Raw genomic sequence first — 113385 nt, 5'->3', positions numbered from 1 at the left:
AGGTAGAAGTCGTTGCCGCCGACCGAGTGCGAGACCAGCCGCCAGTGCTGGGAGAGGCTGTCCGTGCGCTCCCGGAGGGTCACCGTGTCGGCGGGGTTGGCCCCGGCGGTCAGACAGCGGTTGTTGGCGTACGACTCGATGCGTACGGTGCCGTTGGCGTTCTGCGGCAGGAACCACCGGTGCGAGTAGTTGTCCTTGGCGAACGGGTCCTGTGCCCAGGTCTGGGTGTGGTTGCCGACACCGTCGTGCCAGTCGTTGCACATGAAGTAGGTACCGGTGACGTGATGCGTCAACGAGACCGCACCGCCCGCGAGCAGAATCAGATCGGACACGGCAGTTGCTCCTCGATCCCGAGTTCTCGTTACTGGGTGGGGCGCCCTGGGAACTCAACGTAGTCGAGCCTGTCAGTGGTCTACACCGGGCGAACCGGCCAATCCGCAGGGGAGGGACGGGGCTTGCCGGGGAGGAGTTTGTGGGTGCGACGGTTAATCGGGAGATTGTCCCGAGGGCGCCGGCATGGGTTCCGATACGGGTCCCCGGGGCTGCGGTCCCCGCGGCCGGACCGCTTTCCCCGGGCTCAGGCCCAGACCGCCGCCCACGCGCGGGCCGCCGTGACCGTCTCGTCGAGACCGGGCGTCCCATGGTCCCGCCAGTCCTCCCAGGAGCGCGCCTCCGCCTCGGTGAGGACGCGGACGGCGGCGCGGGGGGCGCGGGCGAAGGCGGGGACCGACGCGGCCCAGCGGGCGGCCTGTTCGGGGCTCTGCTTGCCGTCGAGGACGAGCCGCATGCCCCACACGGCGGTGTCGATCCAGCCGGGCCCGCGCATCGCCCAGGCCCAGTCGGTGAGCCAGGCGCGCCCGCCCTCCTCAAGGAGGAAGTTGGTCGCGACCGGGTCGGAGTGCACAAGCCGGTCACCGCGGAGAAGGGCCTCGTCGCCCGGGGCGCAGTAGGCGCCCCACCGGTCCCAGGGGGTGCCGCGCACGACCTCGGGAGCGGGGGTGACGCTCAGCTCGCGCAGGACGGCGGCGACGGGCTCCACATGCGCGCTGCCGTCGGCGAACCAGGCCCAGGGGGTCGCGGTGACCCCCTGAAACCCGAGAAGCAGCCAGCCGCCGGCCTCGGTCCGCCACCGCAGACGGGGGGCGCAGGGCGGCAGGAAGGGGTTGACGACGGCCTCGGCTTCCAGTTCCTCGGCCCGTTCGTGGGAGAGCGGCAGCCCCTTGACGAAGACCTTCTCCGCACTGGGCGGAAAGAACAGACTGGCGAGGGCGGAGCTGTTCCCGGTCCGCATGTCGGCACGCGGACACCCTTCCCCGACCCGCGCGTCGACGGCCCGCCGAACGGCGCGGGGAAGCCCCTCGTACGGGAGCCGGTCCACGCGCATGGGGGTCAGCTTTCGGGCTTGGGGCGAGGAGGTTGGGGGTTGTTCGGCGGGAATGGAGGGTTCTTGTCGGGCCCGGTGCTGGAAGGGGGTCGCCCCGGGGGAGGGGCGGACGGTGGGCGACGCTTCAAGATCATTGGGCTGAACATGGTAGTCAACGGCACGGTTGATTCCCTTACTTGAGGTCCTTCTCTTCGGCCAGGGGTGAATCCGGCGACTGTTTCGCGCGTGGTGCGCAGCTCAACGTCAGGACCGTAGTGACGCTGAGCGGTGAGGTGTAAGGGTGCCCCCGAAAGAGTGAAGCGCCTCATGCCAAGTGCCCCCTGCCGACTGGCCGGAGGCACTTGGGGTTCGCTCCCGTGGACGGGGCCGGCGTTCAGCCCTGAGAGGGGTTCTCGATCAGGTGGTCGAACTCTCCGGCCTTGACGCCCAGGAGGAACGCGGCGAAGTTCGCGCGGCTCGTGGCGACGATCGTCCCGGGGATCTCGCTCTCGACGAGTTCGATCTCGCCGCTCGCGATACGGCGGACGTGTACGCAATTCTGGTTGTCCTCAGGCCCTGAGAACGAGGACTTCTGCCAAGCGGTAGGGGAGGTCATCTGGTGTCTCTCCTGTGCGGTCCATGAACGGAGGGAGATCGCGCGATGCGCCTTCAAGGTGCTGTTTCCTCAGGGTAGTTCGGGGGCATGGCGAGCCGACGTCCATGCCGATCTCGCGCAGCGCGTCCCGGGGAGTGCTGTGTTCACGCGGGGTCCGGACGGAGTCGGGGTGACGGGAGCTGGCGGCGCACGAGAGGACTTCGGCCCGGAATCCGCGTGTCCTGAAGGGAGGGATCCTCAGGGGGCGGCGGCAAGGTTGCTCCGTTGACGCCGGTCACACTGGTTGCCGTATCCATTCCCGGGCCCTCCGAATGGAGTGCCATGGTTGCCCCCTGGTGACCGTTCGTCGTAGACAGGCAGCGAAGGGCGGTACATGGGGGTGCCTCTCAACCCGTAAGCACAGCAGGGAGTTACGCACTGACGAGTACGGGGAGTCACAAGGCGGGGCCCGGGTTCGCTTCGCTGGGTGACGGTAGCGCCGCGGGAGACAGAGCGGCAAGAGTGCACCGGGGCATACGTGGCGCCTGGCAGGGATTGGCATATGCGAGTGCCCCCAGACCGGTATGGGCTGGGGGCACCGTTGCTACGCAGGGGCGACCGTCAGCTCGGTACACGAGCGGTGTCGACGATCGCGGCGGCGGCGATGAGGTGATCGAACTCGCCGTTCTTGACTCCGGCGATGAAGGCGGCAAGGTTCTCGCGGGTCGTCGTCACGACGACTGACGGGTCGTCGCTCTCGTGCATCAGGATCGTGCCATGGTCGCCTTCCGCGAGGTGGATGCAATTCTCGCCGCCGCCTCCGGAGAAAGAGGACTTCTGCCACTTGATGGGGGATACGGTCATTCCCTTGGTCTCACAGTTCCCTAGCGATGTGATGGATGAGCTGCCTTGACCCCTCGGGGTCGAGCGAAGCGTGCTCGGCGATGTCGAGCAGGGTCCGGTACTTCTTCAATTCGGCTTCGGCGTCCAGGAAGCGCCCGCCGAATGCGCTGTCGATCTGCACCGTGTCCAATTCGGGGACCGAGCCGTGCGCGTACAGGACGGGCTGTGTCACCTCGATGAAGTCCTCGCTCGTGAACGGGATGACCCGGATGTGCACGGTGGGCAGCCTGGAGACCTCCATCAGGTATTCGAGCTGCTCGCGCACGACCTTCCGCCCGCCGAAGCGCATGCGCAGGGCCGCCTCGTGGATGATGGCCGCGTACCGTGGAGGCGGAGGGCCGTCGACGGCTTCGCGCTCGAAGATCGTGAAGCGCTTCAGTCGGTGCTCGACCCGGGCCTCGACTTCCTCCTCGGGCAGCTTCGGCATGACCCCGGAAAAGAGGGCGCGGGCGTAGTTCTCGGTCTGGAGCGGCCCGGGGAGTGTGATGCTCTGCATCGAACGCATGGATATGGCGTGATGCTCCAGCTCGGCGATGTTCAGCCAAGCGGGGTCGAGCTTTCCTCGGAAGTCGTCGAACCAGTGTTGCCCTCGATGCTCCAGCGCTATGGCGCAGAGCGCTTCGATCAAAGGCTCGTTGTCGCACTGGTAGAACGTGGCCAGCCGCCGAATTCTCTCTACGCTTACGCCGATCCGCCCCGCCTCGATGTGACTCATCTTGGCCTGATCGGTCGACAGGAGGCCGGCTGCCTCGCGCGCGGTCTTGCCTGCCCGGTCGCGGAGTTTGCGCAACTCCGCGCCGAGGCGCTGCTGCCGTGCGGTCGGGTTGTCCCTCGGTGGCATTGGTCCCTTCCCCCTGTCGTTGACCCGAGTCTGCCGCGTAACCGGGCCCGGGTCCACCTCGTAGCACCCAACGAGTGGGGCATTGTTGCCCCGGGGCATGTATGCCCCTATGGTCCTCCGTAGTACCGCGCCTCGTCAGTAAGCCCGAAGTGCAGCCGTCGCGCACGCCCTTGGCGTGTCCCGGGGACGGTCAGAGCCACGCATGGCAGGTGCGAGCCCCTACAGCGTTGGGAGAGACGACATGACGAGTTCAGCCTTAACGCCCCCGGCACTTCCCCCTGTCCAGAACACGAACTACCGCTTCACCGGCCCCAGTCTGCCCAACGCCCCCGCGATCGCCCGTCATTGGGTCGTCGACCTGTTGCGGCAGAGCGGCTGGGCGCCCGTCGCCGAGCGGGCCGAGCTGTGCACCTCGGAGTTGGTCACGAACGCGCACCGGCACACCCCCTCGCCCGTGATCACCGTCGAGGTGTCCCTCACGGCCGAGGCCGTCACCGTGTCCGTACGCGATACCGATCCCCGGCACGCGCCGCGCGCCCGCCCCGCCTGGGGCGATGCCTCCGCAGTCAGCGGTGGCGGGCGCGGGCTCGGACTCGTCTCCGCGCTCGCCGACACCTGGGCCGTCCACTGCGACGGCGGCTCCAAGACCGTGTGGTTCACCCTCAAGGGGCCACCCGGGGGGAGCGGTTGACGCGTAGGTGCCGGTGGAGCCGATCGCGGCGTCCGGGGATCGTGACGATGACGCCCCGGCGCCCCGGCGCCGCGACAGACGCCGCAGGTACGGCTCGGGCGGCGACATGCGCGACCTGGCTGACCGGCGCGGTCAGCCGCCCAGGGCGCTCAAGTCGAGCCGCCAGTCGTTGGACGGGAGCCAGACGCCCCTGGGGTATTCGAAAGAAGCCGTACCGGCCAGCTCGAACCCGGCCTTTCGGCTCACCGCGTTCGACGCCGTGTGATCCACGTGCGGAAACGCGTGCAGATAACGCCGTGTGCCACGCGTCGCCGCCCGCTTCGCCACCAACCGCAGCGCCTCGGCCGCGTATCCCTTGCCGCCGAACTCCGGAAGGATCGAGTATCCGGTCTCGTACACGTCCTCGCCGTTCCACTCCCGCTCCCAGTACCCGATCGAGCCGATCGGCACATCGCCGAGGCGGACGGTCAGCATCTCGCCCTTCTTGAAATGCAGGTAGCGGTGGTGACGGCCGATGACCGCGTGCTCGGCTTCGGGTCCGCCGAGATGCTCGGTCATCTCGGGGGTGTTCTGGCGGTACAGGATCTTCAGATCCGCGTCGGACCACGGTTCGAGGTGAAGAGCGTTCATGACGCGGACACTACGCTCCGCCACCGACATGTTCAGGCGTATGCACCGAAAGCTCCCGGGGAACGCCCGGCACCCCCGCCGGAGCCGGGTCGACCGGTCTGGCGGGGGTGCCGGGGCGGAGGTCTGGGGCGGGTCAGACGTCGCGGCACTTGGGCACGTACGTGTCCCAGTCCGCGGGGTCGAGGTAGACCTTGCTCACCCAGACATTGGAGTTCCCGCTGTCGTCGTCGGTCAGGAACCAGGCACCGTCGGTACGGCCCTTGTCCGTGTACACCTCGGCCATCCTGTAGCAGTACACGTAGCTCCGGCCCGCGTACAGCCAGCCCGCGTGGGTGGAGGTCAGCGAGTCCGGGGACCAGTGGGACCACGACGAGTACTGGAAGTTCAGGTAGTAGACCGCCTGGGTCGACGCGGGTCCGGCCGTCGGCGCGCTCGCCGTGGCCCCCGAGTCCTGAACCGCCTGCGCCGGCGCGGCCGTCGCCGCCAGTCCTGCCATGCCCAGGGCGGCGGCGCTGAGCGCGGCGACGACGGAACGCTTGAGCTGCATCACGTGGTTCCCCTCCGGTGTGCTGTTGTCGGCAGTGCGTCCGCAGCAACGATGCGGGGGACACGGAGCGGGCCGCGCATGGTTTTGGCTCCGGCCAAAACGTCCCTCAGACCTCGCCGAGGAGGCGCCAGCCCAGCGGAGTCGTGGCGTGGATGATCCGTTTGCCGTCGCGCCGGGAGGCGACGAGCCCGCTGTCCCGCAGTACGGCCAGCTGCTGGCTGACGCTCGGCAGGGACATTCCCGTCGCGTCGGCGAGATCGGTCGTGGTGGCGCTGGCGAGCGAGGCCGCCTCGTGGAGGAGCGCGGCGCGGGTGGCGCCGAGCAGGCGCGGCAGGGCGCTCGGGGGCGCGGCGAGTTCGGTGATCTTGTCGACCGGGTAGATGAGCACCGGTTGCAGATCGTCGTCGGCCAGGGCGATGGGCCGCCGCCAGCAGAAGTACGACGGGACCAGCAGCAGGCCCCGGCCGCGCAGGTGCAGATCGCGCTCGACCGGATAGTCGACGGACAGGACGGGCGGCTCCCACGCCGCCATCGGCCGCAGACTGTTCAGCAGCGCCTGCGTTCCGCCGTCCACGACGGCGCGGGTGCGCAGGGCGAGGTCCGCGGCGGTGGTCGCGCCGATGCGGTCCCACAGGGGTGCGATGAACTTCGCGTGGTATGTGCGGAGGTGCGCGTCCAGGGTGGACAGTACGGTCGTGTCGCCCCGGGCCAGTTCCGCACCCGCCCAAGGCCGTCCCCCGGCCTCCGTCAGCAGGCCCAACTCGTGGCGTAATCGGCGTCTTGGCGTCGCGAGCACCCGCTCTATGCCCGTCCGGAGGTCGGTGGGGCCGCCCTCGCCGTAGGGGGTGAGGAAGTCCGGGAAGTAGGCGGCGCGCGGCACCAGACTGTGCAGCGCCGCCGCCGACGCCCGAGCCGCCGCACTCCGGCGGACCGTATGCCCGACCTTTTTCCGCCAGGGATCGAAGACGATGGCACCTTCGCGGGCCTGAAGTCGGAACAGGCTGCACACGATTTCCCACAACGGGTCGGGATCGCGGGCGATACGTACGGTTTCCAGATCGCTGCTGGTGAAGTGGATGCGGAGCATGACGTCCCCCGTCGTCCGTTGGATTCCGCCAACGAATCTCCGCCACCCGCCACATCGTGAACAAGTGCAATCTCAGACAGCACACACCCGAAATGTGGACAGTCGGAGCATTTCCCATGGGGTTCGGCCGGGCGGCGGCTCGAAACCACCCCCGCCCCACCGTCCCCTTGGAGCGGCCGCGCCTACCCCTGGAACCTCCGCCCCACCCATCGCCACGCGAACTCCAGGAGCACGCAGCCCGCCGCCGCGATCGCCACCGCCGTCCACGGCATCGTCACGCCGACCAGCTTCAGGGCGAAGAAGCTCTGGAGCCACGGGACGGCGAGGACCAGGAGGAAGGCGCCGCCCATCGCGGCGACCAGGGTGAGACGCCACCAGGTGTAGGGGCGGGCGATGATCGCCAGGACCCACATCGAGACCAGGAAGAGCGTCAGGGTGGCCGCGCTGGTCTCGGCGGCGAGGGCGTCCGGGCCCGAGTAGTGGTGGCGGGCCAGGAAGTACGTGGTGAAGGTGGTCGCCGCCGCGATGACGCCGCCGGGGATCGCGTACCGCATGACTCTGCGCACGAAGTGCGGCCTGGCGCGTTCCTTGTTGGGCGCGAGTGCCAGGAAGAACGCCGGGACGCCGATCGTGAGCGTGGACAGCAGCGTCAGATGGCGGGGGAGGAACGGGTACTCCACCTGGAAGCAGACCACCAGGATGGCGAGCAGCACCGAGTACACCGTCTTGGTGAGGAAGAGGGTGGCGACCCGGGTGATGTTGCCGATGACCCGGCGGCCCTCGGCGACCACGGACGGCAGCGTCGCGAAGGAGTTGTTCAGGAGCACGATCTGGGCCACCGCCCGGGTCGCCTCCGAGCCCGAGCCCATCGAGACGCCGATGTCCGCGTCCTTCAGGGCCAGCACGTCGTTCACGCCGTCGCCGGTCATCGCCACCGTGTGGCCCCGGGACTGGAGCGCCGCCACCATGTCCCGCTTCTGCTGCGGGGTGACCCGGCCGAAGACCGCGTTCGAGTCGAGGACCTGCCCCATCTCCGTACGGTCGGTGGGCAGCGTCCGCGCGTCGACCGTGCCCTCGGCGCCGACCATGCCGAGCTTCGCGGCGACCGCGCCGACCGAGACCGCGTTGTCGCCGGAGATCACCTTGGTGGTGACGTTCTGCTCGGCGAAGTACGCGAGTGTGTCGGCGGCGTCGGGCCGCAGCCGCTGCTCGATCACGACGAGCGCGGCGGGCCGTGCACCGGAGACGACGGAGCCCGGGGCGTCCGTCTCCGCCCCCTCCAGGCCACCCGCCGCCCGTGCCAGCAGCAGCACCCGCAACCCCTGCTCGTTCAGCAGGTCCACGTCGTCGAGCGCCGGGTCACCGGCGGGCAGCAGGACGTCCGGCGCACCGAGCAGCCACGCCGACTCGGCGCCGTCGGCCTCCCGGAAGGACGCCCCGCTGTACTTGCGCGCGGACGAGAACGGCAGCGACGCCGTGCAGCTCCACCCCTCCGGCTCCGGGCAGGCGTCGACGACGGCCTGGAGCGAGGCGTTCGGGTGCGGGTCGGACGCCCCGAAGGCGCCGAGCACCCGCCGTACGTACGACTCGTCGGCGCCGTGCAGCGGCCGCAGCTCGCTGAGGTCCATCCCGCCCTCGGTGAGCGTGCCCGTCTTGTCGAGGCACACCACGTCCACCCGGGCGAGGCCCTCGATGGCGGGCAGCTCCTGCACCAGACACTGCTTGCGGCCCAGCCGTACGACTCCGATGGCGAAGGCGACGGAGGTCAGCAGGACCAGACCCTCGGGGATCATCGGCACGATGCCGCCGACCGTACGGGCGATGGCGTCCTTGACGTTGTCGCCCTTCACCACCAGCTGGCTGATCACCAGTCCGGTCGCCGTCGGGATCATCATCCACGTCACGTACTTGAGGATCGTGGAGATGCCGGTGCGCAGCTCGGAGTGGACGAGGGTGAAGCGGGACGCCTCCTCGGCGAGCTGCGCCGCGTACGCCTCGCGGCCCACCTTGGTCGCGGTGAACGCGCCGCCGCCCGCGACGACGAACGAACCGGACATCATCCGGTCCCCCGGCCGCTTCACCACGGGGTCCGCCTCGCCGGTGAGCAGCGACTCGTCGACCTCCAGGCTCTCCGCCTCGGCGACCTCGCCGTCCACGACGACCTTGTCCCCGGGGCCCAGCTCGATCAGGTCGCCCAGGACGATCTCGGAGGTGGAGATCTCGGCGCCGATGCCGTCGCGCCGGACGGTCGGCTTCGCCTCGCCGATGACGGCCAGCCCGTCGAGGGTCTTCTTGGCGCGCAGTTCCTGGACGATGCCGATGCCGGTGTTGGCGATGATCACGAAGCCGAACAGGCCGTCCTGGATCGGCGCCACGAACAGCATGATCACCCAGAGGATGCCGATGATCGCGTTGAAACGGGTGAAGACGTTGGCGCGGACGATCTCCCGGGTCGAGCGGGAGCTGCGCACGGGGACGTCGTTGACCTCGCCGCGCGCGACCCGCTCGGCGACCTCGGCGGAGGTGAGCCCCCCGGACCGGTGCACGACGGCGGCGGTCCCCCGCCGGTCGTGATCCCCCGGCGGTCCGCTCCCCGCCGCCCCGTCCCCGTCCGTACCGATCTTCGCCCGCTGAGTCATGTTTTCGACGGTACGACCGGTTCGGGGCGTTCACCCCCCGAGGGTGACGAAGATCAGACCGGGGGAGGAGGGGAACGGAGGGGAATCGTCCGCAGGTGTGACGGCCCCCGGAAGCCCTGAGGGACTACGCCCCCGCCCCGTCCGCCCCGCGCCCCGCCGCGGCCTCTGCCGCCTGCGCCGCCGCGTGCCGCTTGATCGCCGCGTCCCGCTTCCGTACGTACCAGACGCCGATCAGGCCGAGTCCGCCGCCGGCCAGGCAGGTCCAGACCCACCAGGTGAGGTCCCGGTCGTCGAACCAGCCGTAGAAGGGGACCTGGACCAGGAAGAGGACGAACCAGAGGATCGTTCCGCCGGTGATGGTGGCGACGACGGGCCCCTCAAGGGGCTCGGGTGCCTCGTGCTTGGGTGTCCACTTCGCCATGGGCTCAGTCTAGGTGGCGAGAATTCATGGCTCCGCATGCTCTACGCGCGGAGATAGACTCGTGCTCGTTCAGGTGTTCATACTGAAACGGTTTGCCTCTGGCGGGTTTCCTTCGTATGAACCGCCAAAACGGACTCTCCCGATGAGGAACCCCATGAGCACCTCGGCCGCCGCCAAGGCCACGCCGCCTGAGCCTTCCGCTCCGCAGGAACCCACTTCCGGTCTCGACCGCTACTTCAAGATCTCGGAGCGCGGTTCGACCGTCGCCCGCGAGATCCGCGGTGGTTTCGCGACCTTCTTCGCGATGGCCTACATCATCGTGCTGAACCCGATCATCCTCGGCAGCGCCAAGGACATGTACGGGCACCAGCTCGACGGCGGCCAGCTCGTCACCGCGACCGTCCTGACGGCGGCGTTCTCGACGCTCCTCATGGGGGTCATCGGCAACGTCCCGATCGCCCTCGCCGCCGGTCTCGGCGTCAACACGGTCGTCGCCCTCCAGCTCGCGCCCAAGATGGCCTGGCCGGACGCCATGGGCATGGTCGTCCTCGCGGGCATCGTCGTGATGCTCCTGGTCGCGACGGGTCTGCGCGAGCGCGTGATGAGCGCGGTGCCGGTCGGCCTGCGCAAGGCCATCGCCATCGGTATCGGCCTCTTCATCATGCTGATCGGCCTCGTCGACTCGGGCTTCGTCTCCCGGATCCCCGACGCCGCGCACACCACCGTCCCGCTTCAGCTGGGCGGCGACGGGCACCTCCTGGGCTGGCCGGTTCTCGTCTTCATCCTGGGCACGCTGATCACCCTCGCCCTGATCGTCCGCAAGGTGCCGGGCGCGATCCTCATCTCGATCGTCGTCATGACGATCGTGGCCATGGTGATCAACGCGGTCGCGGACATCCCGTCCTGGGGTCTGACCACCCCGGAGTGGCCGGGCAACCCGGTCGCCACTCCGGACTTCGGTCTGGTCGGCGAGGTCAGCCTCTTCGGCGGCTTCGGCAAGGTCGGCGTCCTGACCGGCATCCTCTTCGTCTTCACCGTGCTGCTGTCCTGCTTCTTCGACGCCATGGGCACGATCCTGGCCGTCGGCGACGAGGGCAAGCTGACCGACAAGGACGGCAACTTCCCGGGCATCAACAAGGTCCTGCTCGTCGACGGTCTGGCCGTCGCCTCCGGCGGTGCCACCTCCTCCTCGGCCACCACCTGCTTCGTGGAGTCCACGGCGGGCGTCGGCGAGGGCGCGAGGACGGGTCTCGCCTCGGTCGTGACCGGTGCGCTCTTCTCCGTGGCGCTCTTCCTCACCCCGCTGGCCACGATGGTCCCCTCGCAGGCGGCCACGCCCGCGCTGCTCGCGGTCGGCTTCCTGATCCTGGCCGGGTCGATCAAGGACATCGACTGGAGCGACTACACCATCGCGATGCCCGCCTTCCTGGCGATGGTGATGATGCCGTTCACGTACTCGATCACCAACGGCATCGGCATCGGCTTCGTCTCGTTCAGCCTGCTGCGCCTCGCGGCCGGCCGAGGCCGTGAGGTCCCCGTCGCCATGTACGTGGTGTCGGCGGTCTTCGTCTTCTACTACGCGATGCCGGCGCTCGGCCTGACGTGATCCGGGGTCCGGGCCCCTCCGGGCCCGGACGTCCCGTTCGCCCCGGCGGCCCCGTCCGCCAGGGCTTCCCCGCCGTGCCGGGTCTCCCCGGCCTCGCCGTTCTCCCCGTAGAACTTCTCCGTCTCCTCGACGGCGGTCGTGTACCGCTCGTCGAAGTCCTCCCGAATGAGCGTCCGGACGACATAGTCCTGGACGCTCATTCCTCTTTTCGCGGCGTGACCCTTGAGCCGGTCGAGCAGCTCACTGTCGATGCGCAGGCTGAGCACTGTCGATCCCATGATGTTCAGGGTCGGGGCAGGAGGGCCCAGAGCCGTCACTTTCCGGCCCTTACTCACTCGTATGGGTGATACATGGATGCGGAAGCGTGACTTCTCCGCCGCCGGTCGGCGGACAGGGCGCGGGGCGGGTGTGATCCCCGCTACGTCGGCGTGTCCCGGTTGGTATTTAGGAAGAGTAATGAGTTAGGCTAACGAACATGCCTGACCTGTCCACCGGCACCGCCGACGACGTCGCAGCCGTGAACGCGCTGCGCTCCGCCGTGATGCGACTGGGCCGACGCCTGAAGCACCAGCGCGTCGACGAGTCGCTGAGCCCCACCGAGATGTCGGTGCTCGGCACCCTCGCGCTCTGCGGGTCCGCCACCCCCGGCGAACTCGCCCGCAAGGAGCACGTCCAGCCGCCGTCGATGACCCGCATCGTCGCGCTGCTCGAAGCCAAGGGACTGGTCCGGCTGGAGCCGCACCCCGACGACCGCCGGCAGAAGGTGGTCAGCCCGACCGAGCAGGCCGAGACCATGCTCGAAGAATCCCGCCGCAAGCGGAACGCCTGGCTGGCCGTCCTCGCCGAGGGACTGGACGAGGACGAATGGGCCAAGCTGCGCGCGGCCGCCCCGGTCCTGGAGAAGCTCGCCCACCTCTAACCGATGCGCCAAGGAGGCGACGCACTTTGAGTACGGGACCCGGAGCAGACTCCGCACCCGTCCACAAACCCACCCTCGACACCCGTGGGCGGGGGGAAACCTTCTCCTCGCTCCGCATCCGCAACTACCGGCTGTTCTTCACCGGCGCGATCGTCTCCAACACCGGCACCTGGATGGCCCGGATCACCCAGGACTGGCTGGTCCTGAGCATCACGGGCTCCGCCGCCGCCGTCGGCATCACGACGGCCCTCCAGTTCCTTCCGATGCTGCTCTTCGGTCTGTACGGCGGAGTCATCGCCGACCGCTACCCGAAGCGGCAGCTGCTGCTCTTCAGCCAGGCGGCCCTCGGCCTCTGCGGACTCGCGCTCGCCGCGCTCACCCTCTCCGGCAGCGTCCAGGTCTGGCACGTCTACCTGATCGCCTTCCTCCTGGGCATGGTCACGGTCGTCGACAACCCGGCCCGGCAGTCCTTCGTCTCCGAGATGGTCGGCCCCGACCAGCTGCGCAACGCGGTCTCCCTGAACTCGGCGAACTTCCAGTCCGCCCGGCTCGTCGGCCCCGCCGTCGCGGGCGTCCTCATCGCCGGAGTCGGCAGCGGCTGGGCGTTCCTCCTCAACGGCCTCTCCTTCCTCGCGCCCCTCGTCAGCCTCCTGCTCATGCGGACCGGTGAACTCCACAAGGTGGAGCGCGCCCCGCGCGGCAAGGGACAGCTCCGGGAGGGCCTGCGGTACGTGGCCGGGCGGCCGGACCTCATCTGGCCGATCGTCCTCGTCGGCTTCATCGGCACCTTCGGCTTCAACTTCCCGATCTGGCTCACGGCCTTCTCCGGCGAGGTCTTCCACGTCGGCGCGGGCTCCTACGGCCTGCTCAACACCCTGATGGCGGCGGGCTCGCTCGCGGGCGCCCTGATGGCGGCCCGGCGCGGCTCCACCCGGCTGCGGATGCTGGTGACCGCGGCGGCCGTCTTCGGCGTCCTGGAGATCGCGGCGGCGTTCTCGCCGACGTTCTGGCTGTTCGCGCTGTTGCTTGTGCCGATCGGCATGATCGGGCTCACGGTCAACATCACCGCGAACTCCGCCGTCCAGATGGCCACCGACCCCGCCATGCGCGGCCGGGTCCTCAGCCTCTACATGATGGTCTTCGCCGGGGGCACGCCGATCGGAGCGCCCCTCCTCGGCTGGGTCACCGACACCTACGGCGCCCGCGCGGGCTTCGCCACGGGCGGCGCGATCTCGCTGGCCGCGGCGGTCGTCGTCGGCCTGGTCCTGGCCCGGGTGGGCGGCCTCAAGGTCGCCTGGACCTGGCGCGGCGGCCACCCCCAAGTCCGCTTCGTGGCGAGGGAACGCCTGGCCGCGGCGGCGTAGCCCCGGGCCGGGCGGCCCGGGGCGGGACCTCCGGAAGGGGGACGGGGGTACGGGCGGTGCGCCGGTACCCCCGCACCTGTAGGGGCGGGGCCTGCCCGTGGGGGTCGGGTCCACCCGTAGGGGCAGGGTCCACCCGTAGGGGTCGGGTCCACCCGTAGGGGCAGGGTCCACCCGTACGGGCCCGCCCCTCACCCCCTACGCCCTTCACGGGTCTCACCCCCTACGGGTCTCACACCCTCCTCTCCAGCACCTGCCCCGGCCACTCCTCCACCGTGAACGGGGTGGTCCGGGTGAAGCCCTGGTTCTCGTAGTACGCGATCAGGCGGCCCTCGCTGCCCGCGAAGCAGTCGACGCGCAGGAGGGACACGCCCTGGCGTCGGGTCTCCGCCGCCGCGTGGGCGAGCAGGGCCGCGCCCACGCCCCGGCCGTGGAAGCGGCCGTCCGTCGCGAGCAGCCGGACGTACACCTCGGGCTCGTCCGCCGGGGCGACGTACGAGGCAGGGTGCGGGGTCAGCGTCATCGTGCCCGCCGGTACGCCGTCGATCTCGGCGATCCACGGATCGCCCTCCGTCATGGTGCTCTCGACCTGCCGGACCGCCTTGGGGCGAGTGGAGAACGGCGCCGTGCCCCACTGCGCGGTGATGCCCTGGTCGTTCAGCCAGACCACGGCGCTGTCGAGGACTCCGAGTATCGCGGGGAGGTCGTCCGCCCCGCCCTTCCTGATGGTGATCTCCATCCGGCCGAAGGTACCGGCTGTCAGACTCGCCCCATGAGGCTTTTCGCCGCCGTCCTGCCGCCCCCGGAGCCACTGGCCGAGCTGGCGCGGGTCGTCGACCGGCTGCACCGGCTGCCCGGGGCGGACGGACTGCGCTGGGCGTCGCGACCCGGCTGGCACCTCACGCTGGTGTTCATGGGCGAGGTCGGCGAGGAGTCGCTGCCGGAACTGCGCGCCCGGCTCGCCAGGGCCGCGCGCCGCACCCCGCCGCTCGCGCTGCGGCTGCACGGCGGCGGCCACTTCGGGCAGCGGACCCTGTGGACGAGGGCGAGCGGGGCGACCGGGGGACCGGCCGAGGGCCTGGGCGGGGGCCTGGAAGAGCTGCGGCGGCTCGCCGAACGCGCCGACGCGGCCGCGCGCCGGTCCGGCATCCCGATGGAGGAGCACCGCCCCTACCGGGCGCATCTGACGCTGGCCCGCGCCCGTACGCGCCCGGTGGACCTCGGGCCCTTCCTCGACGCGCTCGACGGCTTCGAGGGGAGCCGGTGGGAGGCGGCGGAACTGTCCCTCGTCCGTTCCCGGCTGCCGGTGGACGGGGTGCGGGGCGAGCAGCCACGGTACGAGCGGGTGGACGGCTGGCCGCTGGAGGGCGGGACGGGCGGTACGGGCGGGACGACCGCCACGGGCGGGGCAGGCGGTACGGGCGGGGCAGGCGGTACGGGCGGCACGGGCAAGGCGGGCGGGACAAACGGGACGGGCGGGGTGGGAGGCGTCGGCGGGGGCCGGGTAACCTCGAAGGGTGGATCCGAAGACCCGTAACCGAATCATGGCCGGCGTGCTCGTACTGATGTTCGCGATCATCGCGGTGACGTCGATCGCCGGTCAGTAGCCGCCCGAGCGCCCCTCGCGCCGCCGTCGCCCGGCCCGCCTTCCGGTCCGTCGCCCGGCCCGTCTCCCACGCCGTGGAAAGGTGCTTGCTTCGAGCGCACTCCAGGGAGTTGGCTTGGCGCCCATGGAGTACACGCAGCTCGGACGCACCGGACTCAAGGTCAGCCGCCTCGTCCTCGGCACGATGAACTTCGGACCTCAGACCGACGAACCCACCAGCCACGCGATCATGGACTCGGCGCTGGACGCCGGGCTCAACTTCTTCGACACGGCCAACGTCTACGGCTGGGGCGAGAACAAGGGCCGCACCGAGGAGATCATCGGCTCCTGGTTCGCGAAGGGCGACGGGCGCCGCGACCGTACCGTCCTCGCCACCAAGGTGTACGGGAACATGGGCGCCGACGGCGAAGCCTGGCCCAACCACGACAAGCTGTCGGCGGTGAACATCCGCCGTGCCGTCGAGGCCAGCCTCAAGCGCCTCGGCACGGACTACATCGACCTCTACCAGTTCCACCACGTCGACCGGTCCACCCCCTTCGAGGAGATCTGGCAGGCGGTCGACGTCCTGATCCAGCAGGGCAAGATCCTCTACGCCGGTTCCTCCAACTTCCCCGGCTACAAGATCGCCCAGGCCAACGAGACCGCCGCCCGCCGGGGCTCGGTCGGTCTGGTCAGCGAGCAGTGCCTCTACAACCTCTTCGAGCGGCGCGCCGAGATGGAGGTCATCCCGGCGGCCCAGGAGTACGGCCTCGGGGTCATCCCCTGGTCGCCGCTGCACGGCGGGCTGCTCGGCGGCGTCCTGAAGAAGGAGGCCGAGGGCAAGCGCCGTACGGAGGGACGCGCGGCGGCCACGCTCGCCGAGCCCGAGTCCCGGGCGAAGCTCCAGGCGTACGAGGACCTGCTGGACAAGCACGGTCTCGCGCCCGGCGAGACGGCCCTCGCCTGGCTGCTCACCCGGCCGGGTGTGACGGGTCCGATCGTCGGCCCCCGCACCCCCGAACAGCTCGCGGGCGCGCTGCGCGCCCTGGAACTGGAGCTGAGCGAGGAGCTTCTCGCCTCCCTGGACGAGATCTTCCCGGGCCCCGGCCCGTCCCCGGAGGCCTTCGCCTGGTGAGGCGGTGAGGAGGCGTCGTCGCGACGGCGCCCGCAGTCCGGCGGCCCGGCGTCCCCTAGGGGGCGCCGGGCTTTTCGGTTTCATGAACTCCCCTATCCCGTAAGGGTGTTGAGCCCTACCCTGAGGTCCCGCCATAAGGGGTCACGCGGGATCAACTGGGGGAAACCATGGAATCCGAGAACGTCCTGCCACGCTCGTACAAGGTCAAGCCCGGACGGATGACCGGCGTCTACATCGCGGTGCTGATCACCGTGGCCGCCGGACTCCTGCCCGTCCTCAAGGACGAGGGCCTCGGCAGCGGGGCGAAGACCCTGATCATCGGGCTGCTCCTGGCCTTCGTCGTCTGGATCGTCACCGCCGCCCGCCTCTGCGCCACCTATGTCGACCGCAGCGGCATCCGGGTCCGGGGCATGATCAGGACCCGCAGGCTCGCCTGGGAGGAGATCCGCGACATCAGCTCCGCCCCGAACCCCAGCGCGGGCCTGGGTCAGGGCCAGCCCCAAGTCATCTCGTACGCCCGTGGCCGCGACGGCCGCCGGGTCCAGCTCATGTACCTGGACGACAAGCACGTGACCGTGGACCGCGAGATCGCCGCCCTCCGCTCCCTCTGGGAGGAACTGCGCGGCGAGGACTGGACCCCGGACGCGGCCTAGCGCCGAGGCTCCTGCCGCAGGATCCCGGTCCCGTCACAGGCGGGGCGCGGTCGAGTCGGGGCCGGCCCCGTAGGGGGCCCCGAGCCCCCACGCCTGGTGCATCGCGTCGGCGAAGGCGGCGGCCAGTTTGTGTTCCCCGGTGGGGCCCGGGTGGGTGCCGTCGTAGGTGTCGGCTTCGAGGGTGTACGACTCCGGGACCGTCGCGAGCAGCAGGGGCGAGGCGGCCGTGTCCAGGTCCGCGACCGTCTTCGCCAGCAGGTCGTTGAAGCGGGCGCACTCGGCGGCGAAGAAGGCGTCGTTCCCGGCGCGTACGTTGGGGATGACCGGGAGCAGGACGGTCCGGACGCGCGGGTTGGCGGCGCGGGCCGCCGCAAGGAACGTCCGGACGTTCTCCTCGGTCTGCCCGCTGTCGGTGTAGAACCCGAGGTCGATCAGGCCGAGCGAGACGAGCAGGACGTCGGCGCCGGTCTCCGTCACCGCCCCGCCGATGAGCGGCGCCATGTGCAGCCAGCCCTCGCCCCAGCCCGCCAGATGCCGTCGGGCGGCGGCGGGGAAGGCGGGATCGGCGTACGCCTCCGGTCCGGGGGCGTCGGCGGCGGGGTCGTAGAGGCCGGTGCGCGGCCCGACGATCTCGAACTCGCCGGGCAGGGCGGACTCCAGATGGCGCCACATGCGGTAGCGCCAGGTCCAGTCGCCGACGCTGCCGATGGTCATGCTGTCGCCGACGAACAGAAAACGCATGGTCACATCATCGCGGACGTCTTCCCGCACCGGCGACGTGATCCGGACCACGGGGGGAGGGGACCGTAGGGGTCCGGGTCTCCCCCTTGGGGGACCCCGGGGTGGCGGGCTCCTCCCGGACGGCGTCCCCGCCCCGGTCGCGGTCCCGGCCGTCGCGGTCCCGCTCGTCGAGGTATGCCGAGAGTTCCGCCGCTCCCGTCAGCATCGCCCGGCCCCGGTCCGCGAGTCTGCGGCGCCGGTCGCGCAGGGCGGCGCCCAGCGGGTCCAGGCCGCCCGCCGCGCGGACGCTTTCGATCAACGGGGCGATCTGTTCCAGGAGTTGGCCGCCCCGGCGCAGTCGATGGACCAGGTGGGCGTCCCGTACGGCCGTCTGGTCGTAGACCCGGTATCCGGTCAGGGGATCGCGGTGCGGCCGGACCAGGCCCGCGCGCTCCCATTTGCGCAGGGTCGCGGGTCGGATGCCGAGCCCGGCGGCCAGGGGCCCGATGAAGACGACGCCGGAGGGGGTGGCGGCGGGGATACCGGGGAGGTTGGGGGTGCCGGGGAGGTCGGGAGAGCTGGGGGTGCCGGGGGTGCCCGGGACGCCGGGGGTGCCGACCGTGCCAGCCACGCCGACCGTGCCGGGGGCGCCGACCGCGCCGACCGTGCCAGCCAGGCCGACCGTACCGGGGGCGCCGACCGTGCCGAGGGCGCCCGGAGTCGCGCCGAGGGCGTCCGGAGTCGTGCCGGTTCCCTCGTCGAGGTCGCGGAGGGCGTGTTCCACGGCGGCGAGTGCCCTGCGGTCCTCCAGGAGCAGGGCGTGGCTCTCGTCGACCAGCCGGAGCGCCTCTTCCACCCGGTCCTCGTTGACCGCCCGCATGATCTCCGCCGTCACCCGGTGCCCGTGGCCGGGCAGCAGCGCGAGGAACGCGCGCAGCGCCGCCGGGTGCGGGGCGCCGTCACCGTCACCGTGCGGGGTGCGAGGTGTGGCGGGCAGGATGCCCGACTCCTCGTACTCCCTGATCGCCTGGGTGGACAGACCGTGTCCACGCGCGAGATCGATCGGCCTGAGCCGACCTCCACTGTGAAGGTTTCTCCCCATGGCGCGGACCGTATCGCGCCGAAGTTTCCGGCGAGAGTTCGGCGATCTCGTTTGAGCCACGGCGGCCGGGCGGCGGGCCCGTAAGGGGAGACCCGTGGGGGTGGGACCCCGTAGGGGGCGGGCCCCGTAAGGGTGGGACCCTTCGGGGTTTTTCCGGTCGTGGGAGGCTGGGGGCATGCGATCTGCTCTCTGCGCCCTCGGCACGGCGGCGGCCCTGGTGCTGCTTCCGGCCGGTCTCGCCCGTGCCGAAGGGCCGGAGCCCGACCGGGACTTCACCATCGAGGACTCCAGGATCACCGAGTCCAGCGGGCTGGCCGCGAGCCGGGCCCACCCGGGGATCTACTGGACGCACAACGACCAGGACGCGCCCCTGATCTACGGCGTCGACTCCCGTACGGGTGAGACGGTCGCGACCCTGACCATGAAGGGCGTCGGCACCCCCCGGGACATGGAGGCCATCGCGGTCGGGCCGGACGGTGACATCTACGTCGGCGACATCGGCGACAACCTCGACGGCACCTGGGACCACGTGTGGATCTACCGCTTCCCCGAGCCGAAGGTCCTCAAGGACCAGACGGTGTCGGCGAAGCAGTACGTCGTGAAGTACGCCGACGGTCCGCGCAACGCCGAGGCGCTCATGGTCCATCCGAAGACCGGCCGGGTGTACATAGCCAGCAAGAAGCAGAGCGGCGGCGGGCTGTACGCGGGTCCCGAGCGGCTCTCGGCCTCGGGGACGAACGTCTTCCGCCGGATCGGCGAGGTGCCGTGGGTGACCGATGGCGCGTTCTCGCCGGACGGCGGACGGCTCACCCTGCGCGGCTACTTCAGCGCCGAGGAGTACGCCTGGAAGGAGGGCGGCACGGGCGGCGGAAGCCTCGACGGCGAGGGGAAGCACGTCCCGGTGCCGTTCCAGGGCCAGGCGGAGTCGGTGACGTACACCAGGGACGGCGCGGCGCTGATGTTCGGCTCCGAGGGGAAGCGCAGCCGGGTCCTCCGGGTGGACAGCCCCGGCGCCGGGACGCCCACCGGCCCGTCGTCCGCCGCTCCAGGGACCGGGACCGGACCCTCGGGCGCGACGAAGGACCCGCAGGGCGCGCCCGGGAAGGAGGACGAGGGCAACGCCTTCGTCGGCTTCCTCGTCCTCGCGGGCGCCACCGTCCTGGTCCTCGGCGCGAAACGCCTCTTCCGCCGCCGCTGACGGCAGGCGGTGGTCCGATCGGGTGAGCGGGAACCAGCGACGCCCTCTTCGCCCGCTCCCGATGCGATGATCCCCGCCGTGAGCACATCACTCGAAGCGTGTTGCAGGGCGCTGTGGTAGCGATGCTCCTGACCGGATCGGTCGCCCCTGCTCATGCGGCCCCGGGCCCCTACTGGGACAAGAGGGTCAAGTGCAACGCGACCGACCCTGACGGACGCAAGATCCCCACGCGCGTGGGCAACGGCGAACTCGGATGGAACCACTTCTCCGGGAAGCACAACATCAAGAAGTGCGCCATCGTGAACATCCCGCTCCGGGGCAACGTGGACAAGGTGGATGGCGCCAACATCCAGTACTGGGGATGGGCCTCCCACCCGAGACACCGCAGCGTGCAGATCGTCGTCAAGGCGCGGTACGCCTGCAAGACCGCAGACAGAAAGTACGACGCCGGTCCCGGCAACGTCGTGGGCGTCATCACCGCCTACTGCAAGGGCATGACCAAGTGCCCACACTGGGTGAATGAGTAGCCCGGTGAACGAGGACGAGTACGAGATCGAGGACCTTCAGAGGGACGTGGCCAGCCTCCTCCTGGAGTACGTCCACGCGCCCCTCCTTGAGGACCAGCACGTGCGGGCGGTGCTGCCCGCTCCCCTGGACTCCCCGGCGGTTCGGGTGGCCCTCGGGGGGCGGGGCGAGCGGGTGCCCGCGCGGCTGAAGGCGTACGAGATCCCCCTCCGCTCGGGCGAGGACCTGTTCACCTCGCACGATGTCGTCGCCCTGCTGCGCGCCGTACACACCGGGACGCACATCTACCCCGCGAACGCCGTCTCCACCGTCCTCGGCATGGAACTCCTCAAGGTCGATCCGGCGCGCGTGAAGGAAGCCCCCTTCACCCACGACGACTGGTCCGCCACCCTCCTGCGCTGCCTCGCCCACCCCGAGCGGCCGACCCGGGCGGACACGGCGCTGCGCGGGTTCCGCTTCAGGGAGGACGGGCTGCTGCGCCTCTACGTGGACGGCGACGAGGTGCCGGGCGTGAGCGCGGTCGACGTACGGCCCGGTGGCGCGCTCACCGCTCTCCTCGCGGCGCTTTCCTCGCTGCTCGACGAGGCGTGGCGGACCTCGGCCCCCGGCGACGACCCCCACTGCCGCCGCGTGGTGGACCTCACCGACTGGTAGACCGCGGGAACGGCGAAGGGCCCGGCACCGCGTCCCCGGTGCCGGGCCCTTCCGTACGGCTGTGTGCCGTGGGGCGTCGTTACAGCTTGCCGATCACGTAGTCCACGCACGCCGTCAGGGCGCGCACGTCCGCCGGGTCGATCGCCGGGAACATCGCGATCCGCAGCTGGTTGCGGCCCAGCTTGCGGTACGGCTCGGTGTCGACGATGCCGTTGGCGCGCAGGACCTTCGCGACCGCCGCCGCGTCGATCTCGTCCGCGAAGTCGATCGTGCCGATGACCTGCGAGCGCTTCGCCGCGTCCGTGACGAACGGCGTCGCGTACTTGGACTCCTCGGCCCAGCCGTACAGCGCGTCCGAGGACTCCTTCGTACGCGAGACCGCCCAGTCCAGACCGCCCTGGCCGTTGATCCACTTCAGCTGCTCGGCGAGCAGGAAGAGGGTCGAGAGCGCCGGGGTGTTGTACGTCTGGTTCTTCAGCGAGTTGTCGATCGCCGTCGGCAGCGAGAAGAACTCGGGGATGTGCCGGCCCGAGGCGTGGATCCGCTGCGCGCGCTCAAGGGCCGCCGGGGAGAAGACCGCCAGCCACAGACCGCCCTCGGCGGCGAAGGACTTCTGCGGGGCGAAGTAGTAGACGTCCGTCTCCGCGATGTCGACGGGCAGACCGCCCGCGCCGGAGGTCGCGTCGACCAGGACGAGCGCGCCCTCGTCGGCGCCCGCGACCCGCTTGATCGGGGCGGCGACACCGGTGGAGGTCTCGTTGTGCGTGTACGCGTAGACGTCGGCGCCCGCTTCGGCCACCGGCTCCGGGTGGCTGCCCGGGTCGGCGGAGATCACGGTCGGCTCGGCCAGCCACGGGGCCAGCTTGGCCGCCTTCGCGAACTTGGAGGAGAACTCGCCGAAGGTCAGGTGCTGGGACTTCTGCTCGATGAGCCCGTGGGTCGCCACGTCCCAGAAGGCGGTGGAGCCGCCGTTGCCCAGGATCACCTCGTACCCCTCGGGGAGGGAGAAGAGGTCGCGGATACCGGAACGCACCTCGCCGACCAGGTTCTTGACCGGAGCCTGGCGGTGGGAGGTGCCGAGGAGGGAGGTGCCGGTGGCGGCCAGGGCGTCCAGCGCCTCCGTACGCACCTTGGAGGGGCCCGCGCCGAAACGGCCGTCGGCGGGCTTGATGTCAGCGGGAATCTGGATATCAGCCACGAGGCGGAGGGTATCGGGTCGGGAAGGGGCCGGTCGCCGCATGTCCGCCGGATGAGACGAGAAGTGAGACATCCTGGCCTTGTGGGAACACACGAGAAACAGGCCCGGGAAGCCGCCGGACTCGCGGCGGAGCTGCGGGCGGCCGTCGCCGGAGAAGTCGACTTCTCCGCCGCCGCGCGCGCCCTGACGACGATGGACGCCTCCAACTACCGCCGGGTGCCGGTCGGTACGGTCGCGCCCCGTGACGCCGACGATCTCGCGGCGGCGCTCGCGGTGTGCCGGGCGCACGGGACGCCGGTCGTCGCGCGCGGCGGCGGTACGTCCATCGGCGGCCAGGCGACCGGCACCGGCGTGGTGCTCGACCTCACACGGCACATGGCCGGGGTGGTCTCCCTCGACCCGGTGGAACGGACCGCCGTCGTCCGCCCCGGGCTCGTCCTCGACCGGCTCCGGGAGGCGGCCCGCCCGTACGGGCTGACCTTCGGCCCCGACCCGTCGACGCACGGCCGCTGCACCCTCGGCGGCATGATCGGCAACAACGCCTGCGGGGCGCACTCGGTCGCCTGGGGCACCACGGCGGACAACGTGCGCTCCCTGGAAGTGATGACCTATCGGGGCGAGCGGTTGACGCTGGGGGCCGGGGGAGGGGCGGGAGTTCCCCTAGGGGCGGGGCTTCCCCTAGGGGCGCCCAGGGCCGAGCCTGGGGCCGGGCGCGGGGCCGGGGCCGGGCGCGGGGCCGGGTCCGCCGCGCCTCCCGGGCTCCTCGATCTCGTCGGGCGGAACCTCGCCCTCCTCCGTACCGGCTACCCGGAAGGGCTCCCGCGCCGGATCTCGGGGTACGCCCTCGACGCACTGCTGCCCGAGCGGGGGGTGGACGTGGCCCGCTCCTTCTGCGGCAGCGAGGGCACCCTCGGGGTGGTCACGGAGGCCACCGTGCGGCTGGTCCCGCTGCCCGCCGCGCCCGTGCTCGTCGTCCTCGGATACGCCGACGAGAGCGCCGCGGCCGACGCCGCGGCCGGCCTCCTCCCCTACGGCCCCCTGACCGTGGAGGGCATGGCCGCCGATCTCGTACGGGACGGGAGCGCGGGGCTGCCCCGGGGCGGTGCCTGGCTGTTCTGCGAGGCCGACGGGGAGGCCGCGGCCCGGCGTCTGGTGCGGGCGGCGGACGCGCTCGACGCGACCGTGGTGACCGACCCGAAGGGGCAGCGGGCGCTGTGGCGCATCCGGGAGGACGCGGCGGGCACTGCGACCCTCCTCCCGGACGGCACCGAAGCCTGGCCGGGGTGGGAGGACTGCGCGGTGCCGCCCGCCCGCCTCGGCGCGTACCTCCGCGACTTCCGCGCCCTCCTCGCCGCGCACGGCCTCCGGGGAGCCCCCTACGGGCACTTCGGCGACGGCTGCGTCCACGTCCGGATCGACTTCGACCTGTGGACGAGCCGAGGCGTACGGGACTTCCGCCGCTTCTCCGAGGAGGTGGCCGGTCTGGTGGTCGCGCACGGCGGCTCGCTCTCCGGGGAACACGGCGACGGGCAGGCGCGGGCCGAACTCCTCCCCAGGATGTACGGGGACGAGCTGGTCGCCCTCTTCGGCGCGGTCAAGGACGTGTGGGACCCCGACGGGGGTCTCAACCCGGGGATGCTCGTCCGGCCCCGCGCCCTCGACGAGGGGCTGCGGTTCGCCGGACTGCCCCCTACGGGTCTCGGGCGGGCCGCCGCGCGCTGTGTCGGCGTGGCCAAGTGCCGGGAGACGGGCCCGGTCGCCGGGCCGGGCGTGATGTGCCCCTCGTACCGGGCGACGGGGGAGGAGAAGCACTCGACCCGGGGCCGGGCGCGGCTGCTGCACGAGATGGCCCTCGGCGAGGTGATCACCGGAGGGGCGGGTTCGGCGGAGGTCATGGAGGCGCTGGACCTCTGCCTGTCCTGCAAGGGCTGCCGCGGCGACTGCCCGGTGGGCGTCGACATGGCCGCGTACAAGGCGGAGTTCCTCGACCGGCACTACGCGGGGCCGCTCGGCTTCCTGCGCCGGCCGCGCTCCCACTGGACGATGGGCAGGCTGCCGCACTGGCTGGATCTGTTCGGTCGGGCGCTGAACGCGGCGGCGCGGCTGCCGTTCGCCGCGCGGTGGGCGGGGGTGACCCCGGAGCGGAGCCTGCCGAGGGTCGCCGATCGCACCTTCACCTCCTGGTTCGCCGAGCGCGCCTCGTCCCGCCCGCCGGCCCTGACGCTCTGGCCCGACACCTTCACCGACCATCTGGCCCCCGAGGTGGGCCGGGCGGCCCTACGGGTCCTGGAGGCGGCGGGACTCGGCGTCGCCCTGCCCCGGGGGCGGGTGTGCTGCGGGCTCACCTATGTGTCGACGGGGCAACTGGGAGCGGCGAGACGGGTGATGCGGGGGACGCTTGACACGTTGTACGGGGCGGAGGGGGCGGGGGCGGATGCCGTCGCTGCCGGGAGCGGATCCGGCCCCGGGAACGGATCCGGCCACGGCCCCACCCCAGGGGCCCCCGCCCCCGCCCCCCGTCCCGTCGTCGTCCTCGAACCCTCCTGTGCGGCGACCCTCCGCACCGATCTGCCCGAGCTGCTTCCGGACGATCCGAGGGCGGCCCGGCTCGCGGCCTCCGTCCGTACCTTCGCCGAGGCCCTGGAGGAACTGGCCCCCGACTGGCGCCCGCCGCGTCTGGACCGCCCGGTCACCGGCCAGACCCACTGCCACCAGCACGCCGTCCTGGGCGAAGGGCCCGACCGGCGGCTGCGCGAGCGCGCGGGGCTCACCGGCGGCCCGGTCGGCGGCTGCTGCGGACTCGCGGGCAACTTCGGCTTCGAACCAGGCCACTACGAGGTGTCGGTGGCCTGCGCGGAGGACCGGCTGCTCCCGGCGCTCCAGGCGGCGGCCCCGGACACGGAGATCCTGGCGGACGGCTTCTCCTGCCGCACCCAGATCGCCGACCTGACGGGCGGGCGCGCCCGGCACCTGGCGGAACTCCTCGCGGAGGGCCTGGACGAGGGACTGGGGGAGGAGCCCTGAGGGGCGGGTGGCGGGCAGGGGCATGTCCGGGCGAAGCCGGGGCGGGGCCGGCGTACCTCGGGACCCCGGGGATCACCCGGAGCGCCGGGGTGTTCTCGCGGTGTCGCCGTGCGCACACCCCGGCGTTCCGCGTTTGTGGGCGGGGGCTCGTAGCGTGGGAGGGGCGGGGAGGCGAAGGGGGACTTGCGGTGCACTATCCTGCACTGTAAGTGCAAGATGATGAACGTGTGAGGAGTCGTGCGGTGGAGAGTCCGGTGAAGGAGGCGGCCCCGACGGGAGGTGCCGTGGTCGGCGCGGAGCCGATGGCCGCCGTGCGGGGCGCGCGCGCCCGGGGGATCGCGGGCCACCGGTTCGCGCCCGTCGCGCTCGTCGTCGCGGGCGGGCTCTCCGTACAGTTCGGCTCCGCCGTCGCCGTGCTCCTGATGCCCCGGACGGGCGCGCTCGGCGTGGTGACGCTGCGGCTCGCGCTCGCCGCCGCCGTCCTGCTGATCGTCTGCCGCCCCAAGGTGCGCGGGTACGGGCGTGCCGACTGGGGCACGGTCGTCGCCTTCGGTACGGCGATGGCGGGCATGAACACCCTCTTCTACCTGGCCGTGGACCGGATACCGCTGGGCGCGGCGGTGACCCTGGAGGTCCTGGGTCCGCTCGCCCTCTCGGTGATCGCCTCCCGGCGCCTGGTGAACCTGCTGTGGGCGGGGCTCGCGCTCGGCGGGGTCGTGCTGCTCAGCGGCGGCGGTTTCGACCGGCTCGATCCGGCGGGTGCCGGGCTCGCGCTGGGCGCGGGCGCGATGTGGGCCACGTACATCGTGTTCAGCGCGCGGACCGGACGCCGCTTCCCGCAGGCGGACGGGCTCGCGCTCGCGATGGGCTTCGGCGCGATCCTGACGCTGCCGCTCGGCATCCTGGAGTCGGGCGACCGGCTTCTCGTCCCGTCGACGCTCGGTCTGGGACTCGGGGTCGCCCTGATGTCCTCGGTCCTCCCGTACACCCTGGAACTCCTCGCCCTGCGCCGGCTGCCCGCACCGACCTTCGCGATCCTGATGAGCCTGGAACCGGCCATCGCGGCGGCGGCGGGCTTCCTCGTCCTCCATCAGTCCCTCGTCCTGACGGACGCCCTCGCCATCGCCCTGGTGATCGCGGCGAGCATGGGCGCGGTGCGCTCGCAGATCGGCCGCCGGGAGAAGCCGGGACCCTCAGGACCCTAGGGGTCTCGGGACCCTAGGGGTTTCGGGGCCCGCCCCCGGGGGGCTTCGGAGGGGGTCGGGAGCGGGCCCTCAGGGACGCCGGGGCCCTTAGGGGCGTCAGGGACTCCGGATTCACCCTTCGAACGTGAATCCCCTAGGGGGAGGGGCGGGGAGCGGGGGCGGCGCGGGCAGGATCCGGGCACGTGTCTTCCGCTTTCTGGAGGTCCCCTGTGCGTGCTCGTCCTGTCGCCTCGCGTGTGCTGTGCGTGGCGCTCGCCACCGTGCTCTCCTGGTCGGTCCCCGCGTGGGCGTCCGACGGAGACCAGCCGTCCGTCACCACCACCTCCACTCGGGAGACCGGGGTCGGGGTCTTCTTCACCGCCGGTGACCGGGTGCACATCTCCAGCACCCCGCCGATCACCGCCTCCGCCCACGGGTGGTGGATCGATCCGGACGGCGGCAGCGCGAAGGCGAAGGTCACCGTCGAATTGCAGGTGGAGAAGTCGGGGGGCGGCTGGCGTACGGTCGCCACCGGCTCCAAGACCGTCAAGCAGGGCGGCGGCAGCTCCCGACGGGCCAACGCCCGCAAGACCTGTGTGGGCGGCGCGCAGACGAAGTGGCGCAGCCGGGTGGACGTCGACATCATCGGCGAGGCGGATACGCCGGAGAAACTGGTGACTCCGACGCAGGTCCTCGCCTGCGGAGCCGGTTGATCCCCAGGGGGAAAACATGGGCGTGGCGCCCGCCTCGGCGAGTCCGACGATGACCGTCGCCGTCCACGGGGTGCACACACCGCACCCCTGGCTCGACGAGGTCGTCGCCGCGCACGACCTGGACGAGGACCTGTACAGCCTGGCGGTGAAACGGGCCCTCGCGTACGGGTGGAGTACGACGCTGCTGGGCGCGGGCGCGCTGGACGGCGAGCGGTGGGGGTTCGCCGACGCCGGGGGCGACTGGTCACGGGACGGGAAGGAACGGCGGCTGGCCTGGCTGACGGGCTACCCCGCCGTCGGGCTCCGCTCGCAGCTCCTGCCCGTCCTGCCCATGGCCCGGGTGCTCGCCGACGCCCTCGCGCGCGTCGGCGACCTCCGCTTCACCCGGCTCGCGACCCGCCTCCCCCTGGGGCTCGCCCCTGACGCCCGCTTCGCCCTGCGCTCGGACGCCGACTGGTACGCCCTGTCGGCCCCGTCCGCCGCCACCCGCGTCACCGTCGAGACCACTCCGGGGGAGCCCGTGGACCCGCAGGAGCTGCGCGCCCTGGTGACCGCGCGGGCACACCGGGTCCTCCGGGTGGAGGACCCGGAACCCGTAGGGGAAGGCGGCGCCGTCGATCCCGTAGGGGAAGGCGGCCCGCGCCGGGTGGTGTTCACCGCGGTCGCGCCGGAGTGGACGGTCGACGCGGGCGCCTGGATCACGCTCGTCGTCTCCGACGCGCTACGGGCGCTGGGGGCCCGCTCGACGGCGGAGATCGAGGTCGGCCGCGTCGCCCCGGAGCGCTGACCGGACCACCGTGTGGTGCGCGTCGGACGTTCAGTACACGGCGGGCCGGGCGGGCCGCTCGGCGGTCCGGTGGGCGCTCAGGAGCTGCGCGCCCCCTCGGGTGAGCAGTCCGACGTCGGTGCCCACGGCGATGAACTGGCAGCCCGCCGCCTTGGCGATCGTCGCGAGCCGCTCATTTCCGGCCAGGGTGCCCACGGGTTTGCCCGCGTGGTGCGCGCGTTGGGCCACGTACCGGAAGGCCGCGAGGACACCGGCGTGCGTCGGCTCGCCGAGATGGCCCATCGTCGCGGCGAGGTCGGACAGGCCGATGAAGATCGCGTCGATCCCCTCCACGGCCACGATGTCGTCGATCGAGGCGACGGCTTGCGGAGACTCGATCTGCGCGATCAGGAAGGTGCGGTCGTTCGCGGTCGACAGGTACTCCGTGTCCTGCCCCCAGCGCGACGCGCGCGCCAGCGCGCTGCCGACGCCGCGCGTTCCCTCCGGCGGGTAACGCGTGGCGGCGACCGCCGCCGCGGCTTGCTCCGGTCCGTCGATCATGGGCAGGAGGAGGGTGCGCGCGCCGATGTCGAGGTACCGCTTGATGGCCTCGGGCCGGGAGGTCGGCGGTCGCACCACCGGTACGGCGGGTGTCGCGGCGATCGCCTGGAGTTGGGAGACGACGGTCTGAAGGGTGTTGGGCGCGTGCTCGGAGTCGACCAGCACCCAGTCGAACCCGATGGTCGCGCAGAGTTCGGCCGTGTACGGGTTGGCCAGGCCGAGCCACAGGCCGAGCGACGGGCCTTCCCGGTCGGCCTGGAGGAAGGCGTGCTCGTTCATGCGCCTGCCCCTTCGGTGCGTGTGCCGAACCGGCACGCGAGGGAACCCAGCGGCCCGTAGTCGACGTGGAAGGTGTCCCCGGGGTGGGCGAAGACCGGGCGGGTGAACGATCCCGACAGCACCACATGGCCGGGTTCGAGCACGACGCCCCGGGCGGCCAGCCGGTTCGCCAGCCAGGCGACACCGGCTGCCGGATGGTTGAGCACCCCCGCGGCGACGCCGGTCTCCTCGATCACCGCGTTGCGGTAGCAGATCGCGCCGGCCCACCGCAGGTCGACGTCGGCCGGGCGCACCGGCCGTCCGCCCAGGACCACTCCGGCGTTGGCCGCGTTGTCGGAGATGGTGTCCAGCACCGTCCGGGTCCGGCCGGTGTCCCGGTCCTGCTGTTCTATGCGAGCGTCGATGATTTCGAGTGCGGGCATGATGTAGCGGGTGGCGTCGAGGACGTCCACGACGCCGCAGTTCGGGCCGGACAGTTCGGTGCCGAGGACGAAGGCGAGTTCCACTTCGACGCGGGGGACGATGAAGGAATCCATGGGGAGGTTCGCGTCGTCGGCGAAGAACATGTCGTCGAGCAGAACTCCGTAGTCGGGTTCGGTGATGTTCGACGACATCTGCATGGCACGGGATGTCAGGCCGATCTTGTGGCCCCGAACGCGTTGCCCGGATTCGGTTTTGATGGCCATCCACGCTTGCTGGATGGCGTAGGAGTCGTCGATCGTCATGTGCGGATACGACAGCGAGACCTGCCGGATCTGCTGACGCGTGATCTGCGCGTTCTCCAGTTGCTCGGCGACGTTCTGAATTTCGGCGGCGGTCAGCACTGCTGTCTGTCTCCGTTCGGTTCGTGGTTGTTTTCGGCGGTTCCCAGGGGCGCCTGGGCCGGTGCGCTGACGGCCCGGCAGTTACGGGGTGCGGCCTAGACTGGGGGAATGTCCTTGCCACAGAACAGCGCTTCCGGACGCCGTCGGCGGCCGTCGGGCACCCGTCGTGTCCAGCGGACGGCGGCGGAGGCGATGAGCCCGGTGCTGCGCGTGTTGTCGCGGTCCGCGCCGGACCGCGACATCAGCCCGGCCGCACTCGGTCTGACCATGCTCTGGGTGGCGGACGACGTGATCGCCGCGGTGAACCGCAGGCTGGACCGGCTCGGCATCTCGGAGAACAAGCTCGACGTCCTGATGATTTTCGCCGCGCAATCCGCCGAGGACGACACGTCGCGGGGAATGCGGCAGACACCCAGCGGGATCGCGGACTACCTCGGGATCTCCAAGGCCAGCGCCACCGGGGTGATCGACTGGCTGGAGAAGCGCGGGCTCATCGCCCGGACCCGGCAGGTCCAGGACCGCCGCAGCACGCCCATCGAGATCACGCCGACCGGCGAGGACTTCGTGGCCGACGCGGTACCGGTTTTCGAGGACGCGTGCCGGGATCTGGTCTCCACGCTCGACGACCGCGACCGCGAGGACTTGCAGCGCATCCTCGGCAAGCTGTGGGTTCACCTCAAGGACCCCGACTCCGGTTCCTGAGGGTCCGGCGAAGACGCGGTCGGATGTGATCCGTCGGCCGGGATCCCGGGAACACGGAAAGGCGTGGTGGTGGTCGTGTACCAGCCGCCGCCGTGCATCCGTCCCACGAGGTTCATCCGCGCCGCGTCGATGTATCCGCGGTCCGGGTTGAGGATCACGTCGTCCCTGACATGGGCGTAGACGATCTCGCCGATCAACAGATTGCGGCCCTGGCCGAGTTCGACGGTGCGCGTGTAGGTGCATTCCAGTGAGACCGGACTGCGCGCGATGCGCGGCGGACCGACGGCGTGCGACGGGATCGTCGCGAGGCCCGCCTCGGCGATTTCGTCGACGTCCTCGGCGAATTCGACGGCGGTGACGTTCATCGCCCCGAGCAGTTCTTCACTGACCAGATTGATCACGAAATCGCCGGTTTCGACGATGTTGCGGGCGGAATCCTTCGGGCGTTCTTCGCGGTTGCCTATTCCGAGCACCACGACGGGGGGAGTCCCCGATACCAGGTTGAAGAGGGAGAAAGGCGCCGCGTTGAGCCGGCCGCGCGCGTCCACGCTGGTGACCCAGGCGATCGGCCGGGGAACGATCAGCGAGGCCAGCAGGTTGTAGCGCGGCTTGACGGCCATGGCGGCGATGTCGAAGAGCATGGTGATTCTTCCGAGTGAAGCGTCAGTCGGCGGGACCGGCCGGCGCGGGGCGCTGGCTCTTGCGGCACCGGCACGACCCGAGCTGGTGGATCTCCACGAGGTTGTTCGCGGGGTCGCGCAGGAAGAGCTGCTTGAGGTTCGGCGAGGCGACGTTGTCGAGCGTGAAGTAGTCCACGCCGAGGCGCTTGAGTTCTTCCTCGGCTTCCAGGACGTCGTCGACGGCCAGCGCGATGTGGTTCTCCACGGGGTCTTTGCCCGGCCCCTGGCTGTACGGCGACGGCCCGTCGCTGCCCAGCAGGTGGATCTGCACATCGCTGGGGATGTCCAGGAAGTAGCCGTGGATGCCGGGAATGTGCCACCGCCCGGCGTCCTGCGTCAGGCTGAGTACGTCGCGGTAGTAGTCGCGCGCCGCATCGGCGGTCGCGCTGCCCATCCCCAGCCCGATGTGGTGAAGCTCGCGAATCTGAACAGCCATCCTCACTGCCTCCGAAGACTATTTAGTAAGGTACCCGTACCATCTGGCACACGTACCATCCCGTGTGCCGAGTAGCGCTGTCAAGGGCGCGGCGACGGCGAAACGCCGAAGGCGGCCGCCTCGTGGATCCGCACTCCCGGTCCCGCCCCGCCCCGGTCGTGCACCCTCGATCGCGCCCCCGCCGCGCCCCGCGCCCCCCGTCGCCCTCCGTCATCACTCCTGGTCCGGAAGGCGTCCTCGTTCCGGCTCCATCAGGCTCGCTGATTACAGTTGATACCTTCACGAAGGTTTTTATTTCATAGCTCCATGACCGCATCCACCAGCTCCACTCCGGAGCCGGCCCCTCGGCCGGCTCGCTCCGGGGCCTACCCGGACGGCAGGACCACACCCCTCGCTGACGCCGTGCTCGCAGTCGCCCGTCGTGACATCGCCACGTTCCACGCGCTGCCCCTCTCGCACGGCCGGTCTATCCGCGACTCCCACATGAGGGAGACCTACGAGGCGCTCTTCGGCGCCGCGCAGCTCGCGGCCGACGTGTCCTACAGCGGCACGATGCTCGACTCCTTCTTCCGGCCCAGGGGCCCGCTCCGGGAGGCCCAGCGTCTCGCCGCCCGCAGCTTCGGCGCCGACGCCACGTTCTTCCTCTCCGCCGGCACCAGCACCGCGAACCGGGTCGCCCTGACCGCGCTGACCCAGCCCGGCTCCCGGGTCCTCGCGGACCGCTCCTGCCACCAGTCGGTGCACTTCGCCCTCAACTCGCTCGGTGTCAGCGTCTCGTACGCGCCGATGCAGAACTGCTGCGACCAGTGCCCCCGCACCTACGCCGACCTCCCCAGGCTCCTGGAGATGTTCCGCGCCGCCGCCGTCGAGGGCCGCCCGTACGACACCGTCGTGCTCTCCGCCGTCTCCTACGACGGCGTCCGCTACGACCTCCCCACGGTCCTCGCCGAGCTGGCCTCCGTCCACCCCGGCGTCTCCGTCCTCGTCGACGAGGCCTGGGGCGCGGCCCACCGCTTCCACCCCCGGCTGCGCCCGCTCACCGCGCTGCACGCCGTCGAGACGCTCCGCGCCGGAGACCCCCGGTTCGACATGAACGTCGCCGTCACCCACTCCGCGCACAAGTCGATGTCCGCGCTCCGCCAGGGCTCGTACCTGCACCTCATCGGTGACGGAGAGGCCCGCGAGCGCACCGCCCAGGCACTCTTCCAGCACCACACCACCTCGCCCAGCTGGCCCGTACTCGCCAGCCTCGACCTGGCCCGGCTCCAGGCCGAGACCGAGGGGGAGATGCTGCTCGGGCGCTCCCTGGGCCTCGCCCGCACCCTGCGCGTCGAACTCGCCACGGACCCGCGCCTCTCCGCGTACCGCCCGCTGGGACCCGACGGGCACCTCACCGACGCCGAGCAGCTCGTCAGCGACGACCCCACCCGGGTCCTCGTCGACATCAGCGCCCTCGGGATCACGGCGGCGGACTTCCGCCGGATGCTCTTCGACGAGTACGCGCTGTACGTCGCCCGGGAGAGCGGCGACGCCGTCCTCTTCCACATCCACATCGGTGTGGACGAGGCGACCCTGCTCCGGCTCCTCGACGCCCTGCGCACCATCCAGCGCACCTACCGCAGCGCCTCCGCCGCGCTCGCCGCGGGCACCTCCGAGCACTTCATCATCGCCTACCCGCCCGGCATCCCCATCACGGTCCCCGGCGAGAAGCTCTGCGAGCGGACGCTCAGTCAGATCGACTCGCTGCGGTCCAGCGGCTGCGAGATCTACACCCTGCGCAACCCGACCGCCTCGGCGGGCGATCCGGCCGCGCGGGGCGCCGCGACCGGCGGGGTGCCGCTCACGGCCGACCTGGCGGTGCCGCTCACGGCCGAGCTGACGGCCGAACTGACGGCGGGGCTCGGCGGGCTGACCGCCGAACGGCTCGCCGCCACCGCGGCGGCCGTCTCGGCGGCGGCCACCACCGCCGCCACGGTCACGGCGGCGGCCAACGCCACCGCGGCCGTCGCAGCGGGCGCCACCACCTCCGGCTGACCCCGGAACCGGATGGCCCCTGAACCGGATGGCCCCGGACCCGGCTGACCCCGGACCCGGCTGACCTCCGGGACCGGACGACCCCGGTACCGGCTGACTTACGAACTAGCCGATTGCCGGAGTCAGTTGACCCAGGAATCCGGCTGACCCCGGAGCCCGGCTGACCCCCGGAGCCCGGCCGACCTCGGGACCCGATTGACCCCGGACCCCGGCTGACCCCCGGACCCCGGACCCGCACCCCTAAGGGCCCCACCCCCTAGGGCACCCGCACCCGCACCCCTCCCCGTACCGCATCCCCCCACCGCACCTCTGGAGCCACGCCCCACGCCCCGCGCACCCGCACGCGCCCCACGCACCACGCCCCCCTGCACGCGCCCCACGCACCCCGTACGACCTCCCCGGCTTCGTCCTCCCCGCACCTTTCGACTTCAGGAGCTCTCTCCATGATCAAGATCGCGGACATCCGCAAGCACGCCACCCGTTGGCCGCAGCGCATCGCCGTCGTCGACGGTGAGACCCGGATGACCTGGGCCAGCTTCGCCGACAAGGTCAGCCGGGTGGCCTGCGCCATCCAGGACCTGCTGCCCGAGACGCGGCCCGCGCGAGCCGTCTTCCTCGCCGAGAACAGCTGGGAGCTGGTGGTCTCCATGGCCGCCGTCAGCTCGCTCGGCATCCCCTGCGTCGGCCTCGACTACACCGCCGGGACCGTCGCCACCGCCGCCGCGCTCGACCAGCTGGAGCCGACCGTCGTCATCACCTCCAAGGCCCACCGGGCCCTCGTGGAGGAGTGCGGCTGGCCGGGCGGCCGGGACATCCTGGACGTCTTCATCGACAGCGAGCCCGCCGACCTGCCCGACGGCAAGACCGTCTCGGTCAGCTTCACCGACCTCCTCGTGTCGGCGCCCGGCGACCCGCAGCCGGTGGAGCAGCCCTTCGAGGCCTTCTCCTTCACCTCCGGCACCAGCGGCGTGCCCAAGATGGTCGTCCGGCGCACCTCCTTCGAGGCCCGTAGATTCGCCGACCTCGTCGACCAGTACGCCTTCGACGAGGAGGACGTGCACCTGGTGACCGTGCCGCTCTACCACGCCTCCGGGCCGGGCTGGGCGCGCATCTTCCTCACCCTCGGCGGCACCGTCGTCCTCGGCGCGCACGAGGACGCGGGGGAGCTGATACGGATCATCCAGGAGGAGGGCGTGTCGACCACCCTCATGGTGCCGCCCGTCCTCGCCCGGGTCGTCGCCCACCCGGACTCCGAGCACCTGCACAAGACGTCCCGGCTGCACTTCGTGCTCTCCGGCGGACGCCACCTCAACCGCTGGGTCATCAACAACGCCTGGGACCGGCTCGGCCCCGTCCTGCACCTCTACTACGGGACCACCGAGACCGGCGTGAACGTCATGATCGGCCCCGAGGAACTGCACGTGGCCCCCGCCCGCTCCGGCCGCCCGATGCCCGGCAACACCGTCGTCGTCCTCGACGCCGAGAACCGGCCCCTGCCCAAGGGAAGCCGCGGCCGGGTCGCCATAGCCAGCTACCAGCTGATGGACAGCTACGCGACCAGCGAGCCCGAGTTCATGACCCTCGACTACGGGGGGCGCACCCAGCGGTTCCTGCTCACCGGCGACAGCGGTCTCGTCGACGAGGGCGGGCGGCTCGAACTCACCGGACGCAACGACGGCGTCGCCAAGGCGGAGGGCGGCAAGCCGCTCGACGTCAACATCTTCGGGCTTGAGGCGGACCTGATGGACCTGCCCTGCGTCCGGGAGACCGCCGTCCTGCGGACCCGGCTCGCCGGTGCGGGCGAGGTCCTGATCGTGCCCTTCACCCCGGTCGCGCCCGAACGGCAGGAGAGCGGCTACCGGGCGGTCAGCGCCGCCTGCTCGCGCCGGGTGCCCTGCCTCCCGGCGTACGTGGTGCCGGTCGACGCCATCCCGTACAGCCCGACCGGAAAGGTCAGGGCGGCCCAGCTCCTGGAGTCGGTGCTGCCGCTGATCGACGTCCGCGCGACGGAAGCCCTCGTGGCCGCGGCGCGCGAGGCGGAGCCGGTCGGGGTCTGACGGCCCCCGGGAGGCCGGGGGCGGACGCCCGCACCCCCGGGCGGACGTCCACCCCGGCCCCCGGCCCCCGGACCGCCTTCCGGTCCCGGTCCGTCACCCCCCCCGTACCGCCACCGCACCGTCCCCGCACCACCCCCCCCGTAACACCCCGAACCACCCCTGTGCCTCCCCGCACACCCTTCCCGTGCCTCCCCGCACGACTTCCCGTACCTCCCCCAACTCCCAGCCGGCTCAGGCCTGACAGGAAGAGTCATGAACAGTCAGAACACGTACACGCGAGGCGTCCTCCTCTGCCTCCTGGCCACGGTGTCCTGGGGCGCGATGTTCCCCCTGATGGACTCCACCCTCCAGCACATCGACCCGTTCACCTTCACGGTCATGCGCTACACCATCGCCGGTGCGATGTTCCTGGTCTTCCTCCGGATGCGGGAGGGACGGGCGGGGCTGCGTCTCAAGGGCGAACGCATCGGCCTGGCCTGGCTGTTCGGCACCGCCGGATTCGCGGGCTTCCAGTTCCTCGTCTTCTTCGGCCAGGACCTGATCGGCGAGCGGGGCGCGCTCAACGCCTCGATCATGATGGCCACCATGCCCATGATGGGCTTCCTGGTGAACTGGGTGCTGCGCAAGGTCGTTCCGCCGAAGTTCTCGCTCGCCTTCATCGCGATGTCCTTCGTCGGCACCATCCTGGTCGTCTCCAACGGTGACATCGGCTCGCTGATCTCCTCCCCGAGGGAGGCGGGCGCCGACGCGCTGCTGCTCTTCGCCGCCCTGTGCTGGGTCGTCTACACCTCGGGCGCGGGCTTCTTCCCGGGCTGGTCCCCGATCAAGTACACCGCGATCACCACGGTCCTCGGTCTCGCCAGCGCCACCGTGATCACCGCGATCATCCTCGCCGCGGGCGGTGTCCCGGTCCCGACGGCGCACGCGGTCGGCTCGATCCTTCCCCAGCTCGCCTACATGAGCATCATCGCCGGCTTCGTCGGCGTCCTCGGCTGGAACTTCGGCAACCGCTACCTCGGCCCGCTCAACGGTGTCCTCTTCATGGACGTCGTCCCGGTGACCGCCTTCGTGATCTCCGCCCTGACCGGTGTCGTCCCGGCGGGCGTCCAGATCGTCGGTGCCGCGCTCACCGCGGCGGCGCTGGTCTTCAACAACCTCTACCTGCGCCGGATCGCGGCCAAGGCGACCCCGGCCCCGGCTCCCGCCCCGGCCGCCTCCCCGGCCCCCACCGTCTCCACCTCCACCTCCGCTTCCGGTTCCGCTTCGGCCCCGGCGCCCGTCGCTTCGGGCACCCGCTCCTGATCCCTCGCGGATCCGCCGAGCGTCCCTGAAACGCCTACGGCGTGGCCTCCCACCACCGGTGGGGGGCCACGCCGTTTCCCGTCCCTCGTGGTTGATACGCGGCCGGTCAGCAGCGCATCCCATCGAGGAGCACGGTGCGCAGTTCCTCGTACCGCTCGGGCAGGTCCTTGCGCCTGCTGAGGACGTCGGAGATGTGCTGCATGCCGAAGAAGGCGGCGACCAGGACCCGGGCGGCGGCGCGCGGTTCCACTCCGGCCCGCAGTTGGCCCGCGTCCCGGGCTTCCGTGATCAGCCGTCCGAGGTAGTCCTCCCAGCCGACGTACGGCTCGGGAAGCTCCGCGTCGATGAGGGCCCGCTCGATCTGGAGCCGGGCCCCCGCCTGGACGACGATGTCCCGGGAGAAGGCCCGCGTGACGGTGTCGAGCACGGCGGTGAGCGTGTCGAAGGGCTCCTCGTGGGTGCCCTCGGCGCCCTTGAGGATCTCGGGCCAGCGCGCGTAGTGCTCCTGTACGACGGCGACCGCGAGTGCCTCCTTGTTCGTGTAGTGGAAGTACACCGCTCCCTTGGTCATCTCGGCCCGTTCGGCCACGTCCTGGAGGGTCACGGTCGCGTACCCGCGCTCGGCGAAGAGTTCGGCCGCCGACCGGAGGATGTGGACCTTCGTTCGCCGGGCGCGTTCCTGCTTCGGCTCGCTTCTGAGTGTCGCCATGCTGTCCGCCTCTCTCGTTCCAACGCCTTGCAATATACATTCTCGAAGGTATATTTCTTGCTGCCGAGGGGCTGCGAAGGTTCCTCGTCACCGTGCTGACTCATCCTGAGGGGGGAACTGATGTCCACCGGTGTGCTTCAGAACGTATTGCCTCTTGAGCCTCTTGAGCGCTTGGAGTCCCTTGAGCCGCTCGAATCTCTCGATCCTCTTGAGCCCCTGGGGCCTCTGACGGCGCTGAAGTCCCGTGAGGCCCTGATACGCGAGGCCAAGCAGGGGATCGGCTACGACCGCACTGTCTCACGACGGCTCGTGCACCGCGCCTCCGTGACGGAGGTCTTCCTCACCGACTCCGTCATGGCGGGCGGCGACCGCTTCCTCGTCGGCGCCCAACTTCCCCGCAACCACGCGCTCTACCGCCCGGAGGGGACCGGGCAGGCCGACTTCATGCTCCTCGTCGAGGTCGTCCGGCAGGCCGGGATCTTCCTGAGCCACCGCCACCACGACGTGCCTCTCGGCCACCACTTCATCTTCAAGGCGCTGTCCCTGCGCATCGGCGACCCGGCCGCCCTCCGCGTCGGCGCGGGCCCGCTCCCGGTGGTCCTCGACGTGAAGGTCGTGACCCCGGAGGGACCGCGCAACCCGCGCCGCTTCGACGCCCGTTTCGACATGGTGATCGAGGTCGCGGGCCGGGAGTGCGCCCGCGCCTCCGCCTCGGTGACGGTGATCGACGGAGTACGGTACGCCCGCCTCCGGCAGCGCGGACGCAGCGCGGGGACCGGGACGCCCGCCCCCGCGACCGGCTCGCCCGTCCCGCCCGCCGAAGGCCGGGGCGTGCTCCGCCCCTTGTCCGGGAAGGGCAGCGGGGCGGCCGGTGCCCGCGAGTGGCGGCTGCACGTCGACACCACGCACCCCGGCTACTTCGAGCACCCCTCGGACCACGTGCCCGGGATGCTCCTCCTGGAGGCCTTCCGGCAGGCGGCCCTCCGCACCGGCAGACCCTGCGGAACGGACGGAGAGGCCCCCGCGGACCTCCTGGACTTCCCGGACGGCGCCCACGGCGCCCTGCTCTCCCTGGACGCCGACTTCGCCGTCTTCGGCGAGCTTTCCGAGGCCGTGACCATCGACGCCACGCCGACCGGCGACGGCCGGATCCGCCTCTCGGCCACGCAGGGCGAACGCGTCCTCGCGACGGGCCTGGCGCGCCGCGCCGGCTGACCCGCCCGACGGCCCGGCGCGTACGCACCACCCACGCAGCAGCAACCGAGGCAAGAAAGGCAGACGATGGAACTCCAGCACTTACGGGCCTTCCGCGAGGTGGCCCGAGAGCTCAGCTTCACCCGCGCGGCCCACAACCTGCACTACTCCCAGCCCGCCGTGACCGCGCAGATCAAGGGCCTGGAAGAGGACATGGGAGCCCCGCTCTTCCAGCGGCGCGGCAACCGCTCGGTGGAACTCACCCCGGCGGGCGTCCGGTTGAGGCCCCTCGCGGAACGCATCCTGGACCTGGTCGACACCGCCCAGGACGAGATCGCCGACCCGGTGCTCCGTGAGCGGAAGAGGCCCCGGCGGGCCGTGCCCCTGGGCGGCCGTACGCCCCTGGGCGGCGGCACCCCCCTGGGTGCGGGAGCGGCGCTCGGCGCCTCGTCGGTCGGCAGGGGCGCGTCGACCGTCGGAGGGGGCGCACCCATCGGCGGCGGTACGCCGGTCGGCGGCGGCGCGCCGCTGGGCGGTGGCGCGACGGAAGGCGGCGGACGGCTGGTCGCGAAGCGGCTGGGCAAGGTCCGGGTGAGCGGCAGTGGGGGAAGAGCATGAGCCTCGCTCCCGTCCGGGCCGCCTTCTTCGACGTCGACGAGACCCTGATCACCTGCAAGAGCATGGCCGGCCTCCTCGCCCGGTTCTGGGGGCATGACGAGCGAGCGGCCCGACGGCTCGCCACGGCACAGGCCTCGCTCCAGGACCAGATCCGCGCGGGGACGCCACGGGAGCAGGTGAATCGTTCCTTCTACCGCTTCCTCGCCGACAGCCGTCTCGACGAGCTGGAGGTCACCGGCCGCGCCTGGTACGCCACGGCCCGCACGGACGGCCTCTTCCACACCCCCGTACACGAGGCACTGCGCCGCCACGCACGCGCCGGCGACCTCGTCGTCCTCGTCTCCGGCGCCTTCTCCGCCTGTCTGGACCCGCTGGCCACCGAGGTCGGCGCGGACCTGGTGGTCTGCTCCGTCCCCGAGGTCACCTCGGAGGGACGTCTCACCGGGGAACTGATCGGCGCGCCGATGATCGGCGAGGCCAAGGCGGAAGCCGCCCGCCGGATCATGACGGCCTTCGGCCTCGATCCCGAGCACTGCCACGCCTACGCGGACGACGAAAGCGACCTGCCGCTGCTGCGCGCGGTCGGCCACCCGGTCCTGGTGGGCGAAGACCTCGCCTCCGCCACCGCCGCCGAACTGGCCACCTGGGGCAGACTCCCCGGACCGAAGACCGCCGGGGCGACCGGGCCCGCCGGGGCGACCAGGCCCGCCGGGGCTGTCGTGGCCGCCGGGGCGCCTGTGCCTGCCGTGGCCGCCGGGGCGCCTGTGTCCGTCGTGGCCGCCGAGGCTGTCGTGTCGACTGCGCCTGTCGTGGCTGCTGGGCCTGTCATGTCGACTGTGCTCGCCGTGGCTGCCGGAACCATCGCGGCGACCGTGCCTGTTGTGGCTGCCGGGTTTGGTGTGTCCGCTGTGTCTGCCGTGGCCGCTGGATCCGTCGCGGCGACCGTGCCCGTCATGGCTTCCGCGCCCGTCGTGTCCGTGCCGATCGTCTCCGTCTCGCCGGTGGCCGCGGTGGCTCTGCCCGTGTGTCCGTCCGTACGCGCTTCCGCATCGGCCTCTCGCGTGTCGGCTTCCGTCCCCGTGTCGGCCTCCGTCCCGGTGTCGGTGACCGTCTCCGTGTCCGTGCCCTCCGCCGTCGCGGTGAGCCGTCGGGTGAGAGAGCCGCAGGCGGCCTGAGGTTCGCCGCCGCCGCCCCGCCGCCCGGGGAGCCCCCTCCTGGGGAGCCCTCGCGCCCGGGGGAGCCGCCCGCGACCTCGACCCGGAGCCGCCGTCTTCCGGCTGCCGCCCCACCGGCCCGGCCGACGCCTTCCCCGCGCTCCGCGCTCCACGTCCCGTACCCCTAGGGGAAGACCCCGCCGCCACGGGGGCCACGGGGTCCGAATCCCTGGTACGTCTTTCCCGCGCGCGTCCTTCCCGTCGTACGTCTTCCGTCCGTACGCCGAGCCGTTCGCGTTCTACCGTCCGGCCGTTCCTCCGCACGTCGACCGGGAGGCGGTGGCGAGCGAGGGTTCGAGCACGTCCCACACCTCGCGTACGAGGGCTGCGGGATCGGTCGCGTCCGTCGCCGTCACCACGGCCGGGGCGCCGACCAGCAACGCGGCCACGAGCTGGGCGAGGAGGTCGGCCGGAAGGGTCTCGGCGACGGAACCCTCCTTCTGGCCCCTCCGGAGCAGGAGAGCCACCACCCCGCAGAGATGGGCGAGGTGGACGGGGACGGTCTCCTCGGCGCGAGCGGCGTCGAGGACCAGACGCAGCCCCGCGGCGAACGGCCGGTCCTTGTACAGCCGGTGCGCCAGCTCGACCAGTAGTCCGCGCAGGGCGGGCAGTGCCGCGTCCCCCTTCTCCGCCTCTTCGACGGCGGTGGCGAGGGCGTCGGCCCAGCCCGATTCGAAGGACCGGGTCAGCTCACCCGCGAGATCCGCCTTCGAGGAGAAGTGTCCGTAGAGGGCTCCCTTGGTCAGTCCGGTGCGGGCCGTGATGTCGGCCAGGTTCGTCCCCGCGAATCCGTGCAGGGAGAACTCGGCCGCCGCTGCTCCGATCACCAGGTCGTAGGTCATGCGGGCCCTGTCCTGTTGCCTCACCGAGCATCCGCCTCCCGTCGCAGTGTTCCGGCCCTCATGCAGTCGATGACGGCCTCTCAGAAAATACCTTCCGGACCGAATCTTTTTCTACTTGTCACAGCCTCGCATCACTACCGCCACTGAAGGAGCCCGCGTCATGAACGTCGCCACCTCGTCCGAGTCCGAGTCCGAGTTCGAGTCCGTGCCCCCGTCCGTGTCGCTGCCCCTGTCCCCGGCTCCCTCGCCGTCTCCCTCCCCGTCTTCGTCCCTGCCTCCCTCCCTGTCTCACTCCTCGTCTCCCTTTCCGGTCGTGCACGCGTCGCTCGCCGCCGGTTACGTCTACGCCGCCGCCACCCGGCATGCCGAGGAGACGGAGCGTTCCGGCAGGCTCCACCCCGAGGTGGTCGCCGCCCTGACGGACGCGGGGCTCGCCCGCCACTTCGTGCCCCGCCGCTGGGGCGGCACGGCCGGGACCTTCACCGGACTGCTCGACACCATCGCAGGGGTGGGCGCCGCCTGCGCCTCCACCGCCTGGTGCGGGGTGCTGCTCGCGGCCCACGGGCGGCTCGCCGCGCATCTGCCGGCCGAGGGCCAGCGCGACCTGTGGGGCGACTCGCCCGACACCCGTATCGCCGCCGCGGTCGTTCCCCCGGCGGGGCGGCTCACCCGTGTCCCCGGCGGTTGGAGGCTCTCGGGGGAGTGGGCGTTCGCGAGCGGGATCGAGCACGCGGAGTGGGTGCTGCTTGCCTCCCTCGACCACACGGGGACCGGCGCGCCCGCCTACCGGGTCCTCGCGGTGCCGCGCGAGCGGGTCAGGGTCAAGGAGACCTGGGACGCGGTGGGGCTGCGGGCCACCGGCAGCCACAGTGTGGTGATCGACGAGGCGGAGGCGGTCTTCGTGCCGGAGCGCCGCACGTTCCTGCGGGAGACCCTGATGTCCGGGGCGCGCGAGGCGGCGGAGCCCGGCCGCGCCCCCGCCCCCTGCCACCAGGTGCCGTATCCGCTGGTCGCCGCCCTGCTGTTCGCCGCCCCCGCGCTGGGTGCGGCGCGCGGCGCGCTCGACGCGTGGACCGTCCTCACGGGCCTGCGCCGCCTCCCCGACGGCCGTCCGCTCACCCAGGACCCGGTGGCGCAGCAGACCCTCGCCCGCTGCGCGGCGGAGATCGACGCGGCCTGGTTGCTGCTGCGGGCGGCGGCGGTCCGGGCGGACGAGTGGGGCGGGGCCGGCACTTCCGGAGGCACGGGGGTCGGATACGGCGCTGCTGCTGGTGCTGGTGCTGGTGCTGGTGCTGGTGCCGTTTCCGGTGTCGGTGTCAGTGGCGGGTCTGGGTCCGGGTCCGGTGTCGGGTCCGGTGTCGGGTCCGGGGGTGATGCCGGGGTGCTCGCCACCGCGCTCAACCAGCGGGATTCCGCCGTGGCCGTGGATCTGCTGGTCGGCGCGGTGGAGCGGCTCATGCGGTCCGGCGGGGCCCGGGGGCTCATCTCGGGCGGCGGGCTTGAGCGTGCCTGGCGCGATCTGCACGCGATAGCGGCGCACGCGGCCCTCCAGCCCGCTCCGGCGGCGGCGGCGTACGCGGCGACGGTCTTCCCCTCGGGGGCGTGAGGGGCGCGTGAGCGGCGCGTGATCCGGAGTGGCCCGGTGGCGGTCCGGTGGCGGTCCGGTGTGGGTGTACGCCCCCGAGTCACGCTGGGGGACGCCTCTGAGTCGCGCCGAGGGGCGCCCCTGAGCCCGCGCCAGGGGGCGCCCCCGAGCCCGCACCGGGGGCCGCCCCCGAGCCCGCACCGGGGGCCGCCCCCGAGCCACATCAGGGGCGGCCCCGCCCTCACGTGCCGACCGCCCGGGTCAGCCGGTGCGCAGGACCGCGTGCATCGCCCCCGCTTCGAAGGCGTGGGGGTTGGTGTGGCTGGCGTCCGAGGTCAGATGCGCGGTGAGGGCTTCGCGCGCGGCGGCGATGTCGCTCTTGCTCGCCAGTTCGTCGACGAGCAGACAGCGCAGCTCTGCGGCCTCCTTGAGGAGTGCCGGATCGGCGTCGAGACCGGCCTGGACCAGCGCCGTGTGGCGGTCGGCCGTGAACAGTGCCCGGAACGAGTCGTCGGTCGCGAGCAGTTCGAGCAGCCGATCGGCGACCCGGGGCGGGATGCGCGGCTTGGTGTCGGGTGTGGTCGATGGCATGGCGTCTCTCTCCGACAAGTCGGTGTGAAGGCTCAGTTGGAGCGCAGTGCCGCGTGTGTCGTCCCGACGTCCAGAAGGTGCGGGTTGTTGTAGGCGGCGTCGGCCATGAGGTGGGTGCGCAGCTCCGCGTGGGCGGCGGCGATGGTCTCCTTGTCGGCCAGTCGCTCCACGGTCAGGCAGTGGAGCGGCGAGGCCGCGCGCAGCTGTTCCTCGGTGAGGGAGCAACCGGCTTGGGTCAGGGCCGCGTGGCGGTTCTCCGTGAAGAGTCGGCGGAAGTGGTCGTCCGTGCTCAGCAGGTCGAGCAGACGATCGATGACATCGGTCGGAAGGTGCAGTTTCTCGGTCCCCGGTACCTGTGTCCGCATGGTAAAAACCATAGCCGCCCTACCAGTTGGCGCGGGAGTCCGTCCGGGGCATCGCCGATACCGTATTCCGCACGCCGGATCCGTACCCCCGTCGTCCGTCATCTGTCGTCCGCCATTCGTCGCCCGCCGTCTGCCGAACGGATCCCGATGCGTATTCGCCGTTGTGCCGTGCTGTTCCTCGAACCTCGCGAAGAGGTGGCCTTCGACCTGGAGTCACTGCTGACCGGAGGCGCGGGCCTGCGCCGCACCCGACGATGGCTGGCCTTGGCCGCGCATCTCGATGCGGAGGTCGAAGTAACGCTGGAACAGAGGGAGTTGCTGGGTCGGCTGAGTCCTGGCGAGTGGAGCGAGACGGACACGCTGAACGCCGGTGACGCGGCCCTGGTGCCCGAGCTGATCGACAGCGGCCTGGTGATCGCCGAGGAGGAGGGACACGCGGACGACCCCGTACGGGGCGACGAAGGGCGTACGGGGCACCCCGTAAGGGACGACGGCAGGCCCCGTACGGACGGTCCCGTAAGGGATGGCGGCGAGAGTCGTACGCGGCACCGTGAACGGGATGACGTCCTGCGTGCCGGGCACTGGTGGCCGCCCGCCGCGATGATGCACCGGCTCGCCCGCTGGGAGGGGCTGGACAGCGTCGTCAGCATGGAGGCCAACGAGCTGACCACCGCCGCCGACCTGCGGCGCAAGCTCGGCCCGCCGCCCCCGCACGTACGCGAGTACGGGGACGCGGACGACCGGGTGCCGCTGCCGCACGTCGAGGGCAACGCGTTCGACGCGATGCTGGCGCGGCGCGCGACCTGCCGCAACTTCGACGGCGAGCGGGCCCTGCCGCTCGCGCTCTGCGCGCACATGCTGCAACGCGTGTTCGCCGCGCGGGCGCGGGTGCGGGTCGACGACGACACCGTGTTCCTGAAGAAGAACACGCCCTCCGGAGGCGGTCTGCACCCGACCGAGGCGTATCTGATCGTGCGGAACGTCGAAGGTCTCGCCCCCGGTCTTTACCACTACCACCCCGTCGATCACGCTCTGACGCCCCTGCCCGCCCCCGCCGAACCGCTGGACCGGTTCGCGCTCCGGGCCCTGGCCGGTCAGCACTGGTTCTCCGACGCGCCCGTCCTCGCGGTCCTCGTGCCGAGGTACGCGCGCAGCTTCTGGAAGTACCGGCGGCACGCCAAGGCCTACCGCGCCCTGGTGCTCGACAGCGGGCACCTGTCCCAGACCCTGTACTTGAGCGCGACCGAACTCGGCCTCGGCGCCTTCGTGACCTCGGCGATCAACGAGGTCGATATCGAGCGGGGTTTCGGCCTCGATCCGCTGACCGAGGGCCCGTTGGCCGTCTGCGGCTTCGGCTGGCGCGCGCGGGAGATGACCACCAGCGAGTTCGACCCCGCTGAGGAGATTTGGCTGCACGGGGCGGAGACGGAGATGGAGGTAGAGGCAGAGGCAGAGGGCGGGGAGCGGACGGCACCTCCGGCTGGTGACGTGCCCGCTGACGCATCCGATGACGTGCCCGATGACGTGCCCGATGACACGCCCGGTAACGCGCTCGGGTAGCCCGTCGTTCAGAGCGCGATGAGCCCCGCCGCCGTCGGCCGGAACCCGCAGGTGTCGACGTAGAAGGAGCGCAGGTCGTCCTCGAAGTCGACGTGCAGCCAGTCGCATCCGGCGTCGCGGGCGTGCCGGACGGCCTCGGCGACGAGCGCGGCTCCGATCCCGGCCCTGCGGTGGTCGCCCGCGACCACGGTGTCGAGGACGAACGCGTGGACGCCGCCGTCCCACCCGACGTTGACGAAGCCCACGAGGTCGCCGGCGTCCCGCGCGCAGACCCAGCCGAGGCTGTGCCGCCGCACCCGGGTCAGCCAGTCGACGTCCGGGACCGGATGGCCGAAGCCCTCCGCGTGCAGGGCGTTGACGGCGCCGTTCTCGAAGCCGCCGCGCCACTCGTAGGTGATCGTCATGGCGGGAGCGTAGACGCCCGTAGGGGAGGGGCGGAGGGGACTTCCGCCCCCGCCCGGCCCCCGTGCCCTGTCAGGGACCCGAACCCTGTCAGGGACCCGAACCCTGTCAGGGACCCGAACCCTGTCGGGGACCCGAACCCTGTCAGGGTCCCGCACCCTGTCAGGGGCCCGAACCCTGTCAGGGTCCCGCACCCCGCCCGGTCCCGCCCCCCGTCAGGGCCCCACCCCTACAGGCCCCCGCAACCCCCGTCCCTCCCCCCTCCCCCATCCCCCCTCACTCCGCCCGCAGCGCGTTCACCACCACCATCCCCCGGACGCGCCGGGCGGGCAGGACCGAGGCGGCGATGCCCGTGAGGAGGGTGGCCGTCAGGATGCCGAGGACCATCAGGGCCGTACCGCCCGAGGAGGCGAGTGCTTCGAGCGGGGAGACGTGGCCGGCGAGGATCGAGCGGGCGGCCAGCGTCCCGTACAGCAGGCCGAGGACCGTCCCGGCGAGCGCGCCGGAGAGGGCGAGGAGCGCCGACTCCAGGGTCAGGACACGGCGCAGCTGTTCGCCCGCGAGGCCGATCGCGCGGAGCATCCCGAACTCCCGGGTGCGTTCCTCGACGGTGAGCATCAGGGTCGCGGCCACGCCGATCGCGGCGATGGCGACGGAGAAGCCGAGCAGGACGGTGACGACGAGCATCATCCGGTCGAGCGTGCCCCGGATGAGTTCGGCGTCGGAGCCGGTGTCGGCGACCCGGATCTCCGGGTGCGAGACGAGGGCCCGGTCGACGGCGGCGCGGGCCGTGTCGTGGCCGGTGTCCACCCGGGGGTTGAGCAGCACGGTGGAGACCGGGGCCGTACCGCCCGGTGCGAGCCGGTCGAAGGTGGCGCCGGTGACGTACAGGGTCGCCTCGGGGAAGAGCGAGGACGGCAGCACGGGGGCGCCGGGGACGAGGGCGAGCCGGGTCCCGGCGACGGTGACCTCCCGGGACCCGGCCGCGAACCCGAGGGCCTCGCCGTCCTTCAGGGCCCTGGCAGCCGCCATGCCCGGCGCGTCCGGGTTGAGCCCCGCCGGGTCGGCCGCCGCGACGACCGTCCGGCGCCCGTCGACGGTGACGGCGAGGGTACGGACCGGGGTGACGGCGAGCCCGTCGGTGGCGCGCAGCGCGGCGAGCGCGTCGGCGGGCACCCGTCCGGTGTCCGTGTCCAGGGCGAAGACGGCGGGCATACGGCTGGACAGCATGGTGTCCAGCCCGCCCTTCGCGGCGCCGATCGCGGTCACCGCGGAGACGGCGACGGTGACGCCGACGAGCATCGCGGAGGAAGCGGCTGCGGTCCGGCCCGCGTTGGCCCGCAACTGCTGTACGGAGATCCGGCCGACGGTCCCGAACGGGCGGCGCAGCACCAGACCGAGCAGTCCGACCACGGGCGGCAGGAGGTGGCGGGCGTACCGCAGGACGGCGAAGAAGGTGAGGATCGCGCCGACCGTCACCGCGAGCAGCGACAGCGCGGAACCGCCGAGCGCGCCGAGGACGAGCAGCCCGGCGCCGGTGGCCAGCATCAGGACGGAGACGGCCTCGCGGACCGCCCGGCGGCCCGGCTCGGGGAGCTTCGCGGCGCCGCTCGCGGCGAGCGCGGCGACGGGCGGGACGGCCGCCGCCGCCTTCGCGGGCTTCCGTACGGCCCACAGCGTGAGCAGCACCCCGAACATCCCGGCGAGCGCGAACGTCCAGCCGCCCGGCATGAGCGAGAGGCCCTCGGTGGAGTCGGAGAGGGCGAGCAGGGCGGTCCCGAGCGCACAGGTCGCGGCGCCCGCCGCGAGCCCGGCGGCGGAGGCGAGGACGCCGAGCAGCAGCCCCTGACGGCGGATGAGGGTGCGGAGTTGGTCGCGGTCGGCGCCGACGCAGCGCAGCAGGGCGAGCTGCCGGGCCCGCTGGGCGAGGACGACGGAGAAGGTGTTGGTGACGACCATGCGGGCCACGGCCATCGCGATGAGGACGAAGGAGAGCGCGGCGGTCAGCACGACCGCGTACATGGTCCCGGCGCTCCGTTTGGCCTGGTCGACGGCCCCGGCGTGGGTGTAGGCGGCCGTGTCGTCGCCGAGCGTCTTCGTGACGTCCCTGGCCACGGCGAGGTCGTCGGAGCCCGCGGCGATGGCCAGGTCCAGGTGGGTGGCGCGGAGGTCGGTCGCGTATGCCGTCGTCCGCGCGTACGGCACGCCGATCGCGGGCTGCCCGGCGAGGGCGTTCGAGGCGGAGGTGTCCAGGAGACCGGTGAGCCGCACGTCCGCCGTGCCGCTGTCGGCCTTCGTCAGACGTACGGTGCCGCCGACGCGGGCGCCGACCCGGTCCGCGCTCTCCCGGTCGAGGACCGCCTCGCCGGGGCCCTCGGGCCAGCGCCCCTCGTCGAGACGCTGCCAGCGGAGGGCGGGTTCGGCGGCGATCGAGGTGACCAGGGCCCGGTCGTCGAGCGGACGCCCGGAGGGGGCGATCACGTTGGCGTGGCCGACGAGCCGCTCCGCCACGGCTGTGACGTGCGGGACGCGGGCGGCGCGGGTGGCCGCGTCGGCGGGCAGGGCGGGGCCGTTCACCGGGACGACCTGCACGGGCGCGTCGCCGACGTCGGCGGCGGCGGACTGCTCGTAGGACTGGACGAGGGCGCCCGCGCCGCCGACGGACAGGACGAGGAAGGCGACCCCGACGGCGACGGCCGAACCGGTGAGGACGAGACGGCGCAGCTGGGCCCTGAAGTCCTTGAGGGTGAAGGTGAACAGTGACGACGACATGCCGACCACGCTAGGAGCGCGAGAGGGCCGGAGTCGGCCCCGCCAGGCACGATTCGGGGTCATCCCCTGGGGGCCCCGAGGGCGGTGCCGCGTACCTCTACGGGATGACCCGGAGGGGGAGGGGGAGGGGGAGGGGGGAGCGGACGGGGCGGGTACGCGAGCCAGTACGGGCGCGTGCCCGCGCGCGGCGGGCGCGGCGTGCCCGTACGGGACAGGCGCGGCGTGCCCGTACGGGACGGCCCGGCGCCGCAAGAAGTAAAGCAAGCACGCTTGATTGTTTATGGAGTCGCTGCCATGCTCCTCGCGAAGGCCCGAGACCGCCCGTCCCCCGAGGGGAGCGCCCCGTGTCCGACCCCGTCGTCCTCCTCGACGACCTGCGCGACGAGAGTGACGAACTCGACCGCCTCGTAGCCGACTTGAGCGAGGAGGAGTGGGCGGCCCCCACCCCCGCTCCCGGCTGGACCGTCGCCCATCAGATCGCCCACCTCGCCTGGACCGACCGCGCCGCACTCCTCGCCGCCACCGACGCCGAGGCCTTCGCCGCCGAGACCCGCAAGGCCCTCGCCGCGCCCGAACGCTTCGTGGACGAGGGCACGGAGGAGAGCGCGGGGCTGCCGCCCGCGAAGCTGCTCGCCCACTGGCGCACCGGCCGCGCACGGCTCCAGGAGGCCCTGCGCGCGGCGCCGCCCGGGACCCGGTTCCCCTGGTACGGGCCGCCGATGAGCGCCCCCGCGATGGCCACCGCCCGGCTCATGGAGACCTGGGCGCACGGACAGGACGTCGCCGACGCCCTCGGGGTGGTCCGGGTGCCCACCGCCCGGCTCCGGCACGTCGCCTGGATCGGCCACCGCGCCCGCGACTACGCCTTTCTCGTCCGGGGTCTGCCGCTGCCCGAGGGCCCGGTCAGGGTCGAGATCACCGGCCCCGGCGGCGAGCCGTGGGGGTACGGCCCCGAGGACGCCGCCGACCGGGTCACCGGTCCGGCCCTCGACTTCTGCCTCCTGGTCACCCAGCGCGTCCACCGCGCCGACACCGCCCTGACCGCCCACGGCACCGACGCCGATCGCTGGCTGGACATCGCCCAGGCGTTCGCGGGCCCGGCGGGGGAGGGCCGGGAGAAGGGGGAGGCCCGGAGGGACGGGGTACCTGACCCGTACGGGGTCCTGGATCCCGACCCGTACGGGGACCTTGAGCGGCCCGCGCCCCCGGGACCCGACCCGTACAGGGACCCTGAGCGGCCCGCGCCCCCGGGACCCGACCCGTACGGGAAGCCCGAGGAGGCCTGACCCCATGCCCCCCACCCCCTCCTCCAGCCTCCCCACCCCCTCCAGCCTCCCCACGCCCCCCACACCCCCCGCTCTCCGTATCGGCAACGCCTCCGGCTTCTACGGTGACCGTTTCGACGCCGTCCGCGAGATGCTCACCGGGGGCGGGCTCGACGTCCTCACCGGCGACTATCTCGCCGAACTGACCATGCTCATCCTCGGTCGCGACCAGCTGAAGGACCCCGCCGCCGGGTACGCGAAGACGTTCCTGCGCCAGATGGAGGAGGGCCTCGGCCTCGCCCACGAGCGCGGAGTCCGGATCGTCGCCAACGCGGGCGGGCTGAACCCCGCCGGTCTCGCCGAAGCCCTGCGCGCACTCGCCGCGAAGCTCGGCCTGCCGACCCGGATCGGGTGGGTCGAGGGCGACCGGCTGCCCGCCGAGGGCGGCGCGCTCGCCACCCACGCCTACCTCGGCGGCGCCGGGATCGCCGCCTGCCTCGCGGCCGGTGCCGATGTCGTCGTCACCGGCCGGGTCACCGACGCGGCTCTCGTCACCGGCCCCGCGCAATGGCACTTCGGCTGGGGCCCGGAGGAGTACGACCGGCTCGCGGGCGCGGTCGTCGCCGGGCACGTCCTGGAGTGCGGCACCCAGGCCACCGGAGGCAACTACGCCTTCTTCCGCGAACTCGATCCGGCCGTCCTGCGCCGCCCCGGCTTCCCCCTCGCCGAACTCCACGCCGACGGCAGCGCGGTGATCACCAAGCACCCCGGCACCGGGGGCCTGGTCGACCTCGGCACGGTCACCGCCCAACTGCTCTACGAGACGGCCGGCGCCCGCTACCCCGGCCCCGACACGACCGCCCGCCTCGACACCGTACGGCTCGTCACGGAAGGGCCCGACCGGGTCAGGATCGAGGGAGTACGGGGCGAGGCCCCGCCCCCGGACCTCAAGGTCGGGATCAGCAGGCTCGGCGGCTTCCGCAACGAGGTCGTCTTCGTCCTGACCGGCCTCGACATCGAGGCCAAGGCCGCCCTGGTGCGAGCCCAGTTGGAGGACGCGCTGTCCGCCGCGCCCCCGGCGGAGACCCACTGGGAACTGGTCCGCACCGACCACCCCGACGCCGCCACCGAGGAGACCGCGAGCGCCCTGCTGCGCCTGGTCGTCCGGGACCCCGACCCCGAGAGGACCGGCCGGACCCTGACAGGGGCGGCGATCGAACTCGCCCTCGCCAGCTACCCCGGCTTCCATGTCACCGCCCCACCCGGCAGGGGCGCCCCCTACGGGGTGTGCGAGAGCGCGTCCGTGCCCGTAGGGGAGGTCCCGCACACGGCGGTCCTGCCCGACGGGACCCGGCACGCCGTCCCCGCCCCGGTACGGACCCGCGCCCTGGCACCCGTACCCGAACCGCCCCTTCCCGAGCCGCTGCCGGCCGGGCCCGTACGGCGGGCGCCGCTCGGCCGGGTCGCCGGGGCCCGTAGCGGCGACAAGGGCGGCGACGCCAACATCGGGGTGTGGGTCCGCACGGAGGCCGAGTGGCGCTGGCTCGCCCACGCGCTCACGGTGGACCGGCTGCGGGAGCTGCTGCCCGAGACCGCCGGTCTCGACGTGACCCGGCACGTCCTGCCGGGGCTGCGGGCGCTCAACTTCACGATCGCGGGAATCCTCGGCGAGGGCGTCGCCTCCCGGTCCCGCTTCGACCCCCAGGCCAAGGCCCTCGGCGAATGGCTCCGCTCCCGCCACCTCGACATCCCGGAGGAACTCCTGTGACCGCGCCCGCCGTTCCCCCGGCCACCCCGACGAGAAGCCACCCGGCCACTCCCGCCGCCCCTAAGGGAAGCCACCCGGCCGTCCCGAAGAGAAGCCACCCCGCCACCCCCGTCAGGGTCACCCCGGAGGGTCTCCTGTGACCGTCCTCCCCACCGCCCTCGATCCCGACGGCGACGACCACCGGGCCCACCGCGCCGCCATGCTCGACAAGCTGGCCGCGCTCGACGCCGAGCAGGCCAAGGCGCTCGCGGGCGGCGGCGAGAAGTACACCGAGCGGCACCGGCGGCGCGGCAAGATGCTCGCGCGGGAGCGGATCGAACTGCTCGTCGACCCCGACTCGCCGTTCCTCGAACTGTCCCCGCTCGCCGCCTGGGGCAGCGACTACACCGTAGGGGCGTCCCTGATCACCGGCATCGGGGTCGTCGAGGGCGTCGAGTGCCTGATCACCGCCAACGACCCCACCGTGCGCGGCGGCGCCTCCAACCCGTGGACGCTGAAGAAGGCACTGCGGGCCAACGAGATCGCGTACGCCAACCGGCTGCCTGTCGTCTCGCTCGTCGAGTCCGGCGGCGCCGATCTGCCCTCCCAGAAGGAGATTTTCATCCCCGGCGGGGCGCTCTTCCGCGATCTGACCCGGCTCTCGGCCGCAGGCATCCCCACGGTCGCGGTCGTCTTCGGCAACTCGACCGCCGGAGGCGCGTACGTCCCCGGGATGTCCGACCACACCGTGATGATCGAGGAACGCTCGAAGGTGTTCCTCGGCGGTCCGCCGCTGGTCAAGATGGCGACGGGCGAGGAGAGCGACGACGAGTCGCTCGGCGGCGCCGCGATGCACGCGCGCACCAGCGGGCTCGCCGACCACTACGCCGTCGACGAGCCGGACGCGCTGCGCCAGGCGCGCCGGATCGTCGCCCGCCTCAACCACCGCAAGCGGTACGCCGATCCGGGCCCGGCGGAGCCCCCGAAGCACGACGCGGAGGAGCTGCTCGGGATCGTCCCCGGCGATCTGAAGATCCCCTTCGACCCGCGCGAGGTGATCGCCCGGATCGTCGACGGCTCGGACTTCGACGAGTTCAAGCCGCTGTACGGGACGAGCCTGGTGACGGGCTGGGCGAGCCTGCACGGCTACCCGGTCGGCGTCCTCGCCAACGCCCAGGGCGTGCTGTTCTCCGCCGAGTCGCAGAAAGCCGCGCAGTTCATCCAGCTCGCCAACCAGCGTGACATCCCCCTGCTCTTCCTGCACAACACCACCGGCTACATGGTGGGCAAGGAGTACGAGCAGGGCGGGATCGTCAAACACGGCGCGATGATGATCAACGCGGTGTCGAACTCGAAGGTCCCGCACCTCTCCGTCCTCATGGGTGCGAGCTACGGCGCCGGGCACTACGGCATGTGCGGAAGGGCGTACGACCCCCGGTTCCTCTTCGCCTGGCCCAGCGCCAAGTCCGCCGTGATGGGCCCGCAGCAGCTCGCCGGGGTCCTCTCGATCGTGGCGCGGGCGAGCGCGGCGGCGAAGGGACAGCCGTACGACGAGGAGTCCGACGCCGGACTGCGGGCGCTCGTCGAGGCGCAGATCGAATCCGAGTCGCTGCCGATGTTCCTCTCGGGGCGGCTCTACGACGACGGGGTCATCGACCCCCGCGACACCCGCACGGTCCTGGGACTGTGTCTGTCCGCGATCCACACGGCACCGGTCGAGGGCGCACGCGGCGGCTTCGGCGTCTTCCGGATGTGAGGGCACTGACGATGATGACGTCCGTACTGGTCGCGAACCGGGGCGAGATCGCCTGCCGGGTCTTCCGCACCTGCCGGGAACTGGGCCTGGCCACGGTGGCGGTGTACTCCGACGCGGACGCCGGAGCCCTGCACGTACGGGAGGCGGACACGGCGGTACGGCTGCCGGGAGCGGCGCCCTCGGAGACGTATCTGCGCGGGGATCTGGTGATCGCGGCGGCGCGGGCGGCGGGCGCCGACGCCGTCCACCCGGGCTACGGCTTCCTCTCCGAGAACGCGGACTTCGCGCGGGCGGTGCTGGCCGCCGGGCTGACGTGGATCGGTCCGCCGCCGGAGGCGATCGAGGCGATGGCGTCGAAGACCCGGGCGAAGGAACTCCTCGGCATCGCGCCCCTCGCACCGGAGGACGTCCGCGAGGCAGACCTGCCCGTCCTGGTGAAGGCGGCGGCGGGCGGCGGCGGCCGAGGCATGCGGATCGTACGCGAACTGGCGTCTCTGCAAGGGGAGTTGGCGTCGGCGTCGACGGAGGCGGCGAGTGCCTTCGGGGACGGGGAGGTGTTCGTCGAGCCGTACGTGGAGGACGGGCGGCACATCGAGGTGCAGCTGCTCTGCGACGCCCACGGCACGGTGTGGGCGCTCGGCACCCGGGACTGCACCCTCCAGCGGCGGCACCAGAAGGTGATCGAGGAGGCGCCCGCGCCCGGACTGCCCGCCCCGCTCGAAGCGTCCCTCCTGGACACGGCCGTCCGCGCGGCGAAGAGCGTCGGCTACGTCGGCGCGGGCACGGTCGAATTCCTCGTCGCCGACGGACGGGCGCACTTCCTGGAGATGAACACGCGCCTCCAGGTCGAGCACCCCGTGACGGAGGAGGTGTACGGGGTCGACCTCGTGGCCCTCCAGATCGGCATCGCCGAGGGTCACGCCCTGCCCCCGGAACCGCCCGCGCCACACGGCCACGCGGTGGAGGCGCGCCTCTACGCGGAGGACCCCGCCCGCGCGTGGGCCCCGCAGACGGGGGTCCTGCACGCCTTCGGGTTCCCCCGTGAGGGTCGGGTCAGGGTCGACTCGGGGTACGAGGCGGGGGACGCGGTCGGCGTCCACTACGACCCGATGCTGGCGAAGGTCACCGTCCACGCGGCCACCCGCGAGCAGGCCGTCCGCAAGCTCGCCCACACCCTGGAACGGGCCCGGGTGCACGGCCCGGTCACCAACCGGGACCTCCTCGTCGCCTCGCTGCGGCACCCCGAGTTCACGACGGGGGAGGGGCTGAGCACCGGCTTCTACGACCGGCACCTGACCGGGCTGACCGCGCCCGGGGACGAGGGGGGAGGCGCGGAGGCGGCGGCGGTGGCCGCCGCCCTGGCGACGGCGGCCACCGCCGCGACCACCGCCCGGGGCCGCTTCGGCGGCGGCTGGCGCAACCTCCGCTCGCAGGACGAGACCCGCACCTACGGAATCACCCGGAAGGGAGAGGGAGGGAGCGCGGAGGAAGGGGAGATCGAGGTCCGCTACCGCCCCACCAGGGACGGCGGGTACGAGGTCACGGCCCCCGCCGGAATCCGGGTCGTGGCGACGGCGCCGCGCCGGGTGAGCCTCGAAGTCGCCGGAGTCGTACGGCACATGGACGTCGACGCGTACGGGGACGGTGTCGTCCACGCGGGACGGCACCGGCTCGTCCCTCGCCCCCGTTTCGCCGACCCTCGCGAGCGGACGGCCCCCGGTTCGCTGCTCGCCCCCATGCCCGGCACCGTCGTCCGGGTCGCGGACGGTCTCGCCGTCGGCGACCGGGTCACGGCGGGCCGGCCACTGCTCTGGCTGGAGGCCATGAAGATGGAACACCGCGTCACCGCCCCGGCCTCCGGCACGCTCACCGCACTCCACGCCACACCGGGCCGCCAGGTCGAGATGGGCACCCTGCTGGCCGTAGTCCTGCCGGAAGAACACCCCTGACCGAAGCCCCCACCGAAGCCCCCACCCCGGCCCTACCCCCACCCTCACCCCCACCCCCACCCCAAGCCCTGTCCTGACCGAAGCACAGGAGGAACCGTCCGTATGAGCACCGACATCGAACCGTCCGAGCACACCGCGCTCCGCACCGCCGTCGCCGCGCTCGGTCGCCGCCATGGCCCCGGATTCGACCGGGCGGCCCTGTGGGCGGAGGCGGGCAAGCTCGGCTATCTGGGTGTGAACCTGCCCGAGGAGTACGGCGGCGGGGGAGGCGGGATGGCCGAGCTGTCGATCGTCCTGGAGGAGGCGGGCACGGCGGGAGCCCCGCTCCTGATGATGGTGGTGTCACCGGCGATCTGCGGCACGGTCATCGCCCGCTTCGGCACGGAGGAGCAGAAGCGGACCTGGCTGCCGGGGCTCGCGGACGGCTCCCTGACGATGGCCTTCGGCATCACGGAGCCGGACGCGGGCTCCAACTCGCACCGCATCACCACCACCGCGACCCGCACGGAGACCGGCTGGGTCCTCAACGGCCGGAAGGTCTTCGTGTCGGGCGTCGACATCGCGGACGCCACGCTGATCGTGGGCCGTACGTCGGACGCGCGGACGGGCTCGCTGAAGCCGTGCCTGTTCATCGTCCCGCGCGAGACGACCGGCTTCGGGCGGCGGCACATAGAGATGGAACTCGACGCGCAGGAGAAGCAGTTCGAGCTGACGCTGGACGATGTGCGGCTGCCGCCGGAGGCGCTCGTGGGCGACGAGGACGCGGGCCTGCTCCAGCTCTTCGCGGGGCTCAACCCGGAGCGGATCATGACGGCCGCGTTCGCGATCGGCATGGGCCGGTACGCGCTGGCGCGGGCGGTGGAGTACGCGAAGGAACGCCAGGTGTGGAAGACCCCGATCGGCGCCCACCAGGCCATCGCCCACCCCCTGGCCCAGGCCCACATCGAACTGGAACTGGCCCGCCTGATGATGGCGAAGGCGGCCCGGCTCTACGACGCGGGCGACGACGCGGGCGCGGGCGAGGCGGCGAACATGGCGAAGTACGCGGCGGGCGAGGCGTGCGTGAAGGCGGTGGACCAAGCGGTCCACACCCTCGGCGGCAACGGCCTGACCAGGGAATTCGGCCTGGCCCGCCTGATCACGGCGGCACGGGTGGCCCGTATCGCCCCGGTGAGCCGGGAGATGATCCTGAACTACGTCTCCCATCAGACGTTGGGGCTGCCCAAGTCGTACTGAGGAGTGCGACCCTGGTCGGGCCTGGAGATCGAGGGGGAGGGGCCGCACAGGATGACCAAGGACTATAAGGACGACGCGAGTTCGGCGTACGGCCCCACCTCGCTGGCCCTCGGCGCGGTCACGGTGGCCGGGGTGGCGGCCATGGCCTACGTCGGCTCCGGCATCCCCTTCCTCACCGCCGTCCTCGCCCTCACCTCCGGCACCCTGGGCCTCTTCCGGGGCCCCCACCGCCTCCTGTCCTTGGCGGGCTTCGTCTGTGGACTGGCGGGGGTGGTGGTGATGCTGGGGTTCTCCGTGTGACACGCGAGGGTTCCGTTCCCTCGTGACGGCGACCTCCCGGGTCTGCGCGGGGCAGTCCCCTTCGCGGGACCGGCCCGCGCGGGTCAGTCCCCCTCGCGGGCGGCGAGGAAACCGGCCCACTCGTCGGCGGACCGGGCGATCGAGTCGGCGGTGGGCACGCGCTCGGCGGCGAGATCGTGCCAGCGCCGTGCCTCCGCCCGTACGAGGGTCGCGACCGCCTTCGGGTCGGCCGCGCTCCAGCCCGGCACCCGCGCCGCCCACCGCCACGCCTGCTCGGGGGAGTGCCCGCCGGTGGAGACCAGCCGCATCCCCCACAGCGCCGTATCGATCCAGACCGGACCGGCCGTCGCCCACGACCAGTCGACCAGCCGGGCCCGTACGCCTTCCTCCACGAGGATGTTGGTCGAGGCGGGGTCCGTGTGCAGCAGCCGGGAACCGGCGAGCAGGCCCCGGTCGGCGGCGGCGCAGTAGTAGCCCCACCGGTCCCAGGCGGTGGGCAGCCGCACCCCGGGCGGTGCGGGCAGCGGCGCCAGCTCGGCCAGGGCCGCGGCGACCGGCGCGAGATCCGGCGAGCCGGGCGCGAAGTCCGCGCCCCGCCCCGGCACGCCCTCGAAGGCGAGCAGCTGCCAGCCGTACCCGTCCAGACGCCACAGGACCCGAGGCGCGCTCTTCGGCAGATACGGGTTCACGGCCTCTTCGAGATCCAGCTCGTCCACGGGCGACCAGCCGGGCCCCCACCAGGAACCGTCCTCCTCGGACGCGGTCCCGACGGCGGGGGCGGGGTCGCGCTGCCCCTTGACGAAGACGGTGCCGGACGCGGATGCGGAGGCGGGGGAGGGGGAGGAGCCGGGGCCGATGTCAGGCGCCCCCGCCGCCAGGTCGAGCAGGGCGGCGACCCCCGCCGCCGCCGAGTGCTCCGCGTCCCGCGCCGTGAACGCCGTACCGAGCCGCTCCCCGACGGCTTTCACCAGAGCTTCGGGGAGCTGATCCCAGCGGATGCGCCCTGTGGACATCTCAGGCTCCGGGCGGCGGAGGGTGGTCCGGCGGCGCGGGCGGGTTCTTGTCCGGTGTGATGGGCCCTCGCGGCTTCGGGGCCGGTTTCGGCGTGATCGGGCCCCTGGGAGGTTTGCGCGCTTCGAGAACCATGACGAGGAGCGTAGGGCTCGGGTCCTGGTGGAGGGAGCCTTTGCTCCGGTGTGGACGATTCCTGCGCGGGTGCCGTGCCGCACTTCGGCTCGCCGGTCAGGCGGGGACGCGGGCCCGGTCCAGGACTGCGGCCATCTCCCCCTCCGGAAGCGCCGGGTTGGCGCCCGCGGCGGCGGCCAGTTCGGGGACGTGGAGGGCCTCGCGGAGCCGGGGGAGCGGAAGACGCGGGTCGCGGGTCGCCGCCTGGCGTGTCCGGACGGCGGGGTCGTGGCTGAGCCGTTCGATCAGCTCCGGTGTGGCGGCCGGGTCCCGTACGGCCAGGCGGCGGTAGTTCCCGTCCGGGTGGTCCGCGTAGCGGGCGGTGAGGCCCTTACGGGGGAAGTGGGGGTGCGTTTCCGCCATCCAGGCGGAGAACGTCCCGCCGAGCCGCGCGTACACACGCATCAGGACCTCCTCCGGGGTGTCGGGATGGTGAATGCCCAGGAGGTTCTCCAGCACGGGGTCCTCGAAGCGGGCGAGCAGGCGCAGCAGGTCGGGCGGCAGACGGGGGCTTCGGGCGGCGGCGCGTCGGAGCAGCGGGTGCGCGGAGGTCGCGGCCCGCCGCAGCACCTCGGGGTCGGCGAGCCCGTCCCGTACCCACCGCACGCCGTCGCCCCTGTCGAGATCCCCGGCCGTGAAGTCGATTGCCATGCGTCGTGTCTCTTCCAGCTCCGGCCGGAGGGAGACGGCGAGCCGTACGTCCTCGTCGGGGTCGACGGCGAGCCGCTCCACGAGGTCGGCGGGCAGTGACGGGTTCTCGGCGAGGGCCGTCAGGTGCGTCCGTTCGGCGACGTAGCGCTCGGCGTCGGCGCGGACGAGGAGCCCTCGGCGCAGCGCCTCGGCGGCGGATCTCGGGTCGCGGATCAGTGCGGCGGTGAGGCGCGTGTCCGTTCGGCACTCTCGCAGCGCGGCGGCCCGTCGCACCTCGGGATCGGGGTCGGCCCGCAGTGCCGACCGTTCGCCCGCCGACAGGGCCTTCCATGCCCGCACCGCTGCCCGGCGCGCCGCCGGGTGGTGATGCGTGGCCATGGACGCCACGAACGACGGCGCCAGATGGGGCGACTCCAGCAGCGCCGAACGGACGGAAGGATCCGGGTCGTCGAGCAGACGGGCGCACACCGCGTCCGGGAGCGGCAGGACCTTCGTACGCGGGTCGTACACCTCGGGCCCGTACGCGAGAGCCGCCCGCACCTGGGGAGAAGGATCGTCCGCGAGCCGGGCCCTCTGCGCGGGCTCCGCCCCGGCACTCATGGCGAAGTCGATCCGGGCGCCCGGGTGCGGGTGGGCCAGGACGAGGGCGACGGCCGACTCGGGGAGTCCGGCCCGCCGAGGAGCGTCACGGGGCGGACGGCCGCCGTCGCCCTCGAAGGCGAGCAGGCGCAGCAGCAGCGGCGTCGGCAGCGCCGGATTCCGGGCCACGCCGTCCAGCGCGGAGGAGTGGAACGCCGTCATGATTCTCCTGCCCCGTGTCTTCCAGGAGCATGATTCTCCTGCCCCGCGTCCTCCCGGAGCGGCAGGCCGCAGCCGCCCGGGACCCAGTGGGTCCGCGTGACGGTCCCTCGGATGTCGGGGCTCCTCCCGGAGCCGTGGGACCCTCGCCCTGCCCGTACCACCAGCCCCGGCATTCCCCCCACACCCTCTTCCGGTTCCGAATATCATGTGTGCGGTCTCTGTATTTTGCGCACACATGGTTCACATTTCCCGGGAGAGTCGTACGTGTACCCGCCGCCCCCTTCCCACCCGTACGCACCCCCGCCCCCGCCCCCGCCGCTGCCCCGGCGCCGCTGGTGGCAGCACCCCGCGCTGATCATCGTCCTGTTGGTGATCTTCCCGCCGGCGGGCATCGCCCTTGCCTGGACGAGCCTCTGGAAGCAGCAGCAGAAGATCCTGGCCACCGTTCTCTCCGGACTGTGGTTCCTGCTGCCCTTCCTCATACCCGCCCCGGACAAGCCCGAGGACGACGCGAAGGCCAAGCAGCCGGTCGTCGCCACCACCGCGTCCCCGACGCCGACCCCGACGCCGACTCCGACTCCGTCTCCGGAGAAGACCGAGGACGCTCCCGTGATGCCCTCGCTCGTCGGTGGTGCGTACACGGCCGCCAAGCAGCTCCTGACCGACAATCTGGGCCGGTCCTACGCCGTCTACAAGGACGTCGAGCTTCCCGCCGAGTACGACGACTGGCTCGTCTGCTTCCAGCGTCCCGAGGCCGGGGAGCCGGTCGCCGCCGCCGTGCCCGTGGTGTACCTGACGGAGCCGGGCATCCCCTGCCCGAAGTCCCCGGACACCGTGCTCCACAAGCCGACGCCGAAGCCGACCACCGTGCCCCCGGCGCCCAAGCCGACCACCGAGCCTCCGGCCCCCCGGCCCCGGCCCACCACCCAGCCGCCGACCGTGGCCCCCGAGCCGGAGCCCACCCAGGAGGCGGCCGGCAGCAGCGTCTACTACCGCAACTGCACGGCCGCCCGCGCGGCGGGCGCCGCCCCCATCCACCGCGGCGAACCCGGCTACGACAGCCATCTCGACCGCGACGGCGACGGGGTGGCCTGCGAGGGCTGATCGCTTCGGCGCCGACGTCGGCACGACGTCTGCAAGACGTCGGCGGGCCGACCGGTCCCGGTGCGTTCCCGTGCTTCGGCGCGGGGATGCGCCGGGACCGTTCCGTTTTTGGTGCGAGGTCCCCTGCCCCGGAGCCCCCGCCCTCAAACGCCGGTCGGCGCCCGCGCGGACCACGACACCGACAGGCACTCGTGGAAGGCGAGTGGATGCCAGAGGCCAGACGCCAGACGCCAGATGTCGGCCGTGGCCGTTCGGACCCCGCAGGACTCGTGGCGCGCTCTTCGACGGATACGGGTGCACGGCCTCTTCGGGATCCAGCTCGTCCACGTCAGGCGGTCCACGGCACCTCTGCCCACACGAACTTCCCGAGCGGCCGGACGCCGACGCCCCACGCCTCCCCGCACAGCGCGTCCAGGACGATCAGGCCGCGTCCCCGGTTGCGCTCGTCGGAGGCGGGGCGGCGGCGCGGTGCACGTCGCGTGGGGTCGTGGACCTCGATGTGTGTCCGGTCCGTCTCCGCGTGGAGGTCCACCCGGATCAGATCCTCGTTCTCGGTGCCGTACCGGTAGGCATTGGTGACCAGTTCGCTGGTCACCAGAATGACGGCGTCGACATGGGATTCCGGAGCCTCCGGAGCGTGGTGGCGGAGAAACTCGCGCACGAACTCCCGCGCTGCTCGGGCGGATTGCGGTTTGCTCGCCAGGATCAGCGTGGGCGGGGGAGCGGCCGTCGGGGTGTGGAGGGTGGGCGGAAGCGCCGGCGGAAGATCGAGCATGGGTTTTCCTCACGGGCAAGTGCCGTCTGGGACAGGTGAGTTGGGCCTGAATTCAGACGGACGAGCGGCGGAATGCTCGCTCACGGTGAGCGGAATGCCAGGCTGCATGGCATCCCCAACCCCATGCAAGACTTCATGCCGTTGTACCGCCCGCAAAGGTGTCGAACGGATGTCTTGTAGTGCGTGGCGAGTGCCGGACCGCTTTCATGGCGAGGGGCGAAAGTCCTTCATAATGAGGACTGTGAGAAGGGGCTGAGATGGCAGAAGGTCCGACCGGATCGACCGTGCCACGTCGTCAACTGGGTCGAAATCTCAAAGAGCTTCGCAATCGGGCGCGCCTGACGGTGCGCGCGGCGGCGAAGAAGCTGGAATGGTCCGAAGCGAAGATGTGGCGCATCGAGACGGGCCAGACTCCGCTGCGAAGCCTGGACGTCCAGGCGATGTGCCAGGTGTACGGCGCTCCGCCGGACCTCACCGAGGCGCTGATGGGCCTGGCGAAGGAGACGAAGGCGCGCGGCTGGTGGCATGCGTACGGTGACTCGATCCCGGAGGGGTTCGATGTGTACGTGGGCCTCGAAGAGGCTGCGGAAAGCGTCTCGGTGTACGGCAGTGATCTAGTTCCTGGCTTGCTCCAGACGGATGGCTACGCACGCGAGATCATCCGTACGCACATCCGGGGGATTGGTGACGCGGACCTTGATGGACGTGTACGCCTCCGCATCGAGAGGCAGGCGCTTCTCACCCGGGTCACCGATCCATTGGCCGTGCGTGTCGTGCTGGGCGAGGCGGTGCTGCGGCGTTCTGTCGGGGGACCGGAGGTGATGGCACGGCAGCTCGCCCATCTGGTCTATGTCGCGGGACTGCCGAACATCTCACTCCGCGTGGTGCCGTTCGCCGCCGGGATGCACCTGGGGGTCGTCACGGGCCCATTCGTGATTCTTCGGTTCCCGCTGACCGGCGACGGGGTCGCCACGGAACCGCCCACGGTCTACGCGGACGGGTACACCGGGGGCCTCTACCTGGACAAGGAAGGGGAGGTGAAACAGTACGACACCGCCTTCGACGGCATCTGGGAAGCATCGCTCGACGAGCAGGCGTCGAGACATCTGATCTCTGAGGTAGCAGGGAGCTATGGACAGGGTTGAGAACGCAGAGTGGTTCAAGTCGAGCCACAGCAACGGGAACGGTGAGTGCGTCGAGGTGGCCTACCTTGATGACATGGTCGTCACGCGTGACAGCAAGGTGCAGGCGGGTCCCGTCCTGAGCAGCACCTTGGACGGTTGGAAGACGTTCATCGGAAGCGTGGCCGAGGGCGCTCTCTAGGCGCGCTCGTGGCGATCCCGAGGAACGTCCTCATACGCGACACGCCCCTCGTATGACCCCGCAGGGGCCACATGAGGGGCGCTGTCGTCGGCGGACTTTCTCCGCCCGGGGCGCCCGGCCCATTGCCCTTACCGGGTGGCCCGAACGGAATCACGCGTCCGGGGAACACAGGCGGGCTGGTCGGCAGCGTCAAGGTCCTCGGCTTCGGTGACCATCCCGCCGTCGAGCGGCCACCGAATGGTCAGAGAGACGAGGAACTTCCCATGAACCACATCGCCGACGCCTCCACTCTCCCCCTCACCTGGTGGAAGTCGACGTACTCGGACAGCACCGCGCAGTGCGTCGAGTGCGGTATCGCCGATGCCGCAGGTCGGCTCGTCGCCGTCCGGGACAGCAAGGTGCCGACCGGCCCCGCGCTCCTCGTGGGCTTCGGGGCCCTCGGGGCTCTGGTGGACGCGGTGCGGGACGGGCGGATGTAGGCGTCCGGGCGCGTGTCCCGGTGGGCGGTTCCGGTGTGCCCGTGCTTCGGCGCGGGGACGCACCGGGACCGTCTTGTTTCCGGCCCAGGCGCGGGTCGGGAGGGGCAGGGGGCAGCCCCCGGCCGGGCAGCCCCCGGACCTAGGTCCGTGACTCGCGCAGCGAGTGCCACTCCGCGCCCGTCAGCCCCCGCGCGGCTCGCGGCACCGACAGGTGCTCGTGCCTCCCCGCGCGCCCCCGTGACGGCGGCCTTCACTTGCTCAGCGCCGGCCACGGTCTACGTACTCCCCGCGCCCCCGCGCGACGGCGCAGGTCACGGGTCCTGGCCGTGCCGCCCTGTTCGGGTGCCGCCTCAAGCGGCTCGCCGCCCGTGAGGCGTACGGGGTGGACGTGACCGCTCCCCGCCCCGCCCTCGAAATCATGCAAGCACGCTTGATTCTTCTCCAGTCCCCTGCCAAGGTCTCCCCACGCCCCGAGAGCCCCCCGCCTGTCCGTGATCCACCCCCGCCCCCTCCCCTCTCCCCGGAGGTCCGCATGGTGTTCCGCAGTGCGTACGAGCCCGTTCAGCCCCTCTCCGAGCCCATCCACGACGTCGTCCTCGGGCGCGCCGCCGAGCGGGGCGACACCCCGGCGCTGATCGACGGCGCCACCGGCTTCACCCTCACCTACGGGCAGGTCGACGCCTTCCACCGGACGGTCGCCGCCGGGCTCGCCGAAGCCGGGGTCCGCAAGGGGGACGTGCTCGCCCTGCACAGCCCCAACACCGTCCTCTTCCCCGTCGCCTTCTACGCCGCCACCCGCGCCGGAGCCGCCGTCACCACCGTCCATCCGCTGGCCACCGCCGAGGAGTTCGCCAAGCAGCTGCGGGACTCCGCCGCCCGCTGGATCGTGACCGTCTCCCCGCTGCTCCCCGCCGCCCGCGCCGCCGCCGCGCTCGCCGGAGGCATCCGGGAGATCTTCGTCTGCGACCAGCCGCCCGAGGGCGACCCCGTACCGTCCCTCCAGTCCTTCCTCGGCTGCACCGCGCCCGTCCCGGAGACCGTCCTCGACCCCGCCGAAGACCTCGCCGCGCTCCCGTACTCCTCCGGCACCACCGGCGTCCCCAAGGGCGTGATGCTGACGCACGCCTCCATCGCCACCAACCTCGCCCAGTTGGAACCGGTCATCCCCATGGGCCCCGGTGACCGCATCCTCGCCATCCTTCCCTTTTTTCATATTTACGGGCTTACGGCTCTGATGAACGCGCCCCTCCGCCGTGGCGCCACCGTCGTCGTCCTGCCCCGCTTCGAACTCGGCACCTTCCTCGGCGCCATCCAGGAACACCGCATCAAGGGTCTGTACGTCGCCCCGCCGATCGTCCTCGCCCTCGCCAAGCACCCGTCCGTCGCCGACTACGACCTCTCCTCCCTGGAGTACGTCGTCAGCGCCGCCGCCCCGCTCGACGCAGCCCTCGCCGCCGCCTGTTCCGCCCGGCTCGGACTCCCGCCCGTCCTCCAGGCGTACGGCATGACCGAGCTGTCCCCGGGCACCCACGCCGTCCCCCGCGACGCCCAGGACCCGCCGCCCGGCACCGTCGGCAGGCTGCTGCCCTCCACCGAGATGCGGATCCTCCGCCTCGACGACCCCGCCCGGGACGCCGAACCCGGCGCGGAGGGCGAGATCGCCATCCGGGGGCCGCAGGTCATGAAGGGGTACCTCGGCCGGCCCGAGGCCACCGCCGCCATGATCGACGCCGACGGGTGGCTGCACACCGGGGACGTCGGCCGGGTCGACGCCGACGGCTGGCTCTTCGTCGTCGACCGCGTCAAGGAACTCATCAAGTACAAGGGCTTCCAGGTCGCCCCCGCCGAACTCGAAGCGCTGCTCCTCACCCACGAGGGCGTGGCCGACGCCGCCGTCATCGGAGTCGTCGACGCCGACGGTACGGAGATCCCCAAGGCGTTCGTGGTACGCCAGGACTCCGCGCCCGGCCTCACCGCCGAGGACCTCATGGCGTACGTCGCCGCCCGGGTCTCCCCGTACAAGAAGATCCGCGCCGTCGCCTTCGTCGACGGCGTACCCCGGGCCGCCTCGGGGAAGATCCTCCGCAGGGAACTCCGGGACAGGGAGGTCCGGACCAGGGAAGTGGGGGAGCGCGCATGAACCATCTGATCGCCGTCACCGGGGAACGGGGCATCACCACGCTCGCCCTGGACTCCCCGGCCAACCGCAACGCCCTCTCCGCCGCGCTCGTCGCCGAACTCTCCGCCGCGCTCGCCGACTGCGGCAAGGACCCGGCGGTCCGCGCGGTCGTCCTCACCCACACCGGTACGACGTTCAGCGCGGGCGCCGATCTGAAGGGCCCCGCCAGCCCGTACGCCTTCGTGGACCTGCTCCGGCAGATCGTCGAACTGCCCAAGCCGGTCGTCGGCCACGTCACCGGGCACGTACGGGCCGGGGGCCTCGGCCTGCTCGGCGCCTGCGACCTCGTGGTGGCCGGGGCGGCGGCGGACTTCGCGCTCACCGAGGTACGGATCGGGGTCGCGCCCGCCGTCGTCTCCCTCACCCTCCTGCCCCGCCTCGAACCCGGCGCCGCCGCCCGCTACTACCTGACGGGGGAGCGCTTCGGCGTCCCCGAAGCCCGCGCCGCCGGGCTCGTCACGGCGGGCGAGGAGGAACTGCCCGGCATCCTCGACGCCCTGCGCGCCGCCTCCCCGCAGGGCCTGCGCGAAGCGAAGAGGCTGGTCACCGCTAGAGTCCTGGAAACCTTCGAACGTGACGCGGAGGACCTGGTGCGGAAGTCGGCCACGCTCTTCGCCTCCGCCGACGCACGCGAGGGGATGACGGCCTTCCTCGAAAGACGGGACCCCGCATGGCGGCTGTGACCGCACCCAAGCAGGACCGCAGCCGCGCCACCCGGCAGCGGCTCCTGGAGGCCGCCGTCTCCTGTCTCGCCGAGCACGGCTGGGCCGGTTCCACGGTCGCGGTCGTGGCGGAGCGCGCCGGAGTCTCCCGGGGCGCCGCGCAGCACCACTTCCGCACCCGCGAGGACCTGTTCACCGCCGCCGTCGAGTACGTCGCCGAGGAACGCTCGAACGCGCTGCGGGCCCTGCCCTCCCGCGACCGGCACGAGGCCGTCGCCGCGCTCGTCGACCTCTTCACGGGACCGCTCTTCCGGGCCGCGCTCCACCTGTGGGTGGCGGCCTCGGGCGAGGAGCAACTGCGCGCCCGGGTCACGGAACTGGAAGCGCGGGTGGGCCGCGAGTCGCACCGGGTCGCCGTCGAGGTCCTCGGCGCCGACGAGTCCCGCCCCGGCGTCCGCGAAACCGTCCAGGGCCTCCTGGACATGGCCCGGGGCCTCGGCCTCGCGACCCTCCTCACGGACGACGGCGCCCGCCGCGACCGGGTGGTCGCCCAGTGGGCGAAGCTGCTGGACGACGGCCTCGGGGAACACCGGTACAGCGGCCGGAGCCGAGAACGATCACGGTCGGCCGGTACGCCGGGCTCGTCCGGCTAGGTCGTCTCTTCCGGATCGTGCCGGGCGGCGCGGGCCAGGCAGGATCCGGAAGCGACGGCCTGGGTCTTGATGGGTGCGGCCGATCTGGCGGCCTGCTCGATCTTCGCGCGGTGGGCCGCGCGGGCTTCCTCGTCGATCCGCATCTCGTGTTCGGGCCGCATCCCGGTTCGGCCGTCGACGCCTTCACGCAGGATTTCGGCCGGTCCGAGCCTGCCATGGGCTGCTGGCAGTCTCAAGATCCACCAGGGGTGACCGTACGCCGGGGCCGGGACCTCCCCCAGTCCCTGCCGGTCCCGGCCGGTCAGGGGCGGCACTAGCCTTGTCCCCATGCCAACGGAAGGACGGGAGCCCCCCGTTCGCTGCGTGAAGTGCGGCCGTACCGCCGTCATCCTCTCCAAGACCTTCGACAAGAGGACCGAGGACCACCGCTGGCGTCTCAGGTGCCTGGACTGCGCCGTCGCGTGGTGGGCGGACGAGCACGACCACTGGAAGGAGAACCCTCCCGTCGACTGAGGTGGTCCGCATGTTCGTCCCGATGCGGTGGACGTGACCGGGCGCGCGCGGGCGCACACCCCCGGCGCGCGGCGGACGCCCGGAGTGCGAACTCACCGTTTGGAGTGGCGGTTCGACGGATTCCGCCCTCTCGCCCCGCCCCCTGGTTCTAGCCTGACGAGCAGCGGCACGACGACGCTGAGTGACGGCACGAGTGCGTCAAGAAGGCGGTAGGGATGGCAGTGAATACGGAGGAGCGGCCCGAGCAGCCCTCCGAAGTGGACGGTACGGCGCATCTGTTCAACGCGCTGGGCAAAATCATCAGGATCCTGCGCCGCCGCGCGGGACTCAGTCAGACGGCGATGGCCTCGATCACGCACGTCAGCGAGGACCTGATCTCCGCGATCGAGAGGGGCGTACGGGTCCCCCAGCCGGACTTCCTGATCCTCGCGGACCCTCTGCTCAACGCGGACGGCATCCTGATCGCGGCGGTCACGGACGTACGGGCCGCGTTGGCGAGGGCACGGGTACGGCACCCGGGCTGGTTCCAAAGCTTCGCCAAGACGGAGGCCGCGGCGGTGGCTCTGCACTATTACGAGGTGCAGGCGGTGCCGGGCATCCTCCAGACGGCCGCCTACGCGCGCTCCCTCTTCGAACATCGACGGCCGCTCCTGAGCGAGGCGATCATCGAGAAGCGCGTGTCCGATCGGATCTCCCGACAGGTCCTGCTCGACCGGTGGCCCACTCCGACGATCAGCTTCGTGCTGGAAGCGGCCGTCCTGCTCCGGCCGTTCGGCGGTCCGGAGATCCACCGAGAGCAGTTGCTGCGTGTCCTCGATGTGGCGCAACGCCGGTCCGTCGAGCTTCAGATCATGCCTCTGGACAAGGCGGAACACCCGTACCTGGGCGGGTCCTTCACCCTGCTCACGCCCAAGGGGCAGCGGGAGGTCGCGTACACCGAGATCTACGGGCACGCCCGGCTGATTACCGACCATGACGAGGTACGTACATACGCCGAGCGGTATGGGATTATCCGGGCACAGGCACTCACCCCACAAGAGTCCCTGGTGTTCATCGAGAAGATGCTGGGAGAGCTATGAGCACCGCAGAACTGACCTGGTTCAAGAGCAGCTACAGCAGCTCCGAAGGCGGCGAGTGCATCGAAGTCGCCTACCAGTGGCGGAAGTCGAGCTACAGCGACAGCGAGGGCGGCAACTGCGTCGAGGTCGGCTACGACTGGTACAAGTCGAGCTACAGCGGCCCCGAGGGCGGCGAGTGCGTCGAGGTCGCCGCTCACCCCGCCGCCGTCCACATCCGTGACTCCAAGAACCCCGAAGGTCCTCAGCTGGCCGTCTCCCCGGCTTCGTGGACCGCGTTCGTGGGCGTGACCACGAGCGTCTGACCGGTACGGCCACGGCGGCGGCGCCCGCTCACCCCGACGGGTGGGCGGGCGCCGTCATGCCGTCAGGACCTGGGGATACGCCGGATCAGCCGGTGGTCAGCCGCCACCGGATCTCTCCGTCGTGCCGCTGGTCGGTGGGGGCGAGTCCGGCCGTGGTGGCGACGGCGGCGGATGCCTGGTGGTCGGGGTGGACGTGGGCGACGACCGTGTGCACCGGGGGGTGCTTCCGGAGCCAGGCGACGAGGCCGCGGGCCGCCTCGGTGGCGATGCCGGTCCGCTGCCAGGGGGTTCCCACCACCCAGGCGATCTCCGCGCAGGCTCCGCGGTCGTCGGTGGTGACGGTGGCCTGGACCGTGCCGGTCAGACGGTCGGTGTCGCGGAGCCGGATCACCCAGTTGCACCAGGACTCGGCGGGGACGGGCGAGCCGGCCGCCCAGCGTGCGTAGCGGGCGCGCAGGGCCTGGGCGGTGTCCGGAGCGCCGCCGATGAAGGTGTGCAGGCCGGGATCGGACAGTGCGACGGCCATCTCGTCGGCGTGCTCGGCCTTCAGGGGCAGCAGGGTCAGCCGGTCGGTGCGGATGATTTCGGCCTTCACGCTGCCTCCTGATCGGGATGTCCGACGAGTATGCCCCGTTCGGTGCGCCAGGTCGGCGCCGCGCACGACCCGCAGCCCCCTCGGCGGTGTGCCGAAGGAGCCGTCACGGGGAAGGGTTTGGACAACGGTGGTGGTGGACAACGGTGGTGGACACCGCTGGTGGGCGATGACGCTGGGACGACGGTGTCGGGGCGGTGGCGCTGGGACGGCGGCATCGGGACGGTGGTGTCGACGCCCTACACCTGCTGTGCCGCGATCCTCGCGCGGATCACCGCCTTCTTCGCCTCGCCCAGCGTGGTGCTCTGTTCGAGCTCGTCGAGGCTGTCCTGGTGCAGCGGATGCGAGGAGTGCCGGAAGTCTTCGGCCGTCGCGAGGGCTTTGCCGTCGGAGCGTGCCTCGGCGAAGAAGTACGCGATCGCGTCACGGAGCATCTTCCGGTCCTCCTCCCCGAAGGAGCCCGCCCACGTACTGTCGGTGACCTTCTGGTCGTCGGTCCTGGCCTCGCGGAGGAAGGCCCGTCCGTACTGCGGACCGAGGATCGCCTCCAGCTTCCCGCCGCGCTCCCAACCCTTGGACGGGTACTTCTCCACGTCCGTCCCGTCGTCCACCACCTCACCCTCCCCGGGCCTGGCCTGGTTCGGGGAGATGTCGATCGACAGCGTCTTGATCCCGGCGAAGGCGAACTGGTCGGTGACGCCGCTGCGCATGCCGATCGCGCCGACGATCCTGAAGTTCTCGTTGAGGTAGTGGAGCAGCGCCAGCTCGGATCGGCGGCCCGTCATCCCCGGCCATTCCCAGTACTTGAGCAGGTGCGGCCCGTTGACGGTGCTCGGTTCCGGGTACCCGCCGATGAGCACGGGCTGCGCGCCCCCGAGATCGGGATGCTCGCTGATCATGGTCTGGAGCTGGTCGAGGCCCTCCCGCCCGGTGTCGAGCGCGGGGGCGTTCCCCTCCCCGGTGTGGCCGCTGTCCCGGTAGTTCACGATGACGTACGGGACGCCCGCCCGGAACCTGCTCAGCGGGTGACCGGCCGTCGCGCGAGCGGCGGTGAAAGCCTGCGCGGTGGTCTCGTCCGGAGCGGCGTACTCGCGGTAGAAGTCCTGCATCCGCTCCTCGCCGCCCTCGGCGCCGACCCGCGCGTTCTGAGCCGTCATGCCGCTCCTGAACTTGTTGGTGGAGAGGTTCTCGCCACCGCCGTGCGCGAGCCCGAGGCTGTCCCCGGACTTCTTGGTGAAGAAGACCCGGGCGGGCCCCAGATCCGCGTGGAGCTGGTACATGTGCAGCGCTTTGCGGGCGATGGCACGCTTCGCGCGGGGGCGGTTGTCCCTCTCGCTGGTGATGTCTCCGGCGATGGTGGTGCCGATCCGCTCCTCAAGGGCGGTCTCGTGGGCGTCCAGCCGAGCCTGCTCCGTGGCGATGTCGGCGTCCACTTGAGCCTTGCGCCATGTCTTGATGGCCTTCGGCGTGGTGATGTCAGCCGGAGGCACCCGGTCGCCGGATCCTCGCTGGAGCCGCATCTTCGTCGCCTTGAACTCCGCCGTTCGCTCCTCTCTCGGCCCAATCTCGTCCGTCATCAGCCTGCTGCGTACGGAGCCGGAGATCCGGGGGATGTCGACGTCGTCGTCGAAGTCGTCCAGCAGGCCGTACATGAGGAGCTTGAGGGTCGGGTCGAGGAGCATGGCGGCCCGGACGTGGTACATGTCGCCGGAGTGCCCCGCGTTCACGACGAGGGTGTTGTCGGCCGTCAGCCCGTGGGCGGCCGCTTCCTGCGCGGTCGTGATCTCGGTGCCGTACGACGGGGCGGAGGACGAGGACGTCCCCTCCTGCCCCGTCACCACCCGCTGGACGGCCGGCCGCGCCCCCTCGGTCGCGCGCTGGACGGGCCGCGTACCGGCGGTGGCGGCCTCCGGCGCCGCCGGAGCCGCGCCCGACAGCGCGCGCCGGGCGTTCGCCTCTGCCTCCCGCTCGAAGCGGTCCGAGGGATCGGAGACGCGCAGCCCGGAGCCGTTGTCCGTGCCGGAGACCGGGCCCTGACGCTGCTGGATGACGTGCGTCAGCTCGTGCGCGAGGGTGTGGCGGTCGCCGCCGCCGGCGCCGATGACGATGTGGCTGCCGGAGGTGTACGCGCGGGCGCCGACCTCGGCGGCGGAGGCGCGGGCGGCGCTGTCGTCGTGCACGCGCACATCGGAGAAGTCGGCGCCGAGCCGGGACTCCATGTCGGCACGGGTGCCGTCGTCGAGGGGGCTCCCGGAACTGCGCAGGACGCCGTGGACGGAAGAACGCTGTACGGGGGCGGGCGCGGCCTCAGGGCTCTGCGCGTGGCCGCACCCGGCGCCGTGCTGGTGCCGGGACTCCTCGATCATCCGGGAGACGGCGGCGTTGCCGATCGTGCGCTGGAGGGCGAGGACCGACTGCGGGGACAGGGCACCGCCGACACCGGTGGCGGGGGTGACCGTTCCGCCGCGCGGCCCGTCACGACGAGCGCCCGCCTCCGCCCTCGTCGCGGTCGACGGCGCCGGTGCGTCCTTGGCGTGCATGGAAATCCCCCTGGAGGGCGTGGTACGGGTACGTTCCTCCCTGTCTAACCGGCGGGGCCGACGGGGCACAAGGTCCGTCAGGGCAGCGTCCGATGGGCGAACGGGCAACCCGGGCCAGGGTCTTCGAGGGCGCTGGGGGCGACGGGCAGCCGTCGGCTCCAGCGGCGGACCAGAAGCGCGCCCAGCGCGGCGCCGGCCGTATTGAGCAGGACGTCGTCGACGGACGAGACCCGGCCCAGGCGCAGCGCGTACTGGGACGCCTCGACGGCGAGGGAGACCACCGAGGCGGTCAGGGCCACCTTGAGCGTGCGGCGGGGGGGCGGGCCACAGGAACGCGAGGCCCGCCCCGAACGGTACGAGGAGAAGCATGTTTCCGATGAAATTGAAGAAGGTCACATCGGAGAGGGCGATCTCGGCCCGGGAGAAGGCGTCCCGGAATTCACGGAAGGGGACGAGGGAGACACTGCTGCCCGCCCCGGCACCGCGAAAGAGCGTGACGAGCAGGAACGGGACCAAGGAGAGGACCGCCAGGGCCCCGAAGACCGCTCCGGCCCGCCACGGGGCGAGCGCCGCCCCCGCCCTGACAACCCTCCGCACCTGCCAGGCCCCCACCAGGGCAAGGCCCGAGAACCAGCAGAAGAACAGCATGACCTCGCCCCCGTGCACCCCCAACGCGGCCTCCCCGAAAGCGATCCCCGGATCGTAGCCGGACGGGGCTGGGTGCTGCGCGGGCCGGGCGTTGCCCCGGGGCCGGGCATTGCGCGGGGTGAAGCCGGTCCGGGCTGTTCTCGCTCACCCTCCTGCCCCGCCTCGAACCTGGCTCGCCTCGAACCCTGGCCCGCCCGCCCGCTACTGCCTGAGGAACACCACCAGCGCCCGCCACACGCCGGAGGAGCGCACCGCGTTCGTGGGTGTGACCACGAGCGTCTGACCAGTACGGCCACGGCGTCATGCGCCCGCTCCCCCCCCCCGGCAGGTGGGCGGGCGCTGTCATGCCGACGGGAAGGAACGCCGGTGAGAGGCTGCCCGTTTCCGGGAGCGGCGCCTGCCCCGGCCGACCTGCGCGAGCCGCTCTCCGAGGAGGCACAGAAGGGCGCCCAGGGCGGTTCCAGCCGAGTTGACGATCACATCGTCGATGTCCACGACCCGTCCGGCGGCCATCACCCACTGCGTTGCCTCGATCGACAGGCTGAGCAGCAGGCCCATCACCACAGGTCCCCACGAACCGTACTTGGGGAAAGCGAAGCGGAAAGCGACCGCGAGGGGAACGAACATCAGAAGGTTGGCGATCTGCTGACGCAGATACATCGACCTTTCGAGTCCTTCCATGGCGGAATAATCGAAAAGGATTCCCTGTCCGGGAATCATCCACACATGGTAATCGCTCGACCCGATCGGTTGTTGTGGCGTCAGTGTCGCCACGAGCGTCAGAAAGAGGAGGGCGGCGAATGACGCGCGGGCTCCACCTGTATTTACTCGCTCGCTCCTGAACGCCAGGAAACAGAGGAGGAGCATGGCGAGGAGGATCAATGCCGTGGAGTACGGGTTGATGTACAGAATGACGTGCCACATGGATGCCACCAGCACAGGGATCGTCGACTTCAAGCATCGCCCGATACGGCGATCGGCCGACCCGTTCGGGCCGGCCGCACTTTACACCGCCTCGACGGCTAGTAGCAGAGCCACTTGGTGATGTACGTGGTGTTGCCCGACTTCATCGCGCCACGAACGCACCAGCCGGAGTCGGTGGTGTAGTAGCGGGAAGCGCTGCCAACCGTACCGACCTTGATGGTCCGCGAGGCAATCCAGTCGGTCGGGTGAACGGTCCCGTCCGGGTTCTTGAACTGCGCACCCAAAGTGACGGTGATGCTGCCTTCGCCGGAGTGCCGGTAGTAGCTGGTCTCGAAGTCTCCCGAGGCGCGCGCGGGCTTATTCACGCAGAGTTGGCCGTTACTGAGGTCGCCGCAGCCAGTAGGAGTTGCCAGGGCGGCAGGCGCCGCCACGACTCCGATGCCAAGAATGGCGATGAAGCTCACGACGAGTGAAATGATTCGGCGCTGCATAGTTCTCCCTCGGCTGAAGGATGGCTAGTTCATCACCTGCGGTGAAGCCGGTCCGGTCGGTTCGGGGGCGTGTGTCGTGGTGGGACGCGAAGACCCCCGGTGTGGTGGGGGACCGGACACCGCCACCGCCCCGGAGGTCTTCGCCGTACTGCCTCGTACTCCTACGCGCCCGCGATCTCCCCGTATCCCTCGATCTCGCTCGGGTTCCGCTGACCCGGGCCCGTGTAGCGGGCCGACGGGCGGACCAGGCGGCCCGTGCGCTTCTGCTCCAGGATGTGGGCCGACCAGCCCGCCGTACGGGCGCAGGTGAACATCGAGGTGAACATGTGCGCCGGGACCTCCGCGAAGTCGAGGACGATCGCCGCCCAGAACTCCACGTTCGTCGCCAGGACCCGGTCCGGGCGCCGGTTGTGCAGCTCTTCGAGGGCCGCCTTCTCCAGCGCCTCCGCCACCTCGAAGCGCGGCGCCGCCAGCTCGCGGGCGGTGCGGCGCAGGACGCGGGCGCGGGGGTCCTCGGCGCGGTAGACGCGGTGGCCGAAGCCCATCAGGCGCTCGCCCTTGTCCAGCGCCTGCTTCACGTACGCCTTCGCGTCCCCGGTGCGCTCGATCTCCTCGATCATGCCGAGGACGCGGGAGGGCGCGCCGCCGTGCAGCGGGCCGGACATCGCGCCGACCGCGCCGGAGAGCGAGGCGGCCACGTCCGCGCCGGTCGAGGCGATCACCCGCGCGGTGAACGTCGACGCGTTCATGCCGTGCTCGGCGGCCGAGGTCCAGTACGCGTCGACGGCCTTGACGTGCTTCGGGTCCGGCTCGCCGCGCCAGCGGATCATGAAGCGCTCGACGACCGACTCGGCCTTGTCGATCTCGCTCTGCGGGACCATCGGGAGCCCCTGACCGCGCGCCGACTGGGCGACGTACGAGAGCGCCATCACGGCCGCGCGCGCGAGGTCGTCGCGCGCCTGCTCGGCCGAGATGTCGAGGAGCGGGCGCAGACCCCACACGGGGGCCAGCATCGCGAGCGCGGACTGCACGTCGACCCGGATGTCCCCGGAGTGCACCGGGATCGGGAACGGCTCCGCCGCCGGCAGGCCCGGGTTGAAGGCGCCGTCGACGAGGAGGCCCCAGACGTTGCCGAAGGAGACGCTGCCGACGAGGTCCTCGATGTCGACGCCCCGGTAGCGGAGGGCGCCGCCCTCCTTGTCCGGTTCGGCGATCTCCGTCTCGAACGCGACGACTCCTTCGAGCCCGGGTACGAAGTCGGACATCAGGCGGCTCCTCTAATCGATGATCGATCAAACCGAGTGGTCGATGGTCGGGTTTCGACAGTCGTCCAGGCCCAGAGTCTGTACGGTTCCGACGATGCGGGGAAGCGTGACATCCGGCACACTCCCCCGATCCGGGGAGGAAGGATTGGCCGCGCCTGGTAATGGGCAGAATGAGGTGCTTCCGCAGGGGCCGAGGCCACCACGCACGAGCCCCGGCCGGACCGGACTCCTCGCCGTGCCGGGCCCTTCGGCCGGGTGGGGGCCACCGCCCCGTCGGTGGCCCGTGACCGGCGGGAGCCGCTGTCGCACAATGAGCCCGTGACCGATCACGCGCCCGCACCCGACTCCGTGCCCGACGCCGCGCCCGCGAGCGACGCTCCCGCCGAGGTCCTCGACCCCGCCGACATGCGCGAGCAGTACCGCACCACGGAGCTTTCCGCCGCCGACCTCGCGCCCGAGCCGATGGCGCAGTTCACCCGCTGGTTCAAGGAGACCGCCGAGAACCCGGCGATCCACGAGCCGAACGCGATGATCGTCTCCACCGCCACCCCCGACGGCCGCCCGTCCTCCCGTACGGTCCTCCTCAAGCACTACGACCGGGCCGGATTCGTCTTCTTCACCAACTACGACTCCCGCAAGGGCACCGAACTCACGGCCAACCCGTACGTCTCGCTGCTCTTCCCCTGGCACCCGCTGGCCCGGCAGGTCATCGTCACCGGGCGCGCCGAGCGCGTCGCCCCCGAGGAGACCGCCGCCTACTTCCGCACCCGCCCGCACGGCTCGCAGCTCGGCGCCTGGGCCAGTCGCCAGTCCTCCGTACTCGCCTCCCGCGCGGAACTCCTCGCCCGGTACGCCGATCTGGCCGTCCGTCACCCCGAGGGCACCGAGGTCCCCGTCCCGCCGCACTGGGGCGGCGTCCGGGTCGTCCCGGACGCGGTCGAGTTCTGGCAGGGGCACGAGAACCGCCTCCACGACCGGCTCCGTTACGTCCGCGAAGGCGGCCCGGACGGCGAGACCTGGCGGGTCGAACGCCTCGCGCCTTGAGGGGTCCGGGTCTTGAGGGGGTCGGGGCCTGAGGGGTCCGGGGCCTGGGGGATCCGGGCCTTGCGGGGGTCGGGTCTTGACGCGTCCTTGGCGGCCTCTCGCCGCCCTCCGACGCCACCGCCTCTGCCCGTATTCGTCTCCGCGATGCAACGATTTCCACGAAGGTGATGTGCCCTGCGTCACGTTCCAGTTGAATGGCCGCAGTATGGGGGGTCGGGATGAGTGCATTCACGGGGTCCGCGAGCGACACCGCCTCCGTTCCCGGAGCGGGGGCCGACCTGTTGGCCGCCCTCCTCGACGGAATGGACGCGGCGCTCTGCGCCTTCGCAGCCGACGGCACGGTCACGCACTGGAACCGTGAGGCGGAGCGGATCCTCGGCTGGTCCGCCGCCGAGGCCGTGGGGCGGCACGGCTTCGAGGGGTGGGCCGCCCGCCCCGCCGACGCCGAGGACGTCCTGCGCAGACTGATGGGCGCCATGAACGGCCCCGGGCGCCAGGTCCACGAACTCGCGCTGCTCCGCAAGGACGGCGGCCGGGTCCTGGTCCGCAGCCAGTCGGCCGGGGTGCGCGGCGCGGACGGCGCCCCCGCCGGTGTCTACTGCGCGTTCAGCGAGGTCCACGTCCAGCTCGACCTGGAACGCTCGGTCGCGCTCAGCGAAGCCCTCTTCGACGACGCGCCCTGGGGCGTCGTCCTCGTCGACGCCGATCTGCGCCCCGCCACGGTCAACGGGCACGCGGCCCGTGCCTTCGGCACCGCCCGCACCGCCCTCCTCGGGCGCCCGCTCGGCGATGTGATCGTGCACGGCGCCGAGGAGTTGGAGGGCGCGCTCCAGCACGTCCTCGCCGAGGGCACCCCGCCCACCCCCGCCGAGGTCTGGGTGACGCTGCGGACCGCCGCCGGGGAGCGGCGCAGGTGCTGGCGGAGCGGCTTCGTGCGGCTCGCCTCGCCGATGGCGGAGGAGCCCGTGCCGCTGGGGGTGGCCTGGCTGTTCCAGGACGTCACGGAGGAGCGCCTCGCGATCAGGGAGGCGGACCGGATGCGGTTCCGGTGGAGCCAGCTGCACCGGGCGGGCGCGGCGGCGGCCGAGTGCGAGGACCCGGCGGAGGCGATGGCGGTCCTCCTCGACTTCACCCTGGCCGGGTTCGCCGATCACGCCCTGGTGGACCGGGTCGCCGGTGACCGGCGTCTGACCAGGGCGTTCACCACCCCCGTACCGCCGCCGGGTCCCGCATCCCCGGTGGTCGGCGGCAATATCCCGCTGCGGTACGGGCCCCGGCACCCGGCGCTCCAGGCCTGGGACCGGGTGGGCACGGTCCGGGCCAGCGCGGGCCGGACCGCCGAGGTGTGGGCGGACGCGCACCTGTGGCCGGGGGAGGCGGCGCACGCGATCTGCGTGGCCCTGCGGTCCCGGGGCCGGACGCTCGGCGTCGTCACCTTCCTGCGGTCCTCCTGCCGCCCGGCCTTCGAGCGGGAGGACGTCGTCTTCGCGGAGGCGGTGGCGTCGAGGGTCGCGGCGGTACTCGACCTGCCGCCTGCCGCTGAGACGTCGTCGCCTTAAGACCCGTAACATCCGCATCTGTCGTCACGCTGTGCGCACGTTCGAATTCATATCGCGACGAACATGGATGGGAATCGGCCATCGCTCGGTACTCCACTGCCCCCGCGTGGAGGCGCTGAGTAGGTTCTGTGCACGTTCGGGGGAGGGCGCGCACTTCCCCGGGTCTGGAAGCTCTTTCACCGCAACGGAGGGACAGCACCATGGCCGACATCGATCTCGGACAGGCGAGCGACTGGAACGAGGGCGACAACCACGCCCGCATCTCGCTCACGCCGAGCCGCGTCTACCCGGGCACTGACAAGAAGGACCTGGTCATCGGCTCGCCGGTGAGCATCGAGCTGTCGGTGAACACGAACCACTCCTCCTCGCAGGAGGCGGACAAGGTCTACTTCACGACCTACCACGGTTCGACGAAGAAGCTCATCGCGGTGCTCGACTCCGACGGCAACCTCTCCATAGCGGGCCGGCTGACCGTGGAGCAGAAGGACCTCAAGTACTAGGAGTCCCCTTAAGTACCAGGAGTCCTCCCGTACGAGGTGGACCCCGGGACTCCCGTAAGTACGACGAAGGGGGCGGTGACGGAACTCGTCACCGCCCCCTTCGGGCGTCTCGAAGGCGTCGCCGGTCAGTGCCGGTAGAAGATCCGGTCTCCGTACTCCGTCATCACGCGCCCGTTCCACTCGTGCCCGCCGTCCACGTTCCCGGAGCGAAGCAGCGGCGGCTCGATCCCGCGCCGGACCAGCTCCTCGGCGGCGGCGGCCAGGGTCGCCTGCATGAGCGCGCTGGTCACCACGGTGGACGCGGGCGCGAAAGGCGCCTCGATGCCCTCGTGGGTCAGCTCGGCGTCGCCGATCGCGATCCGCGAGTCCAGGACGATGTCGCAGTGGTCCTTGAGGTACGTGCCCGAGACGTGCCGGGACTTCGTCTCCGTCGCGTACGCCACCGAGGTGACACCGATGACGGTGAGGCCGAGCGCGCGCGCGTTCAGCGCCATCTCCACGGGCAGGGCGTTGCGCCCCGAGAGCGAGATGATGATCAGAACGTCCCCTGCCTTGGCGGGCGAGGAGTCGAGGACCGCACCGGCCAGGCCTTCGACGCGTTCCAGGGCGGAGCCGAGCGTGGCCGGCATGACGTCGACGCCGACGACGCCGGGGACGACGAGCAGGTTCATCAGGGCGAGGCCACCGGCCCGGTAGACGACGTCCTGCGCGGCGAGGGAGGAGTGGCCCGCGCCGAAGGCGAAGAGCCGGTTGCCGTTGGCGACCGCCTCGGCGATCGCGGCGCCCGCGGCGGCGATCTCGGCCGAATCGCCGTCCCGGACCTCCTGGAGCAGCTCGATCGCCGCGTCGAAGAACCGTCCGGCCAGCTTGCTCTCGCCCACGCTGTCGCCCATTCCGCAAGCTCCTTCTCGTCGGCGTCAGGCCGCCGTCTCGTCATGGTCGTGCCCTGGTCGCCGCTCACGGTGCGGTCTGGACCATTGCTCTGTCAATACCGCTCGCACGGGTGCGGCCCGGATGTCGGTGCGATGCGTCAGAATTGGGGCAGGGCCAGCGCACGACTGATCGAGGGGCACGAATGTCCGGACTGATCGACACAACGGAGATGTACCTCCGCACCATCCTCGAACTTGAGGAGGAAGGTGTGGTCCCCATGCGTGCCCGGATCGCCGAGCGGCTCGACCAGAGCGGCCCCACGGTGAGCCAGACGGTGGCCCGGATGGAGCGGGACGGTCTGGTGGCCGTCGCCAGCGACCGGCACCTGGAGCTGACCGACGAGGGCCGCCGCCTCGCCACCCGCGTCATGCGCAAGCACCGCCTCGCGGAGTGTCTGCTCGTCGACGTGATCGGCCTGGAGTGGGAGCAGGTGCACGCGGAAGCCTGCCGCTGGGAGCACGTCATGAGCGAGGCGGTGGAGCGGCGCGTCCTTGAGCTGCTCCGGCACCCGACGGAGTCGCCGTACGGCAACCCGATCCCGGGCCTTGAGGAGCTGGGCGAGAAGGCGGAGGCCGAGGCGTTCCTCGACGACTCCATGGTGTCGCTCGCGGACCTGGACGCCAGCGAGGGCAAGACCGTGATCGTCCGCCGCATCGGCGAGCCGATCCAGACGGACGCCCAGCTGATGTACACGCTGCGGCGCGCGGGCGTGCAGCCCGGCTCGGTGGTCTCGGTGACCGAGTCCGCCGGCGGCGTCCTGGTGGGCAGCAGCGGCGAGGCGGCGGAGCTGGGCGCGGAGGTCGCGGCCCACGTGTTCGTCGCGAAGCGCTGACGGCGCCTCCGGCGGAAGACCGAAGGACCGGAAGACCGAAGGACCGGAAAACGCCCCACCCGGGCGGCCGAGTGGCCGCCGGGGTGGGGCGTTTTCGTGGGAGGGGAGGGGAAGGGGAGGGAGGGGCTGGTCGGCTGTGCGGGGGCTTTCTGCACGGGGCACTTCCGTACGGCGCGCTTCTGTACGGCGCACTTCCTGGACGGGCCCTTCCTGTAGGGGGCCTTCCCGTACAGGGGATTCCCGTACGGGGCGCAGGATGCCCCCACACGCCCTCGCGCGCGCCTGTCCGCCGGGGCGCGGTGGGGCTCTCCCCGCGCGTGATGGCGGATGGGCGCCGTATGCGGCCCGGTTTACGCCGGAATGGCCCCGCCCGCGCGATTCCCGTGCCACGCTGGGGCGAGTGGTGCGAGACCGGGAGGGGTGGGGCCGTGCAGCGAGCACTTGCCGTACGCCCGCCAGGGCCCGCGCCGACGCCCCGGCGGGGCCCGGCGCCCGCCGTGGTGGCGCCCGTACGCCAGGGGGTACGGGACCCGAAACCGGGGACGACGCGCCCGCCGGGCACCTGGAGGACACCGGCTCCGGAGGCCGGGGGCGCATGGCGGCGCACGGCGAGGGAAGCACCCGCCCGGCGGCGCCCGGCGGGGGAAGCACCCGCCCGGCGGCGCCCGGCGGGGGAGGCCCTGCGGCGGCACCTGGCATCGGAAGTGCGGGTCTCGCGGCGGCGTCCGGCGCTGGAAGTGCGGGTCTCGCGGCGGCACCCGGCAGCGGACGTACGGGTCTCGCGACTGCACCCGGCAGTGGGCCGTGTGTGGTGCTCGGCGGCAGAGGGCCCCGGCGCCCTTGGGCGCCGGGGCCTGTCCTCCCCTGAGGTGACCTGGAGCCCCGAGCTCTCAAGGTCGATCCCCTCGGACCGTCTTTTCCCCGAGCGGTCCGCCTCCCGCTCAAGATCTCCCCTCGGCAGCGGTCGCCAACCCCGGGGCCCTGTCACTCATACGAGGGGTGTTCTGTGGCAGGAGCGCATTTTCGAATATGAGTTCGATAGTCTGACGTGGTTCGTGGGAAAGAGGGGGTGCCAGGGATGGCGCGACGACTCGACGTCACCGGAGCCGACGGCGTACGGCTGGCGGCCTGGGACTTCACACCCGGCGGGTCCGCGCGGCCCGGTTCGGGGGTCCTGCTCCTCCACGGACTGATGGGGCACGCCGGGCACTGGGCCCCGGCGGTCGCCCGGCTCGCGGCGGACCCCGGCCCGCACCCCAGGACCATCGCCCTCGACCAGCGCGGCCACGGGCGGAGCGAGAAGTCCGCCACCGCCGCCTTCACCCGTGAGGCGTACGTGGCGGACGCGGCGGCGGCCGTCGAACAGCTCGGGCTCGGCCCGGTGACCCTCATCGGGCACTCCATGGGCGCCCTCACCGCCTGGCAGCTCGCCGCCGAGCGCCCCGACCTGGTCCGCGCCCTCGTCATCTGCGACATGCGGGCCTCGGCCCTGGGCGCGGCCTCGCAGCGCGAGTGGCGGGACTGGTTCCAGGGCTGGCCCACCCCGTTCGAGTCGCTCGACGCGGCCCGCCGCTGGTTCGCGGAGGAGGACCCGTGGGCGGAGCGGCCGAACCCGTCCCGGGGTGCCTTCTTCGCCGAGGTGATGACCGAGCATCCGGACGGCTGGCGCCCGGTCTTCGACCTCGGCCAGATGCTGACCTCCCGGGAGACCTGGGTGCACGACGCCCACTGGGACTCGCTCGCCCAGGTCCGCTGCCCCACCCTGGTCCTGCGCGGTCTCGACGGGCAACTGGGCAGGGCCGAGGCTCAGGAGATGGTCCGGGTGCTGCCCCACGGGGCGTACGCGGAGATCCCCGACGCGGGCCACCTCCTCCACTACGAGCACCCCGACGCCTGGCGCGAAGCCGTCGGCCCCTTCCTGAACGGCGTCCTGACGGGCTGACAGCCACGTACGGCTGACGCCCCCCTCACGTACGGCTGACACCCCCCCACGTACGGCCGCCCCTGCACCTCGGCCGACACCCACACCCCGGCCAACACTCTTCCTGTCCGCCCCCGTCGGCCACCCCGCCCCTGTCGTGCTCACCGTGCTGACACCCGCGCGGCCCGTCATGCGCACCGCCGTGACACCCGCGCGGCGGCCGGTCGTGCCGTCGGGTGCGAAGGCCCGCCCGGTGGCCCGTTCCAGGCCCCGGGCGGCCTGTACTCGCCTTGTGCGCCTGGAGGTTGGGGTCCGTAATGAGTGCCACCGCAACGGCGTCACTCCAGGGGGAAACATGGGAACGCCCGAACCACCGCCGAGACCGGAGGAACCACCGGCACCGGGACGACCGCCGAGACCGGAAGGGCCGCCGCCGCCACCGGGACCGGCGCAAGTGGTCCCGCGGAAGCCGGAACAGGCGCCCGCTTCCGCCGCCCCCCGGCGCCTCCCTCCCCGGGAGAGTCTGGTCATCAGCAAGCGGCTGCTCTGGGTGTACGGAGGTGCCTATCCGCTGGAGAACATCGTCCGCGTCTACACCTTCAAGCTGACACCCCGCCGGGGCGAGGCGATCACGCGGTTCTTCAAGCGGGGCGGTCTCACCCTGCTGGCCCTCGTGCCCCTCTCGTGGTTCCTGAACGAGACGGGGGACTCCTCCGACGTCGACGACATCATGCAACCGGTCCTGGTCGTCCTCTCGTTCCTGCTCATCGGCTTCCTGGGCCAGGCCCTCGCGGTGGTCTTCGCCTCAAGCCCCTACGTCCTCGCCATCGAGACGAACGGGTGGTCCACGGCCCTGGTGACGGGCGACCGCCACCAGCTGGACCAACTGGTGTTCGAGATCGCCGAGGCGATCGACCAGCCGGACGCGGAGCTGCACGCTTCGGTGGCGTCGCTGGCGATCACCAACTTCGGCGACTACCACTTCGGCGACTCGGTGAACATCTACGGCGGCAGCAACCACACGGGAGTGGTGAAATGACGGGCGGGAACCAGCACTTCGGGGACGTGGTCAACATCAACGGCGGCGACGGCCACACCGGCATCGTCCACCACCACCATGCCCCCGGACTCACCCCGGAGCAGGCCGAGGCGCTCGTCGCCGGTCTCGCGCGGGCCCTGCGCGGCGAGGTCCCGGCGGGGTACCGGGACTCCATCGACGAGGCCCTGCCCGCCCTCGCGGAGGGCGCTTCCGTCGCTCCGGCGGTCCGCCGCCGGTCGCTGCGGGCCCTCGAAACCGTCGCCGTCGGCGTCGGGACGATCGGACAGCCCCTCCTGGAGGCGGTCAGGACGGCCCTCGACCTCTTCAAGGGCTGACCGGCACACGAGCACCTCGACCGGCCCGCCCTGACCGGCCCCGCCCTGCCCGCCCCGTCGTGCGGCGGCCCCGGCGCCCGATGGCCCGTTCGACTTAATTGCGAAGAATTTTCGAGGGCCGGTTCGATGTGTCTTCGATGATCCCCGTTCCTCCCGTGCACCGTGGCAGACGCCCGCGCTTCGATGTGCACGAGAGGAACCGTTCGGATGGCGAGACGTCAGGGGGCGTTCGGTCGCGTACCACGACGGCGTGGGCTGCTCCGGCTCTGGGTGGCGCTGCTCGCCCTGGTCGGAGCGGTGCTCGTCGCCTCGGGGGCGCCGGTGGCCGCGCAGGGGGAGTGGGACTGCCCCGGTCCGCCGGGGACCCGCACCGGCTATCTCTTCCGGACCTCGGACAGCGGAGCGCCACCGTACGACATCGTGCGGGTCGACTCCGCGACCGGTGCCCCGACCGTCGTGGGGAGCGTCAACATCCCCCTGGACACCGTCGGCTTCAACACCCTGGACGGCTACTTCTACGGCACGAACGCCTCCGCCATCGTCCGGATCGACAGCTCCGGCCGGACCACCCGGGTCGGCTACACCAGCAGCGGCGGCGACACCAGCGGCGACTTCGACGCCCACGGGCACCTGTGGCTGCTCGGCAGCCTGCCCTCCGTCTGGTCGGAGATCGACCTGGTGCCGGGCTCGCCGACCTACGGACAGGTCCTCGGCAGGGACATGCTCGGCTACCCGGGGAGCCAGTACCGCGCCCTCGGCGACTGGACGTACATGAACGGCCCGTCGGGGACCGGCTTCTACGGGGTCGTGGACCTGACCGGCATCAGTCTCCCGTGGCTGATCTACTTCGACCCCGCCACCAAGACCCGGACCTTCCTCGGCGAGATGACCGGGATGCCCGGCGGGATCGGCAAGGCCGACACCCGCAGCAGCTTCACCGACGGCACCTCCCTGTACGTGCACGCGGCCACCTCCGGCGTGCTCTACCGGGTGGATCTCGCCACCCGGACCGCCACCGCCCTCCCGCAGAGCCCGGGGACGCTCTTCTCCGACGGCGCCCAGTGCGTGGCCGCCTCGGCGAGCACCGTCAACGTCGTCAAGCGGGTCAAGGGCCGCAACACCCCGCTCGACCAGTTCCGGGTGAGCCTGCGCGGCTCCGGCGGCGAGGAGCTGGCCGGGGCGACCACCACCGGCACCGACACCCGGGGCGGGACCCGCGCCGAGACCGGCCCGGTGAGCGTCGCCCCGGCCCACACGTACCAGGTGACCGACCGGCTCGCCGGGAGCGACCTGGCACCGGACCCCAGGCTCTACGACACCTCCGCCGCCTGTGTGAACGACGCGAGCGGCGCCACCGTGCCGCTGACCGGCGGGGCCGGTTCCTGGACGCTCGCCCTGCCCCGGTCCGGTGGCGCCTACACCTGCACGGTCACCAACACCGCGCGCGGCACCGGTGGCCTCGAACTGGTCAAACAGGCAAGCCCGCTCGTCGTCGACAAGCCCGGCCAGGTCGTCACGTACACCCTGACCGTGCACAACACCGGGGAGACCTCGGTGCCCGCGCTCACCCTCACCGACTCCCAGCAGCCCGGTCCCCTCGCCTGCGCACTGCCGGACGGCGGGCTGCTGCCCGCGCACGAGGCCACCTGCGCGACCCTCACCCACACCGTCACCCAGACGGAACTCGGCGGCGGGCCACTCGTCAACAGCGCCCGGGTCGAAGGGAACGACAGCCTCGGCAACCCGGTCGGCGCCGACGACGCGGTCACCGTCGGCACCGTGCAGCCCTCGCCGGAGATCGGTCTCACCAAGTCCGTGAGCCCCGAGACCGTCACCGCCGCCGGGCAGGACGTCACCTACACCTACCGCGTCACCAACACCGGTCTCGCCGGGCTTCACGAGGTGGGCGTCACCGAGCACGGCTTCACCGGCACCGGCGACCTCCCGGCGGCCACCTGCGAGCAGACCACCCTCGCCCCGGGCGCCGCCACGGACTGCACGGTCGTCTACGAGGCGACCCAGGCGGACATCGACGCGGGCGGCATCGACAACGCGGCCACCGCGAAGGCGCGCGACGCCATCGGCGCCTCAGCCGAGTCACCGCAGGCGTCGGCGCACGTCACCGCCGTCCGTGCCCCGGCGATCACGCTCGCCAAGTCCGTCAGCCCGAACGCGGTCGACCACGCCGGAGCCCCGGTCACCTACACCTTCATCCTCACCAACACCGGCAACACCACCGTCACCAACGCGGACATCGTCGACACCGCGTTCACCGGCCACGGACAGCCCGGACCGCTCGTCTGCCCGCCCGGCTCCGACCGCACCCTCGCCCCCGGCGAACACCTCACCTGCACCGTCGCCTACACCGCCGTCCAAGCCGACATCGACCGGAAGCATGTGGACAACACCGCGCATGCCACCGCCTGGCAGAACGGCACCGAAGTCCGCAGCGCCGACGCCAAGACCCACTTCGAGGCCCTCTTCGACGCGCGGCTCAGCCTGACCAAGCAGGCGACGCCGGACGACAGCGCGAGCTTCACCGTCGGCCGCGTGATCACGTACACCTACCAGGTACGCAACACCGGCAACACCAGCATGAGCGGCATCGGCATCACCGAGACCGAGTTCACCGGTCGCGGCACCGTACCCGAGATCACCTGCCCGGAGCAGACGGAACCACTGGCGCCCGGCGAGACCGTGGTCTGCCAGGGCACGTACACCCTCGTCCAGGCCGACATCGAACAAGGCACGGTGTCCAACACCGCGCACGCTACCGGCACCGCCCCCGACGGGCTCGCCGTCCGGTCCGGCGACGCCACCCAGGTCCTCACCGCCCCGGCGCAATCCGCCCTGACACTGACGAAGACGGCGGAGCCCACCGAGATCGACGCCGCCGGGGACACGGTGACGTACCACTTCCACATCACCAACACCGGCGCCACCACCCTCACCGATACGGCGATCGTCGAGATCCACTTCAGCGGCACCGGGGGACGCCCGCTCGTCCACTGCGAGCAGTCCACCCTCGCGCCCGGCGCGTCGACCGAGTGCACCTCGACGTACGAGGTGACTCAGGCGGACATCGACGCGGGCTCCCTCACCAACGACGCCGTCGCCTCGGCGACCAACCCGAGCGGGGTGACGATCTACTCGGACTCCTCCGTCGTCACCGTCACCGCCCGGCCCACGGCCTCCCTCAGCCTCGACAAGACCGCCGACCCGGACGTGGTCACGGGCGAGGGCGACACCGTTCGTTACGCCTACACCGTGCGCAACACCGGCGGGGTCACCCTGCACGGCGTCACCGTCAAGGACACCGCCTTCACCGGCACCGGTACCCCGCCCGCCGTGACCTGCCCCGCAGCGGAGATCGCGCCCGGCAAGGAGACGGAGTGCACGGCCGTCTACGAGGTGACGAAGGCCGACATCGCGGCGGGCGGCATCGTCAACACCGCGATCGCCACCGCCGCCCGCGACGACGACGGAGCCCCGGTCACCTCCCACGAGGCCGAGGCCACCGTCCGGGTCGCCACCTCGTCCCTGAGCCTCGCCAAGTCGGTGGCGCCCGAGACGGCGACGACCGGCGACGAGGTCACGTACACCTATCGGGTGGAGAACACCGGCGAGACCGCCCTGACCGGTCTGACCGTCGACGACACCGCCTTCACCGGCACCGGAACCCGCCCGGTCGCAGACTGCCCGGCGACCACCCTCGACGCGGGCGCCACGGTGACCTGCACGGCCACGTACACCGTCACCGAGGCCGACGCCCAGGCGGGCGAGGTCGTCAACACGGCGACCGCCACCGCCCGGAACGACGCCGGGACCGAGGTCGTCTCCGCGCCCGCCCGCGCCGTCCTCACCACCGGGACGGCCCCCGCCCCGGGCGACTCGCTCGCCCTCGGGAAGACCGCCGAGGTCACCGACACCGACGGCGACGGCCGCAACGACCCCGGCGACATCGTCCACTGGACCCTGACCGTCACCAACACCGGCGACGGCGCCCTCCACGACATCCGGGTCGTCGACCCCGTCGCGGGCCCCGTCACCTGCCCGACCGCCTCCCTCGCCCCCGGCGCGTCCACCATCTGCACCGCCACCCCCCACACCCTCACCGAGGAGGACGCCCGGCGCGGCTACCTCGCCAACATCGCCACCGCCCACGGCACCGGCACCACCGGTCTGAGCGTCACCTCACCCCCCGCCCGCGTCACCGTCCCCGTCACCCCGGGCGACGGCGGACCCGAGGGCGGATACGGAGACGGTCACGGAGACGGGGGGTACGAAGGCCGCTGAGCGGTCCGGAACGGGAAGAGGCGGCGGTGACCGATCCGGTCACCGCCGCCTCTTCACGCATCCGTGCACGCGACCGTGCCAGGCCCTAGCCCTTGCTGACCGCCGCCAGGATCTCCGGCAGGCGCCGCGCCGCACGCGGAGCCGCCACCTTCAGACCCGCCCAGCCGACCAGCACGCCGTACAGCGCGCCCGCCGGAAGCAGCAGCCACAGCAGCCCCTCCAGGTCGGCGACGTGCAGATAGATCAGGAACGCGATGACCGGCGCGCACAGCAGCGCGCTCACCACCATGCCGCCCATGATCGAGATCCAGGCGAGCCCGCCCTGCCCCGGCGCCACGTTCTTGTAACCGCTGTCCTGCGGAATCGAGTACGGGAAGTTCGCCGAGGCCACCGCACCCGACGCCATCATCGCCCCGAGCAGCGCGAGCGCCATGCCGAGCGCGGGCGCCAGCTCCGTCCAGTCGCCGATGACCGCACCCGTCACCACCATCACGAAGACCGTGTACGGCAGGGTGACCGTGAGCAACGCCAGGGCCCGCGCCCGGAGTTCGGCGTACGCGTCGGCCTTCGTGGCGATGGTCTGCGCCACCATCCAGAACGCCGAGGTGTCCTGACCGAACTGGTTGTACATCTGGATGCCGAGCATGAACGAGGCGAAGCACGCGAAGTAGAGCGAGCCCCCGCCCTGGAAGGCGTTGAACAGCGGCAGGATCAGACCGACCGCGAGCGAGGTCACCCACGCCGCCTTCGTCTTCGGATCCCGCCAGATGTACCGCAGGCTGCGCTCCATGACCGCGCCCGTACGCCCCTCGGGAAGCAGCCCGCCGAGCCGCCCCGGACCGGCGGACTTCTCCCGGCCCGCGTCCGACGCGGCACCGATGGTGGAACCGTCCGGCTCCACCATCAGCCGCACCAGGCTCCGCTGCCACCAGTACACGAGCGCCGCGAGCGCCGCAGCCGTGAGCAGCAGCCGGGCCACCGCCACCGCGTACTCGCCCCGGCCCGCCGACTCCACCGCCCCGATCGCGGAGGCCGGCGGCAGCCAGCCGACGACCTCGGCCGCGGGCTCCAGGGACTCCAGGCTCCCGGCCCGGCCCAGCTGCTGGGCGCCGAGGTTCACGAACTGCATGCCGACCGCGATCACCACACCGCTGAGCAGCGCCAGGTCCCGGCCCTTGCGGGAGGTCAGCAGCCGGATGTTCGCGGCGGCCACCGCCCGGGACAGCGCCACACAGGTCAGCGTCACCAGCGGCACCGCGAGCACCGCGAAGACCACCGCCGCCGCGCCCTGGGCGAGGGCGAGGACCGCGCCGACCGCGAGGAACAGGGTGAGGACCGGGCCCACGCCGACGAGCGAGGCCACGAGCAGGGCCCGGACCAGCGGCCGGGGCCGCAGCGGCAGCATCACGAGCCGCGAGGGATCGAGGGTCTCGTCACCGCTGGGGATGAACAGCGGCATCACCGCCCAGGACAGCGCGAGCACCCCGACGAGGAGCACGGCGACCGTGCCGGCGTCGGCGTGGCCCCGCAGCAGGACGAAGCCCAGCACCGTGCCCGCCACGAAGAGCGCGCCGAAGACGATCGTGACGATGTACGCGGCCGTACGCCCGCCGGACTGGCGCAGCCCGTTGCGCAGCAGCGTCAGCTTCAGCCGGACGAAGACCGAGGTGAGCGAGGACCCGGCGGCCGGTGCGGCGGCCGGGGCGGGGGTGGTGACGGTCATCGCTGCGTCCCGCCGCCCAGCCAGTCCAGCGAGGCCCCGGCGTCACTGCCCTGCGCGCCGACCAGTTCGAGGAAGGCGGCCTGGAGCGAGGGCGCGTCGCCCCGCACCTGTTCGAGCGGGCCCTGGGCGCGGATCTGCCCGGCGGCCATCACGGCGACCCAGTCGCAGAGCGACTCGACCAGTTCCATGACGTGGCTGGAGAAGACGACGGTGGCGCCGGAGGAGGTGTACCGCTCCAGGACGCCCCGGATGGTCTGCGCCGAGACCGGGTCGACGCCCTCGAAGGGCTCGTCGAGGAAGAGGACCTCCGGGTTGTGCAGCAGCGCCGCCGCCAGGCCGATCTTCTTCCGCATACCGGTCGAGTAGTCGACGACCAGCTTGTTCTGCGAGCCGGTCAGACCGAGGACGTCGAGGAGCTGCGCGGCCCGCTTGTCGACCTCGGCGCCGGGCAGCCCCCGCAGCCGCCCGCTGTAGGCGAGCAGCTCACGGCCCGAGAGGCGCTCGAAGAGCCGCAGGCCCTCGGGAAGGACGCCGATCCGGGCCTTGACCTGGGCGACGGACTCGGGGTCGGCCCACACGTCGTGCCCGGCGACCAGGATGCGTCCGTGGTCGGGCCGGAGCAGTCCGGTGATCATGGAGAGAGTGGTGGTCTTGCCGGCACCGTTGGGCCCGACGAGACCGATGAACTTGCCTGCGGGCAGGGTCAGGTCGATCCCGTTCACCGCGATCTGCTGGCCGAAACGCTTCCAGAGTCCTTCGACCCGGACGGCGGGCACCGCTCCGCCTTGCCGCGCGGCCCCCGCCGCGCCGAACGTTTCGTCAAATGCCTGGTCAGGCATGGTGCGTCACCCTTTCGGTGGTCCCCGTCACGTATGGGTACCACCCTACGGGTGAAACATCTCACTCTCCTGGATCAAGCCTTCCGGCCCCGCGCGTCCGCCGCTTCCCGGCCACACGCGTAGGCCAGGGCGCTGACCAGCTCTTCCGCTTCGGGCAGCCAGCGGTTGGTGGCGGAGGGGTGCCGCGCCCACTGGACGGCACCGCGCCCGCCGACCCGGGTGGGCGGGGCGGCGACGTAACGGCCCTCGCCGAGGGTGGCGAGGTCGAGCGAGGCGGGGGACCAGCCGAGCGCGCGGATCAGATCGGGGACCTTGGCGGCGGCGCCGGGCAGGACGAAGAAGTACATCCGCCGGTCCGGGGCGCAGGCGGCGGGGCCGAGCGGCAGCTCCATCCGCTCCATCCGGGCGAGCGCCAGGAAACCGGCGGACTCGGAGACCTCGATCGCGTCGAAGGCGCGGCCGGTCGGCAGCAGGATCGAGGCGCCCGGCTGCTTGGTCCACATCCGCCGGGCGCCGACACCGCTGCCGGTCGCCTGGGCCGACCAGTCGGGCCGTACGGGGTGGGCGCCGGGCGCGGGGCAGCGCGGCGCACCGCAGGAGCAGCGCTCTCCGCCGTCGACGGCTTCCAGCCAGGTCCCGGGAACCACGTCCCAGTGCCGCTCCTCCGTGTAGCGCACGGCGCTGTCGAGCAGTTGCTCGCCGCGCTGGACGGGGATGTGCACGGCGGTCTCGGTCTCGTTGACTCCCATGGTCTCTTCCACGCCGTGCACAACTCCCCCCACCTGCCGGGGTTACGGGCGGGGCGCGGGACGGGGCGGGTGCAAGGGCCCCGCACGCGGGGCGCATCGGAGCATGGGCGGGGGCGCGCGGAGGGGCGGGCGGCGGTGCTGGGTACGGAGAGGGAAGGGGGCGTCGGCGCGACCGCCGTCGGCGTGTCCGGTTCGCGTGTTCACTTCGGCATTGACCGGATATCCACCGGGCAGTGATTTCTCCTCGGTGATCTCCTCAGGGCTCAGGGGGTACTCATGGCAGCCAGGCCACTCGTTCCGCGTCAGCTCAACGAACGGCTCCAGGCGCTCATCCAGGAAGCCGGGTGCTCCAACGCCGGCCTCGCCCGCAGGGTGAACATGGTCGGCGCGGAGCGCGGCCTGGACTTGCGGTACGACAAGACGTCGGTGGCGCGCTGGCTGCGCGGCCAGCAGCCGCGCGGCCGGGCGCCCGGTGTCATCGCCGAGGCCATCGGCCGCAAGCTGGGCCGTACGGTCACGATCGACGAGGTCGGCATGGCCAACGGGCGGAACCTCGCGGCGGGCGTGGGGCTCCAGTTCGCGCCGACGGTGCCGGGGGCGATCGAGCAGGTCTGCGAGCTGTGGCGGAGCGACGTGGGGCGGCGGGACTTCCTCTCCGGCTCCTCGGTGGCCGCGTCGGCGCTCGTGGAGCCCAGCAGGGACTGGCTGATCACGGGCCCCGACGCGCATGTGGCGCGGATGGCGGGGGCCAGGGTCGGGGTGGCGGACGTGGCCGCCGTACGGGAGATGACCGACTCGCTCGTCGACCTCGACCGGCGGTTCGGCAGCGGGCACGTGCGGCCGGTGGTGGTCCACTACCTCAACAGCGTGGTGGCGGGGATGCTGTCCGGCTCGTACCGGGAGGCGATCGGGCGCCAGTTGTTCGCGGCGGTCGCCCGGCTCACCGAGCTGGCCGGGTACATGGCGGTGGACACCGGCGAACCGGGGCTCGCGCAGCGGTACTACATCCAGGCGCTGCGGATGGCGCAGGCGGCGGGCGACCGGGGCTACGGCGGCTATGTCCTCGCCGCCTCGATGAGCCATCTCGCCGCGCAGCTCGGCACCCCCCGGGAAATCGCGCAGTTGGCGAGGGCGGCGCAGGAGGGTGCGCGGGGGAAGGTGCCGCCGCGCGCGGAGGCGATGTTCCACGCGGCGGAGGCGCGCGGGCACGCGCTCCTCGGGGACGTCCGCGCCTTCGAGACGGCGGCGGGCCGGGCCGAGGAGGCGCTGGAGCGGGCCGACCCGGCGGCGGGCGACGACCCCTCGTGGATCGCGCACTTCGACGGGGCCTATCTGGCGGACGAACTGGCCCACTGCCACCGGGACCTGGGGCAGGCGGAGGCGGCGGCGCGGGCGGCGGAGCAGTCGATCGCCGGGCACCCGAAGACCCGGGTCCGCCGCCGGGCGATCGGCCTGGCCCTCCTCGCCACGGCCCGCGTCCAGCAGCGCGAGGTCGAACAGGCCTGCCGGACGGGCACGGAGGCCCTCGAACTCCTGGGCACCCTGCGCTCCTCGCGGGGCACGGAGTACCTGGACGACCTGCGCGAACGCCTCGCGCCTTACGCGGGGGAGCCGGTGGTGAGGGAGTTCGGCGCGCGGATGGAGATGTACGCGGCGTAGGAGGGGCCACGGGACGGGGGCCGGGCCCGAGCGGATCGGGGCGGGGTGACGCGGGGTCTGCTTCTGGGGGGCCTGTTCCTGAGCGGAGCGGGCCTGTTCCTCAGTGAGGTGGGCCTGTTCACGAGCGGATCGGGCCGGGCTGGGTTGGGCCGGGTCGGCGTGGGTTCCCGCGCAGGGGGAGTCCGAGCCGGTGCGGAAGGTGCGGGCCGGGTGGTCGGGCCCGGAGCGGGACGGGCTCGGGCGGTTGGGGCGGAGTGGCCCCGGAGTGGGCCGGGCCGGGTGGTTGGGGTGGATCGGGGCAGGTCGGTGGGGGCTCGACCCGATCAGGAGGGCCTGGTTCGAGGGTGGTGGGTGACGTTGGTGTAACCGGGCTCACACGTGTGTGCGGAGCCCGGCGCGTACCCGGTAGCGTGAGCCGACGATTCCGTTGGTCCATCAGTAGGAGTCCCGGTGACGCAGAACGGACAGGGTCCGGAGCCGCAGTACCCGGCGGTGCCCCCGGCGAACAACGCCCACGGGGGAGCACAGTCGTGGGACGGCGCCTGGGGTCCCGCCGCCGGGCAGCAGGGCGGACAGCCACTGCCGCCCGCGCAGCCGCTGCCGCCGGAGGCGGTCCCGGGCGCCGCGGACGCCCAGCCGACCCAGTACCTGCCACCGGTCCCGGCGGAGGGCCCCCCGCCGCCCGGCTACGGCCACCCCGGCCCGTCGGCCGACCCCCGTGCCCCGCAGCCCGGTTACGGATACCCGGCCCCGCAGACCGACCCCCGGAACCCGCAGCCCGGCTACGGATACCCGGGCCCGCAGGCCGCTCCGCAGAGCCCGCCGCCCGGTTACGGCTACCCCGGCCCGCAGGCCGATTTCCAGGCCACCCAGCACATCCCGCCGGTCACCGGCGGCACACCCCCGGCGTACCCGGGCGCGATGCCCCCGGCGCCGCCGCCGGGATACGGCTACCCGCCGCCCGCCGCCGGTGACCTCCAGGCGACCCAGCACATATCCCCGGTCCCGCCGCAGGGCCCCGCGCCCGCCGGCGCCTCCGACGCGACCCAGTACATCGCGCCCGTACCCGCGCGGGAGCCCGGCGAGCGGCAGCCGCCCGCGGAGTTCGACAGCCTCTTCCGTACGGAGACGCCGAGGGCTCCGCAGCCGCCGCGCACCCAGGCGTACCAGCAGCCTCCGGCCCCCGCCCCGTACCAGCAGCAGCACCAGCCTCCTCATCCCCAGCAGCATCACCAGGCCCCGCCGCAGCAGCAGTACGCCTATCAGGACGCGTACTACGACGACGAGCCCGAGCCCCCGCGCCGAAAGTCGCCGGTCGCGCTGATCGCGGTGGTCGTGGCGGGCTGCGCCGTCGTCGGACTCGGCGCGGGCGTGCTGCTCAGCGGCGGCGACGAGAAGACGCCCGAGAAGGGCAGCCAGAACGTGGCGGCCGACTCCGCCGCGCCCACCACCGAGGCGCCGCCCGCCGAGGAGAAGCCCGCCGACCCGGCGGAGCCGCAGGCGCGGGAGCTGAGCAAGCTGCTCGCGGACAGCAGCAGCAGCCGGGACACGGTGATCAGCTCGGTCGAGCTGATCAAGCAGTGCAAGGACCTGGACAAGGCGGCCACCGATCTGCGGGCCGCCGCCGAGCAGCGCCGGAGCCTGGTGACCCGGCTCCAGTCGCTCGGCGTGGACAAGATCCCGGACAGCCCCGCGCTGACCGCCGCCCTCACCAAGGCGTGGCAGGCGTCGGCAGCGGCCGACGACCACTACGCGGCCTGGGCCGACCAGATGAAGTCCAAGAAGGCGTGCAAGGACGGCAAGGCGCACTCGACGAACCGGACGGTCGAGGCGACGGAGAAGAGCGGCGAGGCCACCAACGCCAAGAAGAAGGCGGCCGGGCTGTGGAACCCGACCGCCGACAAGTACGGCCTGGAGAAGCGCACGTACACCCAGCTGTGAGCCGTACGCCCGGCGGCGAGGCCGCGCGGCCCGGCTGTGAGTCCGTGTGCCCGGCCGCTAGCCGTACGCCCGGCGTGAGGCCGTACACCCGGTGGTGGGGACGCCGTGCCCGGCTGTGAGTTCGTATGCCCGGCCGCTAGCCGTACGCCCCGCGTGAGGCCGTACACCCGGTGGTGAGGCCGCGCACCCGGCGGTTAGGTCCGCGCGCCGGGGTGTGAGCCGGACGCAGGGGCGTGAGCCCGGACGTCCGGCTCGGGGGCGTGCGCCGGGTGACGAGGCCGTACTCCCGCGCCGGGCGCATGCGGTCTCACCCCCCGGCGCGGGGGCTCACGGTGCCGTCAGGACCGTCTGGCCGACGTCCACGAAGCCGGGGCGCTGGGCCACGAGACGGCCCTTGCGGACGACCTGGAACGTCACCTTGCGGTTGACGATCCGGGGGAAGCCGGGGGCGCCGAGCAGATCCTGGTACCGCCAGCGCAGGGTCGGGGTGAGGCCCCCGGTGTCGATCCGCTCGCCCCGGTCCAGGGCCTGGGTGATCTGGGTGGCCGTGACGTGGTCGGTGCCGAGGGACTCGACGACCGCCTTGAGGACCGTGTAGGCGATCCAGGTGGTCTGCACGCCCGCGTCGGCCGGGTCGACCCGGTTGTCGGCGAAGGCGTGCTCCTTGATGACCTTCCGCATCGGCTCCCAGGCCCTGTCCTCGGCCTCCGGGTACCAGCCCGTGACGTACGCGCCCTCGAAGGGGCTGTGCGCGCCGCCCGTACGGTCGATGACGGGCTGGCCGACGCTGCCGAGGACCGAGGAGATCCGCACCGCGTCGCGCTTGCCGCCGGAGCCGCGCTCCTCCTCGGGCAGGCGCCGGAAGGAGTCGAAGAAGGTCTGGGTGCGCTCGCCGAGTACGGCGGTGACGCAGCCGTTCTCGCTGCCCGCCTTCTCCCGGGCCCGGCCCGCCTGCTTGGTGTACTCGGCGGCGTCCTCGACGGCCGGGATGTCGACGGCGCCGCGGTGACTGGCCTTGCGCAGACCCGAGTTGAGCAGCTCGGGCATCTTGTCGCCCGCGAGGGTGTCGGGCCTGACCAGGGAGACCGTCCGGCACTCCTGGGCCAGCTGCATGCCGTGCCCGGCGATGAGGGAGGCCTGCCCGCCGTTGACGGGGTAGGAGATCGCGCTGGTGAACTCGTCCTCCGTGATGCCGTAGCCGCCGATGTAGGGGATGCCGGCCGCTTCGAGCGGGGCCATGAAGGCGCGCCCGTTCTGGCTGTACGAGCCGACGACGGCGACGACCTTCTCGTGGACGGCCCGGCGGGCGCAGTCGGCGGCGCCGGAGGGGGTGTTGTGCTCGTTGCAGGTGAGGACGCGCAGCTCGTGCCCGTCGATGCCGCCCTGGGCGTTGACCCAGCGGGCGTAGGCCTGCGCCATGGCGGGCATGCCGGGCATGTTGGTCGCCCGGGTCTGGTCGGGCGCCCAGGTCATCACGGTCACGGGCTCCCGGGAGCCCGCCGTGGTGCCGGGGAGCACGCCGCACCCGGTGAGCAGGGAGGCAGCGGCCGCTGCGGCTGTGACGTACGCGAAGAGTGGGGGAAGTCGCCTACCGGTCATGGACACGCACATTTCCTCCTCCTGGGTAACGCGGGAGTGAGTGCGGTTCAACGGGGGGTGACGCGACGGTGAATTACGGGGGTGGCGCGGGGGGCGGGGCCCTCCGGGGGTGGCGGCACCGTTCGGACGTCGGACCGTACGATCGAAGGATGTCCAGTCCAGCGAACCCTTCCCGCCGCGGCCGTCGCTCCTCCACCATAGGCGGCATGCCGCTCAACGACATGCCGTGGTGGCGCTGGCGCAGCAACGTGCGCTCCGCGCTGCACATGCTCTCCGACCCCGGGTTCCACGAGACGACCTGGCTGGCCGGCCAGGAGGGGTACGGCGACGTCACCGACGCCGTCTACCGCCTGGTCGAGGACACCTGGCTGGACAACTGGTCCGCCGAGAAGTACGTCGGCGCCATCTTCCGCGACACCACCGAGGCGGCCCTCGTCGACGTCGCCGTCCGGCGGGTGGTCCGCATCCTGCACCAGGTGGGCCCCGACGCGCCCGTCTCCGCCTACCTCGGCCACCCCGGCTGGCCCGAGGCCGTCCATGCCGCCCGCGAGGCCCACGTACGCCTCGCGCGGGCCGACGGGGAGGACCCCGACGCGCCGCCGCGCTCCCTCGACCTGCTCCGCGTCATGACGCGGTCCGTCTGACGGACGGCAGGCTCCGCGGCGCCCCCGGGTGTGGCAGGCTGACGGGATGACCGACCAGTACGTCCTCACCCTCTCCTGCCCCGACAAGCAGGGCATCGTGCACGCCGTGTCGAGCTACCTCTTCATCACTGGTTGCAACATCGAGGACAGCCAGCAGTTCGGCGACCGCGACACCGGGCTCTTCTTCATGCGGGTCCACTTCTCCGCCGAAGCGCCCGTCGACGTGGAGAAGCTGCGCGCCAGCTTCGCCGCCGTCGGCGACTCCTTCGTGATGGACTGGGTCATCAACCGCGCGGACCAGCCCATGCGGGTCGTCCTGATGGTGTCCAAGTTCGGCCACTGCCTGAACGATCTGCTCTTCCGCTCCCGGATCGGCGCGCTCCCCGTGGAGATCGTCGCCGTGGTCTCCAACCACACGGACTTCGAGGAGCTGGTCGGCTCCTACGGGCTGCCCTTCCGGCACATCCCCGTCACCAAGGAGACCAAGGCGGCGGCCGAGGCGGAGCTGCTCGACCTCGTCCACGAGCAGCAGGTCGAACTGGTCGTCCTCGCCCGCTACATGCAGGTCCTCTCCGACGACCTCTGCACGAAGCTCTCCGGGCGGATCATCAACATCCACCACTCCTTCCTCCCCAGCTTCAAGGGCGCCAAGCCCTACCACCAGGCGCACGCGCGCGGCGTGAAGCTGATCGGCGCGACCGCCCACTACGTGACGGCCGACCTCGACGAGGGCCCGATCATCGAGCAGGAGGTCAAGCGCGTCGGCCACGAGGTCACCCCCGACCAACTGGTCGCCGTCGGCCGGGACGTGGAGTGCCAGGCCCTGGCCCGCGCGGTCAAGTGGCACGCGGAGCGCCGCATCCTCCTCAACGGACGCCGCACGGTCGTCTTCGCCTGACACACCGGACCTGACCGGGACCGGCCGCCCACCGCGCGCCGGTCCCACCGCAGGCCGCTCCCGGCGCGGGCAGGTCCCACCGCGCGCCGCCTCCGGCGCGGCCCCTCCGGCGCGCGCCGCTCCCGCTACAGCCTGCTCAGCGAAGCCGCCGCGCACAGGACGTCGCGGATCGCCTCCCGGTCCCCGTCCTGCCCCACCGCCGCCTCCTCCGGCGAGACGTGCCCCGCCACCAGCTGGCAGAACTCCACCCCGTCGAGCGCCACCTGCGCCACCGCCTGGTCGGGCGAGCCGATCGCCGCCGGGGAGTCCAGGGCGATGTACCAGTGCCCGCCGCCCGCTCCCTCCACCTCCAGATGGAGCGAACGGCCCGGCGCGCCCGCCTCGACGAGACCGCGCGGCGGGGACGCGAGCCCCGACCGGCGCCGTCCGGCGAGCGCCGCCGGGAGCAGCCGCGCCGCCAGGTCGATCATCCCGTGCAGATGGACGCTGCTCGGCGGGGCGTACGGATAGTCCACCGCCGTCGCGATGTCGTCGGCGTGCACCCAGCACTCGAAGGCGCGCTCCAGGAGCGCGTCCCGCAGCGGCAGCGCGAAGTCCTTGTAGGTGACCGTCAGGTCCGCCACGCCCCGGCCCGCGAACGAGACCGTGCGGATCAGGGTGTGGCTCTGCTGCCGCCAGGGCCCGCGCAGGGTCCGGCCCGCCGGGCGGTCGAGCCCGGACCAGAAGGCCTCGGTGCGCTCGGTCGGCGACAGCTCCGGGGTGCCCGCGCCCAGCGGGTCGTCGAGCCCGAGGGCCGAGGAGACCACCCCGTCGACCGCCATCAGATGCCCGAGGACCCCGGCGACGGTGGCCTTGCGGTGCGACGGCCGGTCGTCCTCGTACCAGCGGAGCCGTACCGGCGCGTGCCACTCGGCCTCGCCGATGTCCCGGAGCAGCGCGTCGAGCCGGGCGGTCTCGGCGTCGTACGGGGTGACCCACTCCGGTATGGGGATACGGGCGGGGCGGCGGCCCAGGCAGTTCTCCAGGACGCGGGAGCGCAGCAGCGGATCGAGGTCCAGATCGCGGTCCTCGTGGAGGAGCGACACCGCGTCGCGCAGCCGCAGGGCCTCGTCGGCGCAGGGCGCGCAGGAGGTCAGGTGCTCCTCGACGGCCTTGCTCTCCCCGGCCGAACACGCGGAAAGCGCCCAGGCCCCCAGCAGGGACTTGAGCACTCCATGGGTGAGGGCCGGTTCGACGGGCCGCGGTTCCACCCCGGGCCCCTCCTCGGTGTCGTCGTGCGCTCCGGTCACAGCGCTCGTCCGTAGCCGGGCGGTGCGCCGCCGTCGAGGGCCCGGGTGTGGGCGGTGGAGAGCAGCTGGAGCCCGAGGCGGAGACGGCGTCGTGCCTCGTCCTCGGTGACGCCGAGGTCGGCGGCGGTCTGGCGGTAGTCGCGGCGCTGGAAGTAGGCCAGGTCGAGGGCGGCCCGCAGGGGGGTCGGCATGGAGGTGACGATGTAGTCGGCGCGGGCGGCGACGGAGGCCTTGAGCACCTTCTGCTCCAGTTCCTCCGCGGAGCCCCGGCCGGTCTCCGCGTACGCCGTGGCCTCGTCCTGCCGGAGCCGGTGCACGGCCTGCCGCTGGGCCTCTCCGGCGATCCAGGAACGCATGCTGCCCTGCCGGGGGTCGTAGGCGTGGGGGTTCTCCCAGAGGGAGACGAAGACCTCGCGGGTGATCCGGTCGGCCGCCTCGTCGTCGTCGAGGACGCGGTGGGCGAGGCTGTGCACCAGGGAGGCGAACCGGTCGTACAGCTCGCCGAGCGCCGCGGCCTCGCCGCGGGCCAGGCGCTGCTGCATCCTGCGGTCCCAGCGCAGTGGTGTCTCCGTCGCCATCCGGCCCTCCAGCCCTCCCCGCTTCCCGGCGGCCCCCGGACACGGTCTCCGGTCGCCGTTTTCTTCCAAAGTAGTGGCCTGACCGGAGGACCACGTCGGTTTGCCGCAAGTGCGCCCTTGACGCGGGCCCGGATGGTAAGGAAAGCGTCATCCGCCGTTTCAGGGGTTTCGTCCGTTCCCGTCGGGGCAAGCGGGGTCCGTGACGACGATCGAGGTCGACGAGGACGAGTACGGCGCCTGGACGGTGCTCCGTGTGCGCGGGGAGATGGATCTGATCACCTCTCCGTCGATACGGCGCCGGGTGCACGACGCCGTCGCGGGCGGCCGCCACGATCTGGTGGTCGATCTGTCCGCCGTGCGGTTCTGCGACTCCAGCGGGGTCGGCGTGCTGATCGCGGCCCGCCGTCTGCTGCGCTCCTGCGGCGGACGGCTCCGGCTGATCCTGCCGGAGGACGGGGAGGAGCACGTCGGCCGGGTGCTCGCCGCGCTCGGCGTCCGCCGCCTCTTCGAGGTGTACGCGAGCGTGCCCGAGGCCCTCACGGCGACCCGGGCCGACGCGCCGCCGGCCGGTCCCGCCGCCCGCTCCGCACCCGGTCCCGCCGCAGGCCCCGCGCCCGGTCCCGCCGCAGGTCCCGGGCCCGTCAGTCCCGTCCGGCGGGTCGGCGTCCGGCGCCGAAGCGCTCCCTGAGCCGGTACTTGAGGACCTTCCGCAGGGTCTCGTTGCGGGGCAGCGCGTCCACCACCTCAAGGCGCTCCGGCAGCTTGTGCGGGGCGAGCCCGGCCGCCCGCAGGAAGGCGGTCACCGCCGGGAGGTCCAGAGGGGCGGCGCCCGGGGGCTGTTCGACCACGGCGCAGACCCGTTCGCCGCGCTCGGGGTCCGGCAGGCCGATGACGGCGGCGTCGCCCACGCCCGGGTGCCCGTGGAGGAGGTCCTCGATCTCCTTGGCGGAGATGTTCTCGCCCTTGCGGATGATGACGTCCTTGATCCGCCCGGTGAGGACGAGATGGCCGCTCGGGGTGAGCCCGCCGAGGTCCCCGGTGCGGAGGAAGCCGTCCTCGTCGAAGGCGGCGGCGGTCTGCGCCGGGTCGAGATAGCCCCGGCAGACGGCCTCGCCGCGCAGCAGGACCTCGCCGGAGCCGCTGATCCGGATCTCCATCCCGGCGGGCGGGCGCCCCTCGGTGGTCGCCAGGTTCTCCGGGGTGTCCTCCGGGTCGCCCATGGTGATCATGGGGACCTCCGTCATCCCGTAGCCGTGGGTGAGCTGGCAGCCCAGCTCGGCGCGCACGGCGTGGTAGATCTCCGGGGGCTTCGGCGCGCCGCCGCCCGCGAGCAGCCGGAGGGTGGGGATGAGCGGGGTGCCGGGGTCCTCGCGCTGTCCGGCGAGGAACATCGCGTAGAAGGCGGTGGAGCCGCCCGCGACGGTCACGCCGTGCCGCCGGTACTCGTCGAGCGCCCCGGGCAGCGCGAACCGTTCGATCATGACGGCGGGGAAGCCGTAGAGCAGCAGCATCACCGTGTAGTCGGGCCCGGCGATGTGCGCGTAAGGGAAGGCCATCGAGCCGACGTCGGCGTCGGTGAGCCGCAGCGCGTGGGCGAGGCAGGAGCCGCCGGCGAGCAGGGACCGGTCGGTGTGCAGGACGCCCTTGGGGTCGGAGGTGGTGCCGGAGGTCCAGTAGATCCAGCGGACGTCGGTCCCGGAGGAGGGCGGCGGGGGCAGCACCGCCGGATCGCCGTCCGGGAGCGTCCCGTACGCCTCGAAGACCCCGCGCGCGCCGAGCCGCCGGGCCAGGGCGGTGTGGTCGAAGCCGCGCCAGACGCCGGGGACGGCGAAGAACTCGGCCCGTGAGGCGCGCAGCGCGAAGCCGGTCTCCTTCTCCCGGTAGAAGGGCAGCACCGGGCTCTGTACGGCGCCGAGGCGGGCGAGTGCGAAGGAGAGCAGGGCGGTCTCGATCCGGGTGGGCAGCTGCCAGGCGACGACCGTGCCGGGCCGCACCCCCATGGCGTACAGCCCGGCGGCGCACCGCTCGGCCCGGTCGCGCAGCCCGCCGAAGGTGAGGACCCGGTCGCCCTGGAGGAGCACGGGCCGGTCGGGGGTGAGGGCGGCGCGGCGTTCGACCAGCTCCCAGAGCGTGCGGGAACCGCTCAGGGCGTGTGCGGTGGCGTTCATGCCCGTACCCCCTCGTAGCCGAATGGCTGACGACACGTCAGATCGTGCGGAGAGCGTAGAGGTCCGGTCCTTGTCGGTCCAGGGGCGCGGGGCTAGCCTGATGCCGCCGAGATCTGACGGGTCATCAGAAATCCTGGAAAAGGAGGGGCCGTGACGGACCTGCCCCGCATCATCAGCGTCGACGACCACGTGATCGAACCCGCCCACCTCTTCGAGACCTGGCTGCCCGCGAAGTACCGCGACCGGGGACCCCGGCCGCTCACCGCCGGAATCGGCGAGCTGGCCTACGTCGGCGGCAAGTACCGGATCACCATGGACCCCGAAGGGCCCCCCGCCGACTGGTGGATCTACGAGGACCTGAGGTTCCCGTACAAGCGGAACATCGCCGCCGTCGGCTTCGACCGCGACGACATGACCCTGGAGGGCATCACCCGCGCCGAGATGCGCCCCGGCTGCTGGGACCCCGCCGAACGCCTCAAGGACATGGACCTCAACCACGTCGAGGCCTCCCTCTGCTTCCCCACCTTCCCCCGCTTCTGCGGCCAGACCTTCGCCGAGGCCCATGACAAGGAGGTCGCCCTCGCCTGCGTCCGCGCCTACAACGACTGGATGGTCGAGGAGTGGTGCGGCGACAGCGGCGGCCGGCTCATCCCGCTCTGCGTCATCCCGCTCTGGGACATCCGCCTCGCCGTCGCCGAGGTCCGCCGCAACGCCGCCCGGGGCGTCAGGGCCGTCACCTTCTCCGAGATCCCCACCCACCTCGGACTGCCCTCGATCCACACCGGCTACTGGGACCCCTTCTTCGCCGTCTGCCAGGAGACCGGCACCGTCGTCAACATGCACATCGGCTCCAGCAGCCAGATGCCCGCCGCCTCCCCCGACGCCCCGCCCGCCGTCCAGGCGTCCCTCAGCTTCAACAACGCCATGGCCTCGATGATGGACTTCCTCTTCAGCGGCGTCCTCGTCCGCTTCCCCCGCCTCACCCTCGCCTACAGCGAAGGCCAGATGGGCTGGATCCCGTACGCCCTCGAACGCGCCGACGACGTCTGGGCGGAGCACCGCGCCTGGGGCGGCGTCCGCGACACCGTCCCCGAGCCCCCCTCCACGTACTACTACCGGCAGATCTTCTGCTGCTTCTTCCGCGACAAGCACGGCATCGCCTCGCTCGACGCCGTCGGCCGCGACAACGCCACCTTCGAGACCGACTACCCGCACGTCGACTCGACCTTCCCGCACACCCGGCAGGTCGCCCTCGACCACGTCCGGGGGCTCGACGACGAGACCGTCTACAAGCTCATGCGCGGCAACGCCATCCGCATGCTCGGCCTCGGCATCGTCTGATGGACCTCACCGCCACCCCCGAGGAGCAGGAGTACCGCGCCCGGCTGCGGGCCTGGCTCGCCGCCACCCTGCCCACCCTCCCCGCCCGCCCCGACCCCCTGGACTGGCCCGCCCGCCGCGCCTACGACTGCGGCTGGCAGCGCAGGCTGCACGAGGCGGGATGGGTCGAGGGGTACGGGAGCGGGGACGGGTCCGGGGGCGGGTCCGGGTCCGGGGGCGGGTCCGGGTCCGTGTCCGGGGACGGGGCCGGGTCCGGGTCCGGGGACGCCGATACGGGTACGGGTACGAGTACGGGCGCGGGTGTCTCCCCGGCCCAGCGGCTGATCTTCCTGGAGGAGACCGAGCGCGCCGGAGCCCCCTACGTCGGCGCCAACTTCGTCGGACTCCTCCACGCCGGGCCCACCATCGCCGCCGAGGGCACCCCCGAGCAGCGCGCCCGCTGGCTCGGGCCCATCCTGCGCGGCGACGAGGTCTGGTGCCAGGGCTTCAGCGAACCCGGCGCGGGCTCCGACCTGGCCTCGCTGCGCACCCGGGCGGTCCGGGACGGCGACGCGTACGTCGTCACCGGCCACAAGATCTGGACCTCCCACGCCGAAGTCGCCGACTGGTGCGAACTCCTCGTCAGGACCGACCCCGACGCCCCCCGCCACCGGGGCATCAGCTGGCTCGCCCTGCCCATGGACGCCCCCGGCGTCACCGTACGGCCGCTGCGCACCCTCGCCGGGTCCACCGAGTTCGCCGAGGTCTTCCTCGACGAGGTCCGCGTCCCCGTCACCCACCGGGTCGGCGCCGAGAACGACGGCTGGCGCGTCACCCTCGTCACCCTCTCCTTCGAACGCGGCACCGCCTTCGCGGGCGAGGTCGTCGCCTGCCGCCGCCTCCTCGGCGAACTCGCCCGCACCGCCCGGGAGAACGGCACCTGGGACGACCCCGTCCTGCGCCGCCGCCTCGGCAGGCTCTCCGCCGAGTTCCGCGCCCTGTGGCGGCTGGTGCAGGCCCAGGTCAGCGAGGCCCAGGCGACCGGCGGAGTGCCCGGCACCGGCGGCTCCGTCTTCAAGCTGCACTACTCGCACGCACGCCAGGAGCTGTACGACACGGCCGCCGACGTCCTCGGACCCGACGCGCTCGACCTCGACCGGCCCTGGAACCTCGACCGGCTCTCCTCCCTCGCCTACACGATCGCGGCCGGCACCTCCCAGATCCAGCGCACCATCGTCGCCGAGCGCCTCCTCGGCCTGCCGAAGGGCCGGTGACCACCGTGGACTTCCGACTCACCGAGGACCAGAAGGCGCTGCGCAGGGGCGTACGGGAGATGCTCGCGCGCCGCTTCGACCGGGCGGCCCTGCGGGCGGCCGTCGACGCCCCGGCGCTCGACCGGAAGCTGTGGCGGGAGCTGGGCGCCGCCGGGTTCTTCGCCCTGCGGCTCCCCGAGGAGGAGGGCGGGGTGGGGCTCGGGCTGCCCGAGGCGGTCCTGCTCTTCGAGGAGGCGGGCCGGGCCCTGCTCCCGGGCCCCCTGGTCGCCACCCATCTCGCGGCGGGAGGCGTCCCCGGGGCGGCGGAGGGCACCACCGTGGTCACCGACGTCTCCGAAGGGCTCGTGCCCTGGCTGACGGAGTCCGACGTGGTACTCGGCGACGCCTCGGGCGCGGTGCCGATCCGCCCGGTCGACCCGCTGACACCGCTGCACCGGGTGCCGGGCCGGTTCGCGGGGGACACGGCTGGTCGGGCCGTCGGTCCCGCCGTCGGTCCCGCCGTGCTCCTCACCGCCGCCGAGCAGGTCGGAAGCGCGCGGTGGAGTACGGAGGCGGCCGTCTCGTACGCCCGGGAGAGGGAACAGTTCGGGCGCCCGATCGGCGGCTTCCAGGCCGTCAAGCACCTGTGCGCGGGGATGCTGGTGCGGGCCGAACTCGCCCGCGCCGCCGTCCGCGCGGCCTCCCTCACCGCCGACCCCGCCGAGATCGCCGGGGCGAAACTGCTCGCCGACACGGCCGCCACCGGAAACGCCCGGGACTGCCTCCAGGTCTTCGGGGGCATGGGCTTCACCTGGGAGGCGGACGTCCATCTGCACCTCAAGCGGGCCTGGGTGCGGGCCGCGCTCCGGCTGCCCGCCGCCCGCGCGGAGGAGGCCCTGGCCGCCGCGCTCTGACCCGGAACCGGTCGCGCTCCGCTTTCGCCGGGTCACGGAACGTCGATACCGGGTTGTGTCCTTCGGCCGGGCCGTCACGGACCGGAGTCGGCTTCCGGCTCCGGTACGCTCCGTCGAGTGCGAGTGCTCGTTGCCCCGGAACGTCCCGGTGTCGCCCCGGAGGCGGCCCCGTGGGAGGGTATGTCCGCTTCTCGTGCCCGGCGTTCGACTCCCCGCGACGTGCGTCGCACAGTATGGACCATGCGTACTCCTTCGCGCTGGAATATGCCCGAAGCGCTTGTTGCGGTGTCTGCACGCCAACCATGCTGTCCCGTAAGGGAATCACGTTCCGTGAAGGTGTGTCCGCCGGTTCGGATGGTGTGAGCGGTGCAGGTGCTTCAGGTTCAGTTGGAGGTCGGGGCCGACCCGGCCGAGGTGGGGCGAGCCAGGAGGTGGGCCCGCTCGCGGCTCGCCGGCTCGGGCATAGGCGAGGACGAACCGCTGGCCGAGACGCTGGTGCTGATCGTCTCGGAGCTGGTCACCAACGCCGTGGTGCACACCGGCTGCCCGGCCGTGCTCCGGATGCTCTTCGCCGCCGAGGGATCGGTACGGGTCGAGGTCTCCGACCGCAGCTCCCGCCCGCCGCTGCCCCGGCACGCGCTGGGCGACGACACCAACGGGCGCGGCCTTGAGCTGGTGGACGGACTCGCGGACCGGTGGGGCTGGGAGCCCGAGGGGGCGGGGAAGAGCATCTGGTGCGAGATCGACCGGGCCCCGGCCCCGGTGCCGCCCGCGCGCGAGGAGGGCGCCGTGTCCCCCGGACGGGTGCCGTGTTGACGGTTCGTCCAGTTTTGTCCACCCTGGATGAGTGATTCGCGGTGAGGGGAGCCGAGGGCCGCACGGCCTGGCGCGTCTGCCGGGCGGGCGCCCTCGGCGCGAGCGGATCGCGGCCGGGTGGCGGGATCCGCGCCGCGCTCGGGGCGCGCGCGGACACCGCCACCGACCGGTCGCCCGGGGCCGCGCGCCGTTCTCCGTACCCCTCGCACCGTCCCCGTGGAGCCCGCGCCGTTCTCCGTCTCCGCGTCTACAGAACGGCCACCGGAGCCACCGGGGTCCCCGTGCCGCCGACGAAGGGTTCCGGCATCGCGGAGAGCAGGAAGGCGTAGCGCCGTTCCTGTGCACAGGCTGTGGACAGTTCCTCCAGGTTCCAGTTCTGCCCCTGGAGCATCCCCATCTCCACCAGGTCCAGGGCGTGCACCGGCATCCACAGGTCCTCGATCTCCGGCGGGAAGATCTCGAAGGTGAGCGTGTCGTTGGCGACGGCGGCGACATCCCGCGCGTGGAACCACTCCGGGGTGCGGACCGAGAGCCCGGGTGACGGAAAAGCGTACCCGTGCCGGTCCCCGGCCAGATACGTCCGCAGTTGCCCGGTGCGGACGAGCACCACGTCACCGGGGCGTACGGTCACCCCGCCGAACTCCGCCGCCTCGTCCAGGTCCTCCGGGGTGACCGCGTGCGAGCCCGGCAGCCGTTCGAGCCCCTTCGCGGCGGCCACGTCGAGCAGCACACCGCGCGAGACCAGATGGCGGGCGGTGTGGATACCGCTGAACGCGGAACGGCCGTGCGGGGTGACGGTGGCGGCGGGGCGCCCGTTGTAGATGCGGCCCGAGTGCGAGACATGCGTCAGGGCGTCCCAGTGGGTGCCCGCCTGAAGGCCCAGGGTCACGGCGTCGTCGCTGGTGGCGACCGTACCGGGCCCGAAAAGCTCTTGGTTGACCTGGACCATCACATGCAGTGGGTTGACCCGGCCGGGGATCACGCCGGTCTGGACGCCGTCCTGCTTGAGGTCGACGGCGAGCGGGATCCGCAGCCCCGAACGGACGGTGGCGACGGCCTCCCGTACGACCTCGTCGGTGACCAGATTGAGCGTGCCGATCTCGTCGTCCCGGCCCCAGCGGCCCCAGTTGTTGACGCGTGCGGCGATCTCGTGGAAGGCGGCGGGCAGAGACATCGGGGCCTCCGGGGGCTTGTTCTCCGGTATCTGACGGACCGTAGAATCCGGACCACGAACGAATCTAACGGACCGTCAGAAATTGCGGGAAGGGGCCGGGCGTGGGGAACTTCTTGGCTGGCAAGGTCGTCGCCGTGACGGGCGCGGGGCGGGGCATCGGCCGCGCCGTCGCCCTCGCGTGCGCGGCGGAGGGCGCGAAGGTCGTCGTCAACGACTACGGGGTGTCGATCGAGGGCGGGGAACCGACATCGGAGGTCGCCCACGCGGTGGTGAAGGAGATCGAGGCGGCGGGCGGCGCGGCCGTCGCGGTCGCCGACGACATCGCGACGATGGCGGGCGGACAGCGGGTCGTGGACGTGGCCCTCGCCGCGTACGGACGGCTCGACGGGGTCGTCTGCGTGGCGGGCATCCTGCGCGAACGGATGCTCTTCAACATGACCGAGGAGGAGTGGGATCCGGTCGTCGCGACCCATCTCAAGGGCACGTTCACGGTCTTCCGGGCGGCCTCGGCGGTGATGCGGCGGCAGGGCGGCGGCACCCTCGTCGGCTTCACCAGCGGCAACCACCAGGGCTCCGTGGCCCAGGCCAACTACTCCGCCGCCAAGGGCGGGATCATCTCACTCGTCCGCTCGGCGGCGCTCGGCCTCCACAAGTACGGCGTCACGGCCAACGCGGTGGCCCCGGTGGCGCGGACCCGCATGTCGGCCAACGTACCGATGGAACTGAAGGAGATCGGGGAGCCGGAGGACGTGGCCGCACTCGTCGTCTACCTCCTCTCCGACCGGGCCAGGGAGGAACGGATCACCGGGCAGGTCTACACGATCGCGGGCCCCAAGATCGCGGTCTGGGCGCAGCCGCGCGAACTGCGGGCGGGCTACGCGGAGGGCGGCGGCTGGACCCCCCAGCGCATCGCCGACTTCCTGCCGGGCACGGTGGGCACGGACCCGATGCCGATGCTGGCCCGCCTTGAGGAGATGGCGAGGGCGGCGGCGTCGGGGGACCGGCCGAACGCGCGGGCGGACGCGGGGTCGGATGCCCGGCCGGACGCCCGGCCGAGTGCGGGGGAGCCGGTCCCGGGCCCTGGTGCGGTTCCGGGCTCCGGAGCGGCTCCGGGATCTGACACGGGCTCGGTCTCCCGCGCGGCTTCGGTCTCCCGCGCGGCTTCGGTCTCCGGTACGGCTCCGGTCTCCGGTGCGGCTCCGGCGGCGGGTCCCGGCTCCGGCGCGGCCTCCGGCGCGGCCCCCGGTGGTGCCTCGTGAGGGGCGTGGTCTTCGACGGGAAGCGGGTCCTCGTCGTCGACGATCTGGAGGTGCGGGACCCCGGTCCCGGCGAGGTGCTGGTGGCGGTGGCCGCCGCCGGGCTCTGCCACAGTGATCTGTCGGTCGTCGACGGGACCATTCCGTTCCCGGTGCCGGTGGTGCTCGGGCACGAGGGCGCCGGGGTCGTCGAGGCGGTCGGTCCCGGGGTCGTCCATGTCGTCCCCGGCGACCACGTGGCCCTGTCCACGCTCGCCAACTGCGGTGCCTGCGCGGACTGCGACCGGGGGCGGCCGACCATGTGCCGCAAGGCGATCGGGCGGCCGGGCCGGCCGTTCACCCGGACCGGCGACGCCCGGCCGCTCCACCAGTTCGCGTCGAACTCGTCGTTCGCCGAACGGACGGTCGTCAAGGCGGTCCAGGCGGTACGGATCCCCGAGGATATCCCGCTGACCTCGGCCGCCCTCATGGGCTGCGGGGTGGTGACCGGGGTCGGGGCCGTACTGAACCGGGCGCGGGTCGGCCGGGGCGAGAGCGTCGTCGTCCTCGGCACCGGGGGCGTCGGGCTCAACGTCCTCCAGGGCGCCAGGATCGCGGGCGCGCTCACCATCGTGGCCGTGGACACCAACCCGGCGAAGGAGGCGGCGGCCCGCCGGTTCGGCGCCACGCACTTCCTCCCCTCCGCCGGGGCGGTCCGGGAGATCCTGCCGACCGGCGCCGACCACGTCTTCGAGTGCGTCGGGCACACCGGTCTCGTCCGCACCGCCGTCGACCTGCTCGACCGGCACGGGCAGGCGATCCTCCTCGGGATGACCGCGCCGAAGGCGGAGGCGGCGTTCCTGCCCGCCGCGATGTTCCTGGACAAGTCGATCCTGGGCTGCCGCTACGGCTCCGCCCGCCCCCAGCGGGACATCGCCCTCTACGCCGAGCTGTACCGCTCGGGCGCCTTGCTGCTCGACGAACTGGTCACGGCCACCTATCCGGTGGAGGACTTCGCACGGGCCGTCGAGGACGCGGCGGCGGGGCGGGTGGCACGGGGGGTGCTGACCTTCTCGTAACCCGTAGTGGTGGCGCCCTGACGTGCGGATACATCGAGGATCCGTACAACCATCCGTCCTGTCGTGAGTCATACGGGACGGACGGCGTGCACCCGGCAACCGGCGTCCCCAGGAGGAATGATCACGTGACCCTTTTCCGCCCGGCCCGGCGTCGGCTCACCGCGGCCGTCACCACCGTTCTCGCCGTCACCCTCGGCGCGGGCGCGCTGACCGTCTCCGCGAGCGCCGTCCCGGCGGTGGCGGGAGCCTCCGCGGCGGGTACGGCGTCCGCCGCCGCGGCCCCGATCCCGTACCCGGCGGACGACAGGCTGGCCGGGGTCGGGGTGAACGGCATCCTCACGTACTCGCCCAAGGACAAGGCGACGACCTGGCGTCCGTACGCGGGCGAGCCCGGCTGGTCGTCCCCGGGCTACTTCGGCCTGTACTCGACGCGGACCCAGGACTACCAGGTCCAGGAGGACAAGGGCCAGAGAGTGGTCAGGCAGCGGCTCGCGGGCGCGGGCGGCGGCTTCGACCGGACCGTCTCCATCGGCGACACGCCGGACGGGTACGTGAGTTACGCCGGCGCGGCGGCCGACGCGGTCTTCACGACCGTGCGGACCTCCGAGGGCACCGTGCTCCGCAAGCACACCTGGACGGGCTACACGAAGAACGTGACACCGGTGGCCGGGCTTCCCGGGTACGCGTTCAGCGTCCAGGTCACCCAGGGGACCCCCGGCCTCGCCGAGATCGCCTTCCTCGGAAAGGACAACGAGCGCCAGTGGGGTCTGATCGACCTCGCGGAGAACACCGTCGAGGAGATCCACGACGGGCTCACCGGCTACGGCACGGGCACCACGACGCACGTCGCCTGGTCCGAGCAGGGGGCGGGCGACCAGCCGAGGGTCTTCGTCAAGAAGCGGGCCGACGGCACCGTACGGGAGGTCCCGGTGGCGAAGGGGCCGCTGGGCGGCGGTTCCTTCCTGACCGCCGTGCTCGGCGACTGGGTCGTGTACGGGCAGCAGGAGGGCCTGGGCACATCCCTCCCCAGCGTGCACTACCCCCTCACCGCCTACAGCCTCACCACCGGGAAGAGGGTGAAGCTGCTCGACCAGGCCGACAGCCTCTCGTACACCCCGGACGGCGACCTCTACGCGACCGGCGGCCTCGTCGGGCGGGACCAGGGCGCCTACCGCGTCTCGATCGCCGCCGACGGAACCCCGAAGACCGAGCAGATCGCGACGAACGGCAAGCGCACGGAGCTGGTCCTCACCGACGTCGCCGTCCCGCCGAACGTCCTCGACCTCGACCGGAACAAGGGTTTCACCTTCCGCTGGCAGGCCTCCCGCGGCGTCGAGAAGGCCACGCTGACCCTGCGCCACCTGCGCACCGGCAAGATGCAGACCTTCACCTCGGAGCGGGACCGCGACCCGGCGTTCGCGTGGACGGACGGCGCCTGGTCCACCTCGTCCCACTCCGGAAGCCAGCAGCTCCACAACGGCGACTACGCCTGGGAGGTCGTCGTCACCCCGGGCAACGGCATCGGCCCCGCCGCCGTCCGCAAGGGGCAGCTCAAGATCGTCCGGAAGGCCGTGCCGCACGACTTCAACGACAACGGCACCCCCGACCTGCTCAGCCGGGACTCCGTCGGCCGCCTCTGGCGCCACGACCTCTACCGGGGCACGGTCGGCGAGCAGCCCGGCATCCACCCGGGCGAGCCGGCGGCCGTCATGGGCCGGGGCTGGGGCATCTACGACCGGATCGAGGCGGCCGGAAACCTCGGCGGCGCGGCCCACGGCGACCTGCTGGCCCGGGACAAGGCGGGCGTCCTCTGGCTCTACCTGGGCACCGGCACCGGAGGCGTCACCGAGCGGATCAGGATCGGCGGCGGCTGGGGCGTCTACGACAGGATCGTGGCCGGGAGCGACCTCACGAGCGACGGGCGCGCGGACGCCCTCGCCGTCGACAAGTCGGGCGCCCTCTGGCTCTACGCGGGCACCGGCGACTACAAGAGGCCCTTCGCCGCGCGGAAGCGGATCGGCCACGGCTGGGGCGTCTACGACGACATCGCGACCGTCGGGAACATCGCGGGCGGCCCGGCGGGCGACCTCGTCGCCCGCGACAAGTCCGGCGTCCTGTGGCAGTACCTCGGCAAGGGCGACGGCACCTTCGCGGCCCGTACGAAGGTGGGCGGCGGCTGGAACACGTTCACCCGGGTCGTCGGTGCCGGAGACGTCGACGGCGACGGCCGCCCCGACCTCCTCGGCATCAGGCCCGGGGGCGCGCCCGCGCTGTACAAGAGCACGGGCGACTGGAAGGTCCCGTTCCGACCGGCGGAGAAGACGCACGCGGACCTCTCGACGAACGGGCTCGGGCTGGTCTTCTGAGGGGGCCACCGGGCGCCGAGGAGGGGAGCGCGCCTGGCCGCCGGGTCATCCGTAGGGGGCGCCCCTGACGCTGGGTGGGGGGCGGGGCTTCCGTAGGGGGGAACCCGGGCGTTGGGTGGGGGCGCGGGCTTCCGCAGGGGGGCAACCCGGGCGTTGGGCGGGGCCGAGGTCTCCCGTAGGGGGAACCCGGACGCTGAGCGGGGCCGGGGGTCTCCCGTAGGGGGCAACCCGGACGCTGGGCGAGGTCGGGGCCCCCAGGGGCAACCAGGGTGCCGTGTGGGGCCGGGGCTCTCCCGTAGGGGAGGCACCCCGGCGCTGAGCGCGAGCAGGGGCGCCCCCGGGTGCTTCCGGTGGCGGGGACGCCCCTGACGCCATGCGGGGCCGGGGGCTCCCGTGGGTACTTCCGGTGACAGGGGCTCCCGTAGGGGAAAGCCCGCCCCCGACGCACTCTGGGCAGCAGGCGGGTCCTCCCCTACGGTCCTGGACATGTCCTATCGCGCGCTCGTCACCCGGCCCGTGCTCGTCTGGTCGGCCGTCGCCGTCACCGGGCGGCTGCCCGTCGCCATGGCGCCGCTCGCGCTGGTGTTCCTGGTACGGGAGCAGCCCGGCGGGTACTCGTACGGCGCGGTGCTCGCCGCCGCCTACGTCCTCGGGGAGATCGTCGGCGCGCCCGTCCTCGGCATGCGGATGCGGGCCGAGCGGGCCCGGCCGCAGCTCGTCGCCGGGCTCGTGGCGGGAGCCGTCGGGTTCCTCGGCGTCGGGCTCTGGCCCGGCGCCCACCCCGCCGTCCTCTGCGCGCTCGCCGCGCTCGCGGGCGGCGGGCCCGCCGCCGTACCCGGCGGACTGCGGGCCCTGCTCACCGGCATGGTCCCGGAGACGTCCGTCACCCAGGCGATGAGCTGGGAATCGGTCCTCACCTTCGGTATCTGGGCCGCCGCGCCCGCCCTCACCACCGGGCTCGCGCTCGCCGTCGACCCCGCCCTGCCGCTGCTGCTCGCTGGGACGGCCATGGCCCTCTCGGCGACCGGGCTGCGGCTGCTCCCTGCGGGCTGGGCCACCGGACCGCAGGAGCGGGGCGCCGCCGTCCGCCGCGCACTGCTCGCCGCCTGGCCCGTGTACCTCATGGGCGCGGGGGCGTTGACCCTGCTCGCGCTGGCCGAGCTGATGCTGCCCGCGCTGCTCGAACAACGCGGTATCGGGATCGGCTGGGCGGGCCCGCTGCTCGCCGGGTTCTCGGCCGGTTCGGCCGTCGGCGCGTTCCTGTACGGGCTGCGCGGGCGCTGGCCCGGCCGGCTTCCGGCGCAGTCGGTGCTGCTGACGCTCGGGGTGACCGCCGGGGTCGCGCTCGTGGCCGTGCTGCCCGGCGCGGCGGGCATCGGACCCGCCCTCGCGGGCGCCGGACTGCTCATGGCCCCCGCGATCCTCACCCGCAACCTGATGCTCCGGCAGGTCCTGCCGCCGTCCGCGCTCGCCGCC

The 113385-nt window shown here is 72.3% G+C and carries 99 protein-coding genes and 5 pseudogenes (2 of these 104 running past the window's edge); 60 read left to right on the top strand and 44 right to left on the bottom strand.

Going from position 1 to position 113385, the window contains the following annotated elements; genetic code table 11:
• The 5 genes from BU197_RS02380 to BU197_RS02360 all read right to left on the bottom strand — a co-directional run.
• Positions 1-332, bottom strand: partial view of an RICIN domain-containing protein gene (locus BU197_RS02380; protein WP_188266457.1) — the 5' portion only. It extends 148 nt beyond the left edge of the window; only the first 332 of its 480 coding nucleotides appear in the window; its start codon is at positions 330-332; its stop codon lies off the left edge, out of view.
• 245 nt (positions 333-577) lie between these two features.
• Entirely contained in the window at positions 578-1384 is an 807-nt protein-coding gene (locus BU197_RS02375; RefSeq protein WP_188266456.1) for an aminoglycoside phosphotransferase, read from the bottom strand.
• Positions 1385-1757: 373 nt separating this feature from the next.
• On the bottom strand, positions 1758-1979 hold the full coding sequence (locus BU197_RS02370) for a DUF397 domain-containing protein (protein ID WP_188266455.1): 222 nt from the start codon (positions 1977-1979) through the stop codon (positions 1758-1760).
• Between the two features lie 600 nt (positions 1980-2579).
• On the bottom strand, positions 2580-2822 hold the full coding sequence (locus tag BU197_RS02365; protein ID WP_188266454.1) for a DUF397 domain-containing protein: 243 nt from the start codon (positions 2820-2822) through the stop codon (positions 2580-2582).
• Positions 2823-2832: 10 nt separating this feature from the next.
• A complete protein-coding gene (locus tag BU197_RS02360; protein ID WP_188266453.1) occupies positions 2833-3702 on the bottom strand; it encodes a helix-turn-helix domain-containing protein in 870 nt (289 codons plus the stop codon).
• A 241-nt stretch (positions 3703-3943) separates the two neighbouring features.
• Between BU197_RS02360 and BU197_RS02355 the strand changes: the two genes are divergently transcribed.
• Positions 3944-4393 carry an ATP-binding protein gene (locus BU197_RS02355; RefSeq protein ID WP_188266452.1) on the top strand — a complete coding sequence of 150 codons (450 nt, stop codon included), beginning with the start codon at positions 3944-3946 and terminating at the stop codon, positions 4391-4393.
• A 132-nt stretch (positions 4394-4525) separates the two neighbouring features.
• On the opposite strand, the gene BU197_RS02350 is transcribed toward BU197_RS02355, so the two are convergent.
• The 5 genes from BU197_RS02350 to BU197_RS02330 form a co-directional block, all read right to left on the bottom strand.
• On the bottom strand, positions 4526-5023 hold the full coding sequence (locus BU197_RS02350) for a GNAT family N-acetyltransferase (RefSeq protein ID WP_223182771.1): 498 nt from the start codon (positions 5021-5023) through the stop codon (positions 4526-4528).
• Between the two features lie 133 nt (positions 5024-5156).
• Complete coding sequence (locus BU197_RS02345) at positions 5157-5570, bottom strand: hypothetical protein (RefSeq protein ID WP_188266450.1); 414 nt, start codon at positions 5568-5570, stop codon at positions 5157-5159.
• Positions 5571-5676: 106 nt separating this feature from the next.
• Positions 5677-6657, bottom strand: coding sequence for an ArsR/SmtB family transcription factor (locus BU197_RS02340; protein WP_188266449.1), 981 nt, complete (start codon positions 6655-6657; stop codon positions 5677-5679).
• Positions 6658-6839: 182 nt separating this feature from the next.
• Complete coding sequence (locus tag BU197_RS02335) at positions 6840-9296, bottom strand: cation-translocating P-type ATPase (RefSeq protein ID WP_188266448.1); 2457 nt, start codon at positions 9294-9296, stop codon at positions 6840-6842.
• Positions 9297-9420: 124 nt separating this feature from the next.
• Positions 9421-9717 (bottom strand): DUF2530 domain-containing protein, encoded by a 297-nt coding sequence (locus BU197_RS02330; protein WP_188266447.1) that lies wholly within the window; start codon positions 9715-9717, stop codon positions 9421-9423.
• A 154-nt stretch (positions 9718-9871) separates the two neighbouring features.
• Here BU197_RS02330 and BU197_RS02325 point away from each other — a divergent pair, with 154 nt between their 5' ends.
• Positions 9872-11323, top strand: a complete 1452-nt coding sequence (locus BU197_RS02325) for an NCS2 family permease (RefSeq protein WP_188266446.1) — start codon at positions 9872-9874, stop codon at positions 11321-11323.
• On the opposite strand, the gene BU197_RS02320 is transcribed toward BU197_RS02325, so the two are convergent.
• Complete coding sequence (locus tag BU197_RS02320) at positions 11293-11601, bottom strand: hypothetical protein (protein ID WP_188266491.1); 309 nt, start codon at positions 11599-11601, stop codon at positions 11293-11295. The two genes, BU197_RS02325 and BU197_RS02320, sit on opposite strands and share 31 nt — an antisense overlap.
• A gap of 197 nt (positions 11602-11798) precedes the next feature.
• Here BU197_RS02320 and BU197_RS02315 point away from each other — a divergent pair, with 197 nt between their 5' ends.
• Together BU197_RS02315 and BU197_RS02310 are read left to right on the top strand one after the other, a co-directional pair.
• Complete coding sequence (locus BU197_RS02315) at positions 11799-12242, top strand: MarR family winged helix-turn-helix transcriptional regulator (RefSeq protein ID WP_188266445.1); 444 nt, start codon at positions 11799-11801, stop codon at positions 12240-12242.
• Between the two features lie 26 nt (positions 12243-12268).
• On the top strand, positions 12269-13606 hold the full coding sequence (locus tag BU197_RS02310) for an MFS transporter (protein WP_188266444.1): 1338 nt from the start codon (positions 12269-12271) through the stop codon (positions 13604-13606).
• A gap of 229 nt (positions 13607-13835) precedes the next feature.
• Here the strand turns inward: BU197_RS02310 and BU197_RS02305 are convergent, their stop codons facing one another.
• Complete coding sequence (locus BU197_RS02305; protein ID WP_188266443.1) at positions 13836-14342, bottom strand: GNAT family N-acetyltransferase; 507 nt, start codon at positions 14340-14342, stop codon at positions 13836-13838.
• Positions 14343-14375: 33 nt separating this feature from the next.
• On the opposite strand from BU197_RS02305, the pseudogene thpR reads away from it, so the two are divergent.
• The 3 genes and pseudogenes from thpR to BU197_RS02290 all read left to right on the top strand — a co-directional run.
• Positions 14376-14972 (top strand): annotated as a pseudogene (gene thpR / locus BU197_RS02300) (RNA 2',3'-cyclic phosphodiesterase); the annotation flags it as partial.
• A 361-nt stretch (positions 14973-15333) separates the two neighbouring features.
• Positions 15334-16323 (top strand): aldo/keto reductase, encoded by a 990-nt coding sequence (locus tag BU197_RS02295; RefSeq protein ID WP_188266441.1) that lies wholly within the window; start codon positions 15334-15336, stop codon positions 16321-16323.
• 167 nt (positions 16324-16490) lie between these two features.
• On the top strand, positions 16491-16976 hold the full coding sequence (locus BU197_RS02290) for a PH domain-containing protein (RefSeq protein ID WP_188266440.1): 486 nt from the start codon (positions 16491-16493) through the stop codon (positions 16974-16976).
• Positions 16977-17009: 33 nt separating this feature from the next.
• Here BU197_RS02290 and BU197_RS02285 read toward each other — a convergent pair whose 3' ends face one another.
• Together BU197_RS02285 and BU197_RS02280 are read right to left on the bottom strand one after the other, a co-directional pair.
• Positions 17010-17717 (bottom strand): GDSL-type esterase/lipase family protein, encoded by a 708-nt coding sequence (locus BU197_RS02285; RefSeq protein ID WP_188266439.1) that lies wholly within the window; start codon positions 17715-17717, stop codon positions 17010-17012.
• Between the two features lie 7 nt (positions 17718-17724).
• Positions 17725-18798 (bottom strand): MerR family DNA-binding transcriptional regulator, encoded by a 1074-nt coding sequence (locus tag BU197_RS02280; protein ID WP_188266438.1) that lies wholly within the window; start codon positions 18796-18798, stop codon positions 17725-17727.
• A 175-nt stretch (positions 18799-18973) separates the two neighbouring features.
• Here BU197_RS02280 and BU197_RS02275 point away from each other — a divergent pair, with 175 nt between their 5' ends.
• The 3 genes from BU197_RS02275 to BU197_RS30165 all read left to right on the top strand — a co-directional run bounded on the left by BU197_RS02275 (position 18974) and on the right by BU197_RS30165 (position 21175).
• The gene (locus BU197_RS02275) at positions 18974-19996 is read left to right on the top strand and encodes a WD40 repeat domain-containing protein (protein WP_188266437.1); all 1023 of its coding nucleotides are present in this window, start codon (positions 18974-18976) and stop codon (positions 19994-19996) included.
• Positions 19997-20118: 122 nt separating this feature from the next.
• On the top strand, positions 20119-20523 hold the full coding sequence (locus BU197_RS02270; RefSeq protein ID WP_223182770.1) for a hypothetical protein: 405 nt from the start codon (positions 20119-20121) through the stop codon (positions 20521-20523).
• Positions 20516-21175 carry a hypothetical protein gene (locus BU197_RS30165; RefSeq protein ID WP_223182769.1) on the top strand — a complete coding sequence of 220 codons (660 nt, stop codon included), beginning with the start codon at positions 20516-20518 and terminating at the stop codon, positions 21173-21175. The genes BU197_RS02270 and BU197_RS30165 overlap by 8 nt, the downstream gene beginning before the upstream one ends.
• Before the next feature lie 79 nt (positions 21176-21254).
• Here the strand turns inward: BU197_RS30165 and serC are convergent, their stop codons facing one another.
• Positions 21255-22373, bottom strand: a complete 1119-nt coding sequence (serC, locus tag BU197_RS02260; protein WP_188266436.1) for a phosphoserine transaminase — start codon at positions 22371-22373, stop codon at positions 21255-21257.
• Positions 22374-22424: 51 nt separating this feature from the next.
• Here serC and BU197_RS02255 point away from each other — a divergent pair, with 51 nt between their 5' ends.
• The 4 genes from BU197_RS02255 to BU197_RS02240 all read left to right on the top strand — a co-directional run bounded on the left by BU197_RS02255 (position 22425) and on the right by BU197_RS02240 (position 28081).
• Positions 22425-25397: an FAD-binding and (Fe-S)-binding domain-containing protein gene (locus tag BU197_RS02255; RefSeq protein WP_188266435.1), complete on the top strand. Its 2973-nt coding sequence runs from the start codon at positions 22425-22427 to the stop codon at positions 25395-25397.
• Between the two features lie 302 nt (positions 25398-25699).
• A complete protein-coding gene (locus BU197_RS02250; protein ID WP_188266486.1) occupies positions 25700-26602 on the top strand; it encodes an EamA family transporter in 903 nt (300 codons plus the stop codon).
• Between the two features lie 209 nt (positions 26603-26811).
• Entirely contained in the window at positions 26812-27294 is a 483-nt protein-coding gene (locus BU197_RS02245) for a hypothetical protein (protein WP_188266434.1), read from the top strand.
• 16 nt (positions 27295-27310) lie between these two features.
• Positions 27311-28081 carry a hypothetical protein gene (locus tag BU197_RS02240; protein ID WP_188266433.1) on the top strand — a complete coding sequence of 257 codons (771 nt, stop codon included), beginning with the start codon at positions 27311-27313 and terminating at the stop codon, positions 28079-28081.
• A gap of 30 nt (positions 28082-28111) precedes the next feature.
• On the opposite strand, the gene BU197_RS02235 is transcribed toward BU197_RS02240, so the two are convergent.
• Positions 28112-28900, bottom strand: a complete 789-nt coding sequence (locus tag BU197_RS02235; protein WP_188266432.1) for an HpcH/HpaI aldolase family protein — start codon at positions 28898-28900, stop codon at positions 28112-28114.
• Complete coding sequence (hpaH, locus tag BU197_RS02230; protein ID WP_188266431.1) at positions 28897-29724, bottom strand: 2-oxo-hept-4-ene-1,7-dioate hydratase; 828 nt, start codon at positions 29722-29724, stop codon at positions 28897-28899. Before hpaH ends, BU197_RS02235 begins: the two co-directional genes overlap by 4 nt.
• 108 nt (positions 29725-29832) lie before the next feature.
• Between hpaH and BU197_RS02225 the strand changes: the two genes are divergently transcribed.
• On the top strand, positions 29833-30426 hold the full coding sequence (locus tag BU197_RS02225; protein ID WP_188266430.1) for a MarR family winged helix-turn-helix transcriptional regulator: 594 nt from the start codon (positions 29833-29835) through the stop codon (positions 30424-30426).
• Here BU197_RS02225 and BU197_RS02220 read toward each other — a convergent pair.
• Positions 30396-31067, bottom strand: a complete 672-nt coding sequence (locus tag BU197_RS02220) for a flavin reductase family protein (RefSeq protein WP_188266429.1) — start codon at positions 31065-31067, stop codon at positions 30396-30398. The genes BU197_RS02225 and BU197_RS02220 overlap by 31 nt on opposite strands.
• Before the next feature lie 22 nt (positions 31068-31089).
• Positions 31090-31542, bottom strand: a complete 453-nt coding sequence (locus BU197_RS02215) for a VOC family protein (protein WP_188266428.1) — start codon at positions 31540-31542, stop codon at positions 31090-31092.
• A 306-nt stretch (positions 31543-31848) separates the two neighbouring features.
• Between BU197_RS02215 and BU197_RS02210 the strand changes: the two genes are divergently transcribed.
• The 3 genes from BU197_RS02210 to BU197_RS02200 all read left to right on the top strand — a co-directional run bounded on the left by BU197_RS02210 (position 31849) and on the right by BU197_RS02200 (position 36935).
• Positions 31849-33576 carry an arginine decarboxylase gene (locus tag BU197_RS02210; RefSeq protein ID WP_188266427.1) on the top strand — a complete coding sequence of 576 codons (1728 nt, stop codon included), beginning with the start codon at positions 31849-31851 and terminating at the stop codon, positions 33574-33576.
• Positions 33577-34019: 443 nt separating this feature from the next.
• On the top strand, positions 34020-35633 hold the full coding sequence (locus tag BU197_RS02205) for a class I adenylate-forming enzyme family protein (RefSeq protein WP_188266426.1): 1614 nt from the start codon (positions 34020-34022) through the stop codon (positions 35631-35633).
• A gap of 252 nt (positions 35634-35885) precedes the next feature.
• Positions 35886-36935: a DMT family transporter gene (locus tag BU197_RS02200; RefSeq protein ID WP_188266425.1), complete on the top strand. Its 1050-nt coding sequence runs from the start codon at positions 35886-35888 to the stop codon at positions 36933-36935.
• A gap of 106 nt (positions 36936-37041) precedes the next feature.
• Here the strand turns inward: BU197_RS02200 and BU197_RS02195 are convergent, their stop codons facing one another.
• Positions 37042-37644 (bottom strand): ScbR family autoregulator-binding transcription factor, encoded by a 603-nt coding sequence (locus BU197_RS02195; RefSeq protein ID WP_188266424.1) that lies wholly within the window; start codon positions 37642-37644, stop codon positions 37042-37044.
• Between the two features lie 120 nt (positions 37645-37764).
• On the opposite strand from BU197_RS02195, the gene BU197_RS02190 reads away from it, so the two are divergent.
• The 3 genes from BU197_RS02190 (at position 37765) to BU197_RS02180 (ending at position 40631) form a co-directional block, all read left to right on the top strand.
• Complete coding sequence (locus BU197_RS02190; protein WP_188266423.1) at positions 37765-38859, top strand: ScbA/BarX family gamma-butyrolactone biosynthesis protein; 1095 nt, start codon at positions 37765-37767, stop codon at positions 38857-38859.
• 66 nt (positions 38860-38925) lie between these two features.
• Positions 38926-39456 (top strand): LysR family transcriptional regulator, encoded by a 531-nt coding sequence (locus BU197_RS30160; RefSeq protein ID WP_223182767.1) that lies wholly within the window; start codon positions 38926-38928, stop codon positions 39454-39456.
• Positions 39453-40631, top strand: coding sequence for an HAD family hydrolase (locus tag BU197_RS02180; RefSeq protein ID WP_188266422.1), 1179 nt, complete (start codon positions 39453-39455; stop codon positions 40629-40631). The genes BU197_RS30160 and BU197_RS02180 overlap by 4 nt, the downstream gene beginning before the upstream one ends.
• 278 nt (positions 40632-40909) lie before the next feature.
• Here the strand turns inward: BU197_RS02180 and BU197_RS02175 are convergent, their stop codons facing one another.
• On the bottom strand, positions 40910-41512 hold the full coding sequence (locus BU197_RS02175; protein ID WP_188266421.1) for a TetR family transcriptional regulator: 603 nt from the start codon (positions 41510-41512) through the stop codon (positions 40910-40912).
• A gap of 313 nt (positions 41513-41825) precedes the next feature.
• Here BU197_RS02175 and BU197_RS31185 point away from each other — a divergent pair, with 313 nt between their 5' ends.
• Positions 41826-43118, top strand: coding sequence for an acyl-CoA dehydrogenase family protein (locus tag BU197_RS31185; protein WP_317452078.1), 1293 nt, complete (start codon positions 41826-41828; stop codon positions 43116-43118).
• Positions 43119-43358: 240 nt separating this feature from the next.
• Here BU197_RS31185 and BU197_RS02165 read toward each other — a convergent pair whose 3' ends face one another.
• Complete coding sequence (locus BU197_RS02165; protein ID WP_188266419.1) at positions 43359-43688, bottom strand: NHLP-related RiPP peptide; 330 nt, start codon at positions 43686-43688, stop codon at positions 43359-43361.
• Positions 43689-43720: 32 nt separating this feature from the next.
• Positions 43721-44053, bottom strand: a complete 333-nt coding sequence (locus BU197_RS02160) for an NHLP-related RiPP peptide (protein ID WP_188266418.1) — start codon at positions 44051-44053, stop codon at positions 43721-43723.
• Positions 44054-44200: 147 nt separating this feature from the next.
• Between BU197_RS02160 and BU197_RS02155 the strand changes: the two genes are divergently transcribed.
• Entirely contained in the window at positions 44201-45613 is a 1413-nt protein-coding gene (locus tag BU197_RS02155) for a putative peptide maturation dehydrogenase (protein ID WP_188266417.1), read from the top strand.
• An 8-nt stretch (positions 45614-45621) separates the two neighbouring features.
• Here the strand turns inward: BU197_RS02155 and BU197_RS02150 are convergent, their stop codons facing one another.
• Both BU197_RS02150 and BU197_RS02145 read right to left on the bottom strand, forming a co-directional pair.
• Positions 45622-46017: a GNAT family N-acetyltransferase gene (locus BU197_RS02150; protein ID WP_188266416.1), complete on the bottom strand. Its 396-nt coding sequence runs from the start codon at positions 46015-46017 to the stop codon at positions 45622-45624.
• 274 nt (positions 46018-46291) lie between these two features.
• Complete coding sequence (locus BU197_RS02145) at positions 46292-48787, bottom strand: FtsX-like permease family protein (protein WP_188266415.1); 2496 nt, start codon at positions 48785-48787, stop codon at positions 46292-46294.
• Positions 48788-49131: 344 nt separating this feature from the next.
• On the opposite strand from BU197_RS02145, the pseudogene BU197_RS02140 reads away from it, so the two are divergent.
• From BU197_RS02140 to BU197_RS02115, 6 genes and pseudogenes are all read left to right on the top strand, one after another.
• Positions 49132-49902, top strand: a pseudogene (locus BU197_RS02140) (TIGR03084 family metal-binding protein); the annotation flags it as partial.
• Positions 49903-50077: 175 nt separating this feature from the next.
• Positions 50078-51820 (top strand): acyclic terpene utilization AtuA family protein, encoded by a 1743-nt coding sequence (locus tag BU197_RS02135; RefSeq protein WP_188266414.1) that lies wholly within the window; start codon positions 50078-50080, stop codon positions 51818-51820.
• 136 nt (positions 51821-51956) lie between these two features.
• Complete coding sequence (locus BU197_RS02130) at positions 51957-53555, top strand: acyl-CoA carboxylase subunit beta (protein WP_188266413.1); 1599 nt, start codon at positions 51957-51959, stop codon at positions 53553-53555.
• A gap of 11 nt (positions 53556-53566) precedes the next feature.
• On the top strand, positions 53567-55504 hold the full coding sequence (locus BU197_RS02125) for an acetyl/propionyl/methylcrotonyl-CoA carboxylase subunit alpha (protein WP_188266412.1): 1938 nt from the start codon (positions 53567-53569) through the stop codon (positions 55502-55504).
• A gap of 102 nt (positions 55505-55606) precedes the next feature.
• Positions 55607-56740, top strand: a complete 1134-nt coding sequence (locus tag BU197_RS02120; RefSeq protein ID WP_188266411.1) for an acyl-CoA dehydrogenase family protein — start codon at positions 55607-55609, stop codon at positions 56738-56740.
• A 51-nt stretch (positions 56741-56791) separates the two neighbouring features.
• On the top strand, positions 56792-57040 hold the full coding sequence (locus tag BU197_RS02115; protein ID WP_188266410.1) for a hypothetical protein: 249 nt from the start codon (positions 56792-56794) through the stop codon (positions 57038-57040).
• An 83-nt stretch (positions 57041-57123) separates the two neighbouring features.
• Here the strand turns inward: BU197_RS02115 and BU197_RS02110 are convergent, their stop codons facing one another.
• Positions 57124-58053: an aminoglycoside phosphotransferase gene (locus tag BU197_RS02110; RefSeq protein WP_188266409.1), complete on the bottom strand. Its 930-nt coding sequence runs from the start codon at positions 58051-58053 to the stop codon at positions 57124-57126.
• Between the two features lie 229 nt (positions 58054-58282).
• Positions 58283-59677 (bottom strand): Mucin-2, encoded by a 1395-nt coding sequence (locus tag BU197_RS02105; RefSeq protein ID WP_188266408.1) that lies wholly within the window; start codon positions 59675-59677, stop codon positions 58283-58285.
• A gap of 264 nt (positions 59678-59941) precedes the next feature.
• Here BU197_RS02105 and BU197_RS31420 point away from each other — a divergent pair, with 264 nt between their 5' ends.
• A complete protein-coding gene (locus BU197_RS31420) occupies positions 59942-60781 on the top strand; it encodes an excalibur calcium-binding domain-containing protein (RefSeq protein ID WP_411158428.1) in 840 nt (279 codons plus the stop codon).
• 328 nt (positions 60782-61109) lie between these two features.
• Here the strand turns inward: BU197_RS31420 and BU197_RS02095 are convergent, their stop codons facing one another.
• Positions 61110-61556 (bottom strand): ATP-binding protein, encoded by a 447-nt coding sequence (locus BU197_RS02095; RefSeq protein ID WP_188266407.1) that lies wholly within the window; start codon positions 61554-61556, stop codon positions 61110-61112.
• Between the two features lie 257 nt (positions 61557-61813).
• Here BU197_RS02095 and BU197_RS02090 point away from each other — a divergent pair, with 257 nt between their 5' ends.
• From BU197_RS02090 to BU197_RS02065, 6 genes are all read left to right on the top strand, one after another.
• Positions 61814-62701: a helix-turn-helix domain-containing protein gene (locus BU197_RS02090; protein WP_188266406.1), complete on the top strand. Its 888-nt coding sequence runs from the start codon at positions 61814-61816 to the stop codon at positions 62699-62701.
• Entirely contained in the window at positions 62688-62879 is a 192-nt protein-coding gene (locus BU197_RS02085; RefSeq protein WP_188266405.1) for a DUF397 domain-containing protein, read from the top strand. The genes BU197_RS02090 and BU197_RS02085 overlap by 14 nt, the downstream gene beginning before the upstream one ends.
• Positions 62880-63142: 263 nt before the next feature.
• Positions 63143-63358: a DUF397 domain-containing protein gene (locus BU197_RS02080; RefSeq protein WP_188266404.1), complete on the top strand. Its 216-nt coding sequence runs from the start codon at positions 63143-63145 to the stop codon at positions 63356-63358.
• Positions 63359-63890: 532 nt separating this feature from the next.
• On the top strand, positions 63891-65498 hold the full coding sequence (locus tag BU197_RS02075) for an AMP-binding protein (protein WP_188266403.1): 1608 nt from the start codon (positions 63891-63893) through the stop codon (positions 65496-65498).
• Entirely contained in the window at positions 65495-66220 is a 726-nt protein-coding gene (locus BU197_RS02070; RefSeq protein ID WP_188266402.1) for an enoyl-CoA hydratase family protein, read from the top strand. The genes BU197_RS02075 and BU197_RS02070 overlap by 4 nt, the downstream gene beginning before the upstream one ends.
• Positions 66208-66852, top strand: coding sequence for a TetR/AcrR family transcriptional regulator (locus BU197_RS02065; RefSeq protein WP_223182766.1), 645 nt, complete (start codon positions 66208-66210; stop codon positions 66850-66852). The genes BU197_RS02070 and BU197_RS02065 overlap by 13 nt, the downstream gene beginning before the upstream one ends.
• Here BU197_RS02065 and BU197_RS02060 read toward each other — a convergent pair.
• A pseudogene (locus BU197_RS02060) lies at positions 66849-67058 on the bottom strand (hypothetical protein); the annotation flags it as partial. The gene BU197_RS02065 and the pseudogene BU197_RS02060 overlap by 4 nt on opposite strands.
• Positions 67059-67179: 121 nt before the next feature.
• On the opposite strand from BU197_RS02060, the gene BU197_RS02055 reads away from it, so the two are divergent.
• The 3 genes from BU197_RS02055 to BU197_RS02045 all read left to right on the top strand — a co-directional run bounded on the left by BU197_RS02055 (position 67180) and on the right by BU197_RS02045 (position 68746).
• Positions 67180-67365 carry a hypothetical protein gene (locus tag BU197_RS02055; RefSeq protein WP_188266490.1) on the top strand — a complete coding sequence of 62 codons (186 nt, stop codon included), beginning with the start codon at positions 67180-67182 and terminating at the stop codon, positions 67363-67365.
• A 215-nt stretch (positions 67366-67580) separates the two neighbouring features.
• Positions 67581-68444, top strand: coding sequence for a helix-turn-helix domain-containing protein (locus tag BU197_RS02050; protein ID WP_188266400.1), 864 nt, complete (start codon positions 67581-67583; stop codon positions 68442-68444).
• The gene (locus BU197_RS02045) at positions 68441-68746 is read left to right on the top strand and encodes a DUF397 domain-containing protein (protein ID WP_188266399.1); all 306 of its coding nucleotides are present in this window, start codon (positions 68441-68443) and stop codon (positions 68744-68746) included. Before BU197_RS02050 ends, BU197_RS02045 begins: the two co-directional genes overlap by 4 nt.
• 85 nt (positions 68747-68831) lie before the next feature.
• Here the strand turns inward: BU197_RS02045 and BU197_RS02040 are convergent, their stop codons facing one another.
• From BU197_RS02040 to BU197_RS02015, 6 genes are all read right to left on the bottom strand, one after another.
• Positions 68832-69341, bottom strand: a complete 510-nt coding sequence (locus BU197_RS02040; protein ID WP_317452076.1) for a GNAT family N-acetyltransferase — start codon at positions 69339-69341, stop codon at positions 68832-68834.
• 236 nt (positions 69342-69577) lie between these two features.
• Positions 69578-71878: a DUF4157 domain-containing protein gene (locus BU197_RS30150; protein ID WP_223182765.1), complete on the bottom strand. Its 2301-nt coding sequence runs from the start codon at positions 71876-71878 to the stop codon at positions 69578-69580.
• Between the two features lie 77 nt (positions 71879-71955).
• Positions 71956-72177, bottom strand: a complete 222-nt coding sequence (locus tag BU197_RS30145) for a VanZ family protein (protein WP_317452075.1) — start codon at positions 72175-72177, stop codon at positions 71956-71958.
• A 691-nt stretch (positions 72178-72868) separates the two neighbouring features.
• A complete protein-coding gene (locus tag BU197_RS02025) occupies positions 72869-73483 on the bottom strand; it encodes a VanZ family protein (protein WP_188266398.1) in 615 nt (204 codons plus the stop codon).
• A 65-nt stretch (positions 73484-73548) separates the two neighbouring features.
• The gene (locus BU197_RS02020; RefSeq protein ID WP_188266397.1) at positions 73549-73941 is read right to left on the bottom strand and encodes a hypothetical protein; all 393 of its coding nucleotides are present in this window, start codon (positions 73939-73941) and stop codon (positions 73549-73551) included.
• Between the two features lie 161 nt (positions 73942-74102).
• Positions 74103-75206, bottom strand: a complete 1104-nt coding sequence (locus tag BU197_RS02015; protein WP_188266396.1) for a citrate synthase 2 — start codon at positions 75204-75206, stop codon at positions 74103-74105.
• Positions 75207-75611: 405 nt separating this feature from the next.
• Between BU197_RS02015 and pdxH the strand changes: the two genes are divergently transcribed.
• The 3 genes from pdxH (at position 75612) to BU197_RS02000 (ending at position 78309) form a co-directional block, all read left to right on the top strand.
• On the top strand, positions 75612-76250 hold the full coding sequence (gene pdxH / locus BU197_RS02010) for a pyridoxamine 5'-phosphate oxidase (RefSeq protein WP_188266483.1): 639 nt from the start codon (positions 75612-75614) through the stop codon (positions 76248-76250).
• 218 nt (positions 76251-76468) lie between these two features.
• Entirely contained in the window at positions 76469-77809 is a 1341-nt protein-coding gene (locus BU197_RS02005; RefSeq protein ID WP_188266395.1) for a PAS domain-containing protein, read from the top strand.
• Positions 77810-78009: 200 nt separating this feature from the next.
• The gene (locus BU197_RS02000) at positions 78010-78309 is read left to right on the top strand and encodes a DUF6342 family protein (protein WP_188266394.1); all 300 of its coding nucleotides are present in this window, start codon (positions 78010-78012) and stop codon (positions 78307-78309) included.
• A gap of 125 nt (positions 78310-78434) precedes the next feature.
• On the opposite strand, the gene BU197_RS01995 is transcribed toward BU197_RS02000, so the two are convergent.
• Positions 78435-79190 (bottom strand): SIS domain-containing protein, encoded by a 756-nt coding sequence (locus tag BU197_RS01995; protein ID WP_188266482.1) that lies wholly within the window; start codon positions 79188-79190, stop codon positions 78435-78437.
• A gap of 194 nt (positions 79191-79384) precedes the next feature.
• Between BU197_RS01995 and BU197_RS01990 the strand changes: the two genes are divergently transcribed.
• The 5 genes from BU197_RS01990 (at position 79385) to BU197_RS01970 (ending at position 87665) form a co-directional block, all read left to right on the top strand.
• Complete coding sequence (locus tag BU197_RS01990; RefSeq protein ID WP_188266393.1) at positions 79385-80074, top strand: metal-dependent transcriptional regulator; 690 nt, start codon at positions 79385-79387, stop codon at positions 80072-80074.
• A gap of 1078 nt (positions 80075-81152) precedes the next feature.
• Entirely contained in the window at positions 81153-82016 is an 864-nt protein-coding gene (locus tag BU197_RS01985) for an alpha/beta fold hydrolase (RefSeq protein ID WP_188266392.1), read from the top strand.
• Between the two features lie 433 nt (positions 82017-82449).
• Positions 82450-83034, top strand: coding sequence for a DUF6232 family protein (locus tag BU197_RS01980; protein ID WP_188266391.1), 585 nt, complete (start codon positions 82450-82452; stop codon positions 83032-83034).
• Positions 83031-83369, top strand: coding sequence for a hypothetical protein (locus BU197_RS01975; protein ID WP_188266390.1), 339 nt, complete (start codon positions 83031-83033; stop codon positions 83367-83369). The genes BU197_RS01980 and BU197_RS01975 overlap by 4 nt, the downstream gene beginning before the upstream one ends.
• 207 nt (positions 83370-83576) lie before the next feature.
• The gene (locus BU197_RS01970; protein WP_188266389.1) at positions 83577-87665 is read left to right on the top strand and encodes a DUF11 domain-containing protein; all 4089 of its coding nucleotides are present in this window, start codon (positions 83577-83579) and stop codon (positions 87663-87665) included.
• 85 nt (positions 87666-87750) lie between these two features.
• On the opposite strand, the gene BU197_RS01965 is transcribed toward BU197_RS01970, so the two are convergent.
• From BU197_RS01965 to BU197_RS01955, 3 genes are all read right to left on the bottom strand, one after another.
• Positions 87751-89388, bottom strand: a complete 1638-nt coding sequence (locus tag BU197_RS01965; protein WP_188266388.1) for a transporter — start codon at positions 89386-89388, stop codon at positions 87751-87753.
• Complete coding sequence (locus BU197_RS01960) at positions 89385-90227, bottom strand: ABC transporter ATP-binding protein (RefSeq protein ID WP_188266387.1); 843 nt, start codon at positions 90225-90227, stop codon at positions 89385-89387. The genes BU197_RS01965 and BU197_RS01960 overlap by 4 nt, the downstream gene beginning before the upstream one ends.
• 74 nt (positions 90228-90301) lie before the next feature.
• Positions 90302-90976: a bifunctional DNA primase/polymerase gene (locus tag BU197_RS01955; protein ID WP_188266481.1), complete on the bottom strand. Its 675-nt coding sequence runs from the start codon at positions 90974-90976 to the stop codon at positions 90302-90304.
• Positions 90977-91252: 276 nt separating this feature from the next.
• Here BU197_RS01955 and BU197_RS01950 point away from each other — a divergent pair, with 276 nt between their 5' ends.
• Both BU197_RS01950 and BU197_RS01945 read left to right on the top strand, forming a co-directional pair.
• A complete protein-coding gene (locus BU197_RS01950) occupies positions 91253-92635 on the top strand; it encodes a transcriptional regulator (protein WP_188266386.1) in 1383 nt (460 codons plus the stop codon).
• 450 nt (positions 92636-93085) lie between these two features.
• Positions 93086-94576 (top strand): hypothetical protein, encoded by a 1491-nt coding sequence (locus tag BU197_RS01945; RefSeq protein ID WP_188266385.1) that lies wholly within the window; start codon positions 93086-93088, stop codon positions 94574-94576.
• 327 nt (positions 94577-94903) lie between these two features.
• Here the strand turns inward: BU197_RS01945 and BU197_RS01940 are convergent, their stop codons facing one another.
• Complete coding sequence (locus tag BU197_RS01940) at positions 94904-96175, bottom strand: ABC transporter substrate-binding protein (protein WP_223182800.1); 1272 nt, start codon at positions 96173-96175, stop codon at positions 94904-94906.
• 149 nt (positions 96176-96324) lie between these two features.
• On the opposite strand from BU197_RS01940, the gene BU197_RS01935 reads away from it, so the two are divergent.
• Both BU197_RS01935 and purU read left to right on the top strand, forming a co-directional pair.
• Positions 96325-96819: an SCO4402 family protein gene (locus BU197_RS01935; protein WP_188266383.1), complete on the top strand. Its 495-nt coding sequence runs from the start codon at positions 96325-96327 to the stop codon at positions 96817-96819.
• A gap of 46 nt (positions 96820-96865) precedes the next feature.
• On the top strand, positions 96866-97717 hold the full coding sequence (purU, locus tag BU197_RS01930) for a formyltetrahydrofolate deformylase (RefSeq protein WP_188266382.1): 852 nt from the start codon (positions 96866-96868) through the stop codon (positions 97715-97717).
• A 125-nt stretch (positions 97718-97842) separates the two neighbouring features.
• On the opposite strand, the gene BU197_RS01925 is transcribed toward purU, so the two are convergent.
• Both BU197_RS01925 and BU197_RS01920 read right to left on the bottom strand, forming a co-directional pair.
• Entirely contained in the window at positions 97843-99006 is a 1164-nt protein-coding gene (locus tag BU197_RS01925; RefSeq protein ID WP_317452074.1) for a maleylpyruvate isomerase N-terminal domain-containing protein, read from the bottom strand.
• Entirely contained in the window at positions 99003-99584 is a 582-nt protein-coding gene (locus BU197_RS01920) for a sigma-70 family RNA polymerase sigma factor (RefSeq protein WP_188266381.1), read from the bottom strand. The genes BU197_RS01925 and BU197_RS01920 overlap by 4 nt, the downstream gene beginning before the upstream one ends.
• A 199-nt stretch (positions 99585-99783) precedes the next feature.
• Here BU197_RS01920 and BU197_RS01915 point away from each other — a divergent pair.
• Positions 99784-100149: pseudogene (locus BU197_RS01915) on the top strand (STAS domain-containing protein); the annotation flags it as partial.
• Between the two features lie 76 nt (positions 100150-100225).
• Here BU197_RS01915 and BU197_RS01910 read toward each other — a convergent pair.
• A complete protein-coding gene (locus BU197_RS01910; protein ID WP_188266379.1) occupies positions 100226-101752 on the bottom strand; it encodes a class I adenylate-forming enzyme family protein in 1527 nt (508 codons plus the stop codon).
• A 150-nt stretch (positions 101753-101902) separates the two neighbouring features.
• Between BU197_RS01910 and BU197_RS01905 the strand changes: the two genes are divergently transcribed.
• From BU197_RS01905 to BU197_RS01890, 4 genes are all read left to right on the top strand, one after another.
• Positions 101903-103093, top strand: coding sequence for an amidohydrolase family protein (locus BU197_RS01905; protein WP_188266378.1), 1191 nt, complete (start codon positions 101903-101905; stop codon positions 103091-103093).
• On the top strand, positions 103093-104346 hold the full coding sequence (locus tag BU197_RS01900; RefSeq protein ID WP_188266377.1) for an acyl-CoA dehydrogenase family protein: 1254 nt from the start codon (positions 103093-103095) through the stop codon (positions 104344-104346). Before BU197_RS01905 ends, BU197_RS01900 begins: the two co-directional genes overlap by 1 nt.
• 5 nt (positions 104347-104351) lie before the next feature.
• The gene (locus tag BU197_RS01895; protein ID WP_188266376.1) at positions 104352-105239 is read left to right on the top strand and encodes an acyl-CoA dehydrogenase family protein; all 888 of its coding nucleotides are present in this window, start codon (positions 104352-104354) and stop codon (positions 105237-105239) included.
• Positions 105240-105605: 366 nt separating this feature from the next.
• Entirely contained in the window at positions 105606-106055 is a 450-nt protein-coding gene (locus BU197_RS01890; RefSeq protein ID WP_188266375.1) for an ATP-binding protein, read from the top strand.
• A 247-nt stretch (positions 106056-106302) separates the two neighbouring features.
• On the opposite strand, the gene BU197_RS01885 is transcribed toward BU197_RS01890, so the two are convergent.
• A complete protein-coding gene (locus BU197_RS01885) occupies positions 106303-107229 on the bottom strand; it encodes a cyclase family protein (RefSeq protein ID WP_188266374.1) in 927 nt (308 codons plus the stop codon).
• Between the two features lie 101 nt (positions 107230-107330).
• Here BU197_RS01885 and BU197_RS01880 point away from each other — a divergent pair.
• The 4 genes and pseudogenes from BU197_RS01880 to BU197_RS01865 all read left to right on the top strand — a co-directional run.
• Positions 107331-108242: pseudogene (locus BU197_RS01880) on the top strand (SDR family oxidoreductase); the annotation flags it as partial.
• A 242-nt stretch (positions 108243-108484) separates the two neighbouring features.
• Positions 108485-109543 (top strand): alcohol dehydrogenase catalytic domain-containing protein, encoded by a 1059-nt coding sequence (locus BU197_RS01875; protein WP_188266373.1) that lies wholly within the window; start codon positions 108485-108487, stop codon positions 109541-109543.
• A gap of 125 nt (positions 109544-109668) precedes the next feature.
• Positions 109669-111909 carry an FG-GAP repeat domain-containing protein gene (locus BU197_RS31180; protein ID WP_188266372.1) on the top strand — a complete coding sequence of 747 codons (2241 nt, stop codon included), beginning with the start codon at positions 109669-109671 and terminating at the stop codon, positions 111907-111909.
• A gap of 486 nt (positions 111910-112395) precedes the next feature.
• Positions 112396-113385 carry the 5' portion of an MFS transporter gene (locus BU197_RS01865; protein ID WP_223182762.1) on the top strand. Its footprint extends 261 nt past the window's final position, so the window shows 990 of its 1251 coding nt (coding positions 1-990); its start codon is at positions 112396-112398; its stop codon lies beyond the right edge, outside the window.

Source organism: Streptomyces sp. CBMA291 (genome assembly GCF_014596525.1).
Taxonomy (GTDB): Bacteria; Actinomycetota; Actinomycetes; order Streptomycetales; family Streptomycetaceae; genus Streptomyces.
The sequence above is the reverse complement of the archived record's forward strand: the minus strand, read 5'-3'. Positions and strand labels throughout refer to the sequence as shown.

Excerpts from the sequence above, each read along its gene's own strand:
- BU197_RS02375 (WP_188266456.1), bottom strand. The coding sequence starts at position 1,384 with ATGCGCGTGGACCGGCTCCCGTACGAGGGGCTTCCCCGCGCCGTTCGG.
- BU197_RS02370 (WP_188266455.1), bottom strand. The coding sequence starts at position 1,979 with ATGACCTCCCCTACCGCTTGGCAGAAGTCCTCGTTCTCAGGGCCTGAG.
- BU197_RS02365 (WP_188266454.1), bottom strand. The coding sequence starts at position 2,822 with ATGACCGTATCCCCCATCAAGTGGCAGAAGTCCTCTTTCTCCGGAGGC.
- BU197_RS02360 (WP_188266453.1), bottom strand. The coding sequence starts at position 3,702 with ATGCCACCGAGGGACAACCCGACCGCACGGCAGCAGCGCCTCGGCGCG.
- BU197_RS02355 (WP_188266452.1), top strand. The coding sequence starts at position 3,944 with ATGACGAGTTCAGCCTTAACGCCCCCGGCACTTCCCCCTGTCCAGAAC.
- BU197_RS02350 (WP_223182771.1), bottom strand. The coding sequence starts at position 5,023 with ATGAACGCTCTTCACCTCGAACCGTGGTCCGACGCGGATCTGAAGATC.
- BU197_RS02345 (WP_188266450.1), bottom strand. The coding sequence starts at position 5,570 with ATGCAGCTCAAGCGTTCCGTCGTCGCCGCGCTCAGCGCCGCCGCCCTG.
- BU197_RS02340 (WP_188266449.1), bottom strand. The coding sequence starts at position 6,657 with ATGCTCCGCATCCACTTCACCAGCAGCGATCTGGAAACCGTACGTATC.
- BU197_RS02335 (WP_188266448.1), bottom strand. The coding sequence starts at position 9,296 with ATGACTCAGCGGGCGAAGATCGGTACGGACGGGGACGGGGCGGCGGGG.
- BU197_RS02330 (WP_188266447.1), bottom strand. The coding sequence starts at position 9,717 with ATGGCGAAGTGGACACCCAAGCACGAGGCACCCGAGCCCCTTGAGGGG.
- BU197_RS02325 (WP_188266446.1), top strand. The coding sequence starts at position 9,872 with ATGAGCACCTCGGCCGCCGCCAAGGCCACGCCGCCTGAGCCTTCCGCT.
- BU197_RS02320 (WP_188266491.1), bottom strand. The coding sequence starts at position 11,601 with ATGGGATCGACAGTGCTCAGCCTGCGCATCGACAGTGAGCTGCTCGAC.
- BU197_RS02315 (WP_188266445.1), top strand. The coding sequence starts at position 11,799 with ATGCCTGACCTGTCCACCGGCACCGCCGACGACGTCGCAGCCGTGAAC.
- BU197_RS02305 (WP_188266443.1), bottom strand. The coding sequence starts at position 14,342 with ATGGAGATCACCATCAGGAAGGGCGGGGCGGACGACCTCCCCGCGATA.
- BU197_RS02295 (WP_188266441.1), top strand. The coding sequence starts at position 15,334 with ATGGAGTACACGCAGCTCGGACGCACCGGACTCAAGGTCAGCCGCCTC.
- BU197_RS02290 (WP_188266440.1), top strand. The coding sequence starts at position 16,491 with ATGGAATCCGAGAACGTCCTGCCACGCTCGTACAAGGTCAAGCCCGGA.
- BU197_RS02285 (WP_188266439.1), bottom strand. The coding sequence starts at position 17,717 with ATGCGTTTTCTGTTCGTCGGCGACAGCATGACCATCGGCAGCGTCGGC.
- BU197_RS02280 (WP_188266438.1), bottom strand. The coding sequence starts at position 18,798 with ATGGGGAGAAACCTTCACAGTGGAGGTCGGCTCAGGCCGATCGATCTC.
- BU197_RS02275 (WP_188266437.1), top strand. The coding sequence starts at position 18,974 with ATGCGATCTGCTCTCTGCGCCCTCGGCACGGCGGCGGCCCTGGTGCTG.
- BU197_RS02270 (WP_223182770.1), top strand. The coding sequence starts at position 20,119 with ATGCTCCTGACCGGATCGGTCGCCCCTGCTCATGCGGCCCCGGGCCCC.
- BU197_RS30165 (WP_223182769.1), top strand. The coding sequence starts at position 20,516 with ATGAGTAGCCCGGTGAACGAGGACGAGTACGAGATCGAGGACCTTCAG.
- BU197_RS02255 (WP_188266435.1), top strand. The coding sequence starts at position 22,425 with ATGAGACGAGAAGTGAGACATCCTGGCCTTGTGGGAACACACGAGAAA.
- BU197_RS02250 (WP_188266486.1), top strand. The coding sequence starts at position 25,700 with ATGGCCGCCGTGCGGGGCGCGCGCGCCCGGGGGATCGCGGGCCACCGG.
- BU197_RS02240 (WP_188266433.1), top strand. The coding sequence starts at position 27,311 with ATGGGCGTGGCGCCCGCCTCGGCGAGTCCGACGATGACCGTCGCCGTC.
- BU197_RS02235 (WP_188266432.1), bottom strand. The coding sequence starts at position 28,900 with ATGAACGAGCACGCCTTCCTCCAGGCCGACCGGGAAGGCCCGTCGCTC.
- BU197_RS02225 (WP_188266430.1), top strand. The coding sequence starts at position 29,833 with ATGTCCTTGCCACAGAACAGCGCTTCCGGACGCCGTCGGCGGCCGTCG.
- BU197_RS02220 (WP_188266429.1), bottom strand. The coding sequence starts at position 31,067 with ATGCTCTTCGACATCGCCGCCATGGCCGTCAAGCCGCGCTACAACCTG.
- BU197_RS02215 (WP_188266428.1), bottom strand. The coding sequence starts at position 31,542 with ATGGCTGTTCAGATTCGCGAGCTTCACCACATCGGGCTGGGGATGGGC.
- BU197_RS02210 (WP_188266427.1), top strand. The coding sequence starts at position 31,849 with ATGACCGCATCCACCAGCTCCACTCCGGAGCCGGCCCCTCGGCCGGCT.
- BU197_RS02205 (WP_188266426.1), top strand. The coding sequence starts at position 34,020 with ATGATCAAGATCGCGGACATCCGCAAGCACGCCACCCGTTGGCCGCAG.
- BU197_RS02200 (WP_188266425.1), top strand. The coding sequence starts at position 35,886 with ATGAACAGTCAGAACACGTACACGCGAGGCGTCCTCCTCTGCCTCCTG.
- BU197_RS02195 (WP_188266424.1), bottom strand. The coding sequence starts at position 37,644 with ATGGCGACACTCAGAAGCGAGCCGAAGCAGGAACGCGCCCGGCGAACG.
- BU197_RS02190 (WP_188266423.1), top strand. The coding sequence starts at position 37,765 with ATGTCCACCGGTGTGCTTCAGAACGTATTGCCTCTTGAGCCTCTTGAG.
- BU197_RS30160 (WP_223182767.1), top strand. The coding sequence starts at position 38,926 with ATGGAACTCCAGCACTTACGGGCCTTCCGCGAGGTGGCCCGAGAGCTC.
- BU197_RS02180 (WP_188266422.1), top strand. The coding sequence starts at position 39,453 with ATGAGCCTCGCTCCCGTCCGGGCCGCCTTCTTCGACGTCGACGAGACC.
- BU197_RS02175 (WP_188266421.1), bottom strand. The coding sequence starts at position 41,512 with ATGACCTACGACCTGGTGATCGGAGCAGCGGCGGCCGAGTTCTCCCTG.
- BU197_RS02165 (WP_188266419.1), bottom strand. The coding sequence starts at position 43,688 with ATGCCATCGACCACACCCGACACCAAGCCGCGCATCCCGCCCCGGGTC.
- BU197_RS02160 (WP_188266418.1), bottom strand. The coding sequence starts at position 44,053 with ATGCGGACACAGGTACCGGGGACCGAGAAACTGCACCTTCCGACCGAT.
- BU197_RS02155 (WP_188266417.1), top strand. The coding sequence starts at position 44,201 with ATGCGTATTCGCCGTTGTGCCGTGCTGTTCCTCGAACCTCGCGAAGAG.
- BU197_RS02150 (WP_188266416.1), bottom strand. The coding sequence starts at position 46,017 with ATGACGATCACCTACGAGTGGCGCGGCGGCTTCGAGAACGGCGCCGTC.
- BU197_RS02145 (WP_188266415.1), bottom strand. The coding sequence starts at position 48,787 with ATGTCGTCGTCACTGTTCACCTTCACCCTCAAGGACTTCAGGGCCCAG.
- BU197_RS02135 (WP_188266414.1), top strand. The coding sequence starts at position 50,078 with ATGCCCCCCACCCCCTCCTCCAGCCTCCCCACCCCCTCCAGCCTCCCC.
- BU197_RS02125 (WP_188266412.1), top strand. The coding sequence starts at position 53,567 with ATGATGACGTCCGTACTGGTCGCGAACCGGGGCGAGATCGCCTGCCGG.
- BU197_RS02120 (WP_188266411.1), top strand. The coding sequence starts at position 55,607 with ATGAGCACCGACATCGAACCGTCCGAGCACACCGCGCTCCGCACCGCC.
- BU197_RS02115 (WP_188266410.1), top strand. The coding sequence starts at position 56,792 with ATGACCAAGGACTATAAGGACGACGCGAGTTCGGCGTACGGCCCCACC.
- BU197_RS02110 (WP_188266409.1), bottom strand. The coding sequence starts at position 58,053 with ATGTCCACAGGGCGCATCCGCTGGGATCAGCTCCCCGAAGCTCTGGTG.
- BU197_RS02105 (WP_188266408.1), bottom strand. The coding sequence starts at position 59,677 with ATGACGGCGTTCCACTCCTCCGCGCTGGACGGCGTGGCCCGGAATCCG.
- BU197_RS02095 (WP_188266407.1), bottom strand. The coding sequence starts at position 61,556 with ATGCTCGATCTTCCGCCGGCGCTTCCGCCCACCCTCCACACCCCGACG.
- BU197_RS02090 (WP_188266406.1), top strand. The coding sequence starts at position 61,814 with ATGGCAGAAGGTCCGACCGGATCGACCGTGCCACGTCGTCAACTGGGT.
- BU197_RS02085 (WP_188266405.1), top strand. The coding sequence starts at position 62,688 with ATGGACAGGGTTGAGAACGCAGAGTGGTTCAAGTCGAGCCACAGCAAC.
- BU197_RS02080 (WP_188266404.1), top strand. The coding sequence starts at position 63,143 with ATGAACCACATCGCCGACGCCTCCACTCTCCCCCTCACCTGGTGGAAG.
- BU197_RS02075 (WP_188266403.1), top strand. The coding sequence starts at position 63,891 with ATGGTGTTCCGCAGTGCGTACGAGCCCGTTCAGCCCCTCTCCGAGCCC.
- BU197_RS02070 (WP_188266402.1), top strand. The coding sequence starts at position 65,495 with ATGAACCATCTGATCGCCGTCACCGGGGAACGGGGCATCACCACGCTC.
- BU197_RS02065 (WP_223182766.1), top strand. The coding sequence starts at position 66,208 with ATGGCGGCTGTGACCGCACCCAAGCAGGACCGCAGCCGCGCCACCCGG.
- BU197_RS02055 (WP_188266490.1), top strand. The coding sequence starts at position 67,180 with ATGCCAACGGAAGGACGGGAGCCCCCCGTTCGCTGCGTGAAGTGCGGC.
- BU197_RS02050 (WP_188266400.1), top strand. The coding sequence starts at position 67,581 with ATGGCAGTGAATACGGAGGAGCGGCCCGAGCAGCCCTCCGAAGTGGAC.
- BU197_RS02045 (WP_188266399.1), top strand. The coding sequence starts at position 68,441 with ATGAGCACCGCAGAACTGACCTGGTTCAAGAGCAGCTACAGCAGCTCC.
- BU197_RS30150 (WP_223182765.1), bottom strand. The coding sequence starts at position 71,878 with ATGCACGCCAAGGACGCACCGGCGCCGTCGACCGCGACGAGGGCGGAG.
- BU197_RS02020 (WP_188266397.1), bottom strand. The coding sequence starts at position 73,941 with ATGCAGCGCCGAATCATTTCACTCGTCGTGAGCTTCATCGCCATTCTT.
- BU197_RS02015 (WP_188266396.1), bottom strand. The coding sequence starts at position 75,206 with ATGTCCGACTTCGTACCCGGGCTCGAAGGAGTCGTCGCGTTCGAGACG.
- pdxH (WP_188266483.1), top strand. The coding sequence starts at position 75,612 with ATGCGCGAGCAGTACCGCACCACGGAGCTTTCCGCCGCCGACCTCGCG.
- BU197_RS02005 (WP_188266395.1), top strand. The coding sequence starts at position 76,469 with ATGAGTGCATTCACGGGGTCCGCGAGCGACACCGCCTCCGTTCCCGGA.
- BU197_RS02000 (WP_188266394.1), top strand. The coding sequence starts at position 78,010 with ATGGCCGACATCGATCTCGGACAGGCGAGCGACTGGAACGAGGGCGAC.
- BU197_RS01990 (WP_188266393.1), top strand. The coding sequence starts at position 79,385 with ATGTCCGGACTGATCGACACAACGGAGATGTACCTCCGCACCATCCTC.
- BU197_RS01985 (WP_188266392.1), top strand. The coding sequence starts at position 81,153 with ATGGCGCGACGACTCGACGTCACCGGAGCCGACGGCGTACGGCTGGCG.
- BU197_RS01975 (WP_188266390.1), top strand. The coding sequence starts at position 83,031 with ATGACGGGCGGGAACCAGCACTTCGGGGACGTGGTCAACATCAACGGC.
- BU197_RS01970 (WP_188266389.1), top strand. The coding sequence starts at position 83,577 with ATGGCGAGACGTCAGGGGGCGTTCGGTCGCGTACCACGACGGCGTGGG.
- BU197_RS01965 (WP_188266388.1), bottom strand. The coding sequence starts at position 89,388 with ATGACCGTCACCACCCCCGCCCCGGCCGCCGCACCGGCCGCCGGGTCC.
- BU197_RS01960 (WP_188266387.1), bottom strand. The coding sequence starts at position 90,227 with ATGCCTGACCAGGCATTTGACGAAACGTTCGGCGCGGCGGGGGCCGCG.
- BU197_RS01955 (WP_188266481.1), bottom strand. The coding sequence starts at position 90,976 with ATGGGAGTCAACGAGACCGAGACCGCCGTGCACATCCCCGTCCAGCGC.
- BU197_RS01950 (WP_188266386.1), top strand. The coding sequence starts at position 91,253 with ATGGCAGCCAGGCCACTCGTTCCGCGTCAGCTCAACGAACGGCTCCAG.
- BU197_RS01940 (WP_223182800.1), bottom strand. The coding sequence starts at position 96,175 with ATGACCGGTAGGCGACTTCCCCCACTCTTCGCGTACGTCACAGCCGCA.
- BU197_RS01935 (WP_188266383.1), top strand. The coding sequence starts at position 96,325 with ATGTCCAGTCCAGCGAACCCTTCCCGCCGCGGCCGTCGCTCCTCCACC.
- purU (WP_188266382.1), top strand. The coding sequence starts at position 96,866 with ATGACCGACCAGTACGTCCTCACCCTCTCCTGCCCCGACAAGCAGGGC.
- BU197_RS01920 (WP_188266381.1), bottom strand. The coding sequence starts at position 99,584 with ATGGCGACGGAGACACCACTGCGCTGGGACCGCAGGATGCAGCAGCGC.
- BU197_RS01910 (WP_188266379.1), bottom strand. The coding sequence starts at position 101,752 with ATGAACGCCACCGCACACGCCCTGAGCGGTTCCCGCACGCTCTGGGAG.
- BU197_RS01900 (WP_188266377.1), top strand. The coding sequence starts at position 103,093 with ATGGACCTCACCGCCACCCCCGAGGAGCAGGAGTACCGCGCCCGGCTG.
- BU197_RS01885 (WP_188266374.1), bottom strand. The coding sequence starts at position 107,229 with ATGTCTCTGCCCGCCGCCTTCCACGAGATCGCCGCACGCGTCAACAAC.